Origin of the sequence: Burkholderia sp. HI4860 (assembly GCF_002223045.2) — a bacterium.
Lineage (GTDB): Bacteria > Pseudomonadota > Gammaproteobacteria > Burkholderiales > Burkholderiaceae > Burkholderia.
The window spans coordinates 3324243-3437002 of the sequence record NZ_NKFO02000003.1; the positions used below are offsets into that span (position 1 = coordinate 3324243).

101 protein-coding genes, 3 tRNA genes and 2 pseudogenes (1 of these 106 only partly in view) are annotated in these 112760 nt (G+C 66.1%); 49 read left to right on the forward strand and 57 right to left on the reverse strand.

The window, feature by feature from the left end:
• The 3 genes in view from phnE to CFB34_RS30840 are tightly spaced (at most 24 nt apart) and all read left to right on the forward strand, a layout consistent with a single transcriptional unit that may run on beyond the window.
• Positions 1-229, forward strand: the 3' end of a protein-coding gene (phnE, locus tag CFB34_RS30830; RefSeq protein WP_024569577.1) for a phosphonate ABC transporter, permease protein PhnE. The gene continues 569 nt to the left of window position 1, outside the view; only the last 229 of its 798 coding nucleotides appear in the window; its start codon lies off the left edge, out of view; it ends in the stop codon at positions 227-229.
• A gap of 24 nt (positions 230-253) precedes the next feature.
• A complete protein-coding gene (locus CFB34_RS30835) occupies positions 254-1264 on the forward strand; it encodes a phosphonate dehydrogenase (protein WP_009238667.1) in 1011 nt (336 codons plus the stop codon).
• Positions 1261-2145 (forward strand): LysR family transcriptional regulator, encoded by an 885-nt coding sequence (locus tag CFB34_RS30840; protein WP_080324167.1) that lies wholly within the window; start codon positions 1261-1263, stop codon positions 2143-2145. Before CFB34_RS30835 ends, CFB34_RS30840 begins: the two co-directional genes overlap by 4 nt.
• Before the next feature lie 173 nt (positions 2146-2318).
• On the opposite strand, the gene CFB34_RS30845 is transcribed toward CFB34_RS30840, so the two are convergent.
• The 4 genes from CFB34_RS30845 to CFB34_RS30860 form a co-directional block, all read right to left on the reverse strand.
• Positions 2319-2942 (reverse strand): recombinase family protein, encoded by a 624-nt coding sequence (locus CFB34_RS30845; protein ID WP_003155741.1) that lies wholly within the window; start codon positions 2940-2942, stop codon positions 2319-2321.
• 61 nt (positions 2943-3003) lie between these two features.
• Positions 3004-4221: a TniQ family protein gene (locus tag CFB34_RS30850; RefSeq protein ID WP_038442277.1), complete on the reverse strand. Its 1218-nt coding sequence runs from the start codon at positions 4219-4221 to the stop codon at positions 3004-3006.
• Complete coding sequence (locus tag CFB34_RS30855; RefSeq protein ID WP_009687862.1) at positions 4218-5126, reverse strand: TniB family NTP-binding protein; 909 nt, start codon at positions 5124-5126, stop codon at positions 4218-4220. Before CFB34_RS30855 ends, CFB34_RS30850 begins: the two co-directional genes overlap by 4 nt.
• A gap of 2 nt (positions 5127-5128) precedes the next feature.
• Positions 5129-6811 (reverse strand): DDE-type integrase/transposase/recombinase, encoded by a 1683-nt coding sequence (locus CFB34_RS30860; protein WP_011875634.1) that lies wholly within the window; start codon positions 6809-6811, stop codon positions 5129-5131.
• Between the two features lie 192 nt (positions 6812-7003).
• On the opposite strand from CFB34_RS30860, the gene CFB34_RS30865 reads away from it, so the two are divergent.
• The 4 genes from CFB34_RS30865 to CFB34_RS30880 all read left to right on the forward strand — a co-directional run bounded on the left by CFB34_RS30865 (position 7004) and on the right by CFB34_RS30880 (position 11428).
• Complete coding sequence (locus CFB34_RS30865) at positions 7004-7741, forward strand: recombinase family protein (RefSeq protein WP_001366550.1); 738 nt, start codon at positions 7004-7006, stop codon at positions 7739-7741.
• Complete coding sequence (locus CFB34_RS30870) at positions 7738-7962, forward strand: hypothetical protein (protein ID WP_000743213.1); 225 nt, start codon at positions 7738-7740, stop codon at positions 7960-7962. Before CFB34_RS30865 ends, CFB34_RS30870 begins: the two co-directional genes overlap by 4 nt.
• Before the next feature lie 210 nt (positions 7963-8172).
• Complete coding sequence (locus CFB34_RS30875; protein ID WP_001120888.1) at positions 8173-9666, forward strand: IS91-like element ISVsa3 family transposase; 1494 nt, start codon at positions 8173-8175, stop codon at positions 9664-9666.
• A gap of 292 nt (positions 9667-9958) precedes the next feature.
• Complete coding sequence (locus CFB34_RS30880) at positions 9959-11428, forward strand: amidase (RefSeq protein ID WP_089444671.1); 1470 nt, start codon at positions 9959-9961, stop codon at positions 11426-11428.
• A 115-nt stretch (positions 11429-11543) separates the two neighbouring features.
• Here CFB34_RS30880 and CFB34_RS30885 read toward each other — a convergent pair whose 3' ends face one another.
• Positions 11544-11747, reverse strand: a complete 204-nt coding sequence (locus CFB34_RS30885) for a CsbD family protein (RefSeq protein ID WP_089444670.1) — start codon at positions 11745-11747, stop codon at positions 11544-11546.
• A gap of 302 nt (positions 11748-12049) precedes the next feature.
• Here CFB34_RS30885 and CFB34_RS30890 point away from each other — a divergent pair.
• Positions 12050-12454 (forward strand): annotated as a pseudogene (locus CFB34_RS30890) (transposase); the annotation flags it as partial.
• Positions 12455-12678: 224 nt separating this feature from the next.
• On the opposite strand, the gene istB reads toward CFB34_RS30890, so the two are convergent.
• The 8 genes and pseudogenes from istB to CFB34_RS30930 all read right to left on the reverse strand — a co-directional run bounded on the left by istB (position 12679) and on the right by CFB34_RS30930 (position 19972).
• Complete coding sequence (gene istB / locus CFB34_RS30895; RefSeq protein ID WP_062910598.1) at positions 12679-13545, reverse strand: IS21-like element ISBcen28 family helper ATPase IstB; 867 nt, start codon at positions 13543-13545, stop codon at positions 12679-12681.
• Positions 13542-14798: an IS21 family transposase gene (gene istA, locus CFB34_RS30900; protein WP_062910599.1), complete on the reverse strand. Its 1257-nt coding sequence runs from the start codon at positions 14796-14798 to the stop codon at positions 13542-13544. Before istA ends, istB begins: the two co-directional genes overlap by 4 nt.
• Before the next feature lie 207 nt (positions 14799-15005).
• Positions 15006-15248: pseudogene (glmM, locus tag CFB34_RS30905) on the reverse strand (phosphoglucosamine mutase); the annotation flags it as partial.
• An 86-nt stretch (positions 15249-15334) separates the two neighbouring features.
• Positions 15335-16150, reverse strand: a complete 816-nt coding sequence (sul2, locus tag CFB34_RS30910) for a sulfonamide-resistant dihydropteroate synthase Sul2 (protein ID WP_001043260.1) — start codon at positions 16148-16150, stop codon at positions 15335-15337.
• A 645-nt stretch (positions 16151-16795) separates the two neighbouring features.
• Positions 16796-17428, reverse strand: coding sequence for a glutathione S-transferase (locus tag CFB34_RS30915; RefSeq protein WP_089440345.1), 633 nt, complete (start codon positions 17426-17428; stop codon positions 16796-16798).
• 34 nt (positions 17429-17462) lie between these two features.
• Positions 17463-18209 (reverse strand): glucose 1-dehydrogenase, encoded by a 747-nt coding sequence (locus CFB34_RS30920; RefSeq protein WP_089440344.1) that lies wholly within the window; start codon positions 18207-18209, stop codon positions 17463-17465.
• Between the two features lie 32 nt (positions 18210-18241).
• Positions 18242-19102 carry an alpha/beta hydrolase gene (locus CFB34_RS30925; RefSeq protein ID WP_089440343.1) on the reverse strand — a complete coding sequence of 287 codons (861 nt, stop codon included), beginning with the start codon at positions 19100-19102 and terminating at the stop codon, positions 18242-18244.
• A 120-nt stretch (positions 19103-19222) separates the two neighbouring features.
• Positions 19223-19972 carry a glucose 1-dehydrogenase gene (locus CFB34_RS30930; RefSeq protein ID WP_089440342.1) on the reverse strand — a complete coding sequence of 250 codons (750 nt, stop codon included), beginning with the start codon at positions 19970-19972 and terminating at the stop codon, positions 19223-19225.
• 161 nt (positions 19973-20133) lie between these two features.
• Here CFB34_RS30930 and CFB34_RS30935 point away from each other — a divergent pair, with 161 nt between their 5' ends.
• The gene (locus CFB34_RS30935) at positions 20134-21048 is read left to right on the forward strand and encodes a LysR family transcriptional regulator (RefSeq protein WP_089440341.1); all 915 of its coding nucleotides are present in this window, start codon (positions 20134-20136) and stop codon (positions 21046-21048) included.
• Between the two features lie 161 nt (positions 21049-21209).
• Here the strand turns inward: CFB34_RS30935 and CFB34_RS30940 are convergent, their stop codons facing one another.
• Together CFB34_RS30940 and CFB34_RS30945 are read right to left on the reverse strand one after the other, a co-directional pair.
• Positions 21210-21827 (reverse strand): 3'-5' exonuclease, encoded by a 618-nt coding sequence (locus tag CFB34_RS30940; RefSeq protein ID WP_089440340.1) that lies wholly within the window; start codon positions 21825-21827, stop codon positions 21210-21212.
• Between the two features lie 234 nt (positions 21828-22061).
• Complete coding sequence (locus CFB34_RS30945; protein ID WP_089440339.1) at positions 22062-22727, reverse strand: DJ-1/PfpI family protein; 666 nt, start codon at positions 22725-22727, stop codon at positions 22062-22064.
• On the opposite strand from CFB34_RS30945, the gene CFB34_RS30950 reads away from it, so the two are divergent.
• The gene (locus CFB34_RS30950) at positions 22629-23378 is read left to right on the forward strand and encodes a TetR/AcrR family transcriptional regulator (protein ID WP_306427077.1); all 750 of its coding nucleotides are present in this window, start codon (positions 22629-22631) and stop codon (positions 23376-23378) included. The two genes, CFB34_RS30945 and CFB34_RS30950, sit on opposite strands and share 99 nt — an antisense overlap.
• 114 nt (positions 23379-23492) lie before the next feature.
• Here the strand turns inward: CFB34_RS30950 and CFB34_RS30955 are convergent, their stop codons facing one another.
• The 8 genes from CFB34_RS30955 to CFB34_RS30990 all read right to left on the reverse strand — a co-directional run bounded on the left by CFB34_RS30955 (position 23493) and on the right by CFB34_RS30990 (position 29671).
• Positions 23493-23957, reverse strand: a complete 465-nt coding sequence (locus CFB34_RS30955) for an acetyltransferase (protein ID WP_089440338.1) — start codon at positions 23955-23957, stop codon at positions 23493-23495.
• 116 nt (positions 23958-24073) lie between these two features.
• Positions 24074-24565, reverse strand: a complete 492-nt coding sequence (locus CFB34_RS30960) for an NUDIX hydrolase (protein ID WP_071334662.1) — start codon at positions 24563-24565, stop codon at positions 24074-24076.
• 50 nt (positions 24566-24615) lie between these two features.
• On the reverse strand, positions 24616-25530 hold the full coding sequence (locus CFB34_RS30965; RefSeq protein ID WP_256979865.1) for an NAD(P)-dependent oxidoreductase: 915 nt from the start codon (positions 25528-25530) through the stop codon (positions 24616-24618).
• Positions 25531-25597: 67 nt separating this feature from the next.
• Positions 25598-25885, reverse strand: a complete 288-nt coding sequence (locus CFB34_RS30970) for a DUF971 domain-containing protein (RefSeq protein ID WP_046545961.1) — start codon at positions 25883-25885, stop codon at positions 25598-25600.
• Positions 25882-26877 (reverse strand): HEAT repeat domain-containing protein, encoded by a 996-nt coding sequence (locus CFB34_RS30975; protein ID WP_089440336.1) that lies wholly within the window; start codon positions 26875-26877, stop codon positions 25882-25884. The genes CFB34_RS30970 and CFB34_RS30975 overlap by 4 nt, the downstream gene beginning before the upstream one ends.
• A 31-nt stretch (positions 26878-26908) precedes the next feature.
• On the reverse strand, positions 26909-27154 hold the full coding sequence (locus tag CFB34_RS30980) for a ferredoxin family protein (RefSeq protein WP_039342800.1): 246 nt from the start codon (positions 27152-27154) through the stop codon (positions 26909-26911).
• Positions 27155-27164: 10 nt separating this feature from the next.
• The gene (locus tag CFB34_RS30985) at positions 27165-28904 is read right to left on the reverse strand and encodes a fumarate reductase/succinate dehydrogenase flavoprotein subunit (protein ID WP_089440335.1); all 1740 of its coding nucleotides are present in this window, start codon (positions 28902-28904) and stop codon (positions 27165-27167) included.
• Positions 28901-29671, reverse strand: coding sequence for a GntR family transcriptional regulator (locus CFB34_RS30990; protein ID WP_089440334.1), 771 nt, complete (start codon positions 29669-29671; stop codon positions 28901-28903). Before CFB34_RS30990 ends, CFB34_RS30985 begins: the two co-directional genes overlap by 4 nt.
• A gap of 322 nt (positions 29672-29993) precedes the next feature.
• Here CFB34_RS30990 and CFB34_RS30995 point away from each other — a divergent pair, with 322 nt between their 5' ends.
• The 11 genes from CFB34_RS30995 to CFB34_RS31045 all read left to right on the forward strand — a co-directional run bounded on the left by CFB34_RS30995 (position 29994) and on the right by CFB34_RS31045 (position 40190).
• Positions 29994-31214, forward strand: a complete 1221-nt coding sequence (locus CFB34_RS30995) for an MFS transporter (protein WP_089440333.1) — start codon at positions 29994-29996, stop codon at positions 31212-31214.
• 281 nt (positions 31215-31495) lie between these two features.
• Complete coding sequence (locus CFB34_RS31000) at positions 31496-31897, forward strand: DnaJ family domain-containing protein (protein WP_006478536.1); 402 nt, start codon at positions 31496-31498, stop codon at positions 31895-31897.
• Positions 31894-32490 carry a tRNA adenosine(34) deaminase TadA gene (gene tadA / locus CFB34_RS31005; protein ID WP_089440332.1) on the forward strand — a complete coding sequence of 199 codons (597 nt, stop codon included), beginning with the start codon at positions 31894-31896 and terminating at the stop codon, positions 32488-32490. The genes CFB34_RS31000 and tadA overlap by 4 nt, the downstream gene beginning before the upstream one ends.
• Before the next feature lie 94 nt (positions 32491-32584).
• Complete coding sequence (gene ldcA, locus CFB34_RS31010) at positions 32585-33523, forward strand: muramoyltetrapeptide carboxypeptidase (RefSeq protein WP_089440331.1); 939 nt, start codon at positions 32585-32587, stop codon at positions 33521-33523.
• Between the two features lie 308 nt (positions 33524-33831).
• Positions 33832-34536: a GntR family transcriptional regulator gene (locus tag CFB34_RS31015; protein WP_089440330.1), complete on the forward strand. Its 705-nt coding sequence runs from the start codon at positions 33832-33834 to the stop codon at positions 34534-34536.
• Between the two features lie 150 nt (positions 34537-34686).
• Positions 34687-36171 carry an NCS1 family nucleobase:cation symporter-1 gene (locus tag CFB34_RS31020; RefSeq protein ID WP_089440329.1) on the forward strand — a complete coding sequence of 495 codons (1485 nt, stop codon included), beginning with the start codon at positions 34687-34689 and terminating at the stop codon, positions 36169-36171.
• Between the two features lie 10 nt (positions 36172-36181).
• Positions 36182-36973, forward strand: coding sequence for an aspartate/glutamate racemase family protein (locus CFB34_RS31025; RefSeq protein ID WP_089440328.1), 792 nt, complete (start codon positions 36182-36184; stop codon positions 36971-36973).
• A gap of 148 nt (positions 36974-37121) precedes the next feature.
• Entirely contained in the window at positions 37122-38075 is a 954-nt protein-coding gene (gene puuE / locus CFB34_RS31030) for an allantoinase PuuE (RefSeq protein ID WP_089440327.1), read from the forward strand.
• Positions 38072-38593, forward strand: coding sequence for a 2-oxo-4-hydroxy-4-carboxy-5-ureidoimidazoline decarboxylase (gene uraD / locus CFB34_RS31035; protein ID WP_089440326.1), 522 nt, complete (start codon positions 38072-38074; stop codon positions 38591-38593). The genes puuE and uraD overlap by 4 nt, the downstream gene beginning before the upstream one ends.
• Before the next feature lie 74 nt (positions 38594-38667).
• A complete protein-coding gene (gene alc, locus CFB34_RS31040) occupies positions 38668-39681 on the forward strand; it encodes an allantoicase (protein ID WP_089440325.1) in 1014 nt (337 codons plus the stop codon).
• On the forward strand, positions 39678-40190 hold the full coding sequence (locus CFB34_RS31045) for an ureidoglycolate lyase (RefSeq protein ID WP_089440324.1): 513 nt from the start codon (positions 39678-39680) through the stop codon (positions 40188-40190). Before alc ends, CFB34_RS31045 begins: the two co-directional genes overlap by 4 nt.
• A gap of 40 nt (positions 40191-40230) precedes the next feature.
• Here CFB34_RS31045 and CFB34_RS31050 read toward each other — a convergent pair whose 3' ends face one another.
• Positions 40231-40440 (reverse strand): hypothetical protein, encoded by a 210-nt coding sequence (locus tag CFB34_RS31050; protein WP_089440323.1) that lies wholly within the window; start codon positions 40438-40440, stop codon positions 40231-40233.
• A gap of 128 nt (positions 40441-40568) precedes the next feature.
• On the opposite strand from CFB34_RS31050, the gene CFB34_RS31055 reads away from it, so the two are divergent.
• Positions 40569-40985: an ACT domain-containing protein gene (locus CFB34_RS31055; protein ID WP_089440322.1), complete on the forward strand. Its 417-nt coding sequence runs from the start codon at positions 40569-40571 to the stop codon at positions 40983-40985.
• Positions 40986-41083: 98 nt separating this feature from the next.
• Here CFB34_RS31055 and CFB34_RS31060 read toward each other — a convergent pair whose 3' ends face one another.
• Positions 41084-42277, reverse strand: a complete 1194-nt coding sequence (locus CFB34_RS31060) for a urate hydroxylase PuuD (RefSeq protein ID WP_039342830.1) — start codon at positions 42275-42277, stop codon at positions 41084-41086.
• A gap of 52 nt (positions 42278-42329) precedes the next feature.
• Complete coding sequence (uraH, locus tag CFB34_RS31065) at positions 42330-42683, reverse strand: hydroxyisourate hydrolase (RefSeq protein WP_011352401.1); 354 nt, start codon at positions 42681-42683, stop codon at positions 42330-42332.
• A 519-nt stretch (positions 42684-43202) separates the two neighbouring features.
• Here uraH and CFB34_RS31070 point away from each other — a divergent pair.
• Positions 43203-44615 (forward strand): 8-oxoguanine deaminase, encoded by a 1413-nt coding sequence (locus tag CFB34_RS31070; RefSeq protein ID WP_089440321.1) that lies wholly within the window; start codon positions 43203-43205, stop codon positions 44613-44615.
• A 94-nt stretch (positions 44616-44709) separates the two neighbouring features.
• Here the strand turns inward: CFB34_RS31070 and CFB34_RS31075 are convergent, their stop codons facing one another.
• Together CFB34_RS31075 and CFB34_RS31080 are read right to left on the reverse strand one after the other, a co-directional pair.
• The gene (locus CFB34_RS31075; RefSeq protein ID WP_006762467.1) at positions 44710-45639 is read right to left on the reverse strand and encodes a LysR substrate-binding domain-containing protein; all 930 of its coding nucleotides are present in this window, start codon (positions 45637-45639) and stop codon (positions 44710-44712) included.
• A gap of 219 nt (positions 45640-45858) precedes the next feature.
• Positions 45859-46068 carry a dodecin gene (locus CFB34_RS31080; protein ID WP_011352399.1) on the reverse strand — a complete coding sequence of 70 codons (210 nt, stop codon included), beginning with the start codon at positions 46066-46068 and terminating at the stop codon, positions 45859-45861.
• A gap of 135 nt (positions 46069-46203) precedes the next feature.
• On the opposite strand from CFB34_RS31080, the gene CFB34_RS31085 reads away from it, so the two are divergent.
• A complete protein-coding gene (locus tag CFB34_RS31085) occupies positions 46204-47097 on the forward strand; it encodes an NAD(P)-dependent oxidoreductase (RefSeq protein WP_089440320.1) in 894 nt (297 codons plus the stop codon).
• 66 nt (positions 47098-47163) lie between these two features.
• On the opposite strand, the gene CFB34_RS31090 is transcribed toward CFB34_RS31085, so the two are convergent.
• The 4 genes from CFB34_RS31090 to CFB34_RS31105 form a co-directional block, all read right to left on the reverse strand.
• Complete coding sequence (locus tag CFB34_RS31090) at positions 47164-47610, reverse strand: hypothetical protein (protein WP_027784713.1); 447 nt, start codon at positions 47608-47610, stop codon at positions 47164-47166.
• A gap of 333 nt (positions 47611-47943) precedes the next feature.
• Complete coding sequence (gene mscL, locus CFB34_RS31095; protein ID WP_059233903.1) at positions 47944-48375, reverse strand: large conductance mechanosensitive channel protein MscL; 432 nt, start codon at positions 48373-48375, stop codon at positions 47944-47946.
• A 232-nt stretch (positions 48376-48607) separates the two neighbouring features.
• Positions 48608-49774, reverse strand: a complete 1167-nt coding sequence (locus CFB34_RS31100; RefSeq protein WP_089440319.1) for a tetratricopeptide repeat protein — start codon at positions 49772-49774, stop codon at positions 48608-48610.
• A gap of 88 nt (positions 49775-49862) precedes the next feature.
• Positions 49863-50543, reverse strand: a complete 681-nt coding sequence (locus CFB34_RS31105; RefSeq protein ID WP_044843730.1) for a PspA/IM30 family protein — start codon at positions 50541-50543, stop codon at positions 49863-49865.
• 444 nt (positions 50544-50987) lie between these two features.
• Here CFB34_RS31105 and CFB34_RS31110 point away from each other — a divergent pair, with 444 nt between their 5' ends.
• Positions 50988-53504, forward strand: a complete 2517-nt coding sequence (locus CFB34_RS31110; protein WP_089440318.1) for a penicillin-binding protein 1A — start codon at positions 50988-50990, stop codon at positions 53502-53504.
• Between the two features lie 87 nt (positions 53505-53591).
• Here CFB34_RS31110 and CFB34_RS31115 read toward each other — a convergent pair whose 3' ends face one another.
• The 4 genes from CFB34_RS31115 to mfd form a co-directional block, all read right to left on the reverse strand.
• A complete protein-coding gene (locus tag CFB34_RS31115; protein ID WP_089440317.1) occupies positions 53592-54023 on the reverse strand; it encodes a DUF3574 domain-containing protein in 432 nt (143 codons plus the stop codon).
• 145 nt (positions 54024-54168) lie between these two features.
• Entirely contained in the window at positions 54169-55188 is a 1020-nt protein-coding gene (locus CFB34_RS31120; RefSeq protein WP_089440316.1) for a threonine/serine dehydratase, read from the reverse strand.
• 60 nt (positions 55189-55248) lie between these two features.
• Positions 55249-56469 carry an acetylornithine deacetylase gene (gene argE / locus CFB34_RS31125; protein WP_089440315.1) on the reverse strand — a complete coding sequence of 407 codons (1221 nt, stop codon included), beginning with the start codon at positions 56467-56469 and terminating at the stop codon, positions 55249-55251.
• A 113-nt stretch (positions 56470-56582) separates the two neighbouring features.
• Positions 56583-60053, reverse strand: a complete 3471-nt coding sequence (mfd, locus tag CFB34_RS31130) for a transcription-repair coupling factor (protein WP_089440314.1) — start codon at positions 60051-60053, stop codon at positions 56583-56585.
• A gap of 107 nt (positions 60054-60160) precedes the next feature.
• Between mfd and ispD the strand changes: the two genes are divergently transcribed.
• Positions 60161-60871 (forward strand): 2-C-methyl-D-erythritol 4-phosphate cytidylyltransferase, encoded by a 711-nt coding sequence (gene ispD / locus CFB34_RS31135; protein ID WP_089440313.1) that lies wholly within the window; start codon positions 60161-60163, stop codon positions 60869-60871.
• Between the two features lie 28 nt (positions 60872-60899).
• Complete coding sequence (gene ispF, locus CFB34_RS31140; protein ID WP_060057500.1) at positions 60900-61385, forward strand: 2-C-methyl-D-erythritol 2,4-cyclodiphosphate synthase; 486 nt, start codon at positions 60900-60902, stop codon at positions 61383-61385.
• Positions 61386-61519: 134 nt separating this feature from the next.
• On the opposite strand, the gene CFB34_RS31145 is transcribed toward ispF, so the two are convergent.
• The 4 genes from CFB34_RS31145 to ompR form a co-directional block, all read right to left on the reverse strand.
• The gene (locus CFB34_RS31145; RefSeq protein WP_011352388.1) at positions 61520-62047 is read right to left on the reverse strand and encodes a carboxymuconolactone decarboxylase family protein; all 528 of its coding nucleotides are present in this window, start codon (positions 62045-62047) and stop codon (positions 61520-61522) included.
• Between the two features lie 76 nt (positions 62048-62123).
• Positions 62124-62672, reverse strand: coding sequence for a peroxiredoxin (locus CFB34_RS31150; protein WP_006478563.1), 549 nt, complete (start codon positions 62670-62672; stop codon positions 62124-62126).
• A gap of 189 nt (positions 62673-62861) precedes the next feature.
• Positions 62862-64223, reverse strand: a complete 1362-nt coding sequence (locus CFB34_RS31155; protein ID WP_043188038.1) for an ATP-binding protein — start codon at positions 64221-64223, stop codon at positions 62862-62864.
• Positions 64224-64263: 40 nt separating this feature from the next.
• The gene (gene ompR / locus CFB34_RS31160; RefSeq protein WP_004199523.1) at positions 64264-64989 is read right to left on the reverse strand and encodes a two-component system response regulator OmpR; all 726 of its coding nucleotides are present in this window, start codon (positions 64987-64989) and stop codon (positions 64264-64266) included.
• Positions 64990-65256: 267 nt separating this feature from the next.
• Here ompR and CFB34_RS31165 point away from each other — a divergent pair, with 267 nt between their 5' ends.
• From CFB34_RS31165 to CFB34_RS31175, 3 genes are all read left to right on the forward strand, one after another.
• Complete coding sequence (locus tag CFB34_RS31165) at positions 65257-65535, forward strand: hypothetical protein (protein ID WP_011352385.1); 279 nt, start codon at positions 65257-65259, stop codon at positions 65533-65535.
• 132 nt (positions 65536-65667) lie between these two features.
• Positions 65668-67170, forward strand: coding sequence for a DUF1800 domain-containing protein (locus tag CFB34_RS31170; protein WP_089440412.1), 1503 nt, complete (start codon positions 65668-65670; stop codon positions 67168-67170).
• Positions 67171-67237: 67 nt separating this feature from the next.
• Positions 67238-68458, forward strand: coding sequence for a DUF1501 domain-containing protein (locus CFB34_RS31175; protein WP_089440312.1), 1221 nt, complete (start codon positions 67238-67240; stop codon positions 68456-68458).
• 52 nt (positions 68459-68510) lie between these two features.
• Here CFB34_RS31175 and hpnD read toward each other — a convergent pair whose 3' ends face one another.
• On the reverse strand, positions 68511-69344 hold the full coding sequence (gene hpnD, locus CFB34_RS31180) for a presqualene diphosphate synthase HpnD (RefSeq protein WP_089440311.1): 834 nt from the start codon (positions 69342-69344) through the stop codon (positions 68511-68513).
• A 235-nt stretch (positions 69345-69579) separates the two neighbouring features.
• Here hpnD and CFB34_RS31185 point away from each other — a divergent pair.
• A tRNA-Leu gene (locus tag CFB34_RS31185) sits at positions 69580-69666 on the forward strand.
• 192 nt (positions 69667-69858) lie between these two features.
• The gene (locus CFB34_RS31190) at positions 69859-70152 is read left to right on the forward strand and encodes a hypothetical protein (protein ID WP_089440310.1); all 294 of its coding nucleotides are present in this window, start codon (positions 69859-69861) and stop codon (positions 70150-70152) included.
• Between the two features lie 104 nt (positions 70153-70256).
• Here CFB34_RS31190 and CFB34_RS31195 read toward each other — a convergent pair whose 3' ends face one another.
• From CFB34_RS31195 to CFB34_RS31210, 4 genes are all read right to left on the reverse strand, one after another.
• Entirely contained in the window at positions 70257-70487 is a 231-nt protein-coding gene (locus CFB34_RS31195; protein ID WP_089440309.1) for a hypothetical protein, read from the reverse strand.
• Positions 70488-70601: 114 nt separating this feature from the next.
• Complete coding sequence (locus CFB34_RS31200; protein ID WP_089440308.1) at positions 70602-71711, reverse strand: class II histone deacetylase; 1110 nt, start codon at positions 71709-71711, stop codon at positions 70602-70604.
• 16 nt (positions 71712-71727) lie between these two features.
• On the reverse strand, positions 71728-72936 hold the full coding sequence (locus CFB34_RS31205) for an MFS transporter (protein ID WP_089440307.1): 1209 nt from the start codon (positions 72934-72936) through the stop codon (positions 71728-71730).
• Positions 72937-72957: 21 nt separating this feature from the next.
• Entirely contained in the window at positions 72958-74004 is a 1047-nt protein-coding gene (locus CFB34_RS31210; protein WP_089440306.1) for a porin, read from the reverse strand.
• A 303-nt stretch (positions 74005-74307) separates the two neighbouring features.
• Between CFB34_RS31210 and CFB34_RS31215 the strand changes: the two genes are divergently transcribed.
• Together CFB34_RS31215 and CFB34_RS31220 are read left to right on the forward strand one after the other, a co-directional pair.
• Entirely contained in the window at positions 74308-75453 is a 1146-nt protein-coding gene (locus CFB34_RS31215) for a helix-turn-helix transcriptional regulator (protein ID WP_089440304.1), read from the forward strand.
• 109 nt (positions 75454-75562) lie between these two features.
• Positions 75563-76561, forward strand: a complete 999-nt coding sequence (locus CFB34_RS31220) for a 2-dehydropantoate 2-reductase (protein ID WP_089440303.1) — start codon at positions 75563-75565, stop codon at positions 76559-76561.
• A gap of 173 nt (positions 76562-76734) precedes the next feature.
• Here the strand turns inward: CFB34_RS31220 and CFB34_RS31225 are convergent, their stop codons facing one another.
• The gene (locus CFB34_RS31225) at positions 76735-77184 is read right to left on the reverse strand and encodes a MarR family transcriptional regulator (protein WP_039367176.1); all 450 of its coding nucleotides are present in this window, start codon (positions 77182-77184) and stop codon (positions 76735-76737) included.
• A 62-nt stretch (positions 77185-77246) separates the two neighbouring features.
• Positions 77247-78392: a glycerate kinase gene (locus tag CFB34_RS31230; protein WP_089440302.1), complete on the reverse strand. Its 1146-nt coding sequence runs from the start codon at positions 78390-78392 to the stop codon at positions 77247-77249.
• 388 nt (positions 78393-78780) lie between these two features.
• Between CFB34_RS31230 and tig the strand changes: the two genes are divergently transcribed.
• From tig to CFB34_RS31265, 7 genes are all read left to right on the forward strand, one after another.
• On the forward strand, positions 78781-80127 hold the full coding sequence (gene tig, locus CFB34_RS31235; RefSeq protein ID WP_089440301.1) for a trigger factor: 1347 nt from the start codon (positions 78781-78783) through the stop codon (positions 80125-80127).
• A 140-nt stretch (positions 80128-80267) separates the two neighbouring features.
• A complete protein-coding gene (gene clpP, locus CFB34_RS31240) occupies positions 80268-80921 on the forward strand; it encodes an ATP-dependent Clp endopeptidase proteolytic subunit ClpP (protein WP_010092137.1) in 654 nt (217 codons plus the stop codon).
• 163 nt (positions 80922-81084) lie between these two features.
• On the forward strand, positions 81085-82356 hold the full coding sequence (gene clpX, locus CFB34_RS31245; RefSeq protein ID WP_006489345.1) for an ATP-dependent Clp protease ATP-binding subunit ClpX: 1272 nt from the start codon (positions 81085-81087) through the stop codon (positions 82354-82356).
• 197 nt (positions 82357-82553) lie between these two features.
• The gene (gene lon, locus CFB34_RS31250; protein ID WP_011352361.1) at positions 82554-84977 is read left to right on the forward strand and encodes an endopeptidase La; all 2424 of its coding nucleotides are present in this window, start codon (positions 82554-82556) and stop codon (positions 84975-84977) included.
• Positions 84978-85181: 204 nt separating this feature from the next.
• Positions 85182-85257, forward strand: a tRNA-Val gene (locus CFB34_RS31255).
• Positions 85258-85280: 23 nt separating this feature from the next.
• Positions 85281-85357, forward strand: a tRNA-Asp gene (locus CFB34_RS31260).
• 254 nt (positions 85358-85611) lie between these two features.
• The gene (locus CFB34_RS31265) at positions 85612-87546 is read left to right on the forward strand and encodes a SurA N-terminal domain-containing protein (RefSeq protein ID WP_089440300.1); all 1935 of its coding nucleotides are present in this window, start codon (positions 85612-85614) and stop codon (positions 87544-87546) included.
• 70 nt (positions 87547-87616) lie between these two features.
• On the opposite strand, the gene CFB34_RS31270 is transcribed toward CFB34_RS31265, so the two are convergent.
• Positions 87617-88291, reverse strand: coding sequence for an arylesterase (locus tag CFB34_RS31270; protein ID WP_089440299.1), 675 nt, complete (start codon positions 88289-88291; stop codon positions 87617-87619).
• Here CFB34_RS31270 and CFB34_RS31275 point away from each other — a divergent pair.
• Positions 88290-89003 (forward strand): ABC transporter ATP-binding protein, encoded by a 714-nt coding sequence (locus CFB34_RS31275; RefSeq protein WP_089440298.1) that lies wholly within the window; start codon positions 88290-88292, stop codon positions 89001-89003. The two genes, CFB34_RS31270 and CFB34_RS31275, sit on opposite strands and share 2 nt — an antisense overlap.
• 70 nt (positions 89004-89073) lie before the next feature.
• On the opposite strand, the gene pgi is transcribed toward CFB34_RS31275, so the two are convergent.
• The 3 genes from pgi to CFB34_RS31290 all read right to left on the reverse strand — a co-directional run bounded on the left by pgi (position 89074) and on the right by CFB34_RS31290 (position 93706).
• The gene (gene pgi, locus CFB34_RS31280; protein WP_089440297.1) at positions 89074-90696 is read right to left on the reverse strand and encodes a glucose-6-phosphate isomerase; all 1623 of its coding nucleotides are present in this window, start codon (positions 90694-90696) and stop codon (positions 89074-89076) included.
• A 111-nt stretch (positions 90697-90807) separates the two neighbouring features.
• Entirely contained in the window at positions 90808-92352 is a 1545-nt protein-coding gene (locus CFB34_RS31285) for an NAD(P)H-hydrate dehydratase (protein WP_089440296.1), read from the reverse strand.
• A 52-nt stretch (positions 92353-92404) separates the two neighbouring features.
• Positions 92405-93706 carry an FAD-dependent oxidoreductase gene (locus tag CFB34_RS31290; RefSeq protein ID WP_089440295.1) on the reverse strand — a complete coding sequence of 434 codons (1302 nt, stop codon included), beginning with the start codon at positions 93704-93706 and terminating at the stop codon, positions 92405-92407.
• A gap of 331 nt (positions 93707-94037) precedes the next feature.
• Here CFB34_RS31290 and purL point away from each other — a divergent pair, with 331 nt between their 5' ends.
• The gene (gene purL, locus CFB34_RS31295; protein ID WP_089440294.1) at positions 94038-98102 is read left to right on the forward strand and encodes a phosphoribosylformylglycinamidine synthase; all 4065 of its coding nucleotides are present in this window, start codon (positions 94038-94040) and stop codon (positions 98100-98102) included.
• Between the two features lie 5 nt (positions 98103-98107).
• Positions 98108-98653 carry an N-acetyltransferase gene (locus CFB34_RS31300; RefSeq protein WP_089440411.1) on the forward strand — a complete coding sequence of 182 codons (546 nt, stop codon included), beginning with the start codon at positions 98108-98110 and terminating at the stop codon, positions 98651-98653.
• 175 nt (positions 98654-98828) lie between these two features.
• Here CFB34_RS31300 and CFB34_RS31305 read toward each other — a convergent pair whose 3' ends face one another.
• The 5 genes from CFB34_RS31305 to CFB34_RS31325 form a co-directional block, all read right to left on the reverse strand.
• A complete protein-coding gene (locus tag CFB34_RS31305; protein ID WP_069248208.1) occupies positions 98829-99611 on the reverse strand; it encodes a peptidylprolyl isomerase in 783 nt (260 codons plus the stop codon).
• 18 nt (positions 99612-99629) lie between these two features.
• A complete protein-coding gene (locus CFB34_RS31310; protein WP_089440293.1) occupies positions 99630-99938 on the reverse strand; it encodes a BolA family protein in 309 nt (102 codons plus the stop codon).
• A 1-nt stretch (position 99939) separates the two neighbouring features.
• Positions 99940-100470 (reverse strand): septation protein A, encoded by a 531-nt coding sequence (locus tag CFB34_RS31315; RefSeq protein WP_011352350.1) that lies wholly within the window; start codon positions 100468-100470, stop codon positions 99940-99942.
• Between the two features lie 126 nt (positions 100471-100596).
• The gene (gene msrB, locus CFB34_RS31320; protein ID WP_089440292.1) at positions 100597-101028 is read right to left on the reverse strand and encodes a peptide-methionine (R)-S-oxide reductase MsrB; all 432 of its coding nucleotides are present in this window, start codon (positions 101026-101028) and stop codon (positions 100597-100599) included.
• Between the two features lie 44 nt (positions 101029-101072).
• The gene (locus CFB34_RS31325; RefSeq protein WP_089440291.1) at positions 101073-102641 is read right to left on the reverse strand and encodes a protein adenylyltransferase SelO; all 1569 of its coding nucleotides are present in this window, start codon (positions 102639-102641) and stop codon (positions 101073-101075) included.
• 146 nt (positions 102642-102787) lie between these two features.
• Between CFB34_RS31325 and CFB34_RS31330 the strand changes: the two genes are divergently transcribed.
• The 5 genes from CFB34_RS31330 to CFB34_RS31350 all read left to right on the forward strand — a co-directional run bounded on the left by CFB34_RS31330 (position 102788) and on the right by CFB34_RS31350 (position 110267).
• Positions 102788-104431 (forward strand): 3-(methylthio)propionyl-CoA ligase, encoded by a 1644-nt coding sequence (locus tag CFB34_RS31330; protein WP_089440290.1) that lies wholly within the window; start codon positions 102788-102790, stop codon positions 104429-104431.
• A 187-nt stretch (positions 104432-104618) separates the two neighbouring features.
• Positions 104619-106703: a 3-hydroxyacyl-CoA dehydrogenase NAD-binding domain-containing protein gene (locus CFB34_RS31335; RefSeq protein WP_089440289.1), complete on the forward strand. Its 2085-nt coding sequence runs from the start codon at positions 104619-104621 to the stop codon at positions 106701-106703.
• Positions 106704-106743: 40 nt separating this feature from the next.
• On the forward strand, positions 106744-107376 hold the full coding sequence (pncA, locus tag CFB34_RS31340) for a bifunctional nicotinamidase/pyrazinamidase (RefSeq protein WP_011352345.1): 633 nt from the start codon (positions 106744-106746) through the stop codon (positions 107374-107376).
• 50 nt (positions 107377-107426) lie between these two features.
• Positions 107427-108605 (forward strand): acetyl-CoA C-acyltransferase, encoded by a 1179-nt coding sequence (locus CFB34_RS31345; protein WP_089440288.1) that lies wholly within the window; start codon positions 107427-107429, stop codon positions 108603-108605.
• Between the two features lie 261 nt (positions 108606-108866).
• On the forward strand, positions 108867-110267 hold the full coding sequence (locus tag CFB34_RS31350) for a GGDEF domain-containing protein (protein ID WP_089440287.1): 1401 nt from the start codon (positions 108867-108869) through the stop codon (positions 110265-110267).
• A 163-nt stretch (positions 110268-110430) separates the two neighbouring features.
• Here the strand turns inward: CFB34_RS31350 and CFB34_RS31355 are convergent, their stop codons facing one another.
• Complete coding sequence (locus tag CFB34_RS31355) at positions 110431-112575, reverse strand: hypothetical protein (protein ID WP_089440286.1); 2145 nt, start codon at positions 112573-112575, stop codon at positions 110431-110433.
• Between the last annotated feature and the right edge of the window lie 185 nt (positions 112576-112760).

The following is a 112760-nucleotide window of genomic DNA, read 5'->3' on the forward strand; positions in this document are numbered from 1 at the left end:
TCCCCAAGTGCTTCCGCAAATGGCCGATACCGCGATCTATCGATGGGAATACAACTTCCGTGCTTCGACCGTGATGGGCATGGTCGGCGCCGGTGGAATCGGGTTCGAGCTGATGGGCTCTCTGCGCATCATGCAATACCAGGATGTCTCGGCTATTTTGCTGGTTATTTTAGGCATGGTTACCCTCGTCGACGCCTTCAGCTCCTTCCTGCGTCGCAAGTTCAAATAACTCCCAAAGCTTACAAAGGTTTTTATGAAGCCCAAAGTCGTCCTCACCCACTGGGTGCACCCGGAAATCATCGAATTGTTGTCCGCTAGCGCCGATGTTATCCCCAACACCACACGGGAAACCTTGCCGCGTTCTGAGGTAATTGCGCGAGCCAAAGATGCGGATGCACTCATGGCTTTCATGCCGGACAGCATCGACAGCGCGTTTCTCGAGGAATGTCCAAAGCTGCGTGTCATCGGCGCCGCGCTTAAAGGCTATGATAACTTCGATGTCAACGCCTGCACACGCCACGGTGTATGGCTTACGATTGTGCCGGATTTGCTTACGATCCCGACCGCTGAACTGACTATCGGCCTTCTTCTCGGTTTGACAAGGCATATGCTGGAAGGCGATAGGCAAATCCGTAGCGGACACTTCCAAGGCTGGCGGCCGACACTATATGGCTCTGGTTTGACAGGAAAAACGCTTGGCATCATTGGTATGGGGGCGGTCGGCCGTGCAATCGCCCAGCGCTTGGCTGGCTTTGAAATGAATCTCTTGTATTGCGATCCGATTCCGCTCAATGCCGAACAAGAAAAGGCTTGGCACGTACAGCGCGTCACGCTCGATGAACTGCTCGAAAAATGTGATTATGTCGTGCCGATGGTTCCGATGGCCGCAGAGACACTGCATCTGATCGATGCCACCGCGTTGGCCAAGATGAAAACCGGTAGCTACCTGATCAATGCATGTCGCGGCTCGGTCGTGGATGAGAATGCGGTGATAGCAGCACTGGCGTCTGGAAAACTAGCTGGATATGCAGCCGATGTCTTCGAGATGGAAGAATGGATACGCGCTGATCGCCCGCAGGCTATCCCCAAGGCGCTGCTCGACAATACGGCACAAACGTTTTTTACGCCGCATTTGGGATCGGCGGTCAAGGAAGTTCGGCTTGAAATCGAGCGGCAGGCAGCGATGAACATCATCCAGGCACTCGCTGGTGAAAAACCGATGGGCGCGATTAATCAGCCGTATCCGGGAGTAAAGGCGGCGTGATAGATCTGGAGCGTGTGGCGACGTTCATTGCCGTCGTCAAATGCGGGGGCTTTCGCGAAGCGGCGAAGCAAACTGGATTGTCCCAGCCAACAGTAACGCAGCATATCAAGCGGCTGGAGCAGTCTTTGCAGGCCCGGCTGATTGACCGCGCAACAATGCCGCAAAGCCTGACATTGGAGGGAAAGATTTTTTTCCCCTATGCGGAACAATTGCTCCGTACTAGCCATAAGGCTACGGCAGCCCTCCACAATAAAAGCCTGGTCGTTGGTGCAAGCTCCAATATCGGCATTTATCTTTTACAACCCTATATCAAGGCGCTCCAAGATAAATTAGCAAACAAGATCGATGTGAGGATCGGCAAAAATATCGAGATTGCCGCTTTGCTGGAAACGCTTGAAGTGGATGTAGCGGTAATGGAGTGGTGGGACTCACGTCCTGGGTTCGTCTCAACAGTATGGCGGCGCGAGAGGATGGTTGTCATTGTTCGCCCCGGCCATCCTTGGGCTGCCGAGTCGACCATTCCACTTAAGTGGTTAAAATCCCAGATCTTGCTTGGAGGCGAAGCGGCTACCGGAACTGGGCGCCTACTACAACAATATGCCGGTGCCGACTCGGCAGAGTTCACAGTGGGTATGCAGTTAGGTAGCACCGAGGCGGTCAAACACGCGGTCCACGCAGGGCTAGGAATCTCGCTTGTGATGGAAAGCGCGGTCAAGCATGAACAGGCAAGCGGATGGTTACATGCAATTCCGATTGAAGAAGATGTTTACAAAGATCTTTATCTCGTACATCGCTCAGAAACTTCGTTAAGCGGTCCGGTGGCAAGCCTTGCAGATTTGATTCTCCATTCTCCGGATTTAGGCTCAATAGAATATAAATAGCAAAACGAATGTCTGCTTCTGGCCGAGAGCTGACCTTCTCTGCGCGCATCTCACTGACCGCAACCGCTGCACTGCCGGCGCTGGGCCAGAAATTCTGAGCGGCTCTTGAGGGTCGACACCGGTAATCGGATCGTTGCCGCACTGAACAGCGCCCCGTTCCAGGTCGCCTCCATTTATGCGGCTGAACCGAGGGAGAGCAGCTTTACGCCGTCTGGCCGCAGTTCGCCCTTGGGCGACACGTGCCGGTAGAGCGTCTGCCGGGTAATCCCGAGTTCTTCGCAGAGATCGCCCACCTTGGTTTCCGGTTGCCCCATGCTGGCCATCGCCAGGCGTAGCTTGGCGGCGGTCATCTTGAAGGGGCGCCCCCCTTTCCTGCCGCGAGCGCGCGCCGAGATAAGTCCAGCGACTGTTCGCTCGGAAATCAACTCACGCTCGAACTCGGCCAGCGCGGCAAAAATACCGAACACAAGCTTGCCGGCGGCAGTCGTCGTGTCGACCGCCGCACCGTGACCGGTCAGGACCTTCAGGCCCACGCTACGCGCAGTTAGGTCGTGCACGGTGTTGATCAGGTGGCGCAGATCACGGCCAAGCCGATCGAGCTTCCACACGATCAGCGTGTCCCCTTCACGAAGCGCCTTCAGGCAAGCAGCCAACCCTGGGCGATCATCGCGCCTGCCCGAGGCCAGATCCTCGTAAAGGTGCGCAAGGCTCACACCAGCGGCGATGAGCGCATCGCGTTGCAAATTGGTGGACTGGGATCCGTCCGCCTTCGATACCCGCATGTAGCCGATCAGCACCTTTTCACCCGTCACGTATACGTTCGATTATGTGACAGTGTGCACCGGAAAGTTCTGGTCGTCAAAATTTGTCACTTAACCCGTCATTCTGTCTAAGACATGCAAAGGGTCCATCAGCCTCGTAATGTGACAGAAATTCCGGGGGAATGCCTTCCTTTGCAAAGGTGGCGCGCAACTGTTCCAGGGAAGCGGGATCGCGCCGACCATAGGAAGCCAACGCGAACAGCGAGCGTGCCGTCTCGGGGTCGTGCCGGGCTTCAATGATCGCCTCACTGATAGCTTGGACCGCCCGTTGCCAGTGATTGACGGGTTCGGGCTTCGGCGGTTTCGCCGGCAGACCACTGGTGAACCCGGTTTGGGGCTCGGACGAGAACAGCTTTGCATGCTCGCCTGGCGGGCTGATATCCCTCAACTCGATCAAGCTGATTGCCGTTGCCGCCGCCTCCAGCATCTGCAACCGTATTGCCGGGTTCAGGGTTTCATACGGTCGCCACAGACTTTGCCCAGCACGCAGCGGATGCCCGCAGCCTTGCCAGACTTGGCGGAGATACCCCGCGTAGGTTCCGCACGCCGAAAGCGGGGTGTTCAGCTCATCGAGCAGCGTGCGTAGCAGTCGAAACCACAATCCAGCGTGGATGCGTCGGCACGGCAGTTCCACATGGCCGGTCGTCAGTGCCTGCCAGGTACGCCGGTCCATCACTGCAATCGCGTCGCTGGCGGTGCGCGACGCAGTGTCGGCGTTCTCCCAGCCGAGAAACCGCCCAGGCACGCCCCAATAGGATTCCAGCCAGCAGCCATGCAGCGGGCAGCTCAGCATCAGGGGCAGCTTCCATGCAAGCAGTTCGGCTTGGTTTGCCGGGTCGTTCAGACAGAGAGGACAGGCGCGATGTATCGGCTGGCTGGGCAGCCAGGCACGCCAGCTCGTGATGGATCGCGTCCTACGGCGGAGTTTCGGCAGCAGCACCGAGAGCTGGAACGCATAGGTTTCCAATGCGTCTGGAATCTGATCATCAAGGCTGTCCAGTAGCCAAGGCACCCAGCCGGCGAAACTCATGCAACGCAGCCGGTCCGGCTCGATGCCGCTCCGCTGGGAGAGCATCGCCAACAGCGCCAGTGGTGGCGCGGTATCCAGGTCATCAACCTGAGCGTGACCAAGATCGTGCTCCAGCAGCTCGGACACCTCCATGTGATAGCAAAGGGCCACGCGGTTGAGCCACGAAGACAAGGCTTCGCCTTCTCTGGGGGCCGGATGCAGTGGCCAGCGTGGCGCTGGCTTCACATCAGTTCCCGCTCGAATTGCCGCCGCCGCTCGCTGGGACCGGTGTAATCGGCCATGCTCAGCGTGCGATGGTTGATCGCTTCCTCGCCGCTCTCCACTGCGACGATGGCCGCCGCCATCAGCAAGTGCGCCAGTTCGCCGATGGTGCCCTCGCTGCGTGTGAGCAGGTAGCGGGCCATGTCCAGCGTGGCAATCGACGAGGGTCGCCGCAGTGGAAGCGAAGCGGCGAAACTGGCCAGCAGTGAGCAGCAATCGTGATTGGCCTCCCATACCGGCAGCATCATCGGCTCGAAGCGATTTTCCAACTGGTCATCGGAGCGGATGGCCAGGTAGGCGTCGCGCGTGCCGACCCCGACCAGTGGGATGCGCAGTTCATTGCCGAGGAAGCGCAGGAGATTGAGGAATTCCCGGCGATTGACGCTGTTACCGGCCAGGACGTTGTGCAACTCGTCGATCACCAGCATGCGCACGCCGACCTTGCGCAGCAGTGCCAGCGCCAGTTGTTCCATTTCTGGCAGCCGTGGGCGCGGTCGCAATGGCGCACCCATCGCCGCGAGCAGCGCGACGTAGAAGCGGATTACCGACGGTTCGGATGGCATCTGCACGACCAGTACCGGAATGTGCTCCTGGTCGGCATCGGCTCTGGCCGGATGCGTGCGCCGGAACTTCTCGACGATCATCGACTTGCCGTTGTTGGTCGGGCCGACCAGCAGCAGGTTGGGCATGCGTTGCTTGTTTGGCCACGTATACAGGATTTCCAGCCGGTTCAGCGCCTCGACTGCTCGCGGATAGCCGATCCAGCGGTCGGCGCGAAGGCGATGGATGCGTTCGTCCGCCGGGAGACGGGCCAAGCCCTGGGCCGCCGGCAGCAGGTGGGACAAGTCGATGATGGGATATTCTTCCACGGCTACCACTCCTCAATCTGGTCGAACGGTTTGGCCGGCGGCTGGTTGTCTGCCTGCTGCCCATCCATGTCAGCGCCCGGTGGTGGCGTGGTTTTGACAGGCGTTGCCGTTGCCTTGAGATGCTGGCGTCGATCCGCGTCGCGCCGCGCCTTGCGCGTAGCCTTCTGCGCGGTGGTAACGATTTCGCGCATCTGGCCGATCATGCGGAACAACGCCGACTCATCCACCTGTTCGCGCCCTTGCTGCCGCAATTTCGCCAGCGCCTGTCGTTGTTCCCAGAGGGTGACAGCCGGGTGCGACAAGGTACGGTAGGGAATTTCCAGGTAGTGCTGCCCCTCTGGTTCCAGCACCCATATGCGGCTGATGTCGCGCGGGTCGCGCCGGATCAGGAACGCAGGCAAGCGGTCCCGCCGAGCTATCCACGGCTTGAGCGCATCGGCGTAGTAGTGGATGTGGTCGATGACGAAGCCGGTGCGGGTCAGCGTGCGGCGGATGATGGGCAGAAAATCGACCAGAAAAGCCGTAGCGCGAGTGATGACGGTTGGCACGCCGGTCCGCGTGATAGCTTCGGCCCAGCGCGCGGCCGGCGGTTGGAGCAGGCCGTTGTGCACGGAGCCGTGATAGGTGCCGACCGCCAATGTGAGCCAGCGCTCCAGCTCGCGCAGTGTCAGGGCGGCCATCTTCTCGGAGGCGTATTCCCCGCGCTGGTCAGGATTGGAGAAGGTCGTCCCCGGCAATTCGTCGTGGATCATCTGCATCGCCGTGCCGATGATCCGTTCCACGATACCGCCGTAGTGCGGCTGCCCGAGCGGGCGATAGTCCAACCGGATGCCATGCTGCTCGCAGCCACGGCGCAGCGCCTCGCTCTTGAACTCAGCCGCGTTGTCCAAGTAGAGCAGTCTGGGCTTGCCGCTCATCGGCCAATCCATCTCTACGTTCAACCCTTCCAACCAAGGGCGCTTGTCGCAGGCGGCATGCACCAAGCACAAGCCGACCGAGACGGCGGACGGGGCTTCCAGCGTAACGACCATGCCAACCACGCAGCGGGTGAATACGTCGATGGCGAGGGTCAGGTATGGACGGCCAATCGGTTGCCGGTCGCGCTCGTCCACCACGATCAGGTCGATGACTGTGTGGTCGATCTGCACCTGCTCCAGCGGCGCGGAGACGGGTGGCGGAACACCACCAACACCTTGCAGGTCGCGGGCGGCATCTTGTCCTTCCCGGCGGTGAGTGACCTCGCGCGGATCGAGGCCGGCGATCCGCAGAGCCACCGTGTTGCGCGCCGGCACCCGCAGCTTTTGCAGCTTGCACGCCCGCACAACTTCGCGGTGGAACGCCGCCAAGCTACGCTTCTGCTTGGTCAGGAAGCGCTTTTGCAGTAACTCGCGGATGATTCGTTCGACCGACTCCGGCAAGCGGCCTTTACCTTTGCCACCGCTCGACTGCCCAAGAGCCAAGTCAGTGACCAGCCCCGATCCTAGCCGGGCACGGCGGATCAGGACGTAGACCTGCCGCCGGGACAGCCCCAATGCCTGGGCTGCCGCGTCGGCCGCTTCATGCCCAACCGTCTCCGACTGCGCCAACGGCCCAATGATCTCCGCGCGACGACGCGCACGCTCCCATGCCTGTTCTGGCAGGGTGGCCACGCCGTGCTCGGTAATCGGTGCGGTATCGGTCGCCATGCTCATCTCGCTTTGGTGCACACGAGTATTGAGCATAGACGAGTTTCGTGCAGAGGAGTCCTGATATCTGGCTGTCAGGAGCCGTATGCACAAGAGGCTTCAAACCGCGCTGAATGGTGCAGTCGTCTTCTGGAAATGACACTGCCGGGCTATAGTGGGCGCACTTAGGTATGCCCAAAGGAGCCCGCAAGTATGCGCAGGACGAAGCCAGTAGCCGCGCCGATGGTGGCGCGGGTCTATCTGCGCGTCAGCACCGACGCGCAGGACTTGGAACGCCAAGAGGCGATCACTACGGCCGCGAAGGCCGCCGGCTACTACGTCGCCGGCATCTACCGTGAGAAGGCATCCGGCGCACGCGCCGACCGGCCTGAGCTGCTGCGCATGATCGGCGACCTACAGCCCGGCGAGGTGGTCATTGCCGAGAAGATCGACCGCATCAGCCGCCTACCTTTGCCCGAGGCCGAGCGCCTGGTGGCCTCGATACAGGCCAAAGGCGCACGCCTGGCCGTCCCTGGCGTGGTCGATCTATCCGACCTGGCGGCCGAGGCCCAGGGCGTCGCCAAGATCGTGCTGGAAGCCGTGCAGATCATGCTTTTTCGCCTGGCCTTGCAGATGGCCCGCGACGACTACGAGGACAGGCGCGAACGCCAGCGCCAAGGCATTGAGTTGGCCCGCCAGGCCGGGCGGTACAAGGGCCGCCGTGCTGATCCGAAGCGCCGCGCCCAAGTTGTCGCGCTGCGCAAGTCCGGCTACAGCATCAACAAGACCGCCGAGCTGGCCGGGTACAGTGCGGCCCAGGTGAAACGGATATGGGCCGAGGTCAGCCAGGCCGAAGCGAAGCAGCACGGCGCGTTCGTGGAGGACGCATTGACGGAAGCCGATGCCCTGGCCGCTGTCGGCCAGGATGAGCGCCAGGAGGAAAGGGCATGAAGAAGCCGAACCAAGACGACGAGCCGTTTTTCATCACCGAGGAGATTGCGGCCGAAATGATCGCCGGCGGCTATGAGTTCGAGCTGCCGCCCATTCCTTGCACCATCCGCCTACGCGACGTGCTGGAGCGCATGACCGATGCTGAGCTAGCATTGCAGCCGGGCGAGATCGCCGACCAGGAGCGTGAACGCTGCCGGCGCAAGCCGTGTTCAACCTCATGATCTGGTCATGGTATTTTTCATGGCACTGAGCCTGATAGTTCTTGCAAATTGTTGTCACTAAAGGGTTTTGTGTGCTTGTTTACAATCGAGTGGGAGTGACGGGCACTGGCTGGCAATGTCTAGCAACGGCAGGCATTTCGGCTGAGGGTAAAAGAACTTTCCGCTAAGCGATAGACTGTATGTAAACACAGTATTGCAAGGACGCGGAACATGCCTCATGTGGCGGCCAGGACGGCCAGCCGGGATCGGGATACTGGTCGTTACCAGAGCCACCGACCCGAGCAAACCCTTCTCTATCAGATCGTTGACGAGTATTACCCGGCATTCGCTGCGCTTATGGCAGAGCAGGGAAAGGAATTGCCGGGCTATGTGCAACGGGAATTTGAAGAATTTCTCCAATGCGGGCGGCTGGAGCATGGCTTTCTACGGGTTCGCTGCGAGTCTTGCCACGCCGAGCACCTGGTCGCTTTCAGCTGTAAGCGTCGCGGTTTCTGCCCGAGCTGTGGGGCGCGGCGGATGGCCGAAAGTGCCGCCTTGCTGGTTGATGAAGTACTGCCTGAACAACCCATGCGTCAGTGGGTGTTGAGCTTCCCGTTTCAGCTGCGTTTCCTGTTTGCCAGCCGGCCCGAGATCATGGGGTGGGTGCTGGGCATCGTTTACCGCGTCATTGCCACGCACCTGGTCAAGAAAGCGGGCCATACCCACCAAGTGGCCAAGACGGGCGCGGTCACCCTGATCCAGCGTTTTGGATCGGCGCTCAATCTGAATGTTCACTTCCACATGCTGTTTCTCGACGGTGTGTATGTCGAGCAATCCCACGGCTCAGCGCGTTTCCGCTGGGTCAAGGCGCCGACCAGCCCAGAGCTCACCCAGCTGACGCACACCATCGCCCACCGGGTGGGTCGCTATCTGGAACGGCAAGGCCTGCTGGAACGGGATGTCGAAAACAGCTATCTGGCCTCGGATGCGGTGGATGACGACCCGATGACACCCCTGCTGGGGCACTCGATCACTTACCGTATCGCTGTCGGTTCACAGGCGGGGCGAAAGGTGTTCACTTTGCAAACTCTGCCGACCAGTGGTGATCCGTTCGGTGACGGGATTGGCAAGGTAGCCGGGTCCAGCCTGCACGCCGGCGTGGCGGCCAGGGCCGATGAACGCAAGAAGCTCGAACGGCTGTGCCGGTACATCAGCCGCCCGGCGGTATCCGAGAAGCGGCTGTCGTTAACACGAGGCGGCAACGTGCGCTACCAGCTCAAGACGCCGTACCGGGACGGCACCACGCACGTCATTTTCGAACCATTGGATTTCATTGCAAGGCTGGCCGCCCTGGTACCGAAGCCCAGAGTCAACCTAACCCGCTTCCACGGGGTGTTCGCACCCAACAGTCGGCACCGGGCGTTGGTCACGCCGGCAAAACGGGGCAGGGGCAACAAGGTCAGGGTGGCTGATGAACCGGCAACACCAGCACAACGGCGAGCGTCGATGACATGGGCGCAACGGCTCAAGCGTGTTTTCAATATCGACATCGAGACCTGCAGCGGCTGCGGCGGCGCCATGAAAGTCATCGCCTGCATTGAAGACCCTATAGTGATCAAGCAGATCCTTGATCACCTGAAGCACAAAGCCGAAACCAGCGGGACCAGGGCGTTACCCGAAAGCCGGGCGCCACCGGCTGAGCTGCTCCTGGGTCTGTTTGACTGACGAGCCTGAAGGCCAACGATACCAATCAAAATGCTGCGTTCACAGCGCCGCGGCAGGGATCCGCCGTGCTGGTTGTCGGAAAAGGAGCCGCTAGTGGGAAAGAGGAGGGTAAATTTTCAGCGTTGCTGGCTCCCCGTCAGCCGGATTGGGTTGCATCGCAGGGGTGTCGAAAGAGTCAACTGCGGTCCAAAGCTGTTGGACTTGGGTGAAAAGGGCGTTTATTCTTCCTATACGTGGTAGCGGGATGGCGGGTAGCCCGCAAGACCCGTTAGCAACGGCAACCGGAGGCCGCATGAAATTCGAAGAGTACCGCCAGCACGATGCCCTGGGACTTGCCGAGCTGGTGGCCCGCGGCGACACCACGGCCGCTGAACTGCTGCAATGCGCACAAACGCGTGCCGCCGAGGTCAATCCCGCGCTCAACGCCATCGTCATTCCCATGGCGGAGATCGCGAAGAAGCGTGTGCAGGACACCTTGTCCGGTCCATTTGCCGGCGTGCCCTTCCTCATCAAGGACATCGCCCAGGACTATGCCGGCGTACCCACCACGGCCGGCAGCCGTGCGCTGCGTGATTACCGGCCTGATCGTCATGCGTCCTTTGTGCAGCGTGCGCTGGACAGCGGCCTGGTGATTTTCGGCAAGACCAACACACCGGAATTCGCCCTGAAAGGCACGACAGAGCCCGCCTTCTGGGGACCGACACGCAATCCCTGGGATACATCGCGCACACCCGGCGGCTCTTCGGGCGGCGCTGCGGCTGCCGTAGCGGCCGGTATCGTGCCCATGGCCGGCGCCAGCGACGGTGGCGGCTCCATACGCATTCCCGCCTCACATTGCGGTCTCTTCGGTCTGCGCCCTTCGCGCGGTCGCGTGCCGTCAGGCCCTCACTACGCCGAATTCTGGCATGGCGCCTCCAGCGAACATGTGCTGACGCGCAGCGTGCGTGACAGCGCCGCCATGCTGGACGCACTGCAAGGGCCGGATACCGGTGCGCCCTTTCACATCCGTCCACCCGAACGGCCTTACCGCGAAGAAATCACCCGTGAACCCGGCCGCCTGCGCATTGCGTTTTCCACCCGTTCGCCGCTGGGCCTGGGAGTAGAGGCAGATTGCGTGCAGGCCGTGCAAAACAGCGTCGCCCTGCTGCGTCGCCTGGGCCATGACGTGGAAGAAGCCGAGCCCGCCGTGGATGGCCGCGTGCTGGCCGAAGCCTTCCTCACCATGTACATGGGCCAGACAGCCGCCAACATGGCTGAAGCGCAACGACTCACGGGTGCGGCTGAAAGTGATTTCGAACTGGATACCCGCGCCCTGGCGGCACTGGGTCGCGCCCTTTCCGCCGGCGAATACACCCGCTCGCTGTTTCGCTGGAATGATTTTGCACGCGCCGTCGGTGAGTTCTTCAATCGCTATGATCTCTACCTGACCCCCACGGTGGCCACAGTCCCGGCGCTGATTGGCGAACAGGACACGCCGTTGTGGCAGCAACTGGCACTGCGTCCCGCCCTGCCCCTGGGCAAGCTGCTGCTGAAGAGCGGCCAGGTACAGAAAAACGCCTACAACAACCTGTGGCGCGTGCCGTTCACGCAGCTGTCCAACCTGAGCGGCACGCCGTCCATGAGCGTGCCCCTGCACTGGACAGCTGCGGGCCTGCCGGTCGGTGTGCAATTCATGGCGCCTTCCGGCGAAGAAGCACGCCTGCTGCGACTGGCGGCACAACTGGAACAGGAACAGCCCTGGTTCTCACGAGTGCCGGCCTAACGGCCGGATCGCTGCCGCCTGGCATGCACCACAATCCCTTCTGAAAAAGCCACCCATGAAAAACGGCCCCGCGGGGCCGTTTTTCATTCTGCTGGAACAATTTCTGCCGTCACCGTCAGAAATCGTTCTTGTCCAGGAAAGTTTCCACAGCCTTGCGGGCGTCGTCCTTGGTCTGGCCGTAGCGTTCCTGCACCACGCCGATCAGCTTGTCCTTGCCGCCTTCGGCTTTCTTCAGGTCGTCGTCGGTCAGCTCGCCCCAGGCGCGCTTGGCCTTGCCCACAACCTGCTTCCACTTGCCTTCAATGATGTCCGTGTTCATGGTGAACCTCCTTGGGTGGTACCCGCAGCAAATGCCGGGCTGCTTGAATGCAGGGACATTCTTGACGGCCACCGCCGGTCCGGGTGTCGGGTTTTCACACCTTGTCTGTAAACAAGAAGGCGCTTCAAAGGGCAATGCGTGAACCGGCTGCACGCTGGCGGCAGCTTCTGTGACGGGATTGTTGTCTTTTAGTCGGCCTGGCGGATGGCCAGCAGCGCGGCACTCAGGGCCGGCCAGTCGCGGGGCGCCGGCGCGATGACTTCGACACGGCTGTCCGCGCGTGCCGGCTCGCTGTTGATGGCCCATTGGATTTCATTGCAAGGCTGGCCGCCCTGGTACCGAAGCCCAGAGTCAACCTAACCCGCTTCCACGGGGTGTTCGCACCCAACAGTCGGCACCGGGCGTTGGTCACGCCGGCAAAACGGGGCAGGGGCAACAAGGTCAGGGTGGCTGATGAACCGGCAACACCAGCACAACGGCGAGCGTCGATGACATGGGCGCAACGGCTCAAGCGTGTTTTCAATATCGACATCGAGACCTGCAGCGGCTGCGGCGGCGCCATGAAAGTCATCGCCTGCATTGAAGACCCTATAGTGATCAAGCAGATCCTTGATCACCTGAAGCACAAAGCCGAAACCAGCGGGACCAGGGCGTTACCCGAAAGCCGGGCGCCACCGGCTGAGCTGCTCCTGGGTCTGTTTGACTGACGAGCCTGAAGGCCAACGATACCAATCAAAATGCTGCGTTCACAGCGCCGCGGCAGGGATCCGCCGTGCTGGTTGTCGGAAAAGGAGCCGCTAGTGGGAAAGAGGAGGGTAAATTTTCAGCGTTGCTGGCTCCCCGTCAGCCGGATTGGGTTGCATCTGTCAACCTCGGCCGTAATTTCCCCAGAAGTGTCGAAGTAAAATTCCCCACCCTGTTCGGACGGTGATCAACCGGCGACGTGATCGAATGGGTTCCTTCGGGGGCGGCCCGGGCGCCGGCGAGCCGGTTCAGCGGGCACGGGGTTCAGGGAAGACAGACGGTTGCGCAGATGGTCCGGCAGCAGATCGGCGTGTTCTCGCAGGCGGTACGATGTGCCTTCGATCTGCACGACGATCGCGTGGTGCAGCAGCCGGTCGAGCAACGCCGCGGCCACCACGCTGTCGCCGAACACGTCACCCCATTCACCGAAGCTGCGGTTGGACGTCAGGATGATCGCGCAGCGCTCGTAGCAGGCGTTGACGAGCTGGAAGAACAGATTGCCGCCGTTGGAGCCGATGGGCAGGTAGCCGATCTCGTCGACGATGAGCAGGCTGTTACGGGCAAGGAAGCGCACGCGCTGCGCCAAGTTGCCTTCCCGTTCGGCCTTGGCCATCGAGTTCACGATCTCGGCCAGAGAGCCGAAGTAGACGCTCTTGCCCGCGCGTACGGCTTCCACGCCCAGCGCAATGGACAGGTGCGATTTGCCCGTGCCGGGCGGCCCCAGGAAGTGAACGGTCTGTCGTCGTTCGATGAACTCGAGTTGCGCAAGCGTCATGATGCGATCGCGATCCAGGCTCGGCTGGAAGCTGAAGTCGTAGCCGGCCAGCGTCTTGATCGTGCCGAGCCGCGCGGTCTGCAGCGCCATCCGGATGCGGCGTGTTTCGCGTGTCGTGAACTCCTCGCCCAGCAACGTTTCCAGCACTTCGAGCATCGAACTGTCGCCTTGCTCGAAGCGGTTCAGGGTGGCATCCAGCGTTTCGAGCGCGCGCGGCATGCGCAGGCCGACGAGATAGCGCCGGATGCGCTCCAGTGTCGAGGCAGGCATGCTGTTCATGCGGTCCTCCCGGCTTCTGCGAGACGTCTTGCGACCTGGTCATAGAACGACAAGGGCCGGCGAGCCACGCTCGCCGTCACCGATGGCACGGGGTGCCGTGCCGGCTGCTTACGCTGGTTTGCACGCCGATGACCGGGCAACAGCGAGGTTCGTCGCCGGCCTTCCAACACGGGATGCACCGCCAGCAGTTCACCGTCCTCGTAGATACGGATCTCGTGAGCCAGACTGTGGACGTCGAGCACGCGCTTGCGCGTACGATCGGGCACGCTGTAGTAGTTGCCGCCGACCGAGACGAGACCTTCGTGGCTCACGCGCCGCTCAAGCCGGATCACGCCGTTGAAGGTGCCGGCCGGCAACGCCTGCAGCGTAGGACGCTCCTCACTGAAGTGCTGAGCGACGACGCGGTGCGTGGTGCCGTGCACGCGGACATTGGCAACCGTGTCGAGCCACTCGCGCAACTGTCGGTTCAGGTCGGCGAGATTCTGGAAGCGACGCGCCAGGAAGAAGTCCTGCCGGATATAGCGGTACGGCCGCTCGACCTTGCCTTTGGTCTTGGCGCGATACGCCTTGCAGGCGCGCGGCGCGAAGCCGTAGTGCTGCGCAAACGCGACCAGCTTCGCGTTGTAGACGATGTGCTTCTCGACTTCGCCCAGCACAGCCGCCTTCATCCGGTCGTACAGAATCTCGTGCGGAGCGCCGCCGAGGTGCTCGAACGCTTCCATGTGGCAGCGCAGGACGGTCTGCAGGTCCTGATGCTCGACGAAGCGTCCCCAGAGATAACGGCTGTGTCCAAGCACGATCGAGAACAGCCAGATCGAACGTCGCTGGCCAGGCGCGTCGTCGAACTCGACATTGAAGTGGGCGAAATCCACCTGCGCTTGATGCCCCGCAGGCGTTTCAAAGCGCACCTCGAAGCCGCGCTGGCGTGGGGGGCGGACCTCCCGAACGAGATCGCCCAGCGCCGTGCGGCCGCCCGCGTAACCCATGGCTCGAATCTCGCGCAGCAGACGCTCGACGCTCAGGTCGGGAAACTCGCGGACACGTTCGGTGACGTAGTGGACGAACGGATCGACCACGCACGGTCGCGGTGCGCGCGGACCGTAACGCGGCGCCTGAACGCCATTCCTGATGTATTTACGAACGGTCTTGCGGTCCATACTCAGTCGAGCAGCGATGGCCGAAATACTCAGCCCTTGCCGATGCAATTCCAGAATCGTCATCACTTCCTCCAGCTCGACCACCGACACCCCCACGACGGATCTCCAGGGCGATATGGTCGGCGATCGACAGGACGGCGCCGCTACCGCGGCGCCGTCAGACAAAAAACTGGGGAAAATTACTTCGACGAAAGTGGGGAGTATCTATCCGACGCTGACAGCATCGCAGGGGTGTCGAAAGAGTCAACTGCGGTCCAAAGCTGTTGGACTTGGGTGAAAAGGGCGTTTATTCTTCCTATACGTTGTCGGCAGCGGGCCAAAAAGGAATACGTCCATGCCCATCGAGGTGAAACCGGCTGTGAGCGCGGGTTCAAGCATATAGCCCGACAGGCGCGTATCCTTGCCGATCACGACACGATGGCGGTGGTCACCGCGACGAAAGACACGGCCAGCCGCCATGCCGACGCGCAAGGCGGTTTCCGCCGTCATCGCGCCTTCGTTGGCTTTGCCACGAATACCGTCTGTGCCGAAATATTTGCGCACCATAAGGTCGATTATCCTGTCGTCGGGTCGCCCTCAAAGGGGACATGCCTGCTGAACCGCGAATATAGAGAAATATCCCGAATGTGCAGTTAACGAATTCTTGCGGTTTCTTTCAGCGCCGCCAATACCGCCAGCCCGTCGCGCAAGGGGCGCGGCTCGTGTGTGCGGATGAAGTCAGCTCCACCTGCGGCGGCGGCAAGCTCTGCAGCGAGTGTCGCGGCCCCGACATCCCCCGGACCACGGCCTGTGAGCGCGCGCAGAAAGGATTTGCGCGAAACAGACAGAAGCACCGGCAAATCGAAGCGCAGCCGCAATTCATCGAACCGCGCCAGCACCGAGAGCGAGGTTTCGGGAGCAGCCCCCAGAAAAAACCCCATGCCGGGATCAAGGACAAGGCGGTTGCGTTTGATACCGGCACCCGTCAGCGCCGCGATGCGCGCGTCAAAGAACGCCGCAATGTGATCCATGATGTCGCCAGCGGGTGCCTCGCGCCGATCTGCCTGCCCGTCTTGCACCGAATGCATAACGACGAGTTTGGCAGATGATTTCGCCAATTGCGGATAGAACGCAGCGTCTGGAAAACCGCGAATATCATTGAGATAGGCCACACCACGCGACAAGGCATAGGCTTGCGTCGCGGGTTGATAACTGTCGAGCGAGACGGGAATGCCATCTGCCTTGAGCGCGTCCAGCACCGGCGCGATACGCGCGATTTCTGTGTCGGACGAAACAGGCGCGGCGTCGGGATTGCTGGATGCCGGACCGAGGTCGATCACATCTGCCCCCTCGGCCATCAGCTTACGCGCCTGCGCAATGGCTGCGTCTGGCGCCAGATACCGGCCTCCATCGGAGAAACTGTCCGAGGTTATGTTGACGATGCCGAAAATGATGAGCGATTTATTCATGGGGGCTTCTATAATAATAATAATCGAGCATGAGTCTCATACGGATGCTCGGGTCGAAAGGGAATCCCCAGGCGAGTAACCTGTTTGCGGTGATCCATTAGCTGCAGGAGCAGAAGAGCATACATCTGGAAGCAAAGCCAGGAAAGCGGCCTATGGAGCTGTGCGGCAGCGCTCAGTAGGCAATTTTTCAAAATATTGTTAAGCCTTTTCTGAGCATGGTATTTTTCATGGTATTACCAATTAGCAGGAAAATAAGCCATTGAATATAAAAGATAAAAATGTCTTGTTTACAATAGAGTGGGAGTGAATTGACGTCCGTCGACGATTATCGCCAGCCATCGAAAAACTGCCGTAACGTTTTGACTTTCAAATCAATACGTCGCGGAGTCTATCGGTGGCTACCGCCGGCCTGCAAAACAAGTTGGCCGCAGAGTGGGCGGTAAAAATCGAGGCCGCATCAAGACATACCCGTTCACTATTCAGACTTTTACCGTCCTTGACGGTAAAAGTCTTCCCGGGGAAGCTTGTTTTACGCGGCTTTCCGGGCATCCGCAGGTCTCCCGATCCCTGACGGTAAAACCGACGGTAACGCCGTCAAAAAATTGAACGCGGTGAACGCTTCGCAATATGCGAAACGGACCGTGTTCAAGCGGCTGCACTGCCGCGAAGCGAGACGGTGTCGTACCAGCGTCGCAGCGCACGGAATTCTTCCGGAATCGACAAGTCGATCGCCTTGGCGGCGAAATCCACAGTGGCGAGCAGCGTGATGTCCGCTACCGAGAAGTTCTCGCCAGCGGCGAAGGGCGACTCGGCCAACCGCGCGTTCATGTCCGCGAACAGATTTTTTACGCGCCGCGTGCTGCGCTCGACCAGTGCAGGGATCTGCTCGTAGTCGTGCGGTCCCGCGATCGCCCGGCCTTTCAGGCCGGGCGCCTTGTTCCGAATCGCTTCCATCACTGACGCGAATCCTTCCTGCTCGATGCGGCGATCCCACATCGAGACCACGGCCTGCTCCGCGGGCGTCGTGCCGAAGAGCGAGGGCGTCGGGTACACATCATCGAGGTAGCGGTTGATGACGGGCACTTCGCCGAGGACCGTCCCATCATCCAGCACCAGCGTGGGCACGACGCGGCGCGGATTGATGGCGCGGTAGGCGTCGGCGTGTTGTTCGCCCTTGCCCAGGTCGACCGGGACCAGGATGGGAGTGAGGCCCTTCTCGGCGAGCAGGATGCGCACGCGACGGGAATTGGGCGACGACGTGGAGTGATAGAGCTTCATTTGAATTTCCTTGAGAGATTGAATGGGTCCGGGCTCAAAGCTTGGAGCCGCCATCCACGCGCAACGTGTCACCGGTGATCCAGCGCGCCTGGTCCGAGGCCAGGAACGCGACGACGCTGGCGATGTCCTCGGGTTGGGCCACGCGTTGCAAGGCCTGCATGCCGAGGGTTGCCTCGCGGCCCGCGTCCGTCTTGGTGAAACTCGACATCTCGGTTTCCACCACGCCCGGTGCCACCGCGTTGACGCGGATGCCACGCGAGCCGAGAGCCGCGGCCCAGTGCTTCACCAGCGTATCGATCGCACCCTTGGTGGCCGAGTAGGCAGAGAGCGTGCCGACCGAGGCGTGTGCCGCCAGCGACGACAGCAGGACGATGCTGCTCCCTTTGCACAGAGCAGGCAGCAGTTGCTGCACGAGGAAAAATGGTGCACGCACGTTGACGGCGAAGAGCGCGTCGAAGTCCTCGACCGTCGTCTCCTCGATCGACGCGGCCTTGGCGATGCCCGCATTGGCCACCAGGACATCCAGCCGTCCGCCGATGATGGTGCGAACGCGTTCGGCGAGCTGGTGCGGACCGTCCGGCGAACGCAGGTCGGTGGCGATCGTCTCGGCTTTGCCGCCGGCCCGGCGGATTTCGTCGACCACGGCGGTCGCCTCCGTCTCGCCGCTGCCGTAGTGAACCAGCACCTGCGCTCCGGCCGCGGCCAGCGTCAAGGCGGTGGCGCGGCCGATGCCGCGCGAAGCACCGGTGACGAGCGCGGTCTTGCCCGTGAGTGAGTTCATGACGTCCGTCTCCAAAGAGGTTGCGAGGTCGCTCAAGCGCTGGCCATGCCGGCCGGGCCTTCGTTCAGGAACTGAACGGCGTGCGCGACGAAGCGCTCCGGGTACTGATAAATCGAGCCGTGGCCGGCGTCCGGATAGAGCACCAGTTGGGCGTTCGGCAGGTGCTGCTGCAGCGTGACGGAGTGCGCTGTCGGGATGATCGCGTCGTTGCTGCCCTGGACGATCAGCGTGGGCTGCCGGATCGACTTCAGGTAGGCCAGCGCATTCTCGTCCGGCGCGATCCATTTGCCGATGGCGGCGCCTTGGGCGGCGACGGTTTGCGCGCTCACTTCCGGGTCGCGATCCTGGCGGCGCCACTTGCGTTGAAGGAAGGCGATGCCGGCTTTCTGGCTGGCCTCGGACGGCGCGAAGTGCACCGACAGCCAGAGATGTTCAGGCGGCTCGTAGCGGCCCGCGAAGATCTCGGCCGAGCGGCTGGCCGTCATGTCGTTGCCGCGATGGCCGGTGCCGACGAGGATGAGCTTGCGCACGAGATCCCCGCCTTGAAGTGCGATCTCCTGCGCGACGAAACCGCCAATCGAGATGCCCAGCACATCGACCTGGTCGAGGCCGAGCGCGCGGATGAAGGCAATGGCGTTGGCGCCCATTTCCGGGAAGCTTGCCGGCGTCTCGCCGGACGAGCTGGACACGCCGGCGTTGTTGAACAGGATCACCTCGCGCGTCTCTGCGAGGCCGTCGGTCACGGCCGGATCCCAATAGTCCATCGTTCCGGTGTAGTGCTGGTTGAAAACGATTGGCACGCCGCTTGACTTACCGAACCGGCGATAGGCGAAGCGGATGCCATTGGCCTCGACGTACCGGGTCGGGGCGGTGTGATGGGTGAAGGTGTTCATGGTCGTATTCCCGATGAGGCTGACGGATTCTCGAGCGGGCAAGACGCTGCCCGGCTCCGGTGCAAAGCCGGGCGTTGCCCGGGCGACAGGGAGGGCCGCGCCGGCTCGGCGCGGCTCGGATCAGCCGGCGGTCTTGCCGCCGTCGACGGTGACGATCTGGCCGGTTACGAACGCTGCAGCGTCCGAAGCCAGGAAGCGCACGGCCGCTGCAATCTCGGCCGGCTTGCCGACGCGGCCCAGCGGCACGCCCGAAGCGAGCGCGGCCTTGTTCTCCGGCGTGCCGGTGAAGCGGTCCAGCATGCCGGTGTCGGTCGGACCGGGAGCCACGGCGTTGACGCGAACGCCCGCGGCCGCCACTTCCAGCGCTGCGGACTTGGTCATGCCCTCGACGGCATGCTTGCTGCCGGCGTACACCGACGCGTAGGCCGCACCTTCATGCCCGTAAGTCGAGGAGATGTTGATGATGCTGCCGCTGCCCTGGGCAGTCATCACGCGCAGTTCGTGCTTCATGCTCAGCAGCGTGCCGAGCACGTTGGTGTCGAAGGTGGCGGCGTAGCTGTCGGCGGTCTGGTTCACGATCAGGCCGGGCTGGCCTTCGGTGCCGGCGTTGTTGACGGCCACGTCCAGGCGGCCGAAGTGCGCCACGGTCTGGTCCACCAGATCCTGGACCTCCTGGTCGTGCCGGACATCGGCCTGGATGAAGTGGGCCTCGGCGCCCAGCTGACGGAGTTCGGACTCGAGCGCCTTGCCTTCCGCGGGCCGGCGGCCGGAGATGACGAGACGGGCGCCGCTGCCTGCAAACGCCAGGGCGGTGGCGCGACCGATGCCGGTCAGCGCGCCGGTGACGAGAATGACGGGGTTGGAGGTCATGATATGCTCCTTGAGGTATGACGGTTGACGTATGGGCGATGGGTTGCCGGGGTTCGGAAGCTGCTTTTCCCGGCGCCATGGTTGAGAATTTAGGGGCTTCCACTCGCAAACAAAAAGACTTTGTAAGCGGGTGGGGGTGCTTGAAAAGCATGGGAGAAAGCATGGAGCTGAGACATCTGCGCTACTTCATCGCCGTGGCGGAGACGGGGAGCCTGACGGTGGCTGCCGAGCGTCGGCTGCACACCTCCCAGCCTTCGCTGAGCCGGCAGATTCGCGATCTGGAAGATCAGGTCGGCGTGGATCTGCTGAGCCGCAGCACGCGCGGCGTCGAACTGACGCCGGCGGGGAAAGCCTTCATCGATCACGCGCGGCTGGCCCTGAGCCAGGTTGATGCGGCGATCGAGGCCGCGCGCCGGGCGGCGCAGCCGAGCAAGCAGCGTTTTGCACTGGGATTCCTGACCGGGCAGGAGATGACCTGGCTGCCGAAGGCGCTGAACTTGCTACGCGACGAGCTGCCGAACATCGATGTGACGGTCTCCAGCGATTACTCACCGGACCTGGCGGATGCATTGGCGCGTGGCCGGCTGGACCTGGCCTTTCTGCGCGCCGAGCCGGGCTTCGATCTGGATTACACGACGGTTGGCCAAGAGCCGCTGGTCGTGCTGATGCCGAGCGATCATGCGTTGGCGTCGCAAGAGCGCATCCGACCGCAGCAACTCGTGGGACAGCCCTTCGTGGCCATGGCCAACAAGGCACGCGTGCTGCGTTCCGTGGTGGACACGTACCTGCAGCGCGAAGGTGTGACGCTTACGCCCACCCAGGGCGTGGACAACCCGGCGATGGTGATGTCGCTCGTGGCGTCGACGCGCGGGCTGACGTTGATTCCCGACTATGTCGAGAACCTGCTGCCGTGGTCCGTGGTGAGCCGCCCCCTGGCGGGAGATGCACCGACAATCGACCTCGTTGTCGGTCACAGCCGCTCCAACGCCTCTCCGATCCTCAAGCTCTTCTTGTCGCGGTTGAGCGAGCTGGTGCCTGCGGCCGCCAAACAAGCAACGCAGCCGAGAATGTCATAAGGAGGGTGCCTGCCATTTTCGGCGCAGGACCGGTGGTACACGTGGTAATTCGGAATCAACCGGAAGACTGTTGCGACATGAAAACGGCTTGGCAGTTTGAGGTTGCCAAGCCGTTTTTCATCAGTGGATTGCGCGAGTCGGAAGCATCGCGACCCGAATGCTCACGCGTGTGCGCCCACGAGCGAACGCAGGTAGGTCGGCACTTTCGCCTTCGCCGTGGCCTGCACACGCGTCATGAGCGCGTGATCGATGCGATTCAGTCCGTAAGTCCGCGCAATGTCGTGCTGCAGCCGGCACCACAGGCGCCCGGCCATCTCGGCATCGACCATCGCCCGGTGCGCACGGCCCGATTTCGGCAGCCGCAGCATATCCACCAGGCTCGACAGGCGGTGACTCCGGGCATCCGGATAGATACGTCTCGCCACGAGCATCGTGCACGCAAAGGCATGCTCGGCCGACACGCCAAGCAGCCCGAGTTCCGACTGCCAGAACCGTTTGTCGAACCCGGCGTTGTGGGCCACGACCGCATGCTTGCCGACGAACGCCGCGGCTTCCTTCATGACTTCCGACGCCGGCGGTGCCGCTGCGATCATTTCGTTCGTGATGCCGGTCAGCGCGACGACATCGGACGGTATGCGTCTGCCTGCATTCATCAGGCTCTGGAAACGGTCGACGATTTCACCGTCCCGGAGCAGGATGACGGCGATTTCGGTCGCACGGTCGCCCAGATTCGGCGAAAGTCCGGTTGTTTCGAAGTCCAGTACCGCAACGGTTTGCATGGTCGAATCCTGTGGCGTCACGCGGTGTCGTTAGAGTGGCCGAGAGGTTAGCATCTCCAGGCCCGCGACAGGCTCGTTCAGTCCGGGAAACGATCATCCGTGCGGACCGCGCCGACCCGATCGAGGCCCCGGACCGCCCGCGACTTCGTCCCGATCCGCCGTTGGCCCGGCAGCACGCACGACAATGCAACAGGCTGCTGGCCGCCGGCTATCGGCAGCGCATCGGCCCGCGCGTCATGCTGCAAGCCCGTTTTTGCCTTCGACCATCCGGATCGGGCCCGCGGTTCGTCCCGCACCCTGCCTGATGCTGAACTCGATCAGGTCTTCATAAATCTCCCGTTGCCCGGCCGGCAGCACGGGCAGCAGCGTCTCGCGGCGCTTGTCCGCATCGAACATCGATTCGACCAGCCATCCTGTCAGATAGACCGACGCAAGGCATCCGCCGGCGGTCGCGACGTTGCGATGGCACACCAGCGGCTGGTCCGGGACGTCCAGCCCGAGTGCCTGCAGACCCTTCCGCGCGTCGGGATGCGTCGTGGCGCGGCGCGCCGGCAGCAGCCCGAGCCGCTCGAGAATGAACGCTCCGCCGCAGATCGACCCGACAAGCTGGCGCTCCGGATCGAGATCGAACGACGGCAGGAAATCGGGATGGGCCAATGCGGCGGGCACGCCTTCCTTGCCGCTCGAAAAGAGGACAGCGTCAGCGTGATTGGCGTCGGCAAGCGGGCCGTGCGTCGGGATGGCCAAGCCATGTGCGGAATGCAGCACCGGCTGTGCGCCCAGAATCCGGACGCGCCAATCGTGGCTGTTGCGGCCGAGAATGTCCCACATCAGGAACAGGTCGACGTCGGTGAAGCGGTCGAATGCGACGAGCGCGATGTCTTTCAAGATGGACTCCATGCGTCGGGGCGCGCAGCCGGGAGCGGCCGCGGCCGTGATAGAGTTCGCAGCCTATCTGTCCATGCCGCACCATACACAGCCTGTATGCCGATGACGATGAGCACATTGACGCGAAACGACTGGATTGCAGCGGGCTTCGACGCCCTCGACGGGGAAGGGTATGCGGGCATTTCGGCCGAGAGCCTCGCGCGCCGGCTGAACGTGACCCGCGGATCGTTCTATCACCACTTCCGTAATCGCGAGGACTTCGTCAGGACGTTGCTGACCGCTTGGGAGGACGACTACACCGCGCGCATGCTTGCGTATGCGGCAGAGGGCCGCGGTGCCGGCGACACACTCGCGCGCTATCTGCGCATTGCCGCCGAGAAGCGGCCCGGGCGTGAAATCGCGATTCGCGCATGGGCGCTGCACGATCCGCTGGTCGCGGAATTCCAGCAGCGTGTCGATGCGGCGCGGCTCGCGTTTGCGATCGAGACGTCACGCGGGCTGGTACGTACGTCTGGCGAGGCGGAGATCGTCGGGCAGGCCGTGCACATGTGCCTGATCGGTGGACAACAGGCCGGGCTGCGGCGCGATGCCGACCGGTTCAACGGTTTCATGCGGCGCGCGGTTGCAATGGTCGAGCGCGTGGTGCCGGTGCGTCGTGCATGACGCGTCGCGTGGCCGCATGCGGCATACGTGGAGCGGATCTGGGGCAGGTCGCCGCGTTCGCGTGCCCGGCGCGCATGACGTGGAGGGCGGCGCGCAATCCCGCGCCGGCCACGGTTATGCGTGCTGCGGCGAGGACGACGATTTCGCGCGATAGCGCAGGTGAATCAACGGATAGGCGCGCCCCTGCCCATCGAGCGCCGATCGCCCGGTGCGCTCGAAGCCGAGCCGTTCATAGAATCCTGCCGCCGCTTCGTTCTGCTCGTTGACGTCGGTCGACAGGTCGGGGTGACGCTTGAGCGCATCTTCCACGAGCAGGCGCCCGACACCCGCGCCATGGTGAGCGGGATCGACGAACAGCGCTTCCATATGACTGCCGTCGAGCAGCATGAAGCCGATCGCGCGGTCGGAATCGTCGACGGCGAGATCGAGCGGCGCACCGGGCAGGAACGCGACGACTTCGGATTCGATCGCACGTCGGTCGTCGTCGCTGAGGAAGGGGTGCGTGGCGTCGACCGCGTTGCGCCAGATATCCAGCACGCGTGCGCCGTCGGCCGGGGTGGATTTGCGAATTCTGATCATGGGTTGGCCCGTCTTTGATTTGTAATTGGCAGTTCGTCGGCGGGTAGCCGGCACCGTCATGGCCCCGATCGGGCCGCTCGCAAAGGCTGCGAGAAAGACGGCGGTGTTTCAGGTTTTCAAGTATTGGCCGGACGCTGCGCGTGACCAGGGACCGCAGCATGCTCGATCGCGCGTCGCGCGACATCACGAACTCCCGCGCTCATCGGCAAGTCATCGCGGTCGAGTTCGGCGAGATCGAACCAGCGCGCATCGAGCGCATCGTCGCCGGCGGCAGGCGTGCCGCGCAACCATCGGCACAGCACCGCGACCATGACGAAATGCTGACGCACGTCGCCGCCAGCATCGTAATCGAACGCATCCAGCGCGGTAAAGGCGTCGAGCGCCTCGACGTCCATGGTCGTCTCTTCGGCGATCTCGCGCACGACCGCGTTCGCAATCGATTCCCCCACTTCGATCTTGCCGCCGGGAAAGCCCCAGCAGCCCGCATCGGGCGGATTGGCGCGACGTACCAGCAGCACGTCGCGCTCCCGCAGCACGATGCCGATCACGGCGGGAACCGGGCGGACGGAAGCGGGGATGCGGGTCGGGGAGCGAGGTGAGTCGGACATGTGGTGCTACGCGCGGGTGCGTTCGGGTGGGTGGGGCGGCCGGCGACGTTTCATTGCGCGCGGTCGGTGCGCTGCTCGATCGCGCGGATCACCGCGACCATGTCGTCCGCGCCATGTCCGGCTCGCTCGGTCTCGCCGTACAGCGCATGGCAGATGTCGAGCAGGGGCGACGCGATGCCGATGCCGCGCGCGGATTCGGCGACGAGGCGGGCATTCTTCAGCACGTCGGTGATCGCGGCCTGCACCGAGAAATCCGCCGCGACGAGTTTGCCGAGCTTCACGCGTGACACGTCGCTCGCCATCGGGCCTGCGTTCAGCACGTCGGCGAAGCGGGCGAGATCGATGCCGTGGCGTTGCGCGAAATGCGTGGCTTCGGTCAGGCCGGTGACCATCGTGATCAGGAACAGGTTCACGGCGAGCTTCATCGTCAGCGCCGACGGAACGTCGCCGCACACGAAGCTGTCGCGGCACAGTGGCTTCACGAGCGAACGGACGGCGTCGACGTCGTCCGGCGCGCCGGCGAGCATCACGACGAGTTGACCGGCTTCGGCCGGCTTGCGCGACCCCGACACGGGTGCTTCGACGTAACGGCCCGACGCGGCGGCGATTTCGTCGGCCAGCGCGCGCGAGTATTCGGGCGGATGCGTGCCCATGTTGACGATCGTATGTCCGGCGACGCGGCGGCTGAAATCGGTCGTGCCGCGTCCGAGGACGGCATCGGTCGCCGCGTCGTTCGCGAGCATCAGGATGACGGTGCGGCAGGCCGCGAACACGTCGTCTGCATGGTCGGCCACGCGCGCGCCGGCGTCACGCAGCGCATCGTCGCTGCCGTGCGACCGGCTCCACACGATGAGCGGCGTACCGGCCCGTGCAAGATTGAGCGCCATCGGCGTGCCCATCACGCCAAGGCCGATGAATCCGACTGCGGTCTGCATGTTCTGGCTCCCACGGTGGGTGGAGACGATCGTGGGCGTCAGTATCGCAGCGTTTCCGCACGCCTGCCATGTGGTCCGCACGCCTGCGGGCGCCACGTCACGGTTGCGCCGTCATCTCCGCCAGATACGGCCACGGATAGATGCCGCGCGCATGACCGTCGCCGAATACCGCGCGGATACCGTAGCCGGCTGCCTCGACGTCGTTCAGCATCACATCGGGTCGTACATCGACACGACCGCCGTCGCGCCGGATCCTTCGGCATTCCGCACACGGGCAATCAACGCGCAGCTGCGCATAGCCGATGCGTTGCGTGTGACCGTCCGGCCAGCGGAGCGTCAATGTGCGCGCAGGGTGATCGAGCGCGATTTCGGTCGGGGCGATCATGGCGACGACGCGTCGATTTGCCGGATCGCGATCCGCACGGCCTTGCGTACTTCCGGATCGTGGTCCTCCAGCGCGCGGGTCAGCGCGGGCAACGTCGCGCGGTCGCGCAATTCGCCGAGCGCAAGCGCGGCTTCCTTGCGCAGGTTGCTGATTGCATGCGAGAGCAGCGCGGCGACGGCCGGCGCCGCGTCCGCATCGCGCAGTTGCCCGAGCGCACGTGCGGCACGCAGGCGCACTTGCCAGTAGTCGTCGTCGAGCGCGGCGACGAGCGGTTCGCGTGCGGTCGCAACGCGCAGCTTGCCGAGCGTCGTGGCCGCTTCCTCGCGCACCTGCCATTCGTGGTCGCGTAGTGCGACGAACAGTGCGTGGATGGTGGACGCATCGTCGGGCGCCGCGAAACCGATCGCGCCGACCGCGATACGTCGCACGTCCGCTGCGGTATCTGTCGTCGCGATGCCCGCGAGCGGCGGCAGCGCACGCGGATCCTTGAGCCAGCCGAGCACCGCCACGGCTTCGGCGCGCACTGCGGCGTGTTCCGCGTCGAGCGCGTGCAGCGCGGGCGCGAATGCGCCGGGGTCGCGCAACTCGCGCAATCCACGCAGTACGGCTCGGCGCACGAACGGCTCGGGCCGGGCCGCCCATCGACACAGCACGGCGCCCGATGCCGAGTCCTTCAGTTCGGACAGGCTTTGCGCCGCGGCGGCGCGCACGTCGTCGTCCGGATCGAGCAACGCACCGCACAGTGCGTTGACGACGTCGGGTTGCTCCCACGCACCGAGCACGCGCGCCGCTTCGGCGCGCACGTCGGCCGACGGATCGTCGCGCAGCGCGACGATGAAAGCGGGCACGAACCCGGGGTCCTCGAGATCGGCGAGTTCGAACAGTGCGACGCGGCGCACGGCGGCATCGGGCGCCGCGAGGCGGGCGGCGAGTGCGGCTTCGTCGGAAGCGTGCGCGCGGGCCGGCGCGGCAGCGAAGGAGGAGTCGGTCATGGGCGACGGGAGGGAGCGTTGGGGGACAGGGTCAGCGCAGCAGGTAAGGGATGTCGACCTTGACCGCGCCGGTCGGGCAGTCGCGTTCGCATGGCATGCAGTACCAGCATTCGTCGAACTGCATATAGGCCTTGCCCTTGGTCACGTCGATCGCGAGCAGGTCGAGCGGGCACACGTCGACGCAGACGGTGCAGCCCTTGTCGGCGATGCACAGGTTCTCGTCGATCGTCACGGGTGCGCTGCTGCGCTGGAAGATGTCGTGCGGGGTATGGGGCATGGCTGGTTCCTCAAAGGGCGGCCGCGAGCGCGGCCGGTTCGCGGATGCGCAGATTCGTGTAGGCGCCGCGCTCGTCGTCGGCAAGCGGCATGACATACGGTTCGACCGGCCGCTTCTCGCTGCGCATCGCTCCCGCGGCGTCCTTGCGCAGCCAGGTGTGGCAAAACCATTCGGCGTCGTTGCGATGCGGGAAGTCGACGCGGTGGTGGTACAGGCCCCAGCGGCTTTCGGTGCGGAACAGCGACGCGCGCGCGGCCATTTCCGCGCAGTCACGGATCGCGCGCACCTCGGCGGCGCGCATCAGTTCGTGCGGGTGGTTCGCCTTGATCTCTTCGATATCCTCAGTAATGGCGTCAAAGCGTTGCAGCCCGATTTCCATCTTGCGCGTCACCTTCGGTGGTTGCAGATAGTCGTTCACCATGCGGCGCAGCTTGTATTCGACTTGCGCCGGCGCCAGGCCGCGCTCGCGCAGCAGCGGGGCAAGCACACGGGTGCGTTCGGCGGCGACCTGTTCGTCGTCCACCGGCGCATGCGCGCGGCCGGCCACGTAGTCGGCCGCGTTCTGTCCGGCAAACCAGCCATACGTGAATGCGCCGAGCATGTAGTTGTGCGGGACGGCCGCCATGTCGCCGGCCGCGTAGAGCCCGGGCACGGTCGTCTCCGCGCGGGCGTTCACGTACACGCCGGATGCGCTGTGCCCGCTGCAGAAACCGATCTCGGAGATGTGCATCTCGACCATCTGGCTGCGGTAATCGGTGCCGCGCCCCGCATGAAAGCGGCCGCGGCTCGGCCGCTCGTTCGTATGCAGGATCTGCTCGATGGTCTGGATCGTTTCTTCCGCGAGATGGTCGAGCTTCAGGAACACGGGGCCGTTGCCGCTTTGCAGTTCCTGGTAGAACTCCCACATCATCTGGCCGCTCCAGTAATCGCATTCGATGAAGCGTTCGCCCTTGCCGTTCGCGGTGAAGCCGCCGAGCGGGCCGGTGACGTACGCGCACGCGGGGCCGTTGTAGTCCTTGATCAGCGGATTGATCTGGAAGCATTCGAGATTCGCGAGTGCGGCACCGGCGTGATACGCCATCGCGTAGCCGTCGCCCGCGTTGGTCGGGTTCTCGTAGGTGCCCATCAGGTAGCCCGAGGCCGGCAGGCCGAGGCGACCGGCCGCGCCGCAGCAGAGAATCACGGCCTTCGCGCGGATCACGTGGAACTCGGCGGTGCGGCAGTCGAAGCCGAGCACGCCGCTTGCGCGACCCTGCGCGTCGGTCAGCACGCGCGTCGCGACGATCCGGTTCGTGATCGCGATGCGCGCGCGCTTCAGCTGCCGGTACAGCACCTTCTTGATGTCGTGTCCTTCCGGCATCGGCAGCACGTACGAGCCCATGTGATGGACCTTCTTCACCGCGTAGTCGCCGGTGCCGTCCTTCTCGAACTTCACGCCCCAGCGGTCGAGCTGCTCGATCGTTTCGAAGCTGTGCGTCGCATACGCGTACACGGCCTCCTGGTCGACGATGCCGTCGTTGGCGATCGTGATCTCGCGCGTGTACTGCTCGGGCGTCGCATGCCCGGGGATCACGGCGTTGTTCAGGCCGTCCATCCCCATCGAGATCGCGCCGCTGCGCTTCACGTTGGCCTTTTCGAGCAACAGCACGCGCAGGGACGGGTCGCGCTCCTTCGCCTTGATCGCCGCCATCGGGCCGGCCGTGCCGCCGCCCACCACGACGATGTCGTATTCGAGCACATGGGTAGTCATTGCTGTTTCCTTGCAGGTTTGCGCGGTTTCTGCCGGTCGATGCGCAGCCGGTACTGGAAGGCGTCGCCGCGGAAGTAGAGGTATTCGAAGTCGATCGGTGCGCCCGACGCGTCATGCGTGAGGCGCTCGATGCGCAGCACGGGGCTGCTTTCCTCGACGTGCAGCGCATCGACGATCTCGTCGTCGGCGAGGATCGCGTCGATCGATACGTCGGCATGGCCGAGCGGGATGCCGCAGTCGTTTTCCAGGACCAGGAAAATGTCGCGCGTCGCGAGGTCGGCGCCCGCGAGGCGCTTGCCGAGGGCTTCCGGTACCCACGTCTGTTCGAGCGACACGGGCTCGCGATTGAGCAGCCGCACGCGATGAATCTCGACGAGCGGCGCGCCCTCGGGCACGTTCAGCTTCGTCGCGAGATGGCGGTCGGCCTTGACGGTGCGGAAGCTGCGCACCTGGTTGACGATCTCGTAGCCCATCGACGACATCGCCTCGGCGAAGCCCTGCAGCGACGTCACGTTCTGGAACGCCTTCGGCTTCGACACGAAGGTGCCCTTGCCGTGCAGCTTGAACAGCAGTCCTTCCTTCTGGAGATCGCCGAGCGCCTGGCGCACCGTGATGCGGCTGACGTCGAACATCGCGCAGAGTTCGTGCTCGGACGGCATCCGGCTGTGCGGCGCATAGGTGCCGTCGAGAATGCGCGCGCGCAGCGTGTCCTTGATCTGCACGTAGAGAGGAGCCGGCGACAGCGGCACGACGTTGGGGGAGGTCATCGGTCAACTTGTTATGACAAGATCGCTCGAGTGTAGTCAGCCGGATCGCGCGGCCCAACCAACTATTTCTGATTTCGACTTTCCGATTCCGGAAAAGCGCGGCGGCAGGGGACGGACCGAACGGACCATCCGCCATGTGGTGTCGGCTCGCTTCGCCCGTTACGGGCGCAACGGATCGGCGGACAACCAAAATTCGCCGGCGTGTGTGCCGCGCATGTCGATTTCCCGATGTGTCGCCCGTCGTATCCATGTCGACCGGGCCTTGCGCGAAGCAGGTGGCGCCCGGTTCCCGAGGATCGCCATCACGATAAGGAGGCACCCCATGCCGGATTCCCGATACCGCTGGGTCATCGTCGCCGCGGGCGGCCTGATGGGCTGCATCGCGATCGGCGCGATGTTTTCGCTGCCGGTATTCCTGCGCGCGATCGCGCGCGACACGGGCTGGTCGGTGACCGGCATTTCCGGCGCGATGACGCTCGGCTTCATCGCGATGGCCTTCGCGAGCATCGCGTGGGGCAGCCTGTCGGACCGCATCGGCACGCGCCCGGTCGTCATCACGGGCGCCGTCCTGCTGTCGGCAAGCCTGGCGCTGGCGAGCCGCGCGCCGTCGCTGCTCGCGTTTCAGCTCACGTTCGGCCTCGCCGTCGGCGGCGCGACGGCTGCGATATTCGCGCCGATGATGGCGTGCGTGACCGGTTGGTTCGACACGCACCGCAGCCTCGCGGTGTCGCTCGTGTCGGCCGGCATGGGGATGGCGCCGATGACGATGGCCCCGCTGGCCGCGTGGCTCGTGACGGTGCGCGACTGGCGCACGTCGATGCTGCTGATTGCGGTGCTGGCGGCCGTCGTGATGATTCCGGTGTCGCTGCTGGTGCGCCGGGCGCCCGCGCTCGACGGCGCGCGGGCGGCTTCAGCGGTGCCGGCGCCCGCCGGCGAGCCGGCGGCGATGTCGGTCGCGGACGCGCTGCGTTCGCCGCAGTTCATCGTGCTGCTGCTGACCAACTTCTTCTGCTGCGCAACGCATTCGGGCCCGATCTTCCATACGGTCAGCTACGCGGTGACGTGCGGGATCCCGCTGATCGCCGCGGTGTCGATCTACAGCGTCGAAGGGCTCGCCGGCATGGGCGGCCGGATCGCGTTCGGGATCCTGGGCGACCGCCTCGGCGCGAAGCGCATGCTGGTGGCCGGGCTGCTTGCGCAGGCGCTGGGGGCGCTCGGGTACTACTTCGTGCACACGCTCGACGGGTTCTACGCGGTCGCGATCGTGTTCGGCTTCATCTACGCGGGCGTGATGCCGCTGTATGCGGTGCTGGCGCGCGAGAACTTCCCGCTGCGGATGATGGGCACGGTGATCGGCGGCTGCGCGATGGCCGGCAGCCTCGGGATGGCCGCGGGGCCGGTCGCCGGCGGCCTGATCGTCGATACGTTCGGCAGCTACGGCTGGCTGTATCTCGGCTCGTTTGCGATCGGTCTCGGCGCGTTCCTGATCGCGACGATGTTCCGTCCGTTCGCGAACGCGCGGCGGGAAGCGGCGGCTGCCTGAACCGGGAAAACGGGAAACAGGGCCGCGTCTTTTTTCCGGGGCGGCGCGGTTCCGTTGGCGTCGTCCCACACCAAAACGGAGCCCGACACGGGGCGCGATGACCGGTGTCCAGATGGCCCACAGCCCGCTGCAGCGCAGCAGAGCGGCAAATGAGACCGATCGGCGCGCATGCCCCGCGATTCGGCCCCTAAAAAGCACAATATCGAGCATATATTCGAAGGGCCTGTCATACCCGCGTCACCCTGCTAGAATTCGGCCTGCCGCATTGTTCCGATTGACTGATGAGATTGCTTGACGCCCTGGTCGAACAACGTATTGCCGCCGCCGCCGCGCGGGGCGAGTTCGACGATTTGCCGGGTACCGGCGCGCCACAGGCGCTGGATGACGACCTGCTCGTGCCCGAGGAGGTGCGGGTGGCCAACCGTATCCTGAAGAATGCGGGCTTCGTGCCGCCGGCCGTCGAGCAATTGCGCGCGCTGCGCAACCTGCATGACGAAGTGCAGGCGGTCAGCGATCGCGCCGCGCGGTGCCGGTTGCAGGCGAAGATCCTCGCACTCGACATGGCGCTCGAATCGCTGCGCGGCGGCCCGATGGTGATGCCGCGCGACTACTGCCGGCGCATCGCGGAGCGCCTGTGCGAGCGCGGGCTCGACGAAGCGTCCGCCGAAGCGGGGCCGATGTGACGTCCGACGCGCTGCACGACGCAGCCCGGTCGACAGTCGCCCCGGCGGCCGAACCTGCCGCCGAATCTCCCGTTCCAGAAGCCGCGCCCGTATCGGCGCGCGACCTGCATTTCATGCGTCTCGCCCAGGCTGCCGCCGAAGAGGCGCGCGCGGCCGGCGAAGTGCCGGTCGGCGCGGTGCTCGTGCGTGGCGACGAAGTGATCGCACGCGGCTTCAACCATCCGATCGGCGGGCACGACCCGTCCGCCCATGCGGAAATGGCCGCGCTGCGCATGGCCGCACAGCATCTGCAGAATTACCGGATGCCCGGCTGCGAGCTGTACGTGACGCTCGAGCCGTGCCTGATGTGCGCGGGCGCGATCATGCATGCGCGCATCGCGCGGGTCGTCTACGGTGCCGCCGATCCGAAAACGGGCGCGTGCGGCAGCGTGATCGACGCATTCGCGAATCCGCAACTGAACCACCATACCGAAGTGACCGGCGGCGTGCTCGCCGACGAGTGCGGCGCCGCGCTGAAGTCGTTCTTCGCCGAGCGCCGTCGCGCACTGCGCGAAGCACGGCTCGCCCGCGACGCCGACTCCGGCGCGTCATAGGCGCGCTCGGCGCGAACCGGGCGTGCACGGTTCCGTGAACCGGAGACGGTTCGGTCCCTCTAAGGGGTTTGACGACCCGACACCTTTCTTCGCCATGTCCTTCCAGCCTGCCGCGTCCTACACCATCCGCCTGCTTGCGCCGTCCGGCTATCCGCACGATCCGGACGCGATCAATCGCGCGCTCGAACGCCTCAGCACCGCGCAGCATCGCATCGAGAACATCGAAGCGACGCAGCGGCGCTTCCAGCGGTTCGGCGGCACCGACGGCGAGCGGGCAGGCGACCTGAACCGTCTTGCCGATCCCGAGCGGCCGCTGCCGGACATCGCGCTCGCGGTGCGCGGCGGCTATGGCGCGGCGCGCATCCTGCACGGGCTCGATTATCGCGGGCTCGAACGCCGGCTGCGCGACCAGCCGGTCGCGCTCGTCGGCCACAGCGACTTCACGGCGCTCCAGCTCGCGCTGTACGCGAAGGCGCGCATCAAGACGTTCGGCGGCCCGATGCTGTCCGCCGACTTCGGTGCGGAAACGCCGAGCGACTTCACGATGCAGCACTTCTGGCAGACGCTGACGCAGCCGAGTACGACGATCATCGCCGAAGCACCGCAGGTGCAGACCGTGAACGTGACGGGCACGCTGTGGGGCGGCAACCTCGCGATCCTCACGTCGCTCGTCGGCACGCCGTACATGCCCGACATCGAAGGCGGCATCCTGTTCATCGAGGACGTCAACGAGCAGCCGTTCCGGATCGAGCGGATGATCTATCAACTGCATCTGTCGGGGCTGCTCGCGCGCCAGCAGGCGCTCGTGCTCGGCCAGTTCACCGGTGCGCGGCCGTTCGAGTACGACAACGGCTACGACATGCAGGCGATGATCGACCAGGTGCGCGCGGTGATCGGGATTCCGGTCGTGACGGGGCTTCAGTTCGGCCACGTGCCCGACCTGCTGACGCTGCCGTTCGGCGCACAGGCGCAACTGGTCGCGAATGCGCACGGTTTCCGGCTCACCGTGTCGGACTATCCGCACCTCGGTTGAGGCGGGCGCAGCCGGTCGAAAGGCGGGGGTTCCCGCCTTTTTCTTTATGTAGGCGCGCAACTAACGGTCAAATATTTTCGTCGACATCAGCATGCTCATCGCCGGATCTTGCACCAGTTTTGTCAACAAAATGACCGGGCGGGTATACGACGAGAAGCACGTCTGTCATACGTCTTGTCCTTGTCGTGCATGGATTCGATGCATCGCGCACCGAACCGGGTCGCGACGATGCACGCCGATTGTGCGCAATGCTCGAAAAGAATTGTTGACAATCTTTATGTCCGCCCTAGGATGAGGATCATCACACGATGCCGATCATGAACGAGCCCGAATCCCACCCGTCCGGTGCAGCCAGTCCCGAAGCGATCGCCGAGCGGATCCGCACGGCGATCCTCGAGCATCGGCTCGCGCCGGGCGCGAAGCTGACGGAGGCGCAGCTCTGCGAGGTGTTCAACGTGAAGCGCGGGGCGATCCGCCAGGCGCTCGCGCAGCTCGCGACCGACAAGCTGGTCGATCTGGAGCCGAACCGCGGCGCGTTCGTCGCGAGCCCGACGCTGCAGGACGTGCACGAGGTGTTCGAGATGCGCCGGATCATCGAGCTCGCCGTGGTCGAGCGGCTCGCGACCGGGCCCGGCGCGAAGCGGCTGAAGGGCGTCGCCGCGCTGATCGAGAAGGAACGCAAGGCGTTCCAGCGGCAGGACTTCGCGGCCTGGATCCGCCTGTCCGGCGAATTCCATACGGCGCTCGCCACGCTGATGGGCAATGCGACGCTCAGCGCGTGCCTCGAAGGGCTCGTCGCCCGCTCGACGCTGATGTCGGCGCTGTACGAGTCGCACGGGCGCAGCCCGTGCTCGTGCGACGACCACGACGAGATTCTCGGCGCGCTGGAGGCCGGCGATCCGAAGCGGGCGGTGACGCTGATGGCGCACCACCTGCAGCATGTCGAACTGAAGATGCTGGACCGGCCCGCACAAGGGCAGGTCGATTTGCGCGAAGTGTTCGGCGGCGCCTGAGCGGCGACGCGAACCCGGCCACGCGCCACAAGAACGAGCGAAATGCAGGCCCGCGGCATTTGCCGCGGGCCGCTGGTCCGACTCCGGGCGTCGATCCGGAGCGATATCGATGACGGTGGAGCGGCCTTGCGGCCGCGTCAAGGAGAAGTCATGGCTCAGTTCAGTGTGGCGCACGACAGCGCCTATCCGGCGGATGAAGGCGGCGAGGGCGGCGACCCGACACTGCCGAAGGGTTACAGCGAACGTCTGTACAACGAAGATTTGGCACCCCTGAAAAATCAGACATGGGGTGCGTACAACATCTTCGCGTTCTGGATGTCGGACGTGCACAGCGTCGGCGGCTACGTGTTCGCGGGGAGCCTGTTTGCGCTCGGGCTGACGAGCTGGCAGGTGCTGATCGCGCTGATCGTCGGGATCGGCTTCGTGAACCTGCTGTGCAACCTGATCGCTCGGCCGAGCCAGCAGATCGGCGTGCCGTATCCGGTCGCATGCCGCGCGACGTTCGGCGTGCTCGGCGCGAACGTGCCGGCCGTGATCCGCGGGCTGATCGCGATCGCGTGGTACGGGATCCAGACCTATCTCGCGTCGAGCGCGCTCGTGATCGTCGTGCTGAAATTCTTCCCGCAATGGCTGCCGTACGCGGACGTGCATCGCTACGGCTTCCTCGGGCTCTCGGCGGTCGGCTGGGCCGGCTTCATGCTGCTGTGGGTGCTCCAGGCGTTCGTGTTCTGGAACGGGATGGAGACGATCAAGAAGTTCATCGACTTCGCGGGGCCGGCCGTCTACGTCGTGATGTTCATCCTCGCCGGCTACATGGTGTGGCGCGCGGGCTGGCGCAACATCGGCCTCAACCTCGGCGGCGTGAAGTACCACGGCGCGGAAGTGATTCCGGTGATGATCACGGCCGTGTCGCTGGTCGTGTCGTACTTCTCCGGGCCGATGCTGAACTTCGGCGATTTCTCGCGCTACTGCCGCTCGTTCGGCGAAGTGAAGCGCGGCAATTTCTGGGGGCTGCCGGTCAACTTCCTCGCGTTCTCGCTCGTCACGGTGATCACGACGGCCGCGACGCTGCCGGTGTTCGGCGAACTCATCACCGACCCCGTCGAGACGGTCGGCCGCATCGACCATCCGACCGCGGTGATCCTCGGCGCGCTGACCTTCACGATCGCGACGATCGGCATCAACATCGTCGCGAACTTCGTGTCGCCCGCGTTCGACTTCTCGAACGTCGCGCCGCGCCTGATCAGCTGGCGCGCGGGCGGGATGCTCGCGGCCGTCGCGTCGATCTTCATCACGCCGTGGAACCTGTTCAACAACCCGGCCGTGATCCACTACACGCTCGACGTGCTCGGCGCGTTCATCGGCCCGCTGTACGGCGTGCTGATCGCCGACTTCTACCTCGTCAAGCGTGGCCGGCTCGTGCGCGACGATCTGTACACGATGTCGGAAAGCGGCACGTACTGGTACACGGGCGGCGTGAACCGCCGCGCGCTTGCCGCGCTGTTGCCGGCCGCGGTGATCGCGATCGTCTGCGTGATGGTGCCGGGCTGGCAGGGCGTCGCGAACTTCTCGTGGTTCATCGGCGCGGGGCTCGGCTTCGTGTTCTACCGGCTGCTCGTGAGCGCGAAGGCCTGAGGAGCATGCGATGAAGATCCGACTGATCAATCCGAATACGACCCAGCGGATGACCGACGCGATGGGCCGCTGCGCGCGCGAGGTCGCGGCCGCCGGCACGGAGATCGTCGCGGTGAGCCCGCCGATGGGGCCGCCGTCGATCGAAGGGTATTACGACGAGGCGCTCGCGACGCCGGGGCTGCTCGCCGAGATCGTGCAGGGCGAGCGCGACGGCTGCGATGCGTACGTGATCGCGTGCTTCGGCGATCCGGGCCTGTACGCGGCGCGCGAGCTCGCGCGCGGGCCGGTGATCGGCATCGCCGAGGCCGCGATGCATGCGGCGAGCGTGCTCGCGCCGGGCTTCTCGGTCGTCACGACGCTCGCGCGCACCTGCGGGATGGCTCGGCATCTCGCCGAGCGCTACGGGATGAAACGGTTCTGCCGCAACGTGCGCGCGACCGACGTCGCGGTGCTCGAGCTCGACCGGCCGGGCTCGGCCGCGCGCCGGATCATCGTCGACGAATGCCGGCGCGCGCTCGACGAGGACGGCGCCGACGCGATCGTGCTCGGTTGCGCGGGGATGGCCGAGTTCGCGCACGAGATCGAGCAGCAGATCGGCGCGCCGGTGGTCGAGGGCGTCACGGCGGCCGTCAAGTGGGCCGAGGCGCTCGTCGCACTGCGCCTGGCGACCGCGAAGCGCGGCGACTTCGCGCGCCCGCTGCCGAAGCGCTACGACGGCGCGTTCGCCCGCTTCAGCCCGCCGGACGGGGATCAGGCGGAACCTGTGCCGGATTTGCCGCAACCGCACATACACACCGTCTGACACGCACTATCTGCGCCGCTGTATGGGCGCGTATGGGCGTTTTCGCTAAACTGGGCCGTCATCGCATCGGCTTGCGCAGCCGGCCTCCGGCCCCCGCGCAGTCGATGCGAACCCATTATTTCAGCGAGCTTTCGCCGCACTTCGAACCATGTCACTCGATCCCAACTATCCTCGCGACCTGATCGGCTACGGCCGCCATCCCGTTCAGGCGAACTGGCCGGGACGCGCCCGCGTCGCCGTGCAATTCGTGCTGAATTACGAGGAGGGCGGCGAGAACTGCGTGCTGCACGGCGATCCGGGCTCCGAGCAGTTCCTGTCGGAAATCGTCGGCGCCGCCGCGTATCCCGACCGCCACATGAGCATGGAGTCGATCTACGAATACGGTTCGCGGGCCGGCGTGTGGCGCATCCTGCGCGAATTCGAGAAGCGCGGGTTGCCGCTGACGGTATTCGGCGTCGGCATGGCGATCGAACGCCATCCTGAGCTTGCACGTGCCTTCGTCGAGCTGGGCCATGAAATCGCGTGCCACGGCTGGCGCTGGATCCACTACCAGAGCATGACGCCGGAACTCGAGGCCGAGCACATGCGCCTCGGGATGGAAGCGATCGAGCGCGTGACGGGCGAGCGCCCGCTCGGCTGGTACACCGGCCGCGACAGCCCCAATACGCACCGCCTGGTCGCGGAATACGGCGGCTTCCTGTACGACTCCGACAACTACGGCGACGACCTGCCGTTCTGGATGGACGTCGACGTGTCGGGCGGCAAGAAAACGCCGCAGCTGATCGTGCCGTACACGCTCGACACGAACGACATGCGCTTCGCGACGCCGCAGGGCTTCAACACCGGCGATCACTTCTTCGACTACCTGCGCGATGCATTCGACGTGCTGTATGCGGAAGGCGACGAAGCGCCGAAGATGCTGTCGATCGGCATGCACTGCCGGTTGCTCGGCCGGCCGGGCCGGTTCCGCGGGCTGCAGCGTTTCCTCGACCACATCGAGAAGCACGATCGCGTATGGGTGACGCGCCGTGTCGATATCGCGCGTCACTGGCGTGAACATCATCCGTATCAGCCCAATCATCGAAACGAAGGGAAAGCATGAAGGCGATGCGCTACACGTTGGAACAACTGAACACGATGGCGCCGAGCGCATTTGTCGCGGCACTGTCGGGGATCTTCGAACATTCGCCGTGGGTGGCGGAAGTCGCCGCGGGCCAGCGGCCGTTCGCGAGCATCGATGCGCTGCACGAGACGATGTCGGATGCGGTGGAAACGGCCGGCGAAGCGCGCCAGCTCGCGCTGATCAACGCTCACCCGGAGCTGGCCGGCAAGGCTGCCGTGCGCGGCGAGCTGACCGCCGAGTCGACGCGCGAGCAGAGCGGCGCGGGCCTCGACCAGTGCACGCAGGAAGAGTTCGACAAGCTGCTGACGCTGAACCGCACGTATCGCGAGAAGTTCGGCTTCCCGTTCATCCTCGCGGTGCGCGGCTATGACCGGCACGGCATCATCGCGAACTTCGAGTCGCGCGTGAATCACTCGCGCACCGAGGAGCTGCGGGCGAGCCTCGACCAGATCTACCGGATCGCGCGCTTCCGCCTCGACGACCTGATCGACGCCTGACATCGCCGTCTGACACTGCGTACGGCCTGCTGCGTCGCAGCGGCCTGATCGCCTCACTGAAACAAGGAAACATCATGGCTGTTCCGCTTCTCGATCCCAACGCACCCGACTTCACGCGGCGCTACGTGAACCTGGCCGACCCGCGTCTCGGTGCGCAGGCGCTCGAGGCCAGCGACGATTTCTTCGCGCCGAAGGACCGGATGCTGAACCCCGAGCCGGCCGTGTTCATCCCCGGCAAGTACGACGACCACGGCAAGTGGATGGACGGCTGGGAAACGCGCCGCAAGCGCACGACGGGCTACGACTGGTGCATCGTCAAGCTCGCGCGCCCGGGCGTGATCAAGGGCTTCGACATCGACACGAGCCACTTCACCGGCAACTTCCCGCCGGCTGCATCGATCGAGGCCGCGTTCGTGGCCGACGGCGCGCCGACGCATGCGACCGAGTGGGTCGAGATCGTCCCGTCGACGACGCTGCAGGGCAACAGCCATCATTACGTCGAAGCGAGCGATGCGCGCGCCTTCACGCACCTGCGCGTGAACATCTATCCGGATGGCGGCATTGCACGCCTGCGCGTGTACGGCCAGCCGCAGCTCGACTGGGCCGGCGCGAGCGCGACCGAGCAGTTCGATCTCGCGGCGATGGAAAACGGCGGTTACGTGGTGGCCGCGAACAACCAGCACTTCGGCGTCGCGTCGAACCTGCTGCTGCCGGGCCGCGGCGTGAACATGGGCGACGGCTGGGAAACCCGCCGCCGCCGCGAACCGGGCAACGACTGGGCGATCATCGCGCTCGCGCAGCCGGGCGTGATCCGCAAGATCGAAGTCGATACCGCGTTCTTCAAGGGCAACTACCCGGACCGCTGCTCGGTCCAGGCCGCGTACGTGTCGGGCGGCACGGACAGCTCGCTGATCACGCAATCGATGTTCTGGCCGGTGCTGCTCGGCGAGCAGAAGCTGCAGATGGACAAGCAGCACTACTTCGAACAGGACATCGCGTCGCTCGGCCCCGTCACGCACGTGCGACTGAACATCATTCCGGACGGCGGCGTGTCGCGCCTGCGTCTGTGGGGGACGCTCGACAAATGAAGACGCTTGCCATCGAACCGCTGACCAAGGAAGCGTTCGCGCCGTTCGGCGACGTGATCGAAACGCAAGGGGCGAAGCAGATCCCGATCAACCTCGGCACCACGATCCGTTTTCACGATCTCGCGAAAGTCGACGTGACCGATGAAGGCGGCCGCACGCTCGTCAACCTGTTCCGCGGCCAGCCGCGCACGCTGCCGTTCGAAGTGAAGATGCTCGAGCGGCACCCGCTCGGCAGCCAGGCGTTCGTGCCGCTGAACGACCAGCCGTATCTCGTCGTCGTCGCGCCCGCGGGCGATCTCGATCCGGCGAAGATCCGCGCGTTCGTGACGAGCGGCTGGCAGGGTGTCAACTATGCGAAGGGCGTGTGGCATCACCCGCTGATCGCGCTCGGCGGCGTCAGCGACTTCATCGTCGTCGATCGCGGCGGCGATGGCCTGAACCTGAACGAGCAGGACCTGCAGGAATCGCTGTGGCTCACCGAGGATGCACTGGATGCGGTGACGGCCTGAGTCGCCGGCGTTGCTGCCGGCGTCTGACGAAACCCGCGCATCATGCGCGGGTTTTTTTATGTGCGGCCGGTTCGGCGAGATTCAGGTCGCCGTGTTTTTGCGCGCGCCACGGCGCGGCCGGCGGCTCCTGTTCGTATGCGCGATGCAGCAGCGCGACGAACGACGATGCGTCGGGCAGCGTCGTCGCGCCGAACCGGCGCACGGCCAGTATCACGTCGTGTATCCGCAGCGCATCCTGGACGATCCTCATACCGCAAGTTGTGCGACCGGCTCGCAGATGAACGCGTTGCGACGATGCGCGCGTCGTGGTGGCGTCTGCGCGTGCTATCGTGCCCGCATCTTGACCGCGCGACGCCCGATTCCGGGCATGTTCCTCCGATGAGCCAACCTGAAAACGACCTGGAGATCCTGCTGCGCACGATGCAGCCCGAGCTGCATCCGGGCGCGTTCGCCTTCGTATCGTTGCCGACCGACGCAGGCGTATCGTTATCCGAAGTGATCGCAACGTTTCGCGAAGCGGAAGGGCTGACGGTCGTGGTCGAAGTGGAGACGGCAGCGCGTCACGGCTGGCCCGTGCTGTTCCGCTCGGCCTGGATCACGCTGACCGTGCATTCCGACCTTGCGGCTGTCGGCCTCACGGCGGCGTTCGCACGCGCGCTGGGCGCGGCCGGCATCAGTTGCAACGTGATGGCGGCTGCCTGCCACGACCACATCTTCGTGCCGTTCGACGACGGCCCGCGCGCACTCGATGCGCTCGTCGCGCTTCAGCGCGACGCGATGCGCGCTGAGCGGTGAGCGCTAGCAACGCCGCTGCAACACGCAAAAAAACGGGCCCGTAACGGGCCCGCGAACGGAAAGGATTGCGCCGGAACACGACCCCGGCGCACGGCGGCTTACTTGTTCGCACCACCCTCGAACCACGCGGCGAGCTTCGTGCGCTCGTCGTCGGTCATGTGCGTGACGTTGCCGATCGGCATCGCCTTCAGGCGCACGGCCTGTTCATAGATACGCTGCGCATTCTTCGACACTTCGTCCGGCGTGTCGAACATCACGCCCGCGGGCGCGCTGCCCATCAGCGTCGGCTTCGCCGAGTGGCACTCGACGCAGCGCTGCTGCAGGATCGGCATGATGTCGTTGATCACGACCTTCGGCGCGTTCGCGGCCTGCGCTTCCGGCGCAACCGGCTTCGGCGTCGTCCAGACCAGTGCGCCGGCCAGCAATGCGACACCGCCGATCGGCAGGTACCACAGCTGCTTGCCGCGGTGGCGCATCACGAAGAACTGGCGAATCAGCGCGCCGGCCAGCATGATCAGCACGAGCACGACCCAGTTGAACTTGTTCGTGTACGTCATCGCATAGTGGTTCGACAGCATCGCGAACACGACCGGCAGCGTGAAGTACGTGTTGTGCACCGAGCGCTGCTTGCCGCGCTTGCCGTAGATCGGGTTCGGCTCTTCGCCCTTGAGCATCTTGTCGACCATCTTGCGCTGGCCGGGGATGATCACGAAGAACACGTTCGCCGACATGATCGTCGCGAGCATGGCGCCGACGATCAGGTACGCGGCACGACCCGCGAAGATGTGGCACGCGAGGTAGGCGGCGGCGACCACGTAGATGCCGACGCAGATGCCGAGCACGCGGTCGTTGGTGCCGAGGATGCGGCACAGCGAGTCATAGACGATCCAGCCGGCCGCGAGGAAGCCGAGTGCGGACGCGACGGCGACCACCGGGCCCATGTCGAGCACGCTCTTGTCGATCAGGTAGGTGTTCGGCGCGAGCAGGTACAGCACGAAGAACAGCGAGAAGCCCGACAGCCAGGTCGTGTACGACGGCCACTTCGACCAGTGCAGGTCATCCGGCATTTCCGGCGGGGCGACCGTGTACTTCTGCATGTTGTAGAAGCCGCCGCCGTGGACGTGCCACAGCTCGCCGAACACACCGCGCTTGCGCTGGTTCGGGTCGGTCGGCGGTTTCAGGCTGTTGTCGAGCGCGACGAAATAGAACGACTCGCCGATCCACGCAATGGCGACGATGACGTGCAGCCATCGCAGCGCGAGGTTCAGCCAGTCGGTGATGAAGCCTTCCATGAAACTCCTCCAGACTCAAATCGTTTGTTTGATGCGGGCGCTGATTCGAATGTCAGCTGCCGCGATAGGTGCTGTACGACCACGGCGACACGAGCAGCGGCACGTGGTAGTGCGAGCCGGTGTCGGCGATGCCGAAGCGGAGCACGACGCGATCGACGAAGCGGGGTTCGGGCACCTTCACGCCGAGCGACGCGAAGTAGTCGCCGGCATGGAACACGAGTTCGTATTCGCCGGCGGCGAGCGCGGCGCCTTCGAGCAGGGGTTCGTCGCAGCGGCCGTCGCTATTGGTCAGCACGGTCTTGATCGCGCGGCGCGATTCGCCGTCCAGCGCGTAGAGGTCCACCTTGATTGCAGCGCCGGGACGGCCGTGCGCCGTATCGAGTACGTGGGTAGTGAGCTTTCCCATTCGTTGTGTCCTTGTGTGAATGCGAGGTTCGGCGGCGACTCGATCCATGACTGTGCGGCGGATCGAGGCTCCACGTCACGTGGCTACATACCCGTCGGCGAGATTGAAGCGAGCGCCGTGCAGGCATTGTAAAAAGGTTCCCCACGCAAATACGGGCGCGATATCAAAGATAATGCGCCGCGCATGAGCGGCTGTCGACGGCACGCCGGAGGCGGCTTCCGGCGGGCTTCCGGCAGGCGTTTCGGGCCGCCGGCGGGGTGTTGCGCGGCGTACCATATTGAAACCGTGAAACGCGGTATTCCGGATCGCGCATTGTGTGCGGCGCGCGCTTGGGCGATCCTCCCGCCGTGCGCGTCGGCCCGTGGCCCGCGCGTACCCCGAAGACGGCGAGCACGCCGGGTAACCGGGCCAGGGCGTTCGAACGGACGCAGGCACCGGCGCGTGCCGCGATTCAGCGTTCGAACGGCTGTGTGACCGCCTCCAGGACAGCCCCTGGGGGCAGACCGACGCGGAGAACGCATGAACCTCGAGCAGCACGCTGGCGCACGCGCGCCGAATACCTCCTCATCCCGCCCGACAACCCTGCTGGTCAAGCACGCCGACGTGCTCGTGACCATGGACGACACGCGTCGCGAGCTGCGCGACGCGGGGCTCTACATCGAAGACAACCGGATCGTCGCGGTCGGCCCGACCGCCGAGCTGCCCGAGACGGCCGACGAAGTGCTCGACCTGCGCGGCCATCTCGTGATCCCGGGGCTCGTGAACACGCATCACCACATGTACCAGAGCCTGACGCGCGCGGTGCCTGCGGCGCAGAACGCCGAGCTGTTCGGCTGGCTCACGAACCTGTACAAGATCTGGGCCCATCTGACGCCCGAGATGATCGAGGTGTCGACGCTCACCGCGATGGCCGAACTGCTGCAGTCGGGCTGCACGACGTCGAGCGATCATCTGTACATCTATCCGAACGGCAGCCGCCTCGACGACAGCATCGGCGCCGCGCAGCGGATCGGCATGCGTTTTCACGCGAGCCGCGGCGCGATGAGCGTCGGCCAGCGCGACGGCGGGCTGCCGCCCGATTCGGTCGTCGAGCGCGAGCCGGACATCCTGCGCGACACGCAGCGCCTGATCGAGACCTATCACGACGAAGGCCGCTACGCGATGCTGCGCGTGGTGGTTGCGCCGTGCTCGCCGTTCTCGGTGAGCCGCGACCTGATGCGCGACGCGGCCGTGCTCGCGCGCGAATACGGCGTGTCGCTGCACACGCACCTCGCGGAGAACGTCAACGACATCGCGTACAGCCGCGAGAAGTTCGGGATGACGCCGGCCGAATATGCGGAAGATCTCGGCTGGGTCGGCCACGACGTATGGCATGCGCACTGCGTGCAGCTCGACGATGCGGGTATCAGCCTGTTCGCGCGCACCGGCACGGGCGTCGCGCACTGCCCATGCTCGAACATGCGGCTCGCGTCGGGTATCGCGCCGGTGAAGAAGATGCGTCTCGCGGGCGTGCCGGTCGGCCTCGGCGTCGACGGCTCCGCGTCGAACGACGGTGCGCAGATGGTTGCGGAAGTGCGGCAGGCGCTGCTGTTGCAGCGGGTCGGTTTCGGGCCCGATGCGATGACCGCGCGCGAAGCGCTCGAGATCGCGACGCTCGGCGGCGCGAAGGTGCTGAACCGCGACGACATCGGCGCGCTGAAGCCCGGCATGGCGGCGGACTTCGCCGCATTCGACCTGCGTCAGCCGCTGTTTGCGGGCGCGCTGCACGATCCGGTCGCGGCGCTCGTGTTCTGCGCGCCGTCGCAGACGGCGTACACGGTGGTGAACGGGAAGGTGGTGGTAAGGGAAGGGCGTCTGGCGACGCTCGACCTGCCGCCCGTCATCGCGCGTCACAACGCGCTCGCGCAGGCACTGGTCGAGGCATCGCGCTAAAGGAACGCCGGCGCCATCGGGCGGCCGCGTTGCCGCCGGACAGGCCGCCGGCAGTCGCCACGCCCTGCCGAAACGGCGCGGGCGGCGCGCGCCGTTACGCCTCGATCAGCGTGCGGGTGGCTTCGGCGACGAGGCTGCGCAGCCAGCGCACTTCGTCGGAGTAATGGCAGCGCTCGTGCCACAGCTGGTAGTACTGCATCGGCGGGAAGTCGAGCGGCGCCGGCACGACCGACAGCGGCAGGAACTTCGCGTAGTGATCGGCGAACAGGCGCGTCGTCGTGAAGATCAGGTCGGACTTCACGAGCACGTACGGTGCGAGGTTGAAGTACGGCAGCGTGACGACCACGTGGCGCTTGAGCCGTTCGCGCGCGAGATGCACGTCGATCGCGCCGCGCTGGCCGACCGAGTACGGCGTCGGCGCGAGATGCGGGGCGTTCAGGTACTGGTCGAGCGTGAGCCCGCCGCGCTTCGCGAACGGGTGCGTATTGCTCATCAGGCAGACGATTTCATCGACGAACAGGTTCGACAGGTGCAGCTGCTCGGGCGGTTCGGGCCAGTTGCCGACGACGATGTCGAGCTTGCCGTCTTCCAGCGCGAGCTCGTAGTCGAACGCGGGGCCGAGCGAATGGAACTCGAGCGTCGCGTTCGGCGCGGCCTGGCGGAAGCGCTCGACCACGGTCGGCACGAACAGCACGTTCAGGTAGTCGGGGCAGCCGATCCGGTAGCAGCGGATCGACGTGGCCGGGTCGAAATTGTGCTGCTGGAACTTGATGCGCTCGATTTCACGCAGTGCGTTCTGCACGGGCTCGAGCAGGCGCAGCCCGTATTCGGTCGGCACCATGCCGGATTTGCCGCGCACCAGCAGCGGATCGCCGGTGATGTCGCGCAGGCGCCGCAGCGCGGCGCTGATCGCCGGTTGCGACTGGTTCAGTTTGACGGCCGCGCGCGTGACGCTGCGCTCCATCAACAAGGTGTGCAAGACGCGCAAGAGGTACGTGTCGATCGCCTCGCGTTGCTGACTCATGTTATCTCCGGTTTATATGGCTGGGCTGATCGAGGGGTGGGGTGGGTATATCGTTTTTAATATGAATGAAAACCAGCGTCAAGAGATGGATACCCGCAGGTACCCGTCGGCCGGGCGCGAAGGGGCCCGAACGGGGGGCGAGGTGAAGCGCGCGGCGCCGCGCGGAAAGCGCGTTGCACGGATCCGGTCAGCGGCGCGGCGTGTGACGCAGGGGGCGCGTCAGTCGTCGATGCGCATGCCGACCTTCAGCGTGACCTGCCAGTGCACGACCTGGTCGCCTTCGATGTGGCCGCGCGTCTCGGTCACCTGGAACCAGTGCAGGTTGTGCAGTGTCTTGCCGGCTTTCGAGATCGCGTTGCGGATGGCGTCGTCGCTCGATTGCTTCGACGAGCCGGTCAGCTCGATCATCTTGTACACGTGGTCGCTCATGATGCGCTCCCTGGGATGTCGGGATAAATGGCCGGCGCAAGCCGTGGTCCCGAAGCGGCGCCGCGCGTGCCCGGCTTCTTGAGTGATAGGTATGATGGGCGGCAAGTTCAACCCATATCGGAGACGAGGAGCATCGTGGAAGTCGGATTTTGCGGACCGGGATTGATGGGCGCGCCGATGATTCGGCATTTGCTGGCGGCAGGGCATCGGGTCAGCGTGTGGAATCGCTCGCGCGACAAGGCCGAGGCGCTCGTGAAGGACGGCGCGCAGGTGCTTGGCACGCCGCGCGAACTGGCGGAGCGCGTCGAGACGGTATTCGTGTGCGTGCTCGACGGCCGCGCGGTGGGCGATGTCGTGTTCGGCGAGCACGGCCTACTGTCCGGCGATGCGCGTGCGCGTCGCCTGCAGCGCATCGTCGATCATTCGAGCATTGCGCCCGCCGCCACGCGTGATTACGCGGCGCGTGCCGCGGCGCTCGGCGTCGGCTGGGTCGATGCGCCTGTGTCGGGCGGCGTGCCCGGCGCGCAGGCCGGCACGCTCGCGGTGATGGCCGGCGGCCGCGCGGCCGATCTCGACGCGGTGCGGCCGCTGATCGATACCTACGCGTCGCGGATCACGCACATGGGCGACGCGGGCGCGGGGCAGACGGCGAAGCTGTGCAACCAGGCGATCGTCACCGCGACGGTGACCGCGATCGCCGAGGCCGTCGGTCTGGCGCAGGCGAGCGGCATCGATGCCGCTCGGCTCGCCGAAGCGCTGGCCGGCGGCTGGGCCGATTCGGTGCTGTTGCAGACGTTCGTGCCGCGCATGACGTCGGGCGGTCATGCTCCGATCGGCGCGCTCGGCACGTTCCAGAAGGATGTCGATGCGATCGCCGACGCGGCGCGCGACACGGGCGCCGTGATGCCCGTATCGGCCACCGTGCAGCAGGTGTTGCGGCTCGGCGCCGCGCAAGGGCTCGCCGGTGCCGATTTCGCCGCATTCATCGACATCGTGCGGCCCGGCAACGGGCGTCAGCAGGTGTCGTGACGGGCAAGCGGGGCGTGTGAATGGCAGATGGGCCGCCCGGAGGCGGCCCATCGAATGGCAGGGTGATCAGCCGAGGGAGCGTGGCGTCGTGTCGCCGGCGTTCTGGCGGCCGAGCCCGCCGCGCAGGCTTGCTTTCGTGCCTGCACCAAACTCGGGCAGGATGCGCGCACGCGCACGGCTCGCGAACACGAGGAAGCCGAAGCCGTTTGCTTCATACCAGTATCCGCCGTTCTCGAGGCCGTCCAGCGGCTGCTCGAGCGCGTTGGCGATCGATTCGATGCAGCGCTTGCGCAACTCGGCGATGGCGGGATAAGGCGGCTGGGCGCCGCGTACGCTGCACAGGAGCACGTCGAGACCGGGCAGCACATGTGCGTACAGGACGGGTTCGTCCTGCGCGCGGGCGCGGGCAATCTTGGTGTCGAGCTGGGCAAACGGTTTCGAGTGGCGCAATACCGCGAGGAATGACTCCTGGCCATCCTGCTGGGCACGCCGACGTTTTTTCGGGAAGGACATAAACACTCGCCTCAAAAACAATTGCAAGAAATGCGGCACTTTCATGCGACCCACTCCCGGCTATGTACGCCGCATGTCGATCCTTTATAGCACACGAAAATGCTGCCTTCGTGCAGTACGACGATCAATGTCTCCCGTCGACCTGCTCGCCATGATCGACACAGCCAGCGTCTTGGCGCCCGTACTGTCGTTTAGTCTCCATCATAGACCTGCTTTCCCCGCGCGTGCATTCGCCCGTCACAAAAAAGTGAGATAGGCCGCATGCGGCGGCGCATCGCGCACGCAATAAAAAGGCCCGCACGGGGCGGGCCGGGCTGGCGGGGCGCCGGGCGATCAGCGCTGCTTCAGCGAATCGCGGATCTCGCGCAGCAGCACCGTGTCTTCCGGCGTCGCGGCCGGTGCGGCTTCGTCCGGCTTGCGCAGCTTGTTGATGAATTTCACCATCAGGAAAATGATGAACGCGAGGATGACGAAATTGATCGCCACCGTGATGAACGACCCGTAGCCGAACGCGGCGACACCCGCGGCCTGCAGGTCCTTGAACGAATCGGGATTACCCTTGAACGTCGGGGGGATGGTGCCGAGCAGAACGAACTTGTTCGAGAAATCCAGGCCGCCGGTCAGCACGCCGATGACCGGCATGATGAGGTCTTTCACGACCGAGTCGACGATCTTCGAGAACGCGCCGCCGATGATCACGCCGACGGCGAGATCCATGACGTTGCCCTTGACGGCGAACTCCTTGAATTCCTTGATGATGCTCATGAGCGGCTTTCTCCTGTGTGGGGCGAGGGGAGGCGTGCCGCGACGCGCGGGGATGCAGAGCGTCGAATGAGGGTCGGTGGCACGCCGATGGCCGCATGATAGCGAACGCTCCCCGTTGCCGGTAGTCCATCTTGAAATGATTGACAAATCCGCGCGTCGGCGCGGCCGGCCCAGCAGGAGAGCGTGGCGTGCATTGCAGCGCGTCGCGGGGGCGTCGACGCGCTGCCTCGCGTCAGGTGTTGTCGTCGGTCCAGCCGTCGTCGTTGCTGCCGAGATCCATGCCGCCGCCGCCACCGTTGCCGTCGCTCCAGTTCGAACTGTCGCCGCGGCCGAGGTCGAAGCCCGGGTCGTTCTCCTGCCGGCGGCGTTCGCCGTCGACGATCACGTCGCGTTCGACCACGCGCTCGCGGCCGCCGGACATCGCCTCGCCGAGCAATACGCCGGTCAGCAGCCCGCCCATGCCGCCGCCGAACCCGCCGCCGCCTTGCTGGATCACCACCGGCGGTTGCTGTTGCGGGTAGGGCTGCTGAGGATACGGCTGGCCTGGCGCGCCCGTCATGCGATCGGCTTCCTGCGCATACACGGAACCGCTGCCGTTCGCCGGTGCCGCGGGTTGCGCGGCCGGGTCGGGACGGCCTTCGACGCGTGCCTTCACGCTCGCATGACGCTGTTCGAGTTCGTCGACGCGATACGGCGGCACCGGATTCTTGCCGTTCGACAGCGTTTCGACGAGCGTGCGCGCATCGGTCTCGATCGCTTCGAGTTCGCCCGTGAGCGCCGCGGCGCCGGGCGCCGTCGACAGCTTCGCGTCGAGCTTCAGCGGGCGGATGTCGTTCAGCACGTCGGTGGCGCGCTTGAGCTGCGTGCGGCGTTCGTCGTCGGCGCGGCTGTCGTCGGCCGTGCGTGCACGCCGCAGCGTCCAGCGCAGCACCAGCGCGATCACCGCGGCGAGCACCCCGAAGCCGATCCACATGCCGGTCGACGGGCCGTGTTTTTCGGCCGGCGCGACAGCGGGAGCGAGCCCCGGCTGCAGCGTGCCGGCCTGCGTGGCCGACGGCACGTTGCCGCTCACGCGCGCGGCGTCGGCGCGGATGCGCGACTCCGTCTGCGCGAAGCGCGATGCGTCGGTGAACTTGAGTTGCGGATCGAGCGACTTCGCGCGCTGCAGCTGCTCGAGTGCGTCGGACGCGCGGCCTTCGCGGTCCAGCACCTGTGCGTACAGGTAGCGCGCATGCGCGTTGTTCGGGTGGGCGTCGATGACTTGCGACAGCTGCGTGTCGGCTTGCTGCCAGTTGCGTTGCGCGATCGATTGCTCGACCTGCTGCAGCGACGGGACCGCAAACGCGGCGGACGACAGCACCATCAGCGAGAGGCCGAGTGCGGCGAGAGATTTCTTCATGGTCGAACCGGGCGCAGGCGCCCGTCTCCTGACGATCGGTTCGCGCCGCGCCCGGGGCGGGCGGCGGCGCGGTGGCCCGCAGCGGCCGTTACTGCGCCGGCGTGTCGAGTTGCTTCTTCAGCGCGGCGAGGCGATCCTCGACCGACGGGCCCTTGTTCAGCGCGGCGAGCTTGTCGTCGAGCGCCTTGCCGCTCGACGTGTCGGCCGAATTCAGGCGCGCGTCCGAGCGGGCGTTCTGCAGCGCGACCTTGTCCTCGAGCTTCTGGAAATCCTCGGACAGGTTCTTGCCGCCGATGCCGCCCAGGGCGCTGGCCGCGACGTCCTTCGCCTGCGCGATTTCCTGCTTGGCCTGCAGGATGTTCGAGCGTGCATTCAGGTCGTTGCGGCGCTGACGCATGTCGGCGATCTGCCCCTTCAGCTTGTCGACCGACGGCTCGAGCGTCGTCAATTCGGCTGCGAGCGCGTCACGCTCGGCTTCCGCGTTCGACTGCGCGGCGAGCGCCTCGCGGGCGAGCGCTTCGTCACCGGCCTGCAGCGCGCGCTTCGCGCCGTCCTCGTACTTCTTCACCTTGTCGTCGGCCGCATCGCGCTTGCTGCGCTGGGTCGCGACCTGTGCCTCGATCTCGATCAGCGAATTCTCGGCACGGCCGATGCTGTCGTCGAGCTCCCGCACGATCTGCCGTGCGTCGCGCGACGGATCCTGTACCGAATCGGCCGCATCGTTCAGCAGGCCTTTGATCGTGCGCGAAACAGAGTCGAAAAGCGACATGAAATCCTCCGTGGTTGAAAGGCGCCGCATGAGAGCGGCAGTGCCCGTTGCGAGCCGGTTCCGACCCGCATGAGCCGGCGGATATTACACCACCGGTTCACTTAAATACGGCTTAAACGCGCGAGTTCAAGCGGCTTGCGCATCACGATGTCGAACCTTTCGCGATTGAAAGAAAGCCGGCGCGTGCGCGCGATATTGCGTGTCCATGATAGGCAGAGGATGCCGACAATACGTTCCTCAAATCACGGCATTGCGGGAATTTTTACAAAAAATCGCGAAGGCCCCCGGTCGATTTCATTAAAATGCGCTGTCACGTCGCGGGAACGGATCGCCGCGCGGCGGGGTCTGTCGACGTGACAGCCGCATCACGCTGTATCCGCTCTGATTCATTCGCCTGCATTTCCGCATGCGTCCGAGGGTGCCACGACCGCCCGCCATTCCGACATGCCAATTATCAAACGACCGTCTTCTTCTTCCGACAGGAACGAACCCCACTACACGCTGCGCCGTTCGCCGTCCGGAGCCTATTACCCCGATGACGACGATCGCGACGACGACCGCCGCACCCAGCGCAGCGGCGGCGGAGGGCGCGGCCGCTCGTTCGGCTCGCGCGTCATGCTGTGGTTCGCCGGCCTCTTCGCGACGCTGGCGATCGTCGGCGCGCTGATCGTCGGCTACGCGCTGGTCGTGATGGCGCCGCAACTGCCGTCGCTCGACGCGCTGACCAACTACCAGCCGAAGGTGCCGCTGCGCGTGTTCACGGCCGATCATGTGCTGATCGGCGAGTTCGGCGAGGAACGCCGCAGCCTCGTGCGTTTCCAGGAGATTCCGGACGTGATGAAGAAGGCGGTGCTCGCGATCGAGGACTACCGCTTCTACGAACACGGCGGCGTCGACTTCGTCGGCATCCTGCGCGCGGGTGTCGCCGACCTGATGCACGGCGGCGCGCGCCAGGGCGCGAGCACGATCACGATGCAGGTCGCGCGCAACTTCTTCCTGTCGAGCGAGAAGACCTACACGCGCAAGATCTACGAAATGCTGCTCGCGTACAAGATCGAGAAGGCCCTGACGAAGGACCAGATTCTCGAGCTGTACATGAACCAGATCTATCTCGGCCAGCGCTCGTACGGCTTCGCGGCCGCCGCGCGCGTGTATTTCGGCAAGGACCTGAAGGACATCACGCTCGCGGAAGCGGCGATGCTCGCGGGGCTGCCGAAGGCACCGTCCGCGTATAACCCGGTGGTCAATCCGAAGCGTGCGAAGGTGCGCCAGGAATACATCCTGAAGCGCATGCTCGAGGTCGGCTACATCACGCAGCCGCAGTACGACGCGGCCGTGAAGGAAGAGATCCACGTGCGCACGCCGGGCAACCAGTACGCGGTGCACGGCGAGTACGTCGCCGAGATGGTGCGGCAGATGATGTACCAGCAGTACAAGGACGAAACCTATACGCGCGGGCTGACCGTCACGACGACGATCAACTCGTCCGACCAGGAAGCCGCGTACCAGGCCGTGCGTCGCGGCATTCTCGACTACGAGCGCCGCCACGGCTATCGCGGGCCGGAAGCGTCGATCAAGCTGCCCGCGGCCGGCGACGACCGCGACGAGGCGATCGACGACGCGCTCGCCGATCACCCGGACAACGGCGACCTGCAGTCGGCGGTCGTGCTGTCGGCGTCGCCGAATGCGGTCGAGGTGCAGTTCGTCGGCGGCGCGACCACGACGATCGGCCCGGCCGGGCTGCGCTTCGTCGCGGGCGCGCTCAGCCCCCGCGCGAACGACACGCTGCGCATCAAGCCGGGCTCGGTCGTGCGCGTGCTGAAGGACGGCAAGACGGGCTGGCAGGTCGTGCAGCTGCCGCAGGTCGAAGGCGCGCTCGTCGCGATCGCGCCGCAGGATGGCGCGATCCGCTCGCTCGTCGGCGGCTTCGACTTCAACAAGAGCAAGTTCAACCACGTGACGCAGGCCTGGCGGCAGCCGGGCTCGTCGTTCAAGCCGTTCATCTACTCGGCGTCGCTCGACAAGGGGCTCGGGCCGGCGACGATGATCAACGACGCGCCGCTGTACTTCCCGCCGAGCGTGCCGGGCGGCACCGCCTGGGAGCCGAAGGACGACGACCAGCCGGACGGCCCGATGACGATGCGCACCGGCCTGCAGCGTTCGAAGAACCTCGTGTCGATCCGGATCCTCGCGTCGATCGGCACGCAGTATGCGCAGCAGTACGTGACGCAGCGCTTCGGCTTCGATCCCGCGAAGACGCCGCCTTATCTGCCGATGGCACTCGGTGCGGGCCTCGTGACGCCGCTGCAGCTCGCGACCGGCTATGCGGTGTTCGCGAACGGCGGCTACAAGGTCGATCCGTACCTGATCGCCGAAGTCGACGACGCACGCGGCCAGGCGCTGCAGAAATCGCAGCCGGTGCTCGCGGGCAGCACGGCGCCGCGCACGATCGAAGGCCGCAATGCATACGTGATGAACAGCCTGCTGCATTCGGTCGCGACGGCCGGCACGGGCGCGGGCACCAACGTACTGGGCCGCAGCGACCTGCAAGGCAAGACGGGTACGACGAACGACGCGAAGGACGGCTGGTTCGCCGGCTACCAGCAATCGCTCGTCGCGGTCGCGTGGATGGGCTTCGACCAGCCGAAGAGCCTCGGCAGCCGTGAGTTCGGCGCGCAGCTCGCATTGCCGATCTGGGTGAACTACATGCGCACCGCGCTGAACGGCGTGCCCGAGCAGCAGATGCCGATGCCGGACGGCCTGACCTCGATCGACGGCGAGCTGTACTACGCCGATCGCACGCCGGGCAATGGCTTCGTCGCGAACGTCGACATCAACCCGGCCGAGAATTCGATCAGCGCGAACGATGCGCTCGGCTCGGCTGGCGCGGCGGGGCTTGCGCCGCCGCCCGTCACGCCGCAGGAGAAGCAGCAGATCATGGACATGTTCGAGAACAAGTAAGCGGCACGCCGCGGTTCCGGCATGCGACGGGCGCCTTCGGGCGCCCGTTTTTTTTGCGCGAACGGCAGGCAGACGGAGATGCGTGAATCAGAACGATGCGCAGGCCGGCACGACCGTCATGCCGACCGATTGCTGGTGAAATCGCTGCATGTACGCTTGCCGGATCGCGGCGAGTCGCGCACGTGTCTCGGGCGTATCGTCGGCGATGATACGGATCACGAAGCTGTCTTCGCGCGTGATCCGGCCGCTTGTCCGGTCGCGCCACTGGCCGTGTGTGTCCCAGTAGGTGAGGCCGTCGGGGAAGCGTGGTGTGACCGTGTCGGCGAGGAATGCGGCGCGCTCCGCATCGGTGACGGGGCCGCGCCCCGTGACGTCGCGCCCGAACAGCAGGTCGGCCTGCAGCATGCGGTTTTCGCCCGGCTGCGTGCAAACCGGCAGTGCGTTGACGACGGGCGACGGCGGTGCCGCGCAACCGGCGAGCAGGGCGACCGCCATGACGCAGGCGGCCAGCGGCCGCATCTGCCCATTTCGTGACGATCGACCTCCGCGCACGCAAAACGCTGCGCGCTCAACCACTTGCGTGCTTGTCCGGCGGGTTATCAACAGGGCTGTCAACATAATCTGGGGATAACCCTAGGTTCGTCCGCGCGTGCCCGATGTGGGGTCAGTGCTGCAGTGTCGCGTGCGCGAGATGCATGCCGAGCGTGGCCGGGTCGGTGTCGGTGCCCGATAGCAGCACGCCGACGCGCTTGCCCTGCAGTGTTTCGCGCAGCGGGCCGAGCAGGGCGGCCAGCGCAGCCGCGCACGCCGGTTCGACCGACAGTTTCAGCTGCGAGAACAGGAACAGCATCGCGGCCCGCAGCGCGTCGTCGGACACGGTGACGATGCGGTCGACGTGGCGCCGGCACAGCTGGTAGCTGTATTCCTCGGTATGCGGCGCCATCAGCGAATCGGCGATCGTCTGCATCGCGCTCATCTTGATCGTGTGATTCGCCGCGAAGCTGCGGCTCATTGCGTCCGCGCCTTCCGGCTCGACGCCGTACACGTGCACACGCGGATTCGCGAGCCGCAGCGCGGTCGCCATGCCGGCAGCGAGCCCGCCGCCGCCGATCGGCACGATCACCGCGTCGAGGTCGGGGGTCTGGGTCGCCCATTCGTAGCCGAGCGTCGCGGTGCCGAGGATCGTGTGATAGCCGTTGAACGGATGGATGAAGAAGCGGCCTTCCTCGGCCTCGATTCGCCGGACCAGATCGAATGCCTGCGATGCGCTGCCGGCCAGCACGACTTCCGCGCGGTACTGCTTGCACTGCGCGATGCGCGACGGGCTGGCGGTATGGAACATCACGACCTTGGCGCTGCTGCCGAGCCGCATCGCCGCGTACGCGACGGCCGCCGCGTGATTGCCGGCCGACACGCAGGTGACGCCGGCGTTCTTGCGTGCCTCGTCGAGCGCGAGCAGGTGCGTGAATGCGCCGCGCGCCTTGAAGCTGCCGCTGACCTGCAGCAACTCGAACTTGAAGTTCACGTGCGTGCCTTCCAGCGATGGCAGGTCGGCGCGTTCGAACACGGGCGTGCGCGCGACCCACGGCGACAGCGCGAAATGCTGCGCGGCGATTTCGTCGAGCGTCGGAATCGGCTCGCCGTCGATCGTCGTATGGGCAGTGCCCTGTTGTTCAGTCGACATGACGTGGCGGGTGGCGAAGTGGGCCGGCCCGCACATGCAGGCCGGCGTGGCGGGGGGCAGTCAGTGCGCGTCGACCGACATGCTGCGGATGAACTTGCGCAGGAACTGCTCGCAGCCGGCGAGTTGCGCGAGTTCGACATACTCGTTCGGCTTGTGCGCCTGCTCGATGTTGCCGGGCCCGCACACGACGCTCGGGATGCCCGCGCGTTCGAACAAACCGGCCTCGGTGCCGTACGCGACCTTGCGCTTGTCCTGGTCGGCCGTCAGCGCGCGCACCAGCTGCGTGATCGCGGCCTGTTCGGTGGCGTCGAGGCCGGGCGCCGCGGCGATCTTCGAGAATTCGATCGCGGCATTCGGATGCTCGCGCAGCATCTGCGGCAGCAGTGTTTCCCGTGCATACGCTTCGATGCGCGTGAAGATCTGCTCGGGATCGAGCGTCGGCAGGTTGCGGAACTCGAAGTCGAACCGGCATTCGGCCGGCACCGTGTTGATCGCGTTGCCGCCCTGGATCGTGCTCGTCTGCGCGGTCGTGAACGGCACGTCGTACAGTTCGTCGAACGGGCCTTCGGCGCGAAAGCGCTCGGCGATGTCGCGGATATGGCAGATGAGGCGTGCCGCATACTCGATCGCGTTCAGCCCCTTCGGTGTCAGCGACGAATGCGCCGCGTGGCCGCGCACGCAGCAGCGGTACGCGTTGATGCCCTTGTGCGCGATGATCGGCCGCATGCTGGTCGGCTCGCCGACGATGCAGCCGGACGGCTGGACGCCGCGCTTGACCAGATCCGCAATCATCAGCGGCGCGCCGGCGCAGCCGATTTCCTCGTCATAGGACAGCGCGAAGTGGATCGGCTTCGCGAGCTTCGTCGCCTGCATCTCGGGCAGCAGCGCGAGCGCGGCGCCGATGAAGCCCTTCATGTCGCAGGTGCCGCGGCCGTACAGGCGGCCGTCGCGGATTTCCGGCGCGAACGGGTTGCTGTCCCATTGCTGGCCGTCGACCGGCACGACGTCGGTATGCCCCGACAGCACGATGCCGCCGTTCGTCGAGCCGTCGTGCGCGGGCACGGTGGCGAACAGGTTCGCCCAGCCTTCACGCGGATCGTGCGTGATCGTCGATGCGATGCCTTTCGCGGCGAGCGCGTCGCGCACCGTTTCGATCAGGCCGAGGTTCGGCACGCGGCTCGTCGTGTCCATCGACACCAGTTGCTTGATCCAGGGCAGGCTGACGAGCGACGCGTCGCCCTGGGGTGCGGCGGACGGCGCTGTCGCGTCGAGAGTGGACATGGCAAAACTCCGTCTGATGAATGGGAAAATCATACTCAAAAACGCGACGGCCCGCCCGCGTCGGGCGCAGTGCGGTGCAGCAACGCCGCATCTGCCGCCAGCGCATCAGCGCATCAGCGCACCGCGGCAGCTGCTCCCTGCTTCGGTCCGAGCGCGCGCAGCGTTTCCTTGATCGTCGACACGCGGATCGCGAGATCGGGCGAGCGCGTCTCGATGCGCAGCTTGTCCTGGCCTGCGAGCTTGATGTGCCGATGCTTCTGCACCATCTCGATGATCCGCATCGGATCGATCGGCGGATTCGGCTCGAACTGCAGCCCGATCGCCACCTCGCTCGCATCGATCTTCACGATGCCGAGCGGCTTCGCGGCGATCCGCAGCCGGTGCGTCTCGACGAGCGCGTGCGCCTGCGGCGGCAGCTTGCCGAAGCGGTCGATCAGCTCTTCCTGGATGCCGTCGATCGCGTCGCCGTGCTCGCAGTTCGCGAGACGCTTGTACAGCGACAGCCGCTCCTGCACGTCCGCGCAGTAGTCGGCCGGCAGGATCGCCGGCGCATGCAGGTTGATTTCCGTCGTCGCGGCGAGCGGGGCGGTGAGGTCGGGCTCCTTGCCGTTCTTCAGCGCCTTCACCGCGTCGTTCAGCATGTCCGTATAGAGCTGGAAGCCGATCTCGTGGATTTCGCCGGACTGCTTGTCGCCGAGCACTTCGCCGGTGCCGCGGATCTCGAGGTCGTGCATCGCGAGATAGAAGCCCGAGCCGAGTTCCTCCATCTGCTGGATCGCTTCGAGCCGGCGCTGCGCCTGCTTGGTCAGCGCCTGCGGATCGTGGACCAGCAGGTACGCATACGCCTGGTGGTGCGAGCGCCCGACGCGGCCGCGCAGCTGGTGAAGCTGCGCGAGGCCGAACTTGTCCGCGCGGTGCATGATGATCGTGTTCGCGCTCGGCACGTCGATGCCGGTCTCGATGATGGTCGTGCACAGCAGCACGTTCGCGCGCTGCGCGACGAAGTCGCGCATCACCCGTTCGAGTTCGCGTTCGTGCATCTGGCCGTGCGCGATCACGATGCGTGCCTCGGGTACGAGCGCCTCGAGCATCGCCTTGCGGTTCTCGATCGTCTCGACCTCGTTGTGCAGGAAGTACACCTGGCCGCCGCGCTTCAGTTCGCGCAGCATCGCCTCGCGGATCACGCTTTCCTCCTCGCGGCGCACGAAGGTCTTGATCGCGAGCCGCTTCTGCGGCGCGGTGGCGATGACCGAGAAATCGCGCAGCCCTTCGAGCGCCATCCCGAGCGTACGCGGGATCGGCGTCGCGGTGAGGGTCAGCACGTCGACTTCTGCGCGCAGCGCCTTCAGCGCTTCCTTCTGGCGCACGCCGAAGCGGTGTTCCTCGTCGATGATCACGAGGCCGAGGCGCTTGAACTGCACGTCCGACGACAGCAGCTTGTGCGTGCCGATCACGATGTCGACGCTGCCTTCGTTGATCTGCGCGATCGCGGCGTTGACTTCCTTCGTGGTCTTGAAGCGCGACAGCTCGACGATCCGCACCGGCCAGTCGGCGAAGCGGTCGGCGAAGGTCTGCGTGTGCTGCTCGGCGAGCAGCGTGGTCGGCGACAGCAGCGCGACCTGCTTGCCGCCCAGCACCGCGATGAACGCGGCGCGCAGCGCGACCTCGGTCTTGCCGAAGCCGACGTCGCCGCACACGAGGCGGTCCATCGGCTTGCCGCTCGTCATGTCGCCGATCACGGCGGCAATGGCGGCCGCCTGGTCGGGCGTTTCCTCGAAGCCGAAGCTTTCCGCGAACTTCACGTAGTCGCGCGGATCGAGCGAGAACGCGTGGCCTTCGCGGGCCGCGCGGCGTGCATACAGGTTCAGCAGCTCGGCGGCGGTATCGCGGATCTGCTGCGCGGCCTTGCGCTTCGCGCGTTCCCACTGGCCGGAGCCGAGCGCGTGCAGCGGCGCGCTGTCGGGATCGGCGCCGCTGTAGCGCGAGATCACGTGCAATTGCGCGACCGGCACGTAGAGCTTGCTGTCGCCCGAGTATTCGAGATGCAGGAATTCGGTTTCGCCTTCGCCGAGATCCATCGACACGAGGCCCATGTAGCGGCCGATGCCGTGCTGCGCGTGGACGACCGGGTCGCCCACCTTCAGCTCCGACAGGTCGCGCACCATCGCGTCGACGTTGCTGGCCTGTTCCTGCCGGCGGCGGCCCGCGCGGCGGCCGAGCGCTCCGTACAGTTCGGTTTCGGTGACGACCGCGTAGCCTTCGCCCGGCACCGCGAAGCCGTTCGCGAGCGGCGCGACGCCGAGCGCGAAGCGTTCGTCGCTCTCGAGCCAGCCGGCGAAGTGGTCGTTCGACGCGGGGCGCAGATGGTGTTCGGCGAGCAGTTGCAGGATCGTCTCGCGCCGGCCGGCCGATTCGACCGTCAGCAGCACGCGCTTGCCCGACGATTCGACGAACGTGCGCAGCGACGCGAGCGGATCGTCGGCATGGCGGTCGACGGTGAGCTCGGGCAGCGCCGTCGCCCAGCCGCCGGCCGGCTGCGCGGGCAGCACGACGCGGGCGAACGGCTTCGCGAACGCGAAGAAATCCTCGTCGGACAGGAACAGGCGCTGCGGTTCGAGGATCGGCCGCTCGCGATCGTGCGCGAGGAACGCATGGCGCTGCTTCGTGTCGGCCGTGAAGCGGCGGATCGACGCCTCGAGATCGCCGGTGAACACGAGGTGCGCATCCTGCGGCAGGTAGTGGAACAGCGTGGCGGTTTCGTCGAAGAACAGCGGCAGGTAGTACTCGATGCCGGCCGACGGCACGCCGTTGCCGATGTCCTTGTAGATCGGCGCGCGGCTCGGGTCGCCTTCGAAGGTCTCGCGCCAGCGGCTGCGGAAGGCCGTGCGTGCGGCTTCGTCGAACGGAAACTCGCGGCCGGGCAGGAGGCGCACGTCGCGCACCGGATACAGGCTGCGCTGCGTGTCCGGATCGAACGCGCGGATCGAGTCGACCTGGTCGTCGAACAGGTCGATCCGGTACGGCAGCGGCGAGCCCATCGGATACAGGTCGATCAGCGAGCCGCGTACGCAGTATTCGCCGGGCCGCACGACCTGGCTCACGTGCTCGTAGCCGGCCAGCGTGAGCTGCGCCTTCAGCTTCGCCTCGTCGAGCCGCTCGCCCTGCGCGAATGCGAACGTGTACGCGGCCATGAACGACGCGGGCGGCATCCGGTACAGCGCGGTGGTCGCGGGCACGAGCAGGATGTCGCAGCGGCCCTCGCCGAGGTCGTGCAGCGTGGCCAACCGCTCGGACACGAGATCCTGGTGCGGCGAGAACGTGTCGTACGGCAGCGTTTCCCAGTCCGGCAGCAGGCGCACGCGCGCGTCGGGCGAGAAATAGCGGATTTCCTGCGAGAGCCGCTGCGCGTCGACCGCGTTCGCGCAGATCACCGCGAGGAGCGGCACGTCCTGGCGGTTGTCGGCAAGATAACGGGCGATGGCGAGCGCGTCGGCGGAACCATGCGCGCCGTCGAAGGCGAAACGCTGGCCGGGCTTGACGCGGGCAACGGGCGAGGCGGACGGGGTGGAAGCGTTATCTGGCATAGGGACGACAGGGGTGGCGTGCACGGGCGCATCGCGGTGCGCCGGTCGAGACGAAAGACCTATTATAAAATCCGCTTCTCGATTTCATCTTATCGGCGTTTCCCTTCGTGACCCCCCGACTTTTCGCCCTGATTCCCTGTGCCGGCACCGGTAGCCGTTCCGGCTCGGCCGTGCCGAAGCAATACCGCACGCTGGCCGGCCGCGCGCTGCTGCATTACACGCTTGCCGCGTTCGACGCATGCAGCGAATTCGCGCAGACGCTCGTCGTCCTCGCGCCCGACGATTCCCACTTCGATGCGCGCCGCTTCGCGGGCCTGCGCTTCGCGGTGCGCCGCTGCGGCGGCGGCTCGCGCCAGGCGTCGGTGCTGAACGGGCTGCTCGAACTGGCCGAATTCGGCGCGACCGACCACGACTGGGTGCTGGTGCACGACGCCGCGCGCCCCGGCATCACGCCGGAGCTGATTCGCACGCTCGTCGCGACGCTGAAGGACGATCCGGTCGGCGGCATCGTCGCGCTGCCGGTGGCCGATACGCTCAAGCGCGTGCCGGCCGGCGGCGACGCGATCGCGCGCACCGAGTCGCGTGACGCGCTGTGGCAGGCGCAGACGCCGCAGATGTTCCGCATCGGCATGCTGCGCGAGGCGATCCTGCGCGCGCAGCGCGAAGGGCACGACCTGACCGACGAGGCGAGTGCGATCGAATGGGCCGGCCATACGCCGCGCGTCGTGCAGGGCAGCCTGCGCAATTTCAAGGTCACGTACCCGGAAGATTTCGCGCTCGCGGAAGCGATCCTCGCGCGCGCCACGAACGCTTCCTGACTTTCACCCCCTCACAATCGGAATACGCATGGATTTCAGAATCGGACAAGGCTACGACGTGCACCAGCTCGTCGAGGGGCGCCCCCTCATCATCGGCGGCGTGACGATTCCGTACGAACGCGGCCTGCTCGGCCACTCGGATGCGGACGTGCTGCTGCACGCGATCACCGATGCGCTGTTCGGCGCGGCGGCGCTCGGCGACATCGGCCGCCACTTCTCCGACACGGACGCGGCGTTCAAGGGCGCCGACAGCCGCGTGCTGCTGCGCGAGTGCGCCGCACGCATCAAGGCGGCCGGTTTCACGATCCAGAACGTCGACAGCACCGTGATCGCCCAGGCGCCGAAGCTGGCGCCGCATATCGACGGGATGCGCGCGAACATCGCGGCCGATCTCGGGCTGCCGCTCGATCGCGTGAACGTGAAGGCGAAGACCAACGAGAAGCTCGGCTATCTCGGCCGCGGCGAGGGGATCGAGGCGCAGGCCGCCGCGCTGCTGATGAAGCAGGGCGGCTGACGCCCGGCTGCGGCGGCGCACGGTTCGCCCGCCGCACCGCGCTGCGGAAATGAAAAATGCCACGCGGATGCGTGGCATTTTCGTTTGGCGCGGCGACCGGGCCGGCGCGGCTGCCGGCCGGGTGAGGCGACCGCTTATTCGCCTTCCGCGGCGATCACTTGCGCGGCGGCGTTGATCACCGACGCGATACGGCCGACGTCGCGCAGCTGCGTGACGGTCATCCCTTGCTCGTTCTTCAGCAGCGCATAGTGCGACTTCACGCAGAAGTGGCACTTGCCGACGATCGACGCGGCGAGCGCGTACATCTCGAACTTGCGCTTGTCGACGCCGCCGTGCGTCGCATACGCGCCCATCCGCAGCTCGGCGCGTTGCGTCTTCAGGTCGGCATCGTCGGCCATCTCGACATACGGATACCAGGTGTTGTTCATCCCCATCAGCGCGGCTGCCGTCAGCACGGCGTTCGTCTCTTCCGGCGACAGGACACCCGCTTCGCGGATCGTCTTGATGAGCACCGTGCTCTTCGCCGCGATGGCCGCCGCCAGCGCGACGCCGACCGCGTCGGTGCCTTCGAGCGACGAGCGCGAGATCGTGCCGTCGAGGTTCAGGCGAATGTCTTTCGCGTAGTCGGGAATACGTGCCTTAATCGAATCGATGAATTCCATTGATATCTCCTATGGGTTGGCCGTTAAAAAAGCCCGCAGGCAGGATGTGCGCCGCGGGCTTCGTGCATCGATGCGCTTACAGCGTTGCGCCGCCGACTGCACGGTTGCACGGGCACAGTTCGTCCGTTTGCAGGCCGTCCAGAATCCGCAGGACTTCTTCCGGGCTGCGGCCGACGTTCAGGTTGTTCACCGAAACGTGCTGGATCGTGTTGTCCGGATCGACGATGAACGTCGCACGCAGGGCCACGCCGGCTTCCTTGTCGCGCACGCCGAGCTGGTCGATCAGCTCGCCCTTGACGTCGCCGAACGAGTAGTGGTTCAGCTTGTCGAGGTCCTTGTGCTCACGGCGCCATGCGAGCTTGACGAACTCGTTGTCCGAGCTGCCGCCCAGCAGGACGGCATCGCGCTCTTCGAACTGCTTCGTGAGCTTCGCGAATTCGACGATTTCCGTCGGGCACACGAACGTGAAATCCTTCGGATAGAAGTAGATGATCTTCCACTTGCCCGGGAACGACGCTTCGGTGACGGTCTCGAACGCCGACTGGCCGTTTTCCTCGTGATTGTTGAAGCCCGGCTTCGCGGCTACGACGGTGAAAGCTTCGAGTTTATCGCCCACGGTTTTCATGCGGATACTCCTGTATGAGTTGGGAAGAAGACTGAGTCAAGCTACCTCGGTGCTGCAACGATGATGTGACAGCATGGGCAAAACTATAACACTATTAGTTAGTCGCTTCAATAGATTTTGACTAACAAGCCTCATAGCTTTTTTCAACCGGATCGATAGTGTGCAGCGCAAGCAGCGTGCGCGAGCGCGTCACGCAGTCGCACGCGCCTTGCCGGCGCCGGGGAATTCGAGCGTGACTTCGAGGCCCGCTTCCGGGTTGCGGTTGCGCAGCCGCAGCGCGCCGCGATAGCGGCCGACGAGACGCAGCACGATCGCCATCCCGAGGCCCGTGCCGTCCGCCTTGGTGCGGGCGGTATCGACGCGGTAGAACGGCCGCATCACGAGCGGCAACTGATCCTCCGGGATGCCGGGGCCTTCGTCGCTCACCGACAGCTCGACGCGCGCATGCGATACGCGTGTCTCGAGCGTGATGCGCGACACGCCGTCCTGCTTGCTCTGGCCGTACTTGCGCGCGTTCTCGACGAGGTTGCCGATCACGCGGCGCATGTCGGTCTCGTCGGCTTCGATCACCGCGCTCGGCGCGAGCCGCGTGCGGATCTCGACGCCGTCCTCGCCCGACACGCGGGCGGCGACTTCCTGCGCGATCGACGACAGGTCGACGGGCTCGGGCTTGCGTTGCGACGGGCGGGCGTAGTCGATGAAGGCCGCGATGATGCGATCCATCTGCTCGATGTCGTCGACCATCGCGTCCTTGGTCGCCTGGTCGGACGGGCTCATCTCGGTTTCGAGCCGCAGCCGCGCGAGCGGGGTGCGCAGGTCGTGCGAGATGCCCGCGAGCATCAGCGCGCGGTCGGCCTCGAGCTGTTCGAGGTCGCGCACCATCTGGTTGAAGCTGCGATTGGTGTCGGCCGCGACGCCCATCCCGCGCTCGGGCAGCAGCTCGGGTGTCTGGCCCGAGCCGATCTGCCGCGCGGCGAGCGCGAGCCGCGAGAACGGCCGGTTCACCAGACTGGTGATGAACGCGGAGCCGAATAGCGACAACGCGAGCGCGAACAGCCCCCAGCCGGCCCACTGCAGGCCCGTGACGTTGTCGAGCTGGTCGCGGTCGAGCGCGACCCAGTAATCGTCGTCGTCGATCTTGAAGCTGATCCACACGCCGGGAATGTCGTTCACCGACTGGGCGATCACGGTATCGTCGCCGAGGCGGCTGCGGATGTCGTGTTCGATCAGGCGGTTCAGCGATTCATCGGGCTGCAGCTTGAACTTGTCGGTCTTCTCGCGCGGGTAAACGCGCACGCCCTCGTTGCTCTCGAGATCCTGCAGCAGCGCGCGCCGCAAATCGGGATCGGAATAGAGCAGGGCGGTGCGCGTGAGCTTCACGATCGCGACGAGCTGGAGAGCCACGCGCTGCGCACGCGGCTCGCGCTCGATCACGCGAAAGCTCTGGAACCACGCGGCGAGACTGACCGAGATCAGCAGCGCGATCAGCAGGAAGGTGCGCCAGAACAGCCCGCCGAACGCGAGCTGCAGGAGGCGCCGGTCGATACGCATGGGACGGGCCGAGGGCGGGCGAAACCGGAAAGGAAAAAGATCAGGCGGCGCCGTCCGGGATGAACACGTAGCCGAGGCCCCAGACGGTCTGGATGAAACGCGGGCTGCCCGGATCCGGTTCGATCAGCTTGCGCAGGCGCGAGATCTGCACGTCGAGGCTGCGGTCGAACACTTCGTATTCACGGCCGCGTGCGAGCTCCATCAGCTTCTCGCGCGACAGCGGCTGGCGCGGATGACGCGCGAACACCTTCAGCACCGAGAATTCGCCGGTGGTGAGCGGAATTTCCTGGCCGGATTTCGTCAGCGTGCGCGTCGCGAGGTTCAGCGAGAACTCGCCGAATTCGAACACCTCGGTGGTTTCCGACGGCGCGCCCGGCAGTTCGGCCGGCGCCTGGCGGCGCAGCACCGCGTGAATGCGCGCCACGAGTTCGCGCGGGTTGAACGGCTTCGGCAGGTAATCGTCGGCGCCCATCTCGAGGCCGACGATGCGATCCACGTCCTCGCCCTTCGCGGTGAGCATGATGATCGGCGTACGGTCGTTGCTGCCGCGCAGGCGGCGGCAGATCGACAGGCCGTCTTCGCCCGGGAGCATCAGGTCGAGCACGAGCAGGTCGAAACGCTCGCGTACCCAGAGCTTGTTCATTGCAGTCGCGTTTTCCGCGACGTAGACATTGAAACCCTGCTCGCCGAGATAGCGGCGCAGCAGATCGCGCAGGCGCGGGTCGTCGTCGACGACGAGAATCTTGGAGGGGTTTTTCGTTTCCATGATCGGCATCTTATCGCGAATGGGAATTGACGCACGGCCGTGAATTTTCGTGCGTTACAGTCGGTTACAAAATTTACCCGTAGTGTCGCGCCGAGTAAAGGCAGGCTATAGAGATTCCTTTACTCGAAGCCGAAATTCGGTAGATACTCCCCTGCACTCCATCATTCATCTTTGCACACCCGAATTCCGCAGGGTTTTTCAAGTACCAGAGGTAGCCGGTTGCCGCGTGACGAAGGGAACAAATCGACCAAAGAAGCGAGGACGGTCATGCGATCTGCCCGGATTGCACTGATGCTGACGATCGCGCTTGCCGGTCCGTATGCGTCGAACTTCGCGTATGCGCAGCGCCCCGAGCAGGGCGCATCGTCGCGCAAGCTGCCGCGCGGCAAAGCGCCGCAGTCCGATCGTACCGCCGAGATGACGGTCCGTTCCGCCGTGCCTCCCGATCTCGAACAGCGCCGCCGCGACGGGCACATGACGCCCGAGGAACGCCACCTTTTGCGCCAGCACATCGAGGACGCCGTTCGCGAGCTGTACAAGCGCTGACACGTCGTCTTTCTCCCTGCGCGGAATTCACCGCGCGGAAAAGTTTCGTAGCAATTTTTCCGTCAACTTTCGCCTGCCGATTGCCGTTGTACCGGCATCCGCACCGCCGGTGCGCTCCGGGAGTCCATGACGATGAAAGCGAACGCTGCCGCACCGGCGCCGTCGCCCGCCATGCAGTCGCCGCTCGACGCCGACGATGCATTGTTTTTCCTGAGTCGTACCGGTTTTTCTCCCGCGCCCGCCGATGTCGCGCGCGTCGTCGGCATGACGCGCGCGCAAGTCGTGGCCGACACGCTCGGCAACGTTCGCCGCGACCCCGTCACGACCTGGCCCGACTGGATCGCCGAGTTGCCGCCGACGCGCGCGCAGCGCCAGGCGCTGACGCCCGACATGCGGCGCGACGAGCAGCGCGAGCGCAACGTTCGATACGATGCGCTGCGCGCGGCGTGGGTCAACGAGATGATCGTCACGCCGTCGCCGCTCACCGAGCGCATGACGCTGTTCTGGCACGGGCACTTCACGTCGGGGCAGGACAAGGTGCCTTACCCGCAGACGATGGCGGCGCAGAACGCGCTGTTTCGCCGCGAGGCGCTCGGCAACTTCGGCGTGCTGCTGCATGCGGTCGCGAAGGATCCGGCGATGCTGCAGTACCTCGATGGCGCGAGCAATCGCAAGGGGCGCCCGAACGAGAATTTCGCGCGCGAGGTGATGGAGCTGTTCACGCTCGGCGAAGGGCATTACACGCAATACGACGTGACCGAAGCCGCGCGTGCGATGACGGGCTGGACGGTCGATCCCGATACGTATCGCTTCGAGGTGCGGCCGGATCTGCACGACGCAGGCGACAAGACGATCCTCGGTGAAACGGGGCCATTCGACGGCGACGGCTTTCTCGACATCCTGCTGAAGCGGCCCGGCACCGCGCGCTTCATCGCGGGCAAGCTGTGGCGCGAGTTCGTGTCGGATACGCCCGACCCGGCGGCGCTCGATGCGGTGGCCGAACGGTTTCGCTCGAGCGGCTACGACATTCGCGCGGCGCTCGCCGCGCTGTGGTCGACCGACGCCTTCTGGGATCCGCGCAACCGCGGCGTGCTCGTCAAGTCGCCGGCGGAATTCGTCGTCGGGTCGGTGCGGCTGTTCGACGTGTCATACGGCGATCCGCAGATGCTCGCGAACACCGTGCGCACGCTCGGGCAGAACCTGTTCTATCCGCCGAACGTGAAGGGTTGGCCGGGCGGCGCGCTATGGATCAACAGCACCACGCTGCTCGCGCGCAAGCAGTTCGTCGAGCAACTGTTCCGCGCGACGGAGACGGCCGGCATGCACCCGCCGGCGCATGCGATGGTGCCGCCGCCGAATGCCCGTGCGCATGCGATGCCGGTGGTCGAGACGGCATCCGCCGCCGGCATGCACGCAACGCCCGCCAAGCCTGCGCGCGCGGGCCTGCGATTCGACCTCGAACGCTGGCTGGCGCAATATCGCGCGCGGCCGCAGGCGATCGCCGGTTTGTCGACCGAGCTTCAGTTGCAACACGCGGTGCTGCAGCTGTCGCCGGTCGCGGCGATCGACACGGATTCGACCGGCAGCGCGTATCTCGAGGCGCTGCTGATGGATCCGGCCTATCAACTGAAATGATTCGAACGACGATGAAGCAGGGTGCCGGTGCGGCAACGATGCCGGGCGGCGAACCAAAGGATGCGCGATGAACCGACGTGATTTTCTGACGCTGACGGGCGCCGCGGCCGCGGCCGGCGTGTCGATGTGGCAGGCGCCTGCGATGGCGGCTTCCGTGGCGCAGGCGGGGCGCCCATCGGCGGCCGGGTACGCGAACGTGCTGATCCTCGTCGAGCTGAAGGGCGGCAACGACGGCCTCAACACGGTGGTGCCGTATGCAGACCCGCTGTATTACCAGTTCCGCCGCAGCATCGGCATCAAGCGCGAGCAGGTGCTGCAACTCGACGCGCACACGGGCCTGCATCCGTCGCTCGCGCCGCTGATGCCGCTGTGGCGCGACGGGCAGGTCGCGGTCGTGCAGGGCGTCGGCTATCCGCAGCCGAACCTGTCGCATTTCCGCTCGATCGAGATCTGGGATACCGCGTCGCGCTCGGATCAATATCTGCACGAAGGCTGGCTGACGCGCACGTTCGCGCAGGCGCCCGTGCCGCCCGGTTTCGCCGCCGACGGCGTCGTGCTCGGCAGCGCCGAGATGGGGCCGCTCTCGAACGGGGCGCGTGCGATCGCGCTCGTCAATCCCGCGCAGTTCATTCGTGCGGCCCGGCTTGCCGAGCCGTCGTCGCTGCGCGAACAGAACCCCGCGCTCGCCCACATCATCGACGTCGAGAACGACATCGTGAAGGCGGCTGACCGGCTGCGTCCGCGCGGCGGGATGCGTGAATTCAGGACGGCCTTTCCGGCCGGCGCGTTCGGCACGTCGGTCAAGACCGCGATGCAGGTGCTGGCCGCGTGCGAAGCGTCCGGGCCGGGTGCGCAGGATGGTGTCGCGGTGCTGCGCCTGACGCTCAACGGCTTCGATACGCACCAGAACCAGCCGGGGCAGCAGGCCGCGCTGCTCAAGCAGTTCGCGGAAGGGATGAGCGCGATGCGCGGCGCGTTGATCGAACTCGGGCGCTGGAACCAGACGCTCGTGATGACGTATGCGGAATTCGGGCGGCGCGTGCGCGAGAACCAGAGCAACGGTACCGATCACGGCACGGCCGCGCCGCATTTCGTGATGGGCGGCCGCGTGGCCGGCGGGCTGTACGGTGCGCCGCCGGCGCTCGGGCGGCTCGACGGCAACGGCAACCTGCCGGTCGCGGTCGATTTCCGCCAGCTCTACGCGACCGTGCTCGGGCCGTGGTGGGGGCTCGATTCGACGCGCGTGCTGCAGCAGCGCTTCGACACGCTGCCGTTGTTGAAGGCGTGAGGCGTGAGGCGTGAGGCGTGAGGCGTGAGGCGTGAGGCGTGAGGCGTGAGGATCAGCGGCGGCGCGCGGCGCGCCACGCGATCCACAGCTTGCGGATCGGCGTCAGCGCGATGCGCTGATGCAGCACCTGGTAGCCGTCCCGCTCGATTTCGTCGAGCAGCGAGCCGGCCAGTGCGATCTGCGCGCGCAGCGTGCGCTGGGCGCGGCGTTCGGATGCCGGGATCGCCGCTTCGGCGGCCACGAGTGCTTCGCGCGCGCGGGCCGTCTGGAATTGCAGCAATTCGGTGAAGGCAGGGCTGTAGCGGCGGTTCAGCAGATCGGCCGCGGTCACGTTGTAGCGCTGCAGTTCGTCGATCGGCAGGTAGATGCGGCCGTGGCGTGCATCGTTGCCGAGATCCTGCACGAACTGCGCGAGCATCAGCGCGCGGCCGGCATCCGCGGCCCACGGTTGCGGGTCCGCCGGGTTTGCGGAACTGGCGCGCGCGACCAGAGATGCGAAGGTGCCGCCGACCTGCGCGATATAGCGCTGCAGGTTCGCCAGATCGAGGTAGCGCGCCTGTTCGAGATCCATCCCGTAGCCGTTGACGAGCGTGCGCAATGCATCGGCCTCGGCGGCGATCGCCGGATGATGCTGCGCGAGCGCCTTCGTGACCGGGTGCGACGGCTGCCCGTCGGCCAGCGCCGCGAGTTCCTTGTGCCACCACGCGAGCTTCGTGTGTCCGACGGTCGGGTCGCTGGTTTCCTTGACGGTTTCCTCGAGTTCACGGCGCAGCGCGAACAGCGCGGTCAGGCGCGGCTGCGTGGCGGGCGGCGCCTGACGCAGTGCGTAGTAGACGCTGGAGCCCGCAGGGGCGGCCTTTTGCTGACAGTAGTCGTCGAAGTTCACGGGCGGAATCGTGTGGGGGCGGGTTCGGGGGACGCGCGGCGGCGCGGTGCCGAAACGTCGAGCGCGGCATTCTAGCACCGCTGCACGACGGGTGCCGGCAGGGGCGAGACAAGCCGGCGCGGATCGGGTAGAATCTCGCGCTCGCCTGATCGGGCGTGCCGGTTACAAGCCGGCGCGATGTCCCGGGCGCGTGGTCACGCATCTTTCGTGCCGCGTGGCCAGGCAACAGAAATGCGCGTGAGTGGCGAAATTGGTAGACGCACCAGGTTTAGGTCCTGACGCCCGCAAGGGTGTGCCGGTTCGAGTCCGGCCTCACGCACCAGAAGTCGAATGCGCCTCAATCAGGGGCCGTTCACCCAAAAGCGCTGTCGGTCGATTGACCGCAGCGCTTTTTTGTTGATGGCGGTGTGGCTCCCGGCACGCGAGCCGAGCAAGCGGTGCGCGAATATTCGTGCCGCGTGTAATATCGTGTTCGCTTCCCCTATAAGAAACACAATTACGCCGAGGATCAACGATGAAAAACGTACGCATTCCGATTTCCGTACTGGCGCTGATGCTGGTCGCGCCGGCCTTTGCCAATACGCCGGCGGAGAACATTGCGTGGAGCGCCCGGCCCCTGCAGACCGTTGCATCGACGTCGTCGGCGTGCTCCGCGTATTCGGGGCGCGTGATGTCGAGCGGCGACACGTTCTCTACGGAAAACGTGCTGAAAGCGCTTGGCACGTCGCTGGCCGGCGCCGCGCTGGGCGCCGTCACGGGTGGATATCAGGGCGCAGCCCCCAATCCGTGTGCCCGACCGGGCCTGTGACCGGCCCGCAAGCGCACCGCGGGAATTCTCGCCTCATCTGAAACAAGCCGGATACCAGCGCCGCGCGTCGCCCGACCCGCGGCGCTGCGTCATTTGACGCGCACCTATTCCCAGAAGCTCCGGATCGCGACCGCCACGATCACCGGCACCGAGAACACCAGCGGGATCGCGAAATATTGCGCTTCGCGATCGACGACCCAGCTATAGATCACCCACGCGGCGCCGATCGCGAACGTGATGAGGCCGACCGTCACGGCGGCGATGTTCAGGACCAGCTTCGAAGGCTGGCGGCGCGTCTTGGCATCGTCATTGTGATCGCGCGGGGACGATTTCATCGGAAGAGTGCGGCTTCGTGCCGGAACGGGGATAAAGGCACAGGAAACCCCATCCGCACCGATCGCGCAAGAGGGCCGGCGTCGGCCGGCCCTCGTCGCGTCCGCCGGCGCGCGCTACAACCCGAACGACGTAGCCAGTTCGTCGAGCAATTCGCGCTGGAACGCAACGAACCGCGCACCCGGCTGCTGCGCGATCGCGAGCTCGAGCATCGGATCGGCGACGTCGGTGCGAACGCCCGCCAGCGCCTCGACGATCGCGAGCCCGCAGAACGGCACGTACGCCTCCGAATAGCCGCCTTCGTGAACGATCACGAGCCGCCCGCCGCAATGGCGTTGCGCAGCCTCCTTCACCGCACGCGTCATGAACCGGTAGCTGTCGGTATGCAACTGCATGCGCGCGAGCGGATCGACCGCGCTTGCGTCGAGCCCGCTCGCGACGATGATGAGCTCGGGCCGGAAACGCTCCAGCGCCGGCAGCACGATTCGTTCGAACGCGTAGCGATATGCATCGTCGCCACTGCCCGCGAGCAGCGGCACGTTCAGGTTCGCGCCGACGCCTGCGCCTTCGCCGCGGTCGTCGGCGCCGCTGTAGCCGGGCGGGAAGCAGCGATCCTGGTGCAGCGAGATCGTCAGCGTGTCCGGATCGTCGTAGTAGATCGACTGCGTGCCGTTGCCGTGGTGCACGTCCCAGTCGATCACCGCGACGCGCTCGATGCCGTGTTTCGCGCGGGCGGCCTCGATCGCGATCGGGATGTTCGCCAGCAGGCAGAAACCCATCGGGCGATCGCGCAGGCAATGATGGCCGGGCGGCCGCGACAGCGAGAAGGCGTTTGCCGCACGTTCGCCGAGGACCGTATCGACGGCCGCGATCGCGAGTCCGGCCGACAGCGCAGCGATCTCGTAGCTGCCCTTGCCGAACGGCGCGAGGTCGCCGAGGTCGCCGCCGTTCGCGTCGCTGAGTGCGCGGAACGCGTCGAGATAGTGTGCGGGGTGAATGCGCAGCAGGTCGGCGGTCGAGGCCGGCTCGGCGCCGCGCAGGTCGAGCTGCGCGGCCAGGCCCGAGGCCAGCACGAGCGACAGGAAACGGCGCTTCGAGTCGGGCGATTCCGCGTAGCCCGCGCTCGACGGCGGCTGGACCCAGCCGCCGACCGGGAAGAACAGCGCGTGCGTGCCGCCGGTGTGCCAGAAAGTGCGTTCGTCGGTGAAGAAGGCAGTGCGATTCATGGATGTGCGTGACCTGTCACGGGTGGGTGGAAATGGAGGCGCGCGTGCGGCGGTCGATGTGGCGCAGCGCGGCGAACGACACGATCGCGACGGCTGTCGCGGCCGTGAACAGCACGCGCATCGTGCCGCCGGCGTCGAGCATCAGCCCGGCGAGCAACGGGCCGGCCGCGAGGCCCGCGCCGATCACGAAATTGAGCGTGGCCACGAGGCGGCCCGACGTGTCGATCTGCGCGACGGTCGCGAGGATGAACGGCAACACGAACGTCCACGCGAACTTGAACGCGAAGATCGCCGCGCTGTAGCCGCCTGCATGCCGCATCACCGCGAGCGCGACGAGCGAGGCCGCCAGCAACGCGTAACCGGCCGCGAGCATCGCGCGCCGCGCGAGCCGGCCGCCTGCGCACGACGCGAGCGCCGCACCGGCGATGCCCATCACGCTTGCGATCGCGAGTACGTTGCCGGTCGACTGCGGATCGAGCCCGGCTTCGGTCGCGGCGCGGCTTGCGAACGTCCACACGCTGCCGATCGCGAGATAGAACGTGAGCACCGCGCCGATCGCGAGTACGACGAAGCTTTGCGGTGTCTGCGCCGCAGCGTTGCGCGCGTTCTGCGCGGGTGCGGCCCGCGTGCCCAGCGTGGACGGAAAGCCGCGCGACAGCGGCGCCGCGAACAGCGCGAGCGCGGCGAGCGCGATATACAGCGCGCGCAACCCGAACGCCGCGAACACATGCGGCAGCACGAACAGGCCGATTGCACCGGCGATCAACTGGCCGACGACCCACAGGCCATACACGCGGTCGCTGTTCTCGCTCGTCGCGGCGCTCGTCATGCAGAGCACCATCAGCGAGCCGCCGCCGAGCGCGGTGACGGCGCGCAGCGCGAGCAGCGCGACGAAACCCGGCATCCACAGTGCGGTCAGCAGGTTGCCCGCGCCGAACAGCGCGATGGCGAATGCGGCGACGCGGCGCGCGTCGACCCGGCCGAGCCACAGGTACGACGGCACGGTTGCGAGACTGAACGCACCGAGTTCGACGAAGAAGTAAGTGCCGATCTGCGACGCGGACAGCCCGAGCTGCGTCGCGAGCTGGCCCGCGACGGCGGGTGCCACGAGCAGCAGCAGCGGCGTGATGGCCGCGAACACGACGAGCGCGACGAGCGTCGAGCGCGCGAAGGTCGATGCGCGGCCGTCGGACGGGAGTGCGGCATCCGGTGAAAGGGTTTTCATGGCGGGTTCTCGCGTGGGGAATCAGAACAGGTGGTACATGCCGACCATCGCGCCGAACTGCGATGCGCCGGCGAGCGGCGTCGGGTCGTATTCGTAGACGGTCTGCGAACTCTGGCCGCTGTTGCGTGCGTAGCCGAGGTTCACGTAGGCGACGGTGCGTTTCGACAGCGCGTACGTGGTGCTCGCGATGAACAGCGTCGGGTGGCCGATTGCCGGTGTGCGCGAGTCGGTGTGGTAGACGCCCGCGTTCAGGCCGATCTCGCTCGACATCTGGTAGCGCGCACCGCCCCAGACGATCGTGCGTGCCGCGTCGAGGTCGCCTGTCAGGCGTTCGACGCCTGCATAGACGGTGAGCGGCAGTGTGGCGAACGCGTAGCGCGCGGCGAGCGTGCCGAGTTCGCGGCGGCGCGCCGACGTGTCGTCGGCCGCCGAAACATCGCCGTGAGCCTGATGCAGTACCGCGCTGACCGACAGGCCGTTGCTCGTGAACTGGCCGCCGAGTTCGAGCACGCGTCCGGCGCGTGTATTGCCGGCGACGCCGGATGTCGCGGCAAGCGCCTCCACGTCGAAGCCGGCGAACGTCGGCGACTGGTACTTGACCGAGTGGTCGATGAAGTTCGCGTTCAGCGGCACGATGACGCCCTGGCCGCTGTACGACGCATACCAGAGCGGGTCGTAGAACAGCGTCTTGTCGAACAGCACGCTGAACTGCCGGCCGAGCGTGACGGTGCCGACGGGCCCGGCGATGCCAACGTATGCGCCGCGGAAGAAGGCATAGCCGGGCACGGTCGCGGTGCCGTCGTTGAGGTTGAGACCCTGTTCGAGCTTGAACAGCGCACGCCAGCCGCCGCCGAGATCTTCGTGACCTTTCAGCCCGATCTGCGAAGGGAGGATGCCGTAGTTCTGCAACTGCACGGCCGAGTGGTGCCCGTCGGCGTGCGTCAGGTATTGCACGCCGGCGTCGAGCGCGCCGTACAGCGTGAGACTCGTCTGCGCGTGCGCGGCAGCGCCGCACGCGGCAAATGTCGCGACGGCCGCGGCCGTGCGGATGAAGCGGGGTTTCGTCACGTGGGATTCTCCATACCGTCCTGCATCGGTGTGTCGTTGGTGTTGTCGCGACGCAGTGTCCGCAGCGGGAAAACCGTCGAACAGTCGTACAGATGAACGGGGTGGAAAACCCGGGGTGCGCGGCACGCAAGCGGCGAGTAGCCGTCGCGCGGCGTGCTGCGGAGCAGCAACGTGCCGTGCACCGTTCAAATGGATGGGGCTGGCGCCCGTTCCGGAACCGTGGCCCGTCAAAAAAGCCGATCGCTATAATCGGCCGGTGTCGTTGCGCACATCAGCAGCCCGGATCGGGCAGGGGAGCGGAAGGTGAGGATCACGACGGATTTCGGGCAGGATCTCGATGCGCTGCGTGACGTGCCGGCCGCCATCGTGCTCGACGACTTCGCGTGGCCGCCGCTGCCCGCCCGGCGCGCCGATTTCGACGGCGTCACGCGCGGCGACGCATCGCAGCGCGAACTCGGGCTGATGCTGCTCGACCTGTACGCGGTTGCTGCCCGGTCCGGCATCGGCGAATTCGAATACCGGTTCTTTTCGCTGTTGCAGGCGCTCATCCCGTTCGACGCCGCATGGACGGGCGTCGCGACCCACGTGCCGACCGGCCCGGTGATGCACAACAGCTTCCTGTACCGTCTGCCGCACGCGTTCTTCAGCGACTGGAAGCGCGTGCGCGATTGCGACCCGCTCGCGCGCCGCACGCTGCGCGGCGCGTATGGCCATGCGGTGCGGTTGTCGGTCGTCGAACCGGGGCTCGATGCCCGGTTTCGCGACTGGTGCGTGAAGTACGGGCTCGCACAATTGATGTGCGTGTGCACGCTCGATCGCCGGTTCGGCCTGACGACGTTCATGTCGATCTACCGCCAGGGCCTGAATCGCCCGTTCAGCGATGACGATGCACGCCGCTTCGAGGAAGTGATTCCGCATCTCGCGGCGGCGCTGACGATCAATCGCGCCGCGCAGCTCACGCGCGAACGCGGTGAAACGGTCGCACCGGCGGCGCGTGCACTGTGCGACAACTTCGGCGTGCTTCACCATGCCGATCACGGTTTCGACGACGTGCTGCGCACCGAATGGCCGGCATGGGCCGGTGCACGCGTGCCGGAGCCGCTCGTCGCGCATTTGCGGCGACAGCCGGGCCAGCCGTTCGTCGGCGAGGCGCTGCGAATCCAGTGCGTGCCGGTTGCGGGGCTGTTCCAGATCGAGGCGCGGCCGCGCTCGCTGCTCGACCGGCTGAGCCCGCGCGAGCTCGCGGCGATCCGCTATTACGGCGCAGGGCGCTCGCACAAGGAAGTCGCGCAACAGATGGCGATTTCGCCGACGACCGTGCGCCACTACCTGCGCTGCGCATACCGCAAGCTCGGCATGCACGACAAGAGCCAGATCGCCGGCGTGCTCGGCGCGACGGGCAGCGCGGCCGACGACGAGCCGCTGGAAGCCGGTGGCGAGCCGCGCTGAGTTGTGCTGGGTCGCACGACCGCCGCACGTGGCATGCGGTCGCGCGAATGGTTGTGTCCGCAACTATTGAGCGCTATGCTCGTCAGTTCCCAGGAGACGGAATTTCATCATGAACGACACGAATTCAGGGTCGGTGCGCGCGGCGGTGGTCGGGGTCGGCGCGATCGGCGGATTGCTCGCGGCCGCGCTGTCGCGGGCCGGCATGACCGTGAGCGCGTATGCGCGCGGCGCGACGCTCGACGCGCTGAATGCGCATGACGTGCGTGTGATCGACGAGGCGGGCGAGACATCGTCGGTTCCGGTGCGGGCGAGCGACGATGCGGCCGCGCTCGGGGTCCAGGACTACGTGGTGATCGCCCTGAAGGCGCAGGCGTTGCCGACGCTGGCCGCGCGCATCGCGCCACTGGTGGGGCCGGACACCGTGATCGTCGCGGCGATGAACGGGCTGCCGTGGTGGTTCACGCACGGGCTCGCAGGCGCGCTCGACGGCGTGCCGCTCGATGCGGTCGATCCGGCCGGCGCGGTGTCGGCGGCGTTGCCACCCGCGCAGGCGATCGGTTGCGTCGTGCACCTGTCGTCGAGTACCGACGCGCCGGGCATCGTGCGCCGCGGACGCGGCAACCGGTTGATCGTCGGTGCGCCCGATCCGCGGCTTGACGTCGCCACGGCCCGGTTCGCCGCGGCGCTCGCGGCGGGTGGTTTCGACGTCGAGTCGACGCCTGCGATCCGGACCGAGATCTGGACGAAGCTGTGGGGCAACATGAACATGAATCCGCTGAGCGCGCTGACGGGGTCGACGGCCGAGCAGCTGCTCGACGATCCGTTCACGCAGGATCTCGCGCTGCGGATGATGGAGGAGGCGGCCGCGATCGGCGCGAAGCTCGGTCTGTCGACGGGGATGAGCGGGCCCGAGCGGATCGCGGTCACGCGCAAGCTCGGCGCGTTCAAGACGTCGATGCTGCAGGATTTCGAAGCGGGGCGCGCGCTCGAGATCGGGCCGATCCTTGGCGTGTTCCCTGAACTCGGGCGCAAGCTCGGCGTGCCGACCCCGTATTGCGACGCGGTGCTCGGGCTGCTCCGACAGCGCGCGACGAACAGCGGGCTGTAGTGCGGGCCGGGCCGCTGCATGCTCGACGCAGGCAAGGCGGCGCGCTGTGGTTCGTTTGCATCGCGTAGCGCGGCATGACGCAAAGCGGGCCGCCCACGTCGCGGATCAAGCGACCGGGGCGGCCCGTCGAATTCGTCGGATCAAACCTGCGGGCGCTGCGCCCGTGTCGCGGTTCAGTCGTCCCGCTCGGTCGCGTGCGCGACGACCTTGTCGAGCAGCCGTTCGAACGTCTGGCGTTCGCTGTCGGACAGGCACGCGAGCAAGCCGTCGTTCCACTTGCGCACGATCGGCATGATCTTGCGATGCAGCGCGCGGCCGTCGGCGGTGAGCGCGATCAGCACGATCCGGCCATCCTCCTCGCTTGCGCTGCGTTCGAGCAGCCCCTGGCGCAGCAGCGCCTCGGCTGCCCGGCTCGCCTGGCTCTTGTCGAGATTGGTGTGGCGCGCGAGATCCATGATCGAGAACGGGCCGAAGGCGCCGACGGCGGCGATCACGCGCGCCTCGGGCAGCGAGATGTCGAGCTTGTGCCGGTACACCTCGCCGATCCCGCGGTCGGAGCGCTTCGTGAGCGCATGGAGGCGATAGGTCAGAAACTGATCGAGCCCGGCTTGACGGCCTTTCATGTCGAATCCTGAAGAAAAAGGGCGGGCCCGATTGTTCCTGTATCGCGCGCTCGGGTCAACGGTCAGTGTGCGCCGTACTTCAGGCGTGTCAATTGCTCCGCTTCGTTCGCGAGCAGATTGGCCGCGTCGCGGATCGCGACGTCGAGCGTGATCGGCCCGGGAGCCGGCGAGAAGCAGCCGGAAAAATATTCGGACAGGCGCGGCAGCGCGGCCGGGTCGACCGCGCCCGACAGCAGCGATGCGGGCACGCCGGCGGCCTGCGCGTGGCGGCACGCGATGAACGGCGCCTTGCCGTGCAGCGTCTGCACGTCCGAGCGGCCTTCGCCGGTGATCAGCCAGTCGGCGCCGGCGAGCGCCGCATCGAGGCCGACCTGCCGCGCGACCACTTCGGCGCCCGCTTCGAACTGCGCGCCGAGCATGTGCAGCGCGAAACCGAGGCCGCCTGCCGCGCCGGCGCCCGGCAAGTCGCGGCCGCGACGGTCGAGCGCGGCTTCGAGGAGGTCGGCGAAGCGGGCGAGGGCGGCGTCGAGGGTTGCAACCTGCGCGGGCGTCACGCCCTTTTGCGGGCCGAACACGGCGGTCGCGCCGTGCGCGCCCGTCAGCGGGTTGTCGACGTCGGACATGCCGATGAATTCCGTTTCCTTCAGGCGCGGGTCGAGCCCCGACGCGTCGATGCGCGCGATGTCGGCGAGCCGCGACGGCACGGGCTCGACCGGCTGGCCGGCCGCGTCGAAGCACTGCAGGCCGAGGCCCGCGAGCAGCCCGGCGCCCGCGTCGTTGGTGCTGCTGCCGCCGAGCGCGACGAAGAAGCGGCGCACGCCTTCGTCGAGCAGCGTGCGGATCGCCTCGCCCATCCCGCGCGTGCTGCGCGCGTCGACCGGTACGCTCATGCCGACCGGATCCGTAATGCCGACGATCTCGGCGGTCTCGACGATCGCGGTGCGCGCATCGATCACGCCGACCGCCGCATCGCGTGCCGCGAGCGACGCGCCGGCCACCCGCAGCGTGCGCCGCGTGCCGCCGCCTGCCAGCATCGCGTCGAGCGTGCCTTCGCCGCCGTCGGCCATCGGGCAGCAGCGCACGACGGCGTCGGGCCGGGCGCGGCGGATGCCGGTGGCGATCGCGTCCGCGACCTGCTCGGCGGAAAGCGAGCCTTTGAACGAATCGGGCGCGATGACGACGACAGGCGCGGACGGGTGTTGCGGCATGGTGTCTCCGGAAGGCGTGATTGGTGTGACGAATATTGGGGCCGCGACGGCGGCGACCTCTCAATTGGAGCTTACAGGATGGCGGGCCCGTGGTGGATACGGCGTTCGGCATAGCGGCGATCCGCTTGCATTGCCGTGCAAAGGGCGGTTGACGCGGCGCGGACGCATGCGCGTCGCGCCGATCTGGCGGTGTGATGAAAATTGTTTGCTAGAATAGTCGATTCTTCCGGCCAAAGCCGTGCTCCGAGCCGCTTGCGCTAGCCATCCGGCGCGTGCAGGGATGGCGTGGCGCTCCGGCGCGGCGAGTGGATGTGACACACATCACGCCGCAGGCAGGCACGGCAAGGAAAACCCGATTCGCTCGAATAATTTTAGGACGATTGAAGCCATGGCTAACGTTGTTGAGAACCTCGGCAAGCTTGAACGCCGCGTGACGATTTCCCTGCCGAAAGACACCGTGCAGAAGGAAATCGACGCCCGTATCCAGAAACTCGCGAAGACCGTGCGCATGCCGGGTTTCCGCCCGGGCAAGGTGCCGGTGAAGATGGTCGCGCAACAGTACGCGGGTCAGGTAGAGGCGGAAGTGCTGAGCGACAAGATCGGCCAGGAATTCTTCACGATCAGCCGCGCGGAAAACCTGCGCGTCGCTGGCCAGCCGAGCTTCGAGCCGAAGCAGGAGCAGGCTGAAGGTGCGTACGCGTTCGATGCGACGTTCGAGGTCTACCCGGAAGTCAAGATCGGCGATCTGGCGACCGCTGAAGTCGAGCGCTCGACGACGTCGATCGGCGACGCCGAAATCGACCGCACGCTGGACATCCTGCGCAAGCAGCGCGTGCACTACCACGCACGTGGCGAAGCCGGCGAGCACGGCGACGGCGGCGCGGACACCGCAGCGAAGAACGGCGACCGCGTGACGGTCGACTTCGTCGGCAAGATCGACGACGTCGCGTTCCAGGGCGGCACGGCTGAAGATTTCCCGTTCGTGCTCGGCGAAGGCCGCATGCTGCCGGAATTCGAAACCGCGGCGCTGGGCCTGAAGGTCGGCGAATCGCGCACGTTCGACCTGGCGTTCCCGGAGGACTACCACGGCAAGGACGTCGCGGGCAAGACGGCGCAGTTCACGGTCACGATGAAGAAGATCGAGTGGCCGCACCTGCCGGAAATCGACGCCGAATTCGCGAAGTCGCTCGGCATCGAAGACGGCGATCTCACGAAGATGCGCGCCGAGATCAAGGAAAACCTCGAGCGTGAAGCGAAGCGCCGCACGCAGTCGATCGTCAAGAACCAGGTGATGGACGCGCTGCTGAAGATTTCCGAACTCGACGTGCCGAAGGCGCTGATCGAGCAGGATCAGCAACGCCTCGTCGAAATGGCTCGCCAGGATCTGGCGCAGCGCGGCGTGCCGAACGCGAAGGACGCACCGATCCCGGCCGAGATGTTCACCGAGCAGGCAGAACGTCGCGTGAAGCTGGGCCTCGTGCTGGCCGAGCTCGTGAAGGCGAACGGCCTCGAGGCGAAGCCGGAACAGATCCGCGCGGAAGTCGACGAGTTCGCGAAGAGCTACGAAGACCCGAAGGAAGTGGTCCGCTGGTATTATTCGAACCAGCAGCGCCTCGCCGAGATGGAAGCGTTCGTCGTTGAAAGCAACGTCGTCGATTTCGTGCTGGGCAAGGCGAAGGTGACGGACAAGGAAGTGAGCTTCGAAGCACTCGCGAGCGCATCGGCGCAAGCGTAAGTGTTGCTCTAGCGGCGTGCCGGCTGTCGGAGCGACGGCCCGCACGCCGTTTTTACGTCAAGCGCACGGTTGCCATTAATATGGCGATTGAGCGGGCGGCTTCCTTCCGTTCAATTTTCCATTCGAACAAGGTTCATTGAATGATCACTCGCGCTGAATTGCTGGACATGCTTGCTTCGAACGCGCCGCAGGGTTTCGAGGCGCAAGCGCTGGGGCTGGTGCCGATCGTCGTCGAAACGAGCGGCCGCGGCGAGCGTTCGTACGATATCTACTCGCGTCTCCTGAAGGAGCGCCTGGTGTTCATGGTCGGCGAAGTGAACGACCAGACCGCCAACCTCGTGGTTGCGCAGCTGCTGTTCCTCGAGAGCGAGAATCCCGACAAGGACATCAGCCTGTACATCAACAGCCCGGGCGGGTCGGTGTCGGCCGGCATGGCGATCTACGACACGATGCAGTTCATCAAGCCGGACGTGTCGACGCTGTGCATGGGCCTCGCGGCCAGCATGGGTGCGTTCCTGCTCGCGTCGGGTGCGAAGGGCAAGCGTTTCGCGCTGCCGAACTCGCGCGTGATGATTCACCAGCCGCTCGGCGGCGCACGCGGCCAGGCATCCGACATCGAGATCCAGGCACGCGAAATCCTCTACCTGAAGGAGCGGCTGAACCAGTTGCTCGCGCAGCACACGGGCCAGGACGTCGAGCGCATCGCGCGCGACACCGATCGTGATAACTTCATGTCGAGCGAGGACGCGAAGGCGTATGGGCTGATCGATCAGGTGCTGCTGAAGCGTCCGTGAGCTTAAACGGGGTGCCGCCCCGATTCGGGCGGCGCCGTCAAACGTCCCGAGTGCCCTGAGCATCTGCGGCAAGCGCATCCAGCCGGCTCCGGTCGCGCCCTAGGCGCGGCGTCCGGAGCAATCGGCGTATCATGTCATTTACCTGTCCGGAGGCTCTACATTCATGGCGGACAAAAAAGGTTCGAACAGCGAGAAGCTGTTGTATTGCTCGTTTTGCGGAAAGAGTCAGCATGAGGTGAAAAAACTCATCGCGGGCCCGTCGGTGTTCATCTGCGATGAATGCATCGACCTCTGCAACGAAATCATTCGCGACGAGGCGGCTGCCGCCGGCGTCGAGGCCAGCCTGTCCCGGTCGGATCTCCCGAGCCCGCAGGAAATTCGCGACATCCTCGATCAGTACGTGATCGGCCAGGAACGAGCGAAGAAGATCCTCGCGGTGGCCGTGTACAACCACTACAAGCGCCTGAAGCATCTCGACAAGAAGGACGACGTCGAGCTGTCGAAGAGCAACATCCTGCTGATCGGCCCGACGGGCTCCGGCAAGACGCTGCTCGCGCAGACGCTCGCGCGGTTGCTCAACGTGCCGTTCGTGATCGCCGATGCGACGACGCTCACCGAAGCCGGCTACGTCGGCGAGGACGTCGAGAACATCATCCAGAAGCTGTTGCAGAACTGCAACTACGAGGTCGACAAGGCCCAGCGCGGGATCGTCTACATCGACGAAATCGACAAGATCAGCCGCAAGTCGGACAACCCGTCGATCACGCGCGACGTGTCGGGCGAGGGTGTCCAGCAAGCGCTGCTGAAGCTCGTCGAGGGCACGATGGCGTCGGTGCCGCCGCAGGGCGGCCGCAAGCACCCGAACCAGGATTTCATCCAGGTCGACACGACCAACATCCTGTTCATCTGCGGCGGTGCATTCGACGGCCTCGAGAAGGTGATCACCGATCGTACCGAGAAAACCGGTATCGGCTTCGGCGCGACGGTCAAGAGCAAGCAGGAACGCGACGCGGGCGAGGTGCTGCGCGAAACGGAACCGGAAGACCTGATCAAATTCGGTCTGATCCCCGAATTGATCGGCCGCCTGCCGGTGGTCGCGACGCTCGGCAAGCTCGATGAAGCCGCGCTGATGAAGATCCTGGTCGAGCCGAAGAACGCGCTCGTCAAGCAGTATCACAAGCTGTTCGCGATGGAGCGCGTCGAGCTGGAGATCCGGCCGGGCGCACTGCAGGCAGTCGCCCGCAAGGCGATCCGCCGCAAGACCGGCGCGCGCGGTTTGCGTTCGATCATCGAACAGGCATTGCTCGACGTGATGTACGAGCTGCCGACGATGAAAGGGGTCAGCAAGGTCATCATCGACGAGAACGTCATCGATGGCGACGGCAAGCCTTTGCTGATCTACGAGGACACGCCGAAGGTGGCGGGTTCGAACTGACCGGCTTGCCGACGATGTTCTGCGAAAAAGGCCGTTCATGAGACCGTGGGCGGCTTTTTTTCGTTTATCTTGTGGGTAACTCTGACTCGACACGCGGTGGTTACTTTCTTACCGAATATTTCCCGCACTTGAAGGCTTGCAATTCGTTGTGGCGGCCTCAATTACCGAACAATTGATTCCACTCATGGGGAAATGAAATGTCAGGCACCCAACTTCTCCCGCCGGAACGCATCACGCTCCCGCTGCTGCCGCTGCGGGATGTCGTCGTTTTCCCGCACATGGTGATTCCGCTCTTCGTGGGCCGGCCGAAATCGATCAAGGCCCTCGAAGCAGCGATGGAAGGCGGCAAGCACATCATGCTCGTCGCCCAGAAAACCGCGGCCAAGGACGAACCGACCGAAAAGGACATGTACGAGGTCGGTTGTATCGCCAACATCCTGCAGATGCTGAAGCTGCCGGACGGCACCGTGAAGGTGCTCGTCGAGGGCCTGCAGCGCGCGAAGGCGTTGTCGATCGAAGAGCAGGAAACGCAATTCTCCTGCGAAGTGATGCCGCTCGAGCCCGATCACGCCGACAGCGCTGAAACGGAAGCGCTGCGCCGCGCGATCGTGTCGCAGTTCGACCAGTACGTGAAGCTGAACAAGAAGATCCCGCCGGAGATCCTCACGTCGCTGTCGGGCATCGACGAAGCAGGCCGCCTCGCCGACATGATCGCCGAGCGCCTGCCGCTGAAGCTCGACCAGAAGCAGCACATCCTCGAGATGTTCCCGGTCATCGAGCGCCTCGAGCACCTGCTCGCGCAGCTCGAAGCCGAGATCGACATCCTGCAGGTCGAAAAGCGCATCCGCGGGCGCGTGAAGCGCCAGATGGAAAAGAGCCAGCGCGAGTACTACCTGAACGAACAGGTCAAGGCGATCCAGAAGGAACTGGGCGAAGGCGAAGAGGGCGCGGATCTCGAGGAACTCGAGAAGCGCATCAACGCCGCGCGCATGCCGAAGGAAGCGAAGAAGAAGGCCGACGCCGAGCTGAAGAAGCTGAAGCTGATGTCGCCGATGTCGGCGGAAGCCACCGTCGTGCGCAACTACATCGACACGCTGATCGGCCTGCCGTGGCGCAAGAAGAGCAAGGTCAACAACGACCTGTCGAACGCCGAGCAGGTGCTCGACGAGGATCACTTCGGCCTCGAGAAGGTGAAGGAACGTATCCTCGAGTATCTCGCGGTCCAACAGCGCGTCGACAAGGTGAAGGCGCCGATCCTGTGCCTCGTCGGGCCTCCGGGCGTCGGCAAGACGTCGCTCGGCCAGTCGATCGCCCGCGCGACGAACCGCAAGTTCGTCCGGATGGCGCTCGGCGGCGTGCGTGACGAAGCCGAGATCCGTGGCCACCGCCGTACGTACATCGGTTCGATGCCGGGCAAGATCCTGCAGAGCCTCACGAAGGTCGGCGTGCGCAATCCGCTCTTCCTGCTCGACGAAGTCGACAAGATGGGCATGGATTTCCGCGGCGATCCGTCGTCGGCGCTGCTCGAAGTGCTCGATCCGGAACAGAACCACACGTTCGCCGATCACTACATCGAAGTCGATTTCGACCTGTCGGACGTGATGTTCGTCGCGACGTCGAACTCGCTGAACATCCCGCCGCCGCTGCTCGACCGGATGGAAGTGATCCGCCTGTCGGGTTACACGGAAGACGAGAAGGTCAGCATCGCCCAGCGTTACCTGCTGCCGAAGCAGAAGAAGAACAACGGGCTGAAGGAAGGCGAGATCGAGGTCACCGAGCAGGCGATCCGCGACATCATCCGCTACTACACGCGTGAAGCCGGTGTGCGTTCGCTCGAGCGGGAAGTGTCGAAGATCTGCCGCAAGGTCGTGAAGATGCTGCTGCTGAAGAAGGCATCGGGCGCGATCAAGGTCGACGGCGAAAACCTCGATACGTTCCTCGGCGTACGCAAGTACGACTTCGGCCTCGCGGCGAAGGAAAACCAGGTCGGTCAGGTGACGGGCCTCGCGTGGACGGAAGTTGGTGGCGATCTGCTGACGATCGAAGCCGCGGTGATGCCGGGCAAGGGCAACGTGATCCGTACGGGTTCGCTCGGCGACGTGATGAAGGAGTCGGTCGAGGCGGCACGTTCGGTCGTGCGCTCGCGCTCGCGTCGTCTCGGCATCAAGGACGAAGCGTTCGAGAAGCAGGACATCCACATCCACGTGCCGGAAGGCGCGACGCCGAAGGACGGTCCGTCCGCAGGCGGTGCGATGACGACCGCGCTGGTGTCGGTGCTGACGGGTATCCCCGTGCGTGCCGATGTCGCGATGACGGGCGAAATCACGCTGCGTGGTGAAGTCCTGCCGATCGGTGGCCTGAAGGAGAAGCTGCTTGCCGCGCATCGCGGTGGCATCAAGCTCGTGCTGATCCCGGAAGAGAACGTGAAGGATCTCGCCGAGATTCCGGACAACGTGAAGAACGCGATCGAGATCGTGCCGGTCCGCTGGATCGACAAGGTGCTGGAACTCGCGCTCGAGCGTTCGCCGACCCCGCTGCCGCCGGAAGAAGAGGCGAAGGCGGCGGCCCCGGTCGCCGATGCGGCGAAGGATGCCGGCTCGACGGAATTCGTCAAGCACTAAGCATCGGGACATCGTCGTTCCTGACGGTTGTTCACGAAACCCGCGGCATGGCCGCGGGTTTTTTTATGCGTCGCCGAATCGTGTGCGCGAACGTTTAAAAAATTCGCGCCGGGGCTTTGCAAAATGATCGGGGATGAATTAAACTTGCGGGCTCGCTGGTTGTTGATGCCGAAACGCAGATCGCAGCCAGAACGAATCGGAAACGGGTGCTTAGCTCAGCTGGTAGAGCGGCGCCCTTACAAGGCGTAGGTCGGGGGTTCGAACCCCTCAGCACCCACCAGTTTCCTGATTCAGCCAGACCAAGGAGCGGTAGTTCAGTCGGTTAGAATACCGGCCTGTCACGCCGGGGGTCGCGGGTTCGAGTCCCGTCCGCTCCGCCAGAAAATGAAGAAGCCCGCCTTGTGCGGGCTTTTTCATTTGCGTTTAGCGGCGCCTGCAAGCGCAGCCGCGGCCTGCAGCATGTGGGCGAATCCCGTCCGCTCCGCCAAACGAACGAAAGTGCCCGCCGCGTGCGGGCATTTTTGTTTTGTGCGCCTGTTTGCCGCGCCGTAGTCGCCCACGCGACGCCTGCTTTTCTCCCGTCCCACTCCGTATGTTGTAATATCGGTCGTTTTGTCCAATTTTCCCGTCACGCATGCTCGATTTCTTCCGTAATCACCAGCGCCTGATGATGGCGCTCCTGCTCCTGATCGTGTTGCCGGGGCTGGGTTTCGTCGGGATCCAAGGCTTCCGCGGCTTCTTCGACGACAGCGCGAACGTCGCGGCAGTCAACGGGCACAAGATCACGCGGGTCGAATTCGACGGCGCGTTCCGTCAGCAGATCGATCAGGCGCGTCAGGCGCTCGGCGGGCAGTTCGACATCAAGATGTTCGATACGCCCGAGCACCGCAAGCAGGTGCTCGACGGCCTGATCCAGCAACGCGTGCTGGCCGACGAGACCCAACGTCTGCACCTGACCGCATCCGACAACGCCGTGCGCGACGCGCTGATGAGCGACCCGATGATTGCGTCGCTGAAGAAGCCCGATGGTTCGATCGACGTCGAGCGCTATGCGCAACTGCTGTCGTTCCAGGGGATGACGCCCGAGCAGTATCAGGAGCGCGTGCGCTACAGCCTCGCGCTGCAACAGATTCCGGCCAGCATCGTGTCGAGCGCATTCACGCCGAAGAGCCTCGCGCAACGCCTGTCCGAACTCGCCGCGCAGCAGCGCGAAGTGCAGGCGCTCGTGCTGAAGACGAGCGACTTCGCCGCGAAGGTTCAACCGACCGATGCGCAGCTCGCCGCGTACTATGACGCGCACAAGCAGAGCTTCGCGACGCCGGAGACCGCGACGATCCAGTACCTCGTCTATTCGCCCGCCGCAGCGGCCGCGGGCGCGCAGCCGACCGAGGCGGACATCAAGAAGTTCTATGACGACAACCCGACGCACTTCCGCACCGAAGCACAGGTGCGCGTGAGCCACATCTTCATCGCCGCGCCGGGCAACGCAAGCGCGGCCGACAAGGCTGCGGCGAAGGCGAAGGCCGAGCAGCTGCTGGCCGACGTGAAGGCGCATCCGGACCAGTTCGCGCAGATCGCGCAGAAGAGCTCGCAGGACGCACCGTCGGCCGCGAAGGGCGGCGACCTCGGCTTCATCACGCGTGGCTCGACGGCAGGCGGCAAGGCGTTCGACGATGCCGCGTTCGCGCTCAAGCAGGGCGACGTGAGCGGTGTCGTGCAGTCGGATCTGGGCTTCCACATCCTGAAGGCAACGGAAGTGAAGCCGGCCGCCGTCAAGCCGTTCGCTGACGTGAAGGACCAGATCGCAGTCGAGCTCAAGCAGCAGTACGCATCGAAGGCGTTCACGGACAACGCGGAAGGCTTCACGTCTACCGTCTATGAAAAGGCCAAGACGCTGCAGCCGGCCGCGGACAAGTACAAGCTGACGATCCAGACGGCCACCGTCACGCCGACGCCGAATCCGCAGCTGCCGCCGACGAGCCCGCTGAACAATCCGAAGTTCCTGGCCGCGGTGTTCGCCAACGACTCGGTGAAGAGCCAGAACAACACGCAGGCGATCGACGTCGGCAACAACACGCTGATCTCGGCGCGCGTGACCGACTACAAGCCGGCCGCCGTGCCCGCGCTCGACGCGATCAAGGACGTCGTGCGCCAGAAGGTCGTTGCCGAACAGGCTGCGGAGCTCGCGAAGAAGGACGGCGCGGCGAAGCTTGCCGAACTGCAGAAGTCGAAGTCGGTCGACGGGTTCGCGGCCGCGCAGAAGGTGTCGCGCACGCAGTCGCAGGGCCTGACGCCGGCTGCACTCAGCGCCGTGTACAAGGTCGATGCGAAGACGCTGCCGGCGTACGTCGGTGTCGATCTCGGCGCGGACGGCTACGCGATCTACCGCGTGAACGCGGTGATCCCGGGGTCGGCGGTCGATCCGCAGCAACTGGCCGCCGCGCAGCAGCAGATGGCGCAGGTCGACGCGCAGAGCGAAGGCGAAGCGTATCTCGCCGCACTGCGTGACCGCTCGAAGGTGAAGCTGTACGGTTCGACGGCCAGCCAGACGCAGGACGGCGACAACTGAGCGTCGTTTCGCACGCAACAAAAAGCCCCGCTTCATGCGGGGCTTTTTGTTTTCCGGCGGGGCGGCAGCGTCAGCCGCGCGGCTTGCCGAGCAGCGGCTTCAGCGCAGGCCAGACGTTGTCGAGCAGAATGCCTTGCGCCTGCTGCGCGGGATGCATCTGGTCGGCCTGGAACAACTCCGGCTTGTTCTCGATGCCGGCCAGCAGGAACGGCACGAGCGGCACGCCGAGATCCTTCGACAGCCGCGTATAGACGGCGTGGAACTTCTGCGTATAGTCGGGGCCGTAATTGGGTGGCACATACATGCCGACCAGCACGACCTTCGCCCGCGCCTGTCGCGCGCCGGCGATGATGTCGCGCAGGTTCTGCTCGGTCGTCGCGAGCGGCACGCCGCGCAGCGCATCGTTCGACCCGAGCTCGACGACGACGATCGACGGCTTGAGCCGTTGCAGCACCGCGGGCAGCCGCGCGCGGCCACCGCTCGTGGTGTCGCCGCTGACGCTGGCGTTCGCGACGCTATAATCGATTCGCTCGGTCGCGAGCCGTTGCCGCAGCAATGCCACCCAGCCGGTGTCGCGCGGTAGCCCGTATTCGGCCGACAGGCTGTCGCCGAGCACGACGATCACGGGCTGGCCTGATGTCGCCGCCGGCGTCGTTGCGGCGCGCGCCGGCACGGTGGCAGCGAGCAAGGTGCCCAGCAGCGCGGCGACCGCCGCGCGTCTTTTCCAGCGAAATGTCGTGTCCATGTTCAAGATTACCGATCCGATCATCGAAGTCCATGACGTATGCAAGCGGGTCGCCGATGCAACGGGCGAGCTGACGATCCTCGACGGCATCACACTTGCCGTGCAGCCGGGCAGCAGCCTCGCGATCGTCGGCGCGTCGGGGTCGGGCAAATCGACGCTGCTCGGCCTGCTTGCCGGGTTGGACAGCGCGACGAGCGGCACGGTTCGCCTGCTCGGTCGCGCGCTCGACCAGCTCGACGAGGATGCGCGCGCGGCGCTGCGCAACGGCGCAGTCGGCTTCGTGTTCCAGTCGTTCCAGTTGATGCCGCACCTGACGGCGCTCGAGAACGTGATGCTGCCGCTCGAACTGCAGGGCGGCATCAGCGCGCGTGAGGCAGCCGATCGCGCCCGGGCGCTGCTCGTGCAGGTCGGTCTCGGTGAGCGCACCGCGCATTATCCGAAGCTGTTGTCCGGGGGCGAGCAGCAGCGCGTCGCGCTTGCACGCGCATTCGTCACGCGCCCGGCGATTCTGTTCGCCGACGAGCCGACCGGCAGCCTCGATGCGGCCACCGGGCATGCCGTCATCGACCTGATGTTCGAACTGAACCGCACGCACGGTGCCACGCTCGTGCTCGTCACGCACGATGTCGAACTTGCGCGCCGCTGTGCGACGACCGTGACGATCGACGCCGGACGCATCGTCGAGCCGCACGCGGAGCGGCGCGGCACCTGAATGGAGCGGCCGGCCGCGCAAGCAGGGCTGCGCGGCCGGCATCGGCATGGCGCCGCGATACCCGAGCGCGTCAGCGCTTCAGCGCCGCGCGGGCGCGCTCGATCAGCGCGGTGGTCGACGAGTCGTGCTTGGCCGGATCGACCGACTCGGCCGTCAGGTCGGCTTCCACCACCTTGCCGAGAATCTTGCCGAGCTCGACGCCCCACTGGTCGAACGGATTGATGTCCCACACCGTTGCCTGCACGAGCACCTTGTGTTCGTACAGCGCGATCAGCGCGCCGAGCGTGCGCGGCGTCAGCGCCTCGACGAGCAGCGTCGTCGTCGGGCGGTTGCCCGGGAACGTCAGGTGCGGCGCGAGCGCCTCCTTGCCCGGGCCCGCCACCTTGCGCGCTTCGTCGAGCGTGCGGCCGAGCATCAGCGCCTCACTCTGCGCAAAGCAGTTCGCCAGCAGCTTCGGATGATGGCTCGCGAGCGGATGCTCGGGCGTCAGCACCGCGATGAAGTCGATCGGCACGATCGTCGGCCCCTGGTGCAGCATCTGGAAGAACGCGTGCTGGCCGTTGGTGCCCGGCTCGCCCCACGTGACGGCGGAGGTCGGGTAGTCGACGAAGGTGCCGTCCAGGCGCGCGGATTTGCCGTTGCTCTCCATTTCGAGCTGCTGCAGGTACGACGGCAGGTAGTGCAGCGCTTCCGAATACGGTGCGACGAGATAGCTCTGCGAACCGAAGAAATTCCGGTACCAGATGCCGATCAGGCCGAGCAGCACGGGCAGGTTGCGCTCGAGCGGCGCTTCGCGGAAATGACGGTCCATGTCGTTCGCGCCGGCCAGCAGCTCGTCGAACTGCTCGGGGCCGATCGCGATCATGATCGACAGGCCGACTGCCGACCACAGCGAATAGCGGCCGCCGACCCAGTCCCACATTTCGAACACGTTGTCCGCGGCGATGCCGAACTTCACGACTTCCGCCGGGTTCGCCGACACGCCGACGAAGTGCTTCGCGAGCGCGTCCTCGGGGCAGCCGCGCGCGACGAACCAGTCGCGCAGCGAGCGTGCGTTCGTCATCGTCTCGAGCGTCGTGAACGTCTTCGACACGATGATCGCGAGCGTTTCTTCGGGGTCGACCTGCTCGAGCACGCGCGCGAGATCGGCGCCGTCGACGTTCGACACGAAGTGCGTGGAGATTTCAGGCGTCGCGACGTGATGCAGCGCATGCACGACCATCTTCGGCCCGAGATCGGAGCCGCCGATGCCGATGTTGATCACGTGGCGGATGCGCTTGCCGGTGTAGCCCGTCCACGTGCCGCTGCGCACGGCGCGCGCGAAGGTCGCCATTTTCGCGCGCTCGGCGCTGATCTGCGCGTGGAACGGCGCTTGCGGATCGGTCGCGCGCAGCGCGGTGTGCAGCGCGGCACGGCCTTCGGTCGGGTTGACGATCTCGCCCGCGAACATCGCGTCGCGGCGTGCTTCGACGCCCGCGTCGCGCGCGAGCTGGACGAGCAGGCGCAGCGTCTCGTCATTGATGCGGTTCTTCGAGAAATCGGCCGCGAGGCCGCCGCCTGCGAGCGTGAAGCGTTCGGCACGCGTCGGCGCGTGGTCGTGTTCCGGCGCGAACCAGTCGCGCAGGCGAGCATGGCGGATTTGCTCGAAGTGGGATTGAAGGGCAGTCCAGGCGGGGAGCGAATTCAGCGTCATGGCGGTTCGAGTGAAGCGTGAATCGGGAGGAATGCCGCGCCGGCTCATCGGGATCGGAAGGCCGGCGGACGAGAGGGCCCGCCGTGCGGCGGGGCAGTCAGTATAGCGGCCTTATGTGTCGGCGCGCGGCGACGCATAAAAAAGGCGATTGATCAGCGTGCGCACCATCGGCGCGAGTTCGCCGGCCGTGAGTCCGGCCGGGCCGGTGCCGTGTGCGGTCAGCGTGTCGGCCGCGAGGCCGTGCAGGTAGACGCCCGCGAGCGCTGCCTCGTACGGTGCGACGCGCTGCGCGAGCAACGCGCCGATCAGTCCGCCGAGTACGTCGCCGGTGCCGCCCGTCGCGAGCGCCGCATTGCCGGTCGGATTGATCGTCACGCGGCCGTCGGGCGCCGCAATCACCGTGCCCGAGCCTTTCAGCACGACGTTCGCCACGTAGCGAGCCGCGAGCGCCTGCGCGGCCGCCACGCGGTCGCGCTGGATGGTCGCCGTGTCGCTGCCGAGCAACCGGGCGGCTTCGAGCGGATGCGGCGTCAGCACGCACGGATTGCCGCGCGTACCGCGCGTGGCGACGGCGGTCGCGAGATCGGCATGTGTCGCGACGAGGTTCAGCGCATCGGCATCGAGCAGCGTCGCGGCATCGTGTGCGAGCACGTCGCGCACGAGCGTCGTCGCCGCCTCGCGCGTACCCAGCCCGCAGCCGGCCGCGATCGCGGTCATCGCGCCGAGCTCGAGGCCGTCGGCCGGATGCAGCATCAGTTCGGGGAACGGCGGGTCGTACGGCGGCGCACCGGCGCCGAGGAAGCCGACGTGCACCTTGCCGGCACCGGCGAACAGCGCGGCGCGGGCGGCCAGGATCGGCGCACCGCACATGCCCATGTCGCCGCCGAGCACGGCGACACTCCCGAACGTGCCCTTGTGCGACGCGAATGCGCGCGCGGGCAGCGCGGCGGCGAACCGCGCGGGCGCGTTCAGCACGATGGCCGGCGCCGCGGGCGGCGCGACGCCGAGCGAGGCGACGTCGATCTCGCCGGCGAGATCGCGGCCTTCGCCGGTGTAGAGGCCCGGTTTCGCGGCGATGAAAGTGAGCGTATGGGTAGCGGCAACAGCGACGCCCGCGCCGACGATCTGGCCCGTATCGCTGTCGAGCCCGCTCGGTACATCGAGGGCGAGCACCTGGCTGCCGCTGCGCGCATGCGCGGCGATGCGCTGGGCCTGCTCGGCGAATGCGCCGTCGAGCGCGCGGCCGAGACCGATGCCGAACAGCCCGTCGACGACCCATGCAAAGCCGTCCAGCGAAGCAGGCGGTGTGGCGGACAGCGGTACGCCGGCTGCGCGCGCGAGGCCGAGCGCCCATTGCGCGTCGTCCGGTTTCACCGGCACCGGCATCCACGCTTGCGTGGCGACGCCGAGCTGCTGGAGGTGAGCGGCGGCAACCAGCGCGTCACCACCGTTGTTGCCCGGGCCGACCGCGAACCACACGGGGCGGTCGTCGCCGGCCATGCGCTCGGACAGCCAGTGCGCGGCCGCGGCGCCGGCGCGGCCCATCAGCGTATGCGGCGGCAGCGCCGCCGCCGCGTCGGTTTCGGCCGTGCGCAGGTCGGTGACGCGCAGCAGCGCGATCGGAGCGGAATCGGGGAGCGGGCGGGTAACGGTCATCGCGGGGTCGTGGCGGCTGGCTAGGTGGCCGCCGGGAGCGGGCCCGCGGCGGTCAGGTCGTGAAGCGCCCGGCGCGTAGCGCGGCGAGCGTGTCGGCGGGCCAGTGCTGCACGTCGCCGCCCAGATAGTCGGTCACCACTTTAGCAGACCCGCATGCGAGCCCCCAGCCGGCCGGGCCGTGTCCGAAATTGACGAACACGCGCGGATGCGGGGTCGGACCGACGACCGGCAGGCCGTCCGGCGACAGCAACTGCGTGCCTTGCCACGACAACGCGGCCGAGATCCGCGCGGCGCCGGGCACCCAGTCGTGGACGGCCTGGCCGAGCAGCGCGAGCGCGGCCTCGGACAGCGGCTCGGCGAGCGGCTTCGCGGTATCGGGCAGGCTCTGCAGCACGGCGCCACCGCCGACGCGCAGGCGCTGGTGCGTGCGCGTGATCGAGATCCGCTTGATCGAATCGATGACGTTCAAGTGCGGCGCGTGTTCTTCGTACGCGACGGGTGCGGTGAGCGTATGGACGCGCACCGGATGGAGCGGCAGACGCCAGCCGAGCCGGTCGAGCAGCGGCAGGCTGCCGGCGCCGGCGGCGACCACGATCGCATCGGCGGAAATCACGTCGACCTCGCGTGCGTTCGACGCGCGCCGGTCGCCGGGCGGGACGAGCTCGACCGCGGCACGGCCGGTGTCGACGCGGATCGCGGCGACTTCCGCCCCGAAGCGGAACTGCACGCCGTGCTCGTCGAGCGTCTGCTTGACCAGTTTCGCGAACAGCGGGCAATTGCCGGTGCGTTCGGTCTCGAGCAGCACGCCGCCGGCGAAGCCGGGTTCGGCCGGCACCGACGGTTCGAGCGTCGCGCATTCGTCGGCGGAGAGCAGGCGGTACGGCTGGTCGAGCGTGCGCAGCAGGTCGAGCGCCGGCTGCATCGCGTCCCAGTCGCGCGCATCGCGCACCACGTGCAGGATGCCGGGCTTCTGTTCGAATTCGAGTTCGAGGCGCGTCTCGATGTCGGCGAGCGTGTCGCGCGACGCATCGATCAGCGGGCGCAGCCGCGCGTACTGGGCGGCGAACGCGTCGGGTTCGCGCAGCGTGCCGAGCTGCTTGACGAAGCGGCGCACGCCGCCGTTGAAGCCCGGCTTGTAGACGATGCCGCTGTCGCGCGGCTGGCGCTGGCGCATGAAGGTCGGGCCGAACCAGACGTCGAGCGGGCTCGGCAGCAGCGCGCCGCCGTCGCCGTAGGTCGCACCCTGCGCGACGGTGGCGTGACGTTCGACCACGCACACGCGATGGCCGACCGCGCGCAACTGGTAGGCGGTGGCGACGCCGCTGATTCCGCCGCCGATGACGATGACATCCATGGATTGCTTCGATGACGGGCGGCGCGCAGGCGCCGCCCGGTGAGAATTCGCTGAGGGCCCCGGCCCGGTGAACCCGGAATGATAGCGCCAAAATCGCGCGAACCGGCGCCGGGCGAGCACGGACCGTGCAGCCGCGCCACGGCCGCCGGCTGCCGCGCCCGCGCGGGGCGGCCCGGCGGGCGGGCTGTGCGCGGCGCGCACCGTGGCACCGTTGCGGTGCATGCACGCTACCGATTGGCCGGTCTGGGGCGACCGACTTCCGGGTATAATTACGGCCTTCCTTTCGCCCCACGTCGCCACCTCGCGCGACTCATCGACGTCAGTCCAGCCCATGGCTCACTTCTCGTGTTTTCCCGGCGCTTCGGCCCTCTCCGATTTCCGTCAAACCCGTCTGCTCGACACGCTCAAGCAAATCGACGCCAACATCGTCGCGGTGCGCGGGCAGTTCCTGCACTTCGTCAATGCGGCCGAGCCGCTGTCGGCCGACGACAGCGCGCGCATCGACGCGCTGATGCACTACGGCGCGCCGTTCGAGCCGGCGACCGAGAAGGGCACCGCCGAGACCTTCGTCGTGCTGCCGCGCTTCGGCACGGTCTCGCCGTGGGCGAGCAAGGCGACCGACATCGCGCAGCACTGCGGTCTCACGCAGGTGCGCCGCATCGAGCGCGGCGTCGAATTCACGGTCACGCTGAAGTCAGGCTTGCTCGGCGGCAAGAAGGCGCTGTCGGACGACGCGCGCGCAGCCGTGGCAGCCGCGCTGCATGACCGGATGACCGAAAGCGTGGTCGCGGCACGCGACGACGCGAAGCACCTGTTCGACGAACTGCCGGCCAAGCCGCTCGCGCGCGTCGACGTGCTGGGCGTCGGCCGCGGCGCGCTCGAACGCGCGAACGTCGAGTTGGGCCTCGCGCTCGCCGACGACGAGATCGATTACCTCGTTGATGCATTCCGCAAGCTCGAACGCAACCCGACCGACGTGGAACTGATGATGTTCGCGCAGGCGAACAGCGAGCACTGCCGCCACAAGATCTTCAACGCGCAGTGGACGATCGACGGTGAACCGCAGGACATGTCGCTGTTCGCGATGATCCGCAACACCGAGAAGCTGAACCCGCAGGGCACGATCGTCGCGTATTCGGACAACTCGTCGATCATGGTCGGCGCCGAAGCCGAACGCTGGTTCCCGCGCAACGCAGGCGCGGCCGGCGAGCCGGGTGAACGCTATGGCCGCCACACCGAGCTCACGCACACGCTGATGAAGGTCGAGACGCACAACCACCCGACGGCGATCTCGCCGTTCCCGGGTGCGGCGACCGGCGCGGGCGGCGAGATCCGCGACGAAGGCGCGACGGGCCGCGGTGCGCGCCCGAAGGCCGGCCTCACGGGCTTCACCGTGTCGAACCTCGATCTGCCCGACGCACGCCAGTCGTGGGAAAACGCGCGCGACGCGGCCCAGCCCGTCGGCGAGCGCAACCCGAACGAGGCGCACGGCCCGTACGGGCGCCCCGACCGCATCGCGTCGCCGCTGCAGATCATGATCGACGGCCCGCTCGGCGGCGCCGCGTTCAACAACGAATTCGGCCGTCCGAACCTCGGCGGCTATTTCCGCGTGTACGAGCAGAACGTCGGCGGGAAGGTGCACGGCTATCACAAGCCGATCATGATCGCGGGCGGCCTCGGTAACATCGCCGACCAACATACGCACAAGCACGACGTGCCGGCCGGCTCGCTGCTGATCCAGATCGGCGGCCCGGGCATGCGCATCGGCATGGGCGGCGGCGCCGCGAGCTCGATGGCGACCGGTGCGAACACGGCCGAACTCGACTTCGACTCGGTGCAGCGCGGCAACCCGGAAATCGAGCGTCGCGCCCAGGAAGTGATCAACGGCTGCTGGCAGCTCGGCGCGGAAAACCCGATCCTGAGCATCCACGACGTCGGCGCGGGCGGCCTGTCGAACGCGTTCCCCGAGATCGTCGACGGTGCGGGCAAGGGCGCGCGCTTCGAGCTGCGCAAGGTCGCGCTCGAGGAGTCGGGCCTGTCGCCGCGCGAAATCTGGTCGAACGAAGCGCAAGAGCGCTACGTGCTGGCGATCGCGCCGGCCGACCTGCCGCGCTTCGAGGCGATCTGCGCCCGCGAGCGCTGCCCGTTCGCGGTGGTCGGTGTCGCGACCGACGAGCGCCAGCTGAAGCTCGTCGACGACGAGGCGACGGGCGCCGACGAATACCCGGTCGACATGCCGATGGAAGTGCTGCTCGGCAAGCCGCCGCGCATGCATCGCGACGTCACGCGCGTGACGACCGAGCGTGCGCCGGTCGACGTGACGGGCATCGCATTGTCGGCGGTCGCGGTCGACGTGCTGAAGCACCCGACGGTCGGCAGCAAGTCGTTCCTGATCACGATCGGCGACCGCTCGGTCGGCGGCACGTCGGTGCGTGACCAGATGGTCGGCCCGTGGCAAGTGCCGGTGGCCGACTGCGCGGTCACCGCGCTCGACTACGCGGGCTTCAAGGGCGAGGCGATGACGATGGCCGAGCGCACGCCGCTCGCCGTGATCAATGCACCGGCATCGGGCCGCATGGCGGTCGGCGAGGCGATCACGAACATCGCGAGCGCGCCGATCGCGGCGCTCGACAAGCTGAAGCTGTCGGCGAACTGGATGGCGGCATGCGGCACGGCCGGCGAGGACGCCGCGTTGTTCGACACGGTCAAGGCGATCGGCATGGAGCTGTGCCCGGCGCTCGGGATCGGCATCCCGGTCGGCAAGGATTCGCTGTCGATGAAGACGAAGTGGGACGAGCAGGGCGTCGCGAAGGAAGTGGTGTCGCCGGTGTCGCTGATCATCTCCGCGTTCGCGCCGGTCGAGGACGTGCGCCGTCACCTGACGCCGCAATTGCGCCGCATCGCCGACGCGGGCGACAGCGTGCTGATCGCGATCGATCTCGGCCGCGGCAAGAACCGGATGGGCGGCAGCATCTTCGCGCAGGTCACGCAGCAGGTGGGCGACACGACGCCGGACGTCGACGATGCGGAAGACCTGAAGCGCTTCTTCAACGCGATCCAGTCGCTCAATGCGCAAGACAAGCTGCTGGCATACCACGACCGCTCGGACGGCGGCCTGTGGGCGACGGTGTGCGAAATGGCGTTCGCGGGCCACGCGGGCGTGTCGCTGAACGTCGACATGCTGACGCTCGACCCGAATCACGAATCCGACTATGGCGACGCGAAGGACTGGGCGAAGCAGACGAGCGGCCGCCGCGAGGATCGCACGCTGCGCGCGCTGTTCTCCGAGGAACTCGGCGCTGTCGTGCAGGTGCGTGCGACCGATCGCGACGCGGTGCTCGGCGTGCTGCGCGAGTTCGGCCTGTCGGCGTGCTCGCACGTGATCGGCTCGGTCAACGATCGCGACGTGATCGAGGTGTACCGCGACGCGAAGAAGATCTTCGACGCACCGCGCACCGAACTCCATCGCGCATGGAGCGAAGTGAGCTGGCGCATCGCGCGCCTGCGTGACAACCCCGCGTGTGCGGATGCCGAATACGACGCACTGCTCGACGCGGCTGATCCGGGCATCTCGCCGGTGCTGAGCTTCGATCCGGCCGACGACATCGCCGCGCCGTTCATCGCGACGGGCGCACGGCCGCGCGTCGCGATCCTGCGCGAGCAGGGCGTGAACTCGCATCTGGAAACGGCCTACGCGTTCGACCGCGCGGGCTTCGATGCACACGACGTGCACATGAGCGACCTGCTCGCCGGCCGTGCCACGCTCGCCGATTTCGCGGGTGCGGTCGCATGCGGCGGCTTCTCGTACGGTGACGTACTGGGCGCGGGCGAAGGCTGGGCGAAGACGATCCGCTTCAACGCGAACCTCGCCGACATGTTCTCGGCCTTCTTCGCACGTCCCGACACGTTCGCGCTCGGCATCTGCAACGGCTGCCAGATGCTGTCGAGCCTCGCGTCAATGATCCCGGGCGCGCAGGCGTGGCCGAAGTTCACGCGCAACAAGTCCGAGCAGTTCGAGGCGCGCTTCTCGTTCGTCGAAGTGGAGAAGTCGCCGTCGATCTTCTTCGCGGGGATGGAAGGTTCGCGGATTCCGGTCGCGGTCGCGCACGGCGAAGGCTATGCGGACTTCTCGCAGCAGGGCGACATCGATCGCGTCGCGGTCGCGATGCGTTACGTCGACCACCGCGGCGAAGCGACCGAGCGTTATCCGTTCAACCCGAACGGCTCGCCGGCCGGCATCACGTCGGTCACGACGGCCGACGGGCGCTTCTCGGTGCTGATGCCGCACATGGAGCGCGTGCATCGCACGGTCGCGATGAGCTGGCACCCGGAAAGCTGGGGTGAAGCGAGCCCGTGGATGCGCGTGTTCCGCAACGCGCGCCGCTGGATCGGCTGATCGGGATGATGTTCGACCCGAACGCGCCGGTCGAGGTCGTCACGCTGCGCGACGAGCGCGCGAGCGAGGCCGGCGCGATCGGCCGCGTGATCGTCGCCGCGTTCGCGGGCGAGCCGGAAGCCGGCCAGTTCGAACGGCGGATCGTCGATACGCTGCGGGCGGACGGTGCGTTGAGCGTCTCGCTCGTCGCGGAGCGCGACGGCCGCCTGATCGGGCACGTTGCGTTCTCGCCGGTGTCGATCGGTGGCGAACCGTCCGGCAGCCAGGGCTGGTACGGGCTGGCGCCGCTCGCGGTGCTGCCCGACTGCCAGCGGCAGAGCATCGGTGCGGGACTGGTGCGCACGGGGCTCGACGCGTTGCGCCGGCTTGGCGCGCGCGGTTGCGTGCTGCTCGGCGAACCCGCGTACTACACGCGGTTCGGCTTTGCGCCATCCGGCGACATCGTGTTCCCGGGCGTACCGCCCGAGTATTTCCTCGCGCTGTCGCTCGACGCTTCGGCGCCGCGGCCGTCGGGTGACGTTCGCTATCACGACGTGTTCTATCCCGCGTAGCCTGCCGCGCTTGCGGTGCGCGTGAATCCGGCACGGGAAAGGCCGCTCTTCGGAGCGGCCTTTTTCATTTGCCGGGCTGCAAGCGCATCGTGACGCGTCTGCAGGCAGTGTGCGCGGGCAATAAAAAAGCCGCTCCGAAGAGCGGCTTTCGATACGCGTGCGGTGCGTGCCGGCGTTACTTGACCGTTGCCTGCTGGCGCAGACCTTCCTCGAACGCCTGCAGCTTCTGCTGCACGAGCTGTTGCGCGATTTGCGCCTTCACCTGCTCGAGCGGCGGCGGGGCGATGTCGCGGATGTCGTCGACGCGGATGATGTGCCAGCCGAACTGGGTCTTCACCGGCGTGTCGGTCATCTGGCCTTTCTGCAGCTTCTGCGCGGCCGCCGCGAATTCCGGCACGTACGCCTTCGGGTCGGACCAGTCGAGATCGCCGCCGTTCTTGCCCGAACCCGGATCCTTCGAGTATTGCTTCGCGAGATCCTCGAACTTCGCGCCGGCCTTGATCTTCGCGATCAGGTCCTTCGCCTGCTGCTCGTCGCTGACGAGGATGTGGTGCAGGTGGTATTCGCGATTGCCGCCGGCCCCCTTGACGAGGTCGTCGTAACGCGCCTTCACTTCGGCGTCGGTCGGCTGGTTCTTCTTCAGGAAGCTCTCGATCATCGAGCGCAGCACGACGGTCTGCTGCGCGACGGCGACCTGCGCCTTCACGTCCGGACGGTTCGGGATGCCTTCACGGATCGCTTCCTGCATCAGGATTTCGCGGTTCACGAGTTCCTGGCGCACGGCCTGCTGCAGTTGCGGGCTGTCGGTCTGGCCTTGCTGGACGAGCTGAGCCACCATCGCGTCGGCGCGCGACTTCGGAATCGGCGTGCCGTTGACGACGGCGATGTTCTGGGCAAATGCCGGTGCCGCTGCAAAAGCAGCCGCCGCGACCCACAGGCGGGGGGATTTCAGGATCATCGGGAATTCCTAATGAGACTAGATTGAAGATTCGTTGAATTCTTCGGGCGTGTAAGCCACGATCGCGAGCGCGTGAATGCCGCGCTGCATCGCATCAGCGAGCGCATCATACACCAGCCGGTGCCGCGCGACGCGCGGCTTGCCCGCGAAGGCGGACGACACGATCGTGACCGTGAAATGGCCGCCGGCGGACGCGCCGGCGTGGCCCGCGTGCTGCGCGCTGTCGTCGCGCACGGTGAGCGACAGCGGGGCGAGCGCTGCGGTGAGGCGCGCTTCGATCAGCGCGATGCGCTCGTCGGGCGACGCGTGGAGAAAGGCGTCCGTCATGTCATTCGTCCTTCAGGTATTTCGTGAGCCACAGGCTCTGCAGGATGATGAATACGACCATCGCGCCTGTCGTGCCGAACAGCTTGAAGTTCACCCATTGCGATTCGGTGAAGTTGTGCACCACGTACAGGTTCGCGACACCGAGCACCGCGAAGAACAGCGCCCAGGCGACGTTCAGCTTGTCCCACACCGGGTGCGGCAGCGTGAGCTGCTTGCCCATCATCTTCTCGATCAGGTTGTTGCCGAACGCATAGCGCGCGGCGAGCAGCCCGATCGCAAACAGCCAGTACAGCACAGTCGGTTTCCATTGAATGAATTTCTCGTCATGCAGGACGAGGGTGGCGCCACCGAAAACGACGATCACGCCGAGGCTGACCCACAGCATCGTGTCGACCTTCCGGTGCCGGAAGGCAACCCAGGCGACCTGGGCCAGCGTCGCGACGATCGCGACGGCGGTGGCGGTAAAGATGCCCCAGACCTTGAAGGCGGCAAAAAACAGGATGATCGGAAACAGATCGAACAGGAATTTCATGGCGCTCGCAGCTGCGTGAAAGGCCGCTTGCGCGGCCTTTCACCGTTGTAGGGACCCGCCAGGCACCGCCGGAGCGGATCGGGGCGGTGGCGCGAGGGGCGCCCCCGCGGATCCGCCCGGCGCCGCTCATTCGTTTTCGGGTCGGGACTCGAAGTTTAACGCAGCCGAATTGATGCAGTACCGCAAACCGGTCTTGTCGCGCGGGCCGTCCTCGAAGACGTGGCCCAGATGCGCGCCGCAGTGGTTGCAGCGCACCTCGACGCGCACCATCCCGTGCGAGTAGTCGACCTTTTCGTCGATCACCTCGCCGTTGAGCGGCTTGAAGTAGCTGGGCCAGCCGCAGCCCGAGTGGAACTTGGCGCCGGATTCGAACAGCGGCGTGCTGCAGACGACGCATTTGTAGATGCCGTCGTCTTCGGTGTCGGTGTATTCGCCGGTGAAGGCGCGCTCGGTCGCCGCATGCTGCGTGACTTCGTACTGCATCGGCGTGAGCCGGCGGCGCAGCTCGGCGTCGTCCTTCTGGTACGGGAAGGTCTTGTCGTCGGAATCGTGGGACATGTGGGGTTCTCCTGATCGGTCGGTCGATACGCGCGGGTCGGGGCTCAGGACGAGCAGCTCACTTCGAGCGACCCGGCCCAGTCGGGCGGCAACGCCGCGTACGCTTCATGCTCCGGTTGTTCGTCGAACGGGCGGCGCAGGATCTGCGCGAGCCGCTCGACTTCCGAAAAATCCTTTTCCTTCGCGCGCCGGATCGCGACTTCGGCCAGATGGTTGCGCAACACGTATTTCGGGTTCGCGCGGTTCATCGCGGCGGCACGTGCCGCGTCGTCGCGTGTTTCCTCGGACAGCCGCGCACGGTAGAGGTTCGCCCACGCATCGAACGCGTCGCGGTCGATGAACAGGTCGCGCACGGGCGCGTCGCGGCTCGCGTCGTGCTTCGAGATCTGCGCGAGCCGGCGGAACGTCAGCGTGAAATCCGCGTGGCTCGCGTGCATCGTCTCGAGCAGCTGGTTCGCGAGCTCGGCATCGTTCTCGCGTTCGAGCGCCAGGCCGAGCTTCGCGCGCATCGCACGTTCGAGCGCGGGGCCGAAACGTTCCGGAAATTTCGCGAGCACGGCCTGCGCGTCCTCCACCGCACGTTCGGCGCGCGCATCGTCGTCGGCGATGCCGTGCTGCAGGCCGATCAGCGGCAGCAGCGCCTGCGCGAGGCAATAGCAGTTCCAGTGCGCGATGCGCGGCTGCATCCGGTATGCGTAGCGGCCGCTCGTATCCGAGTGGTTGCAGATGTGGTTCGCGTCGAACGCGTCGACGAAGCCGAACGGGCCGTAGTCGATCGTCACGCCGAGGATCGACATGTTGTCGGTGTTCATCACGCCGTGGCAGAAGCCGACGGCCTGCCACTGCGCGACGAGGTCGGCCGTGCGCAGCGTCGCGGCCTCGAGCAGCGCGAGGTACGGATCGTCGGCGCGGCGGCAATCCGGATAGAAGCGGTCGATCACGTGGTCGGCGAGCTGGCGCAGCAGGTCGGGGCGATCGTTCGAGAAGAAGTGCTCGAAGTGGCCGAAGCGCACGAAGCTCTCCGACACGCGCGTGACGACGGCCGACGTCTCGATCTCCTCGCGCACCACCGGCTGGTCGGAACCGATCACCGTCAGGGCGCGCGTGGTCGGGATGCCGAGATGATGCATCGCTTCCGAGCACAGGAATTCGCGGATCGACGAGCGCAGCACCGCGCGGCCGTCACCCATGCGCGAGTAAGGCGTGCGGCCGCTGCCTTTCAGCTGCAGCTCGTAGCGGCGGCCGTCCGTGCCGGTGCGCTCGCCGATCGTCAGCGCGCGGCCGTCGCCGAGCTGACCGGCCCACACGCCGAACTGGTGGCCGGAATACACCGCTGCATACGGCATCGCGTGCGCGGGCCAGTCGCGTGTCGGGTTGCCGGCGAACAGGTCGGCGAAGCCGGGCTGCGCGGCGATCGACGGCGGCAGGTCGAGCAGTTGCGCGACTTCGCCGGAAAAGCCGACGACATACGGCGCGGCCAGCGGCGCGGCCGGCAGCCGCGTATGAAACGCGTCGCCGAGCGTGACGAACGCGCCAGTGGCGGGCTCGCCGAGCGTGGCGGCGAGGTCGGGGAGGGTGTCAGCCGGATCGGCTGCGCTTCGGGAAAACGACATGTTGAGCGCCTCTGGGTAAGCCGATATTGTAAGGCGGCGCCGCGCCGCCCGCATGGTGGCCCGCGCACCGTGCGCCAGGCCCGTCCGGGGCCGCTGACGGGCGCGCCGCAGAGGCACCGATTCGCATCCTCACGGAGAACAAGACGATGGGTAAGCCGTTGCTGGGCCAGATGATGGACATGCCGTTGCTGGTGTCCTCGCTGATTTCTCACGCCGCGCGCCACGCCGGCGATACGGAGATCGTGTCGAAGCGCGTGGAAGGCGACCTGCATCGCTACACGTACCGCGATTGCGAACGACGCGCGAAGCAGCTGGCGCAGGCGCTCACCCGGCTCGGCGTCGAAACCGGCGATCGCGTCGGTACGCTGGCGTGGAACGGCTACCGGCATCTGGAAGCGTATTACGGGATCGGCGGGATGGGCGCCGTGTGCCACACGATCAACCCGCGCCTGTTTCCCGAGCAGATCGCGTACATCGTCAATCACGCGGAAGACCGCTACGTCTTCTTCGACATCAATTTCGCGCCGCTCGTCGAGGCCATCGCGCCGCAATGCCCGCACGTGAAGGGCTGGGTGGCGATGACGGACGCCGCGCACCTGCCGTCCGGCACGACGCCGTTTCTCTGTTACGAAACGCTCGTCGAAGCGGAGGATGGCCGTTACGACTGGCCGCGCCTCGACGAGCAGCAGGCGTCGGGGCTGTGCTACACGTCGGGCACGACCGGCAACCCGAAGGGCGTGCTGTATTCGCACCGCTCGACCGTGCTGCACGCGTACGGCGCAGCGCTGCCCGACGCGATGAACCTGTCCGCGATGGACGCCGTGCTGCCCGTCGTGCCGATGTTCCACGTCAACGCATGGGGGCTGCCGTACGCGGTGCCGCTCACGGGCGGCAAGCTGGTGCTGCCCGGCAAGGATCTCGACGGGAAATCCCTGTACCAGCTGATGGAAGCGGAGCGCGTGACGTTTTCCGCGGGCGTGCCGACCGTGTGGCTCGGCCTGCTCAACTACATGCGCGAGGCCGGCGTGCGTTTCTCGACGCTGAACCGCACGGTGATCGGCGGCTCCGCGTGCCCGCCCGCGATGCTGCGCACCTTCGAGGACGAATACGGCGTGCGCGTGATCCACGCATGGGGGATGACCGAACTGTCGCCGCTCGGCACGCTCGCGAAGCTCAACTGGGCGCAGTCGCAGCGGCCGCTCGACGCGCAGCGCAAGCTGCTCGAGAAGCAGGGGCGCGTGATCTGCGGCGTCGACATGCGCATCGTCGGCGAGGACGGCCACGAACTGCCGTGGGACGGCGTCGCGTTCGGCGAACTGCAGGTGCGCGGCCCATGGGTGATCGAGCACTACTTCCGCGGCGAGTCGTCGCCGCTGTCGGACGGCTGGTTCCCGACCGGCGACGTCGCGACGATCGACCCCGACGGGTTCCTGCAGATCACCGATCGCAGCAAGGACGTGATCAAGTCGGGCGGCGAGTGGATCAGCTCGATCGACATCGAGAACGTCGCGATCGCGCACCCGGGCGTGGCCGAGGCCGCCTGCATCGCCTGTGCGCACCCGAAATGGACCGAGCGCCCGCTGCTCGTCGTGGTGCCGCGCGAAGGGGCGAACCTGAGCCGCGACGCGCTGCTCGCGTTCTACGAAGGCAAGGTCGCGAAATGGTGGATTCCCGACGACGTCGTGTTCGTCGAATCGCTGCCGCACACCGCGACCGGCAAGCTGCAGAAGCTGAAGCTGCGCGAGACGTTCCGCGACTACGTGTTGCCGACGGCGATCTGCGAGCCGTAACGCCGGCCCGGGCCGAAAGCGGCTCGTGAGGCGGTCGCCCGATCCGTCCCCGGATCAGGAGCAAAATTCAAATTGAACGACCGTGCTTTTTCGTTGTATGCTGCCTCCGTTCAACAGGACATGCGGCTGTTCGACCGCGCACAATGAAGCGCAGCCACCCCGGCGCGCGATGCATGGAGGCAGGCAGATGGCAGTGGATTACTCGACTCGCGACGGCGTGGCCGTCCTTACGCTCAACAATCCGCCCGTCAACGGGCTCGGCCTGTCGACCCGTCAGGGCGTCATGGACGCGCTCGATCGCGCCGCGCAGGACCCGTCGGTGACAGCCATCGTGCTGACCGGCGCGGGACGCGCATTCTCGGGCGGCGCCGACATCACCGAATTCAATACGCCGAAGGCGCTGCAGGAGCCGACGCTGCACACCGTGATCCGCGCGGTGGAGGCGAGCGCGAAGCCCGTCGTCGCGGCGCTGCACAGCGTCGTGATGGGCGGCGGCCTCGAGCTTGCGCTCGGCGCGCACTACCGCGTCGCGGCACCGGGCGCGCAGGTCGCGCTGCCCGAAGTGAAGCTCGGCCTGCTGCCGGGCGCGGGCGGCACGCAGCGCCTGCCGCGTGCGGTGGGGCTCGAAACCGCGCTGAACATGATCGTGTCGGGCGCGCCCGTGCCGTCGGAGCAGCTCGCGAAGAGCGGGCTGTTCGACGAAATGGCAGACGGCGACCTGCTCGACGCGGCCGTCGCGTTCGCCGCCAAGGTCGGCGCGCAGAAGGGGCCGCATCCGCGCGTGCGCGATCGCAAGATCGTCCATGAGAACGCCGCCGGCTTCATCCAGTTCGCGCGCAATTCCGCGAAGGCCGCCGCACCGAATTTCCCCGCGCCGCACAAATGTATCGACGCGATCGAGGCCGGCGTGCTGCACGGCTTCGACAAAGGCAGCGTGGCCGAGCGCGAGGGGTTCGTCGCGCTGATGATGACGCCGGAAAGCCGCGCGCTGCGGCATGCGTTCTTCGGCGAGCGTGCCGCGAGCAAGATTCCCGACGTGCCGGCCGATACGCCGCTGCGCGAGATTCGCCGCGTCGGCGTGATCGGCGCGGGCACGATGGGCGGCGGGATCGCGATGAACTTCATCAACGCCGGGTTGCCCGTCACGCTGCTCGAGACGAAACCGGAAGCGCTCGAGCGCGGCGTCGCGACGATCCGCAAGAACTACGACGCGCAGGTGAAGAAGGGCAAGCTCACGCAGGAGAAGCTCGACGCGCGCATGGCGTTGATCACGCCGACGCTGTCCTATGACGACCTGAAGGACGCCGACCTGATCGTCGAGGCCGTGTTCGAGGAGCTCGGCGTGAAGGAGCAGGTGTTCAAGAAGCTCGACGAAGTCGCGAAGGCGGGCGCGATCCTCGCGTCGAACACGTCGACGCTCGACGTCGACAAGATCGCGGCGTTCACGAAGCGTCCGCAGGACGTCGTCGGCATGCACTTCTTCAGTCCGGCGAACGTGATGAAGCTGCTCGAGGTCGTGCGCGGCGCGCAGACCGCGAAGGACGTGCTCGCCACCGTGATGGCCGTCGCGAAGAAGATCCGCAAGACGGCGGTCGTGTCCGGCGTGTGCGACGGCTTCATCGGCAACCGGATGATCGAGCAGTACATCCGCCAGGCGCTGTTCATGCTCGAGGAAGGCGCGCTGCCCGTGCAGGTCGATCGCGCGATCGAGAAATTCGGTTTCGCGATGGGCCCGTTCCGGATGAGCGACCTCGCCGGCAACGACATCGGCTGGGCGATCCGCAAGCGCCGCTACGTCGAGCAGCCCGATCTCCATTACTCGAAGATCGCCGATCGCCTGTGCGAGCAGGGCCGCTTTGGCCAGAAGACGGGCGCCGGCTGGTACGACTACGTGCCGGGCGATCGCAAGGCGAAGCCGTCGTCGCTCGTCGACGAGATGGTCGTCGCGTATTCGAAGGAGCGCGGTGTCGAGCGTCGCAAGATCGGCGACGACGAGATCGTCGAACGGCTCGTGTTCGCGCTCGTCAACGAAGGCGCGAAGATTCTCGAGGAGAAGATCGCGTCGAAGGCGTCCGACATCGACATGGTCTACCTGACCGGCTATGGCTTCCCGCTGTGGCGCGGCGGCCCGATGCTGTACGCGGACGTGGTCGGCCTCTACAACGTCGAGCGCGCGATTCGCCGCTATGCGGCGGCACCGAACGGCGACGCATGGCAGCTCGCGCCGTCGATCGCGGAACTCGCGAAGGCCGGCCGCGGGTTCAACGGCTGACGCGCCGGATCGCGGCGCGACGCACACCCGGAGAAATGCAATGAAACGTACCGACGACGTCCTGCTCGTGATCGACGTGCAATACGACTTCATGCCGGGCGGCGCGCTCGCGGTGCCGGACGGCGACGCGGTCGTGCCGGTGATCAACGCGCTCGCGCAACGCTTCGACCAGGTCGTGCTGACGCAGGACTGGCACCCGCGCGAACACGTGTCGTTCGCGGCGAATCACCCGGGCCGCGAACCGTTCTCCACGCTCGCGCTGCCGTACGGCGAGCAGGTGCTGTGGCCCGTGCACTGCGTGCAGGACACCGACGGCGCGGCGTTGCATCGCGATCTCGACATCCCGCACGCGCGGCTCGTGATCCGCAAGGGCGGCGACGCGCAGGTCGACAGCTATTCCGCGTTTGTCGAAGCCGACCGCACGACGCGTACCGGGCTCGCGGGCTATCTGCGCGAGCTCGGCGCGAAGCGCGTGTGGTGCTGCGGGCTCGCGACCGACTATTGCGTCGCGTGGTCGGCGCTCGATGCGCGCGCGGCCGGCTTCGAAGCCGCGGTGATCAACGATGCGTGCCGCGCGATCGACCTGAACGGGTCGCTCGCCCATGCATGGCAGCAGATGCAGGCAGCGGGCGTCGCGCATGTGACGTCCGCGGGCGCGCGCCCGCAGGCGTAGCGCATTCCCCATCCGATTCAGGACATGAAGCAGGACCGAAGGAGACTCGCATGACCGAAGCCGTAATCGTATCGACCGCCCGTACGCCGCTGGCGAAATCCTGGCGCGGTGCATTCAACATGACGCACGGCGCGACGCTCGGCGGCCACGCGGTCGCGGCCGCTGTCGAGCGCGCGAAGCTCGACCCCGCACGCGTCGAGGACGTGATCATGGGGTGCGCGAACCCCGAAGGCGCGACCGGCGCGAACATCGCGCGGCAGATCGCACTGCGTGCGGGGCTGCCCGTGACGGTGCCGGGGATGACGGTGAACCGTTTCTGCTCGTCCGGGCTGCAGACCATCGCGCTGGCCGCACAGCGGATCATTGCGGGCGAGGGCGACGTGTATGTCGCGGGCGGCGTCGAATCGATCTCGTGCGTGCAGAACGAGATGAACCACCACATGATCCAGGAAGGCTGGCTCGTCCAGCACAAGCCCGAGATCTACTGGAACATGCTGCAGACGGCCGAGAACGTCGCGAAGCGCTACGGCATCTCGAAGGAGCGGCAGGACGAGTACGGCGTGCAGTCGCAACTGCGCGCCGCGGCCGCACAGGAAGCCGGGCGTTTCCGTGACGAGATCGTGCCGATCACCGTGCTCGCGGGCGTGGCCGACAAGGCGACGGGCCGTCTGTTCACGAAGGAAGTGACGGTCTCGGCCGACGAAGGGATCCGCCCCGACACGACGCTCGAAGGCGTATCGAAGATCCGGTCGGCCGTGCCGGGTGGCGTGATCACCGCGGGCAACGCGAGCCAGTTCTCGGACGGTGCGTCGGCCTGCGTCGTGATGAGCGCCGACGCCGCGCAGCGCGACGGGCTGCAGCCGCTCGGCGTGTTCCGCGGGTTCGCGGTGGCCGGTTGCGAGCCGGACGAGATGGGCATCGGCCCCGTGTTCGCGGTGCCGAAGCTGCTGAAGCAGGCAGGGCTGAAGGTCGACGATATCGGCCTGTGGGAACTGAACGAAGCGTTCGCGGTGCAGGTGCTGTACTGCCGCGACACGCTCGGGATTCCTGAGGATCGTCTGAACGTGAACGGCGGCGCGATCGCGGTCGGCCATCCGTACGGCGTATCGGGCGCACGCCTGACCGGCCATGCGCTGATCGAAGGCAAGCGGCGCGGCGTGAAGTACGCGGTCGTCACGATGTGCATCGGCGGCGGGCAGGGCGCGGCCGGCCTGTTTGAAATCCTCTGATCTTTGACACGGAGCGGCCGCGGTTTCGCTTCGGCGAGACAGGCGGCCGCGACGCGAATCGGCGCGACTGATCCGCCATTCGAAACAATCGGGAAGCAACAGGCATGCGCCCGGCAATGCCGTTTCCCCTTACTTGTCAAACAAATTGCCCCACCTATACTTGCTCTGACATTTGCCTTTCGGCACGATGGGCCGGATCGTGCGTCATGCGATCCGTGCCGCGAAGGTTCGAACCAACGCAGCAGACCGACCGGGGACCGAATGAGTACGACCTATGCAGCCGGGGAACCGCCGCGCGTCGTCAGCGCGGCCGCAAGGCTCTACGCGAAATGCCTGCTGGTCGGATTCGCGTTGCTGCCCGCCTATCTGATCGCCTATCTGTGGTTCTTCAGCGACCCGCACGTCGTGTTCGAGAACCACGCGTTCCATGAAATCGCGATCGCCGCCGCCACCCTCGAAGGCGCGTTCGTCACCTACGTGACGTGGGTCTGCTACCGGTCGTCCGGCGAGCCGCTGCTGCGCTGGTTGACGCTGGGCTTTCTCGGCTTCGCGATGATCTATGCGCTGCACGGTGCGTTCACCGGGATGGCGCATCACAACATCTGGCTGTTCCTGCTGTACGGGCCCGCGTCGCGGCTCGTGATGTCGATCCTGCTGCTCACGGGCCTGCTGTCGTATTCGCGTCCGCCGGATCGCCTCGAGAAGCGCACGAGCGTGCGCACGTGGCTGCCGTGGATCGTGTTCTTCGTGATCGTCAACGTGATCGTGGCGTACATCGCGTATTCGCCGGTCGCGGGCGCACCGGGCACGCGGCTGTCTATGGAAGGCGGCGCGCTCGTGTTCTCGCTGTTGAACGTCGCCGTGCTGCTCGCGCGACGGATCCGCTCGCCGCTGATGGTGATCTACGGTGTGTCGATCATGGCGTTCGCGCTGTCGTCGCTCGCGTTCATTCTCGGCAAGCCGTGGAATCACATGTGGTGGCTCGCGCATGCGATTTTTGCCGGCGGCTTCTTCCTGCTCAGCTACGGTGTCGTGCAGGCGCTACAGACGACGCGCTCGTTCTCGGCGATCTACAGCCAGGAAGACCTGATGAGCCGGCTGTCGGAATCGATGGCGCGCACCGAGAGCGCACTGCAGGAGCTGCGGCGCACGAACCAGAAGCTCGAATACATGGCCGCGACCGATCCGATGACGGGCGCGTCGAACCGCCGGCAGTTCATCGCACAGGTCGAGCGCGAGATGGTGCGGGCCGAGCGCGATGGCACGCCGTTCTGCCTGCTCGCGCTCGATCTCGACAATTTCAAGAACATCAACGATGCGTACGGGCATCAGATCGGCGACGAGGTGCTGCGCGGCGTCGTGCGCCAGTGCCTCGATGCGATCCGGCCCGCGGGCGGCCTGGCACGGGTCGGCGGCGAGGAGTTCATGGCGCTGCTGCCGGACATGCCGCTCGAAGGCGCGCGGATGACGGCCGAACGCGTACGCTCGTCGATCGCGAGTTCGCCGTTCGGGCTCGATTTCAAGCGCGTGCAGGTGACGGTCAGTGTCGGCGTCGCGCAATACGGGGCCGACGGCAGCACGGTCGATGCGTTGCTGCGCGCGGTCGACGAACGGTTGTACCAGGCGAAGCGGGAAGGGCGGAACCGGGTCGTGGCGCGGTGATACGGGTTCGCGCGGCACACGGGCGCTGGTGAACGGACGCGCAACATTCGGCCGCGCGGGCGTACAGCGGCTGTGTCCAGCGCCTCGATCTCCGACGAAGCCCCGGAGGCGGTCACGCCCCCGGGGCTTTTGCGTGTCAGGGCAGCACGCGACCGGCGACGCGCTACCGCGCTGCCAGCGCCGCCGCGCGCTGCGTCGGCTGCGCATCCTGCATCCGCTGCGACGCCTGCCACCAGTACTTGCCCGCGCGCTGCTGCGGGTCGCGGATCGCGAGATACGTCGTACTCCAGAGCTGTGCCGCGTTCGCTTCGGTGGCGTCCGCGCTGCGCGTGCCGAATGCATCGGTCTGGTACTTGCCGTTCACGTACGACCACGTCCACATCTCCGACGTGCGCATGTCGCGCCCGTTCGAGATCACCTGCCAGATCGTCTGTCGCGCCTGAGTGAGCAGCGAGCGTGTCGCGGCCGACAGGTCCTGGCGCGCGAGCTGGCGGTCGAGCCCGGCGACCCACATCGCCTGCTGCCACGACCAGATCACCGTGCCGTGATACGCGGAACTGGTGAACTTCGGCCACAGCGCCTGGCTTGCATACGCAGGATTCGCGATCAGCATCCCGGCATCGGTCACGAGCCCGGTCGGGAACGGCCGCGTGACGTCGGTGACGATCCGCTGAAGCTCGTCGTCCGGCGGCGTGCCGAACAGCAGTGCGAAGCCGCCGTCCGAATTCATCACCGGAATCGGGTTGCCCTGCTGATCGAGCGACAGCGCGTAGAACGCCAGCGGCGTGCCCGGTGCGGCGCCGGCCGGCACGCCCGCGGACGGCGCATAGGCCGACACGTCGGTGGCTGCCTGTGCGGCCGGCACGCTGACCTGGAACAGCGGCGGCGCCTGCGTTTCCCACGTGGCCGCCTGGTTCGCCGTGTTGGCGAGCGTCGCGCGCTGCCCGGCATCCAGATACGGATCGAGCAGGCCGTGTGTGAGGAACGCGTTCGCGGCACGCAACGCGGCCGGCACGAGCACCGCGTTGACGTCATACGGATAGACGCCGCCGCCGAGCCCGTCGGTGCTGTCGCGCCAGTTGCCGACGATTTCGCCGGGTCGCAGGTGGATCAGGTTCGCGACGGTCGGCTGCTGCGCGAACGGCTGCGCGGTCGTCGCGACGTGCAGCAGGTTGACGACCAGACGGCTGCCCAGGGTCTGCCCGTCACTGCCGCGCTGCGCGAGATAGGCGGCCGCGCGGGCCTGGCCGCGCGTATCGTCGATCAGCCACGCGGCCGCGATCGGCGCGAGCAGGTAGTCGCTGTCGATCATCTTGTAGTCGTAGGTCGGCGTCGGATCGTTCGGCCGCCCGTTCTTCTGGTTGTCGATGAGGGCGAATTCCCCGATCCCTTCCTCGTGCGCGACCTTGCCGTCGGTCGACAGCCGGCTCAGCACCGACGACAGGCCGGCCTCGATCGCCGCGGGTTCGAGCACGGGCATCAGCATGCGTACCGAGATCAGCGTGTCGCGGCCGAAGTAGGTGTCGTACTGCCACGAGCCGGCCAGCAGCTTGTCGTGGAAGCTCAGGAATTCGAGCACGTTCTGGCTCACCGGGTCGGGGTTCACCGAGGGCGCGAGCAGGTCGGCGTGCGTGATCGGCGACAACGGCGTCTCGCCCGACAGCGCATCGACATGCAGCCGCAGCGTGTGCGAGCCCGCTGGCGCGCTCAGGACGAGCTTGCCGCCCGCTGCCGGCGCGATGCTGCCGCCGTCGCGCAGCGTGATGCGCAGTGAATAACCGGGCGCGCCGTCGATCCGGTCGCGTTGCCATTGCGCGGCGCTGCCCTGAACCGTCGGCGCGGTGAGGATCTGCTGCGGAATCGTGGCGCCGCCGTTGAAGTCGCGCAGGAAGCGCACGTTGCTGAGCACGCCCTGGCGGATCGTCAGCGTGTTGGTGTCCACCGAGACGTCGGCGCCGATGCCGTACAGCGGACGGCCATGCGTGTCGGGTGCCGATAGCGCGGACGGCGGCGTGTCGAGGCTCCAGTTCACCGGCTGCGCGGTATCGTCGAACCACAGCCCGGTGCCGCTGTTGCCGGCGGGGAAGACCACGAGCAGGCGCGGCTTCGTCGACGAGCGCACGAGCAGGTGTGCGGCGACGTTGTCCTGCCGGTAGAACGCGTTGATCTGGCCGCCGGTGTCCATGCGGAACGACAGTGCGGCGTGGTTCGACGGCGGGTTGCTCGATTTGACGTCGTCGTCATTGCAGGCCGCGAGCAGGCCGGCGCAGATGAATCCGAGACACAGCGACTTCGCAAGGCGATGCATGTTGATGTCCCTCCTGATGATTGGCGATTTTTATGAGAATTATCGAATGAGCGGGTGCTCGATCTGCTTCATCCGGTATTGCTGAATTCCTGGGAAATTCAGAATTAATCCAGACGTACTTCGGGGGCGAATTGAACGCGAAATAACCGGTTGGCGGTTAATGCCGGAATTGAAAACAAAAGGAG

What these genes read in the sequence shown, in the direction of transcription:
- CFB34_RS30995 (WP_089440333.1), top strand. Translation starts at nt 29,994, where the DNA reads ATGCCGGATTCCCGATACCGCTGGGTCATCGTCGCCGCGGGCGGCCTG.
- pgi (WP_089440297.1), bottom strand. Translation starts at nt 90,696, where the DNA reads ATGACGCTGAATTCGCTCCCCGCCTGGACTGCCCTTCAATCCCACTTC.
- CFB34_RS30960 (WP_071334662.1), bottom strand. Translation starts at nt 24,565, where the DNA reads ATGTCCGACTCACCTCGCTCCCCGACCCGCATCCCCGCTTCCGTCCGC.
- CFB34_RS31270 (WP_089440299.1), bottom strand. Translation starts at nt 88,291, where the DNA reads ATGGACACGACATTTCGCTGGAAAAGACGCGCGGCGGTCGCCGCGCTG.
- ompR (WP_004199523.1), bottom strand. Translation starts at nt 64,989, where the DNA reads ATGGAAACGAAAAACCCCTCCAAGATTCTCGTCGTCGACGACGACCCG.
- CFB34_RS31060 (WP_039342830.1), bottom strand. Translation starts at nt 42,277, where the DNA reads ATGGAAGGCTTCATCACCGACTGGCTGAACCTCGCGCTGCGATGGCTG.
- pncA (WP_011352345.1), top strand. Translation starts at nt 106,744, where the DNA reads ATGAAACGTACCGACGACGTCCTGCTCGTGATCGACGTGCAATACGAC.
- CFB34_RS31225 (WP_039367176.1), bottom strand. Translation starts at nt 77,184, where the DNA reads ATGAAAGGCCGTCAAGCCGGGCTCGATCAGTTTCTGACCTATCGCCTC.
- sul2 (WP_001043260.1), bottom strand. Translation starts at nt 16,150, where the DNA reads ATGAATAAATCGCTCATCATTTTCGGCATCGTCAACATAACCTCGGAC.
- CFB34_RS30885 (WP_089444670.1), bottom strand. Translation starts at nt 11,747, where the DNA reads ATGAACACGGACATCATTGAAGGCAAGTGGAAGCAGGTTGTGGGCAAG.
- CFB34_RS31105 (WP_044843730.1), bottom strand. Translation starts at nt 50,543, where the DNA reads ATGTCGCTTTTCGACTCTGTTTCGCGCACGATCAAAGGCCTGCTGAAC.
- CFB34_RS30945 (WP_089440339.1), bottom strand. Translation starts at nt 22,727, where the DNA reads ATGGAGTCCATCTTGAAAGACATCGCGCTCGTCGCATTCGACCGCTTC.
- CFB34_RS30975 (WP_089440336.1), bottom strand. Translation starts at nt 26,877, where the DNA reads ATGACCGACTCCTCCTTCGCTGCCGCGCCGGCCCGCGCGCACGCTTCC.
- CFB34_RS30970 (WP_046545961.1), bottom strand. Translation starts at nt 25,885, where the DNA reads ATGATCGCCCCGACCGAAATCGCGCTCGATCACCCTGCGCGCACATTG.
- CFB34_RS30880 (WP_089444671.1), top strand. Translation starts at nt 9,959, where the DNA reads ATGAAATTCGAAGAGTACCGCCAGCACGATGCCCTGGGACTTGCCGAG.
- CFB34_RS31300 (WP_089440411.1), top strand. Translation starts at nt 98,108, where the DNA reads ATGATGTTCGACCCGAACGCGCCGGTCGAGGTCGTCACGCTGCGCGAC.
- CFB34_RS31000 (WP_006478536.1), top strand. Translation starts at nt 31,496, where the DNA reads ATGAGATTGCTTGACGCCCTGGTCGAACAACGTATTGCCGCCGCCGCC.
- CFB34_RS31265 (WP_089440300.1), top strand. Translation starts at nt 85,612, where the DNA reads ATGCTCGATTTCTTCCGTAATCACCAGCGCCTGATGATGGCGCTCCTG.
- clpP (WP_010092137.1), top strand. Translation starts at nt 80,268, where the DNA reads ATGATCACTCGCGCTGAATTGCTGGACATGCTTGCTTCGAACGCGCCG.
- CFB34_RS31195 (WP_089440309.1), bottom strand. Translation starts at nt 70,487, where the DNA reads ATGAAATCGTCCCCGCGCGATCACAATGACGATGCCAAGACGCGCCGC.
- CFB34_RS30835 (WP_009238667.1), top strand. Translation starts at nt 254, where the DNA reads ATGAAGCCCAAAGTCGTCCTCACCCACTGGGTGCACCCGGAAATCATC.
- CFB34_RS31175 (WP_089440312.1), top strand. Translation starts at nt 67,238, where the DNA reads ATGAACCGACGTGATTTTCTGACGCTGACGGGCGCCGCGGCCGCGGCC.
- CFB34_RS31150 (WP_006478563.1), bottom strand. Translation starts at nt 62,672, where the DNA reads ATGAAAACCGTGGGCGATAAACTCGAAGCTTTCACCGTCGTAGCCGCG.
- CFB34_RS31070 (WP_089440321.1), top strand. Translation starts at nt 43,203, where the DNA reads ATGAACCTCGAGCAGCACGCTGGCGCACGCGCGCCGAATACCTCCTCA.
- uraD (WP_089440326.1), top strand. Translation starts at nt 38,072, where the DNA reads ATGAAGGCGATGCGCTACACGTTGGAACAACTGAACACGATGGCGCCG.
- CFB34_RS31115 (WP_089440317.1), bottom strand. Translation starts at nt 54,023, where the DNA reads ATGCGGCCGCTGGCCGCCTGCGTCATGGCGGTCGCCCTGCTCGCCGGT.
- puuE (WP_089440327.1), top strand. Translation starts at nt 37,122, where the DNA reads ATGTCACTCGATCCCAACTATCCTCGCGACCTGATCGGCTACGGCCGC.
- CFB34_RS31050 (WP_089440323.1), bottom strand. Translation starts at nt 40,440, where the DNA reads ATGAGGATCGTCCAGGATGCGCTGCGGATACACGACGTGATACTGGCC.
- ispF (WP_060057500.1), top strand. Translation starts at nt 60,900, where the DNA reads ATGGATTTCAGAATCGGACAAGGCTACGACGTGCACCAGCTCGTCGAG.
- CFB34_RS30935 (WP_089440341.1), top strand. Translation starts at nt 20,134, where the DNA reads ATGGAGCTGAGACATCTGCGCTACTTCATCGCCGTGGCGGAGACGGGG.
- CFB34_RS30985 (WP_089440335.1), bottom strand. Translation starts at nt 28,904, where the DNA reads ATGACTACCCATGTGCTCGAATACGACATCGTCGTGGTGGGCGGCGGC.
- CFB34_RS31355 (WP_089440286.1), bottom strand. Translation starts at nt 112,575, where the DNA reads ATGCATCGCCTTGCGAAGTCGCTGTGTCTCGGATTCATCTGCGCCGGC.
- mscL (WP_059233903.1), bottom strand. Translation starts at nt 48,375, where the DNA reads ATGAGCATCATCAAGGAATTCAAGGAGTTCGCCGTCAAGGGCAACGTC.
- CFB34_RS30980 (WP_039342800.1), bottom strand. Translation starts at nt 27,154, where the DNA reads ATGCCCCATACCCCGCACGACATCTTCCAGCGCAGCAGCGCACCCGTG.
- purL (WP_089440294.1), top strand. Translation starts at nt 94,038, where the DNA reads ATGGCTCACTTCTCGTGTTTTCCCGGCGCTTCGGCCCTCTCCGATTTC.
- CFB34_RS31025 (WP_089440328.1), top strand. Translation starts at nt 36,182, where the DNA reads ATGAAGATCCGACTGATCAATCCGAATACGACCCAGCGGATGACCGAC.
- uraH (WP_011352401.1), bottom strand. Translation starts at nt 42,683, where the DNA reads ATGGGAAAGCTCACTACCCACGTACTCGATACGGCGCACGGCCGTCCC.
- CFB34_RS31045 (WP_089440324.1), top strand. Translation starts at nt 39,678, where the DNA reads ATGAAGACGCTTGCCATCGAACCGCTGACCAAGGAAGCGTTCGCGCCG.
- CFB34_RS31200 (WP_089440308.1), bottom strand. Translation starts at nt 71,711, where the DNA reads ATGAATCGCACTGCCTTCTTCACCGACGAACGCACTTTCTGGCACACC.
- CFB34_RS31345 (WP_089440288.1), top strand. Translation starts at nt 107,427, where the DNA reads ATGACCGAAGCCGTAATCGTATCGACCGCCCGTACGCCGCTGGCGAAA.
- CFB34_RS30920 (WP_089440344.1), bottom strand. Translation starts at nt 18,209, where the DNA reads ATGAACTCACTCACGGGCAAGACCGCGCTCGTCACCGGTGCTTCGCGC.
- CFB34_RS31055 (WP_089440322.1), top strand. Translation starts at nt 40,569, where the DNA reads ATGAGCCAACCTGAAAACGACCTGGAGATCCTGCTGCGCACGATGCAG.
- CFB34_RS30990 (WP_089440334.1), bottom strand. Translation starts at nt 29,671, where the DNA reads ATGACCTCCCCCAACGTCGTGCCGCTGTCGCCGGCTCCTCTCTACGTG.
- lon (WP_011352361.1), top strand. Translation starts at nt 82,554, where the DNA reads ATGTCAGGCACCCAACTTCTCCCGCCGGAACGCATCACGCTCCCGCTG.
- ldcA (WP_089440331.1), top strand. Translation starts at nt 32,585, where the DNA reads ATGTCCTTCCAGCCTGCCGCGTCCTACACCATCCGCCTGCTTGCGCCG.
- CFB34_RS31155 (WP_043188038.1), bottom strand. Translation starts at nt 64,223, where the DNA reads ATGCGTATCGACCGGCGCCTCCTGCAGCTCGCGTTCGGCGGGCTGTTC.
- CFB34_RS31285 (WP_089440296.1), bottom strand. Translation starts at nt 92,352, where the DNA reads ATGACCGTTACCCGCCCGCTCCCCGATTCCGCTCCGATCGCGCTGCTG.
- alc (WP_089440325.1), top strand. Translation starts at nt 38,668, where the DNA reads ATGGCTGTTCCGCTTCTCGATCCCAACGCACCCGACTTCACGCGGCGC.
- CFB34_RS31205 (WP_089440307.1), bottom strand. Translation starts at nt 72,936, where the DNA reads ATGAAAACCCTTTCACCGGATGCCGCACTCCCGTCCGACGGCCGCGCA.
- CFB34_RS31165 (WP_011352385.1), top strand. Translation starts at nt 65,257, where the DNA reads ATGCGATCTGCCCGGATTGCACTGATGCTGACGATCGCGCTTGCCGGT.
- CFB34_RS31220 (WP_089440303.1), top strand. Translation starts at nt 75,563, where the DNA reads ATGAACGACACGAATTCAGGGTCGGTGCGCGCGGCGGTGGTCGGGGTC.
- CFB34_RS30870 (WP_000743213.1), top strand. Translation starts at nt 7,738, where the DNA reads ATGAAGAAGCCGAACCAAGACGACGAGCCGTTTTTCATCACCGAGGAG.
- CFB34_RS31120 (WP_089440316.1), bottom strand. Translation starts at nt 55,188, where the DNA reads ATGTCGACTGAACAACAGGGCACTGCCCATACGACGATCGACGGCGAG.
- CFB34_RS30925 (WP_089440343.1), bottom strand. Translation starts at nt 19,102, where the DNA reads ATGAACACCTTCACCCATCACACCGCCCCGACCCGGTACGTCGAGGCC.
- CFB34_RS31310 (WP_089440293.1), bottom strand. Translation starts at nt 99,938, where the DNA reads ATGACGGACGCCTTTCTCCACGCGTCGCCCGACGAGCGCATCGCGCTG.
- CFB34_RS31335 (WP_089440289.1), top strand. Translation starts at nt 104,619, where the DNA reads ATGGCAGTGGATTACTCGACTCGCGACGGCGTGGCCGTCCTTACGCTC.
- clpX (WP_006489345.1), top strand. Translation starts at nt 81,085, where the DNA reads ATGGCGGACAAAAAAGGTTCGAACAGCGAGAAGCTGTTGTATTGCTCG.
- CFB34_RS30940 (WP_089440340.1), bottom strand. Translation starts at nt 21,827, where the DNA reads ATGCAAACCGTTGCGGTACTGGACTTCGAAACAACCGGACTTTCGCCG.
- CFB34_RS31145 (WP_011352388.1), bottom strand. Translation starts at nt 62,047, where the DNA reads ATGGAATTCATCGATTCGATTAAGGCACGTATTCCCGACTACGCGAAA.
- CFB34_RS31100 (WP_089440319.1), bottom strand. Translation starts at nt 49,774, where the DNA reads ATGAAGAAATCTCTCGCCGCACTCGGCCTCTCGCTGATGGTGCTGTCG.
- CFB34_RS31090 (WP_027784713.1), bottom strand. Translation starts at nt 47,610, where the DNA reads ATGTCCTTCCCGAAAAAACGTCGGCGTGCCCAGCAGGATGGCCAGGAG.
- CFB34_RS31315 (WP_011352350.1), bottom strand. Translation starts at nt 100,470, where the DNA reads ATGAAATTCCTGTTCGATCTGTTTCCGATCATCCTGTTTTTTGCCGCC.
- CFB34_RS31190 (WP_089440310.1), top strand. Translation starts at nt 69,859, where the DNA reads ATGAAAAACGTACGCATTCCGATTTCCGTACTGGCGCTGATGCTGGTC.
- CFB34_RS31305 (WP_069248208.1), bottom strand. Translation starts at nt 99,611, where the DNA reads ATGATCCTGAAATCCCCCCGCCTGTGGGTCGCGGCGGCTGCTTTTGCA.
- argE (WP_089440315.1), bottom strand. Translation starts at nt 56,469, where the DNA reads ATGTCCACTCTCGACGCGACAGCGCCGTCCGCCGCACCCCAGGGCGAC.
- CFB34_RS31350 (WP_089440287.1), top strand. Translation starts at nt 108,867, where the DNA reads ATGAGTACGACCTATGCAGCCGGGGAACCGCCGCGCGTCGTCAGCGCG.
- CFB34_RS31075 (WP_006762467.1), bottom strand. Translation starts at nt 45,639, where the DNA reads ATGAGTCAGCAACGCGAGGCGATCGACACGTACCTCTTGCGCGTCTTG.
- CFB34_RS31015 (WP_089440330.1), top strand. Translation starts at nt 33,832, where the DNA reads ATGCCGATCATGAACGAGCCCGAATCCCACCCGTCCGGTGCAGCCAGT.
- CFB34_RS31110 (WP_089440318.1), top strand. Translation starts at nt 50,988, where the DNA reads ATGCCAATTATCAAACGACCGTCTTCTTCTTCCGACAGGAACGAACCC.
- CFB34_RS30915 (WP_089440345.1), bottom strand. Translation starts at nt 17,428, where the DNA reads ATGAAGCTCTATCACTCCACGTCGTCGCCCAATTCCCGTCGCGTGCGC.
- CFB34_RS31170 (WP_089440412.1), top strand. Translation starts at nt 65,668, where the DNA reads ATGAAAGCGAACGCTGCCGCACCGGCGCCGTCGCCCGCCATGCAGTCG.
- CFB34_RS30860 (WP_011875634.1), bottom strand. Translation starts at nt 6,811, where the DNA reads ATGGCGACCGATACCGCACCGATTACCGAGCACGGCGTGGCCACCCTG.
- mfd (WP_089440314.1), bottom strand. Translation starts at nt 60,053, where the DNA reads ATGCCAGATAACGCTTCCACCCCGTCCGCCTCGCCCGTTGCCCGCGTC.
- CFB34_RS31020 (WP_089440329.1), top strand. Translation starts at nt 34,687, where the DNA reads ATGGCTCAGTTCAGTGTGGCGCACGACAGCGCCTATCCGGCGGATGAA.
- CFB34_RS31275 (WP_089440298.1), top strand. Translation starts at nt 88,290, where the DNA reads ATGTTCAAGATTACCGATCCGATCATCGAAGTCCATGACGTATGCAAG.
- CFB34_RS30865 (WP_001366550.1), top strand. Translation starts at nt 7,004, where the DNA reads ATGCGCAGGACGAAGCCAGTAGCCGCGCCGATGGTGGCGCGGGTCTAT.
- istB (WP_062910598.1), bottom strand. Translation starts at nt 13,545, where the DNA reads ATGAACAGCATGCCTGCCTCGACACTGGAGCGCATCCGGCGCTATCTC.
- CFB34_RS30930 (WP_089440342.1), bottom strand. Translation starts at nt 19,972, where the DNA reads ATGACCTCCAACCCCGTCATTCTCGTCACCGGCGCGCTGACCGGCATC.
- CFB34_RS31230 (WP_089440302.1), bottom strand. Translation starts at nt 78,392, where the DNA reads ATGCCGCAACACCCGTCCGCGCCTGTCGTCGTCATCGCGCCCGATTCG.
- CFB34_RS31290 (WP_089440295.1), bottom strand. Translation starts at nt 93,706, where the DNA reads ATGGATGTCATCGTCATCGGCGGCGGAATCAGCGGCGTCGCCACCGCC.
- tig (WP_089440301.1), top strand. Translation starts at nt 78,781, where the DNA reads ATGGCTAACGTTGTTGAGAACCTCGGCAAGCTTGAACGCCGCGTGACG.
- msrB (WP_089440292.1), bottom strand. Translation starts at nt 101,028, where the DNA reads ATGTCCCACGATTCCGACGACAAGACCTTCCCGTACCAGAAGGACGAC.
- CFB34_RS30955 (WP_089440338.1), bottom strand. Translation starts at nt 23,957, where the DNA reads ATGATCAGAATTCGCAAATCCACCCCGGCCGACGGCGCACGCGTGCTG.
- CFB34_RS31325 (WP_089440291.1), bottom strand. Translation starts at nt 102,641, where the DNA reads ATGTCGTTTTCCCGAAGCGCAGCCGATCCGGCTGACACCCTCCCCGAC.
- CFB34_RS30875 (WP_001120888.1), top strand. Translation starts at nt 8,173, where the DNA reads ATGCCTCATGTGGCGGCCAGGACGGCCAGCCGGGATCGGGATACTGGT.
- CFB34_RS31080 (WP_011352399.1), bottom strand. Translation starts at nt 46,068, where the DNA reads ATGAGCGACCACGTGTACAAGATGATCGAGCTGACCGGCTCGTCGAAG.
- CFB34_RS31330 (WP_089440290.1), top strand. Translation starts at nt 102,788, where the DNA reads ATGGGTAAGCCGTTGCTGGGCCAGATGATGGACATGCCGTTGCTGGTG.